Origin of the sequence: Collinsella sp. CLA-AP-H1 (genome assembly GCF_040092945.1) — a bacterium.
GTDB lineage: Bacteria > Actinomycetota > Coriobacteriia > Coriobacteriales > Coriobacteriaceae > Collinsella.
Genome location: NZ_JBBNKO010000003.1, coordinates 1 through 115,343 on the forward strand (window position 1 = coordinate 1; position 115,343 = coordinate 115,343).

Annotated in this window: 100 protein-coding genes, 1 tRNA gene, 1 other RNA gene, 2 pseudogenes and 1 riboswitch (1 of these 105 running past the window's edge); of the genes and pseudogenes, 82 read left to right on the top strand and 22 right to left on the bottom strand. The window is 60.1% G+C overall.

Annotated elements, in window-relative coordinates; genetic code table 11:
- Positions 1-307 precede the first annotated feature (307 nt).
- The 3 genes from AAAV44_RS02370 to AAAV44_RS02380 all read right to left on the bottom strand — a co-directional run bounded on the left by AAAV44_RS02370 (position 308) and on the right by AAAV44_RS02380 (position 4,556).
- Positions 308-880, bottom strand: a complete 573-nt coding sequence (locus AAAV44_RS02370) for a hypothetical protein (RefSeq protein ID WP_117797981.1) — start codon at positions 878-880, stop codon at positions 308-310.
- Between the two features lie 400 nt (positions 881-1,280).
- On the bottom strand, positions 1,281-3,230 hold the full coding sequence (locus AAAV44_RS02375) for a C69 family dipeptidase (protein WP_349114387.1): 1,950 nt from the start codon (positions 3,228-3,230) through the stop codon (positions 1,281-1,283).
- A gap of 408 nt (positions 3,231-3,638) precedes the next feature.
- The gene (locus AAAV44_RS02380) at positions 3,639-4,556 is read right to left on the bottom strand and encodes a diacylglycerol kinase family protein (protein ID WP_138339781.1); all 918 of its coding nucleotides are present in this window, start codon (positions 4,554-4,556) and stop codon (positions 3,639-3,641) included.
- A gap of 98 nt (positions 4,557-4,654) precedes the next feature.
- Between AAAV44_RS02380 and rnd the strand changes: the two genes are divergently transcribed.
- The 10 genes and pseudogenes from rnd (at position 4,655) to AAAV44_RS02430 (ending at position 13,671) form a co-directional block, all read left to right on the top strand.
- Positions 4,655-5,788 (top strand): ribonuclease D, encoded by a 1,134-nt coding sequence (gene rnd / locus AAAV44_RS02385; protein ID WP_349114388.1) that lies wholly within the window; start codon positions 4,655-4,657, stop codon positions 5,786-5,788.
- A 64-nt stretch (positions 5,789-5,852) separates the two neighbouring features.
- On the top strand, positions 5,853-6,557 hold the full coding sequence (locus AAAV44_RS02390) for a zinc metallopeptidase (RefSeq protein ID WP_349114390.1): 705 nt from the start codon (positions 5,853-5,855) through the stop codon (positions 6,555-6,557).
- A 115-nt stretch (positions 6,558-6,672) separates the two neighbouring features.
- Positions 6,673-8,124: an exodeoxyribonuclease VII large subunit gene (gene xseA, locus AAAV44_RS02395; protein WP_328291067.1), complete on the top strand. Its 1,452-nt coding sequence runs from the start codon at positions 6,673-6,675 to the stop codon at positions 8,122-8,124.
- Positions 8,125-8,166: 42 nt separating this feature from the next.
- Positions 8,167-8,433: an exodeoxyribonuclease VII small subunit gene (gene xseB / locus AAAV44_RS02400; RefSeq protein WP_006234311.1), complete on the top strand. Its 267-nt coding sequence runs from the start codon at positions 8,167-8,169 to the stop codon at positions 8,431-8,433.
- 49 nt (positions 8,434-8,482) lie between these two features.
- Positions 8,483-8,818, top strand: a complete 336-nt coding sequence (locus tag AAAV44_RS02405; RefSeq protein WP_035137921.1) for a histidine triad nucleotide-binding protein — start codon at positions 8,483-8,485, stop codon at positions 8,816-8,818.
- An 83-nt stretch (positions 8,819-8,901) separates the two neighbouring features.
- A pseudogene (locus AAAV44_RS02410) lies at positions 8,902-9,033 on the top strand (LysR family transcriptional regulator); the annotation flags it as partial.
- A 33-nt stretch (positions 9,034-9,066) separates the two neighbouring features.
- Positions 9,067-9,750: a LysR substrate-binding domain-containing protein gene (locus AAAV44_RS02415; protein WP_349114525.1), complete on the top strand. Its 684-nt coding sequence runs from the start codon at positions 9,067-9,069 to the stop codon at positions 9,748-9,750.
- A gap of 119 nt (positions 9,751-9,869) precedes the next feature.
- A complete protein-coding gene (locus AAAV44_RS02420) occupies positions 9,870-11,030 on the top strand; it encodes an MFS transporter (protein WP_006234307.1) in 1,161 nt (386 codons plus the stop codon).
- A gap of 120 nt (positions 11,031-11,150) precedes the next feature.
- Entirely contained in the window at positions 11,151-12,329 is a 1,179-nt protein-coding gene (locus tag AAAV44_RS02425) for an acetate kinase (protein ID WP_349114392.1), read from the top strand.
- A 163-nt stretch (positions 12,330-12,492) separates the two neighbouring features.
- Entirely contained in the window at positions 12,493-13,671 is a 1,179-nt protein-coding gene (locus AAAV44_RS02430) for an acetate kinase (protein WP_195361193.1), read from the top strand.
- 98 nt (positions 13,672-13,769) lie between these two features.
- On the opposite strand, the gene pta is transcribed toward AAAV44_RS02430, so the two are convergent.
- The gene (gene pta / locus AAAV44_RS02435; protein WP_006234296.1) at positions 13,770-14,750 is read right to left on the bottom strand and encodes a phosphate acetyltransferase; all 981 of its coding nucleotides are present in this window, start codon (positions 14,748-14,750) and stop codon (positions 13,770-13,772) included.
- A gap of 231 nt (positions 14,751-14,981) precedes the next feature.
- Here pta and glf point away from each other — a divergent pair, with 231 nt between their 5' ends.
- Positions 14,982-16,184: a UDP-galactopyranose mutase gene (gene glf, locus AAAV44_RS02440; protein ID WP_195361192.1), complete on the top strand. Its 1,203-nt coding sequence runs from the start codon at positions 14,982-14,984 to the stop codon at positions 16,182-16,184.
- A complete protein-coding gene (locus AAAV44_RS02445; RefSeq protein ID WP_349114394.1) occupies positions 16,177-17,208 on the top strand; it encodes a glycosyltransferase family 2 protein in 1,032 nt (343 codons plus the stop codon). Before glf ends, AAAV44_RS02445 begins: the two co-directional genes overlap by 8 nt.
- A 371-nt stretch (positions 17,209-17,579) precedes the next feature.
- On the opposite strand, the gene AAAV44_RS02450 is transcribed toward AAAV44_RS02445, so the two are convergent.
- From AAAV44_RS02450 to ppk1, 5 genes are all read right to left on the bottom strand, one after another.
- Entirely contained in the window at positions 17,580-18,581 is a 1,002-nt protein-coding gene (locus AAAV44_RS02450; protein WP_349114395.1) for a P1 family peptidase, read from the bottom strand.
- 101 nt (positions 18,582-18,682) lie between these two features.
- Positions 18,683-19,264, bottom strand: a complete 582-nt coding sequence (locus AAAV44_RS02455) for a Maf family protein (protein ID WP_161115927.1) — start codon at positions 19,262-19,264, stop codon at positions 18,683-18,685.
- Entirely contained in the window at positions 19,261-19,803 is a 543-nt protein-coding gene (locus AAAV44_RS02460; protein WP_055287259.1) for a DJ-1 family glyoxalase III, read from the bottom strand. Before AAAV44_RS02460 ends, AAAV44_RS02455 begins: the two co-directional genes overlap by 4 nt.
- Positions 19,804-19,909: 106 nt before the next feature.
- Positions 19,910-21,238, bottom strand: coding sequence for a 23S rRNA (uracil(1939)-C(5))-methyltransferase RlmD (gene rlmD / locus AAAV44_RS02465; protein WP_349114396.1), 1,329 nt, complete (start codon positions 21,236-21,238; stop codon positions 19,910-19,912).
- 98 nt (positions 21,239-21,336) lie between these two features.
- Positions 21,337-23,739: a polyphosphate kinase 1 gene (gene ppk1, locus AAAV44_RS02470; protein ID WP_349114397.1), complete on the bottom strand. Its 2,403-nt coding sequence runs from the start codon at positions 23,737-23,739 to the stop codon at positions 21,337-21,339.
- A gap of 555 nt (positions 23,740-24,294) precedes the next feature.
- Between ppk1 and arcA (AAAV44_RS02475) the strand changes: the two genes are divergently transcribed.
- The 32 genes from arcA (AAAV44_RS02475) (at position 24,295) to AAAV44_RS02630 (ending at position 60,912) form a co-directional block, all read left to right on the top strand.
- Complete coding sequence (gene arcA / locus AAAV44_RS02475) at positions 24,295-25,536, top strand: arginine deiminase (RefSeq protein ID WP_349088903.1); 1,242 nt, start codon at positions 24,295-24,297, stop codon at positions 25,534-25,536.
- Between the two features lie 149 nt (positions 25,537-25,685).
- On the top strand, positions 25,686-26,810 hold the full coding sequence (locus AAAV44_RS02480; RefSeq protein WP_349114399.1) for an aminotransferase: 1,125 nt from the start codon (positions 25,686-25,688) through the stop codon (positions 26,808-26,810).
- A 574-nt stretch (positions 26,811-27,384) separates the two neighbouring features.
- Positions 27,385-28,626 carry an arginine deiminase gene (gene arcA, locus AAAV44_RS02485; protein ID WP_349088903.1) on the top strand — a complete coding sequence of 414 codons (1,242 nt, stop codon included), beginning with the start codon at positions 27,385-27,387 and terminating at the stop codon, positions 28,624-28,626.
- Between the two features lie 105 nt (positions 28,627-28,731).
- Complete coding sequence (gene argF / locus AAAV44_RS02490) at positions 28,732-29,727, top strand: ornithine carbamoyltransferase (RefSeq protein WP_006234279.1); 996 nt, start codon at positions 28,732-28,734, stop codon at positions 29,725-29,727.
- Between the two features lie 147 nt (positions 29,728-29,874).
- Positions 29,875-31,353 carry a YfcC family protein gene (locus AAAV44_RS02495; RefSeq protein ID WP_148332921.1) on the top strand — a complete coding sequence of 493 codons (1,479 nt, stop codon included), beginning with the start codon at positions 29,875-29,877 and terminating at the stop codon, positions 31,351-31,353.
- 604 nt (positions 31,354-31,957) lie between these two features.
- Positions 31,958-33,439 carry a DUF1846 domain-containing protein gene (locus tag AAAV44_RS02500; RefSeq protein ID WP_006234276.1) on the top strand — a complete coding sequence of 494 codons (1,482 nt, stop codon included), beginning with the start codon at positions 31,958-31,960 and terminating at the stop codon, positions 33,437-33,439.
- Positions 33,440-33,695: 256 nt separating this feature from the next.
- On the top strand, positions 33,696-34,034 hold the full coding sequence (locus AAAV44_RS02505; RefSeq protein ID WP_040358312.1) for a hypothetical protein: 339 nt from the start codon (positions 33,696-33,698) through the stop codon (positions 34,032-34,034).
- Positions 34,035-34,212: 178 nt separating this feature from the next.
- The gene (locus tag AAAV44_RS02510) at positions 34,213-35,874 is read left to right on the top strand and encodes a CTP synthase (protein ID WP_055286060.1); all 1,662 of its coding nucleotides are present in this window, start codon (positions 34,213-34,215) and stop codon (positions 35,872-35,874) included.
- Positions 35,875-35,876: 2 nt separating this feature from the next.
- Positions 35,877-36,818, top strand: coding sequence for a site-specific tyrosine recombinase XerD (xerD, locus tag AAAV44_RS02515; protein ID WP_349114400.1), 942 nt, complete (start codon positions 35,877-35,879; stop codon positions 36,816-36,818).
- 460 nt (positions 36,819-37,278) lie between these two features.
- Positions 37,279-37,713 carry a division/cell wall cluster transcriptional repressor MraZ gene (locus AAAV44_RS02520; protein ID WP_006234269.1) on the top strand — a complete coding sequence of 145 codons (435 nt, stop codon included), beginning with the start codon at positions 37,279-37,281 and terminating at the stop codon, positions 37,711-37,713.
- Between the two features lie 20 nt (positions 37,714-37,733).
- Entirely contained in the window at positions 37,734-38,699 is a 966-nt protein-coding gene (rsmH, locus tag AAAV44_RS02525) for a 16S rRNA (cytosine(1402)-N(4))-methyltransferase RsmH (protein ID WP_006234266.1), read from the top strand.
- Between the two features lie 90 nt (positions 38,700-38,789).
- Positions 38,790-39,260, top strand: coding sequence for a hypothetical protein (locus tag AAAV44_RS02530; protein WP_022094483.1), 471 nt, complete (start codon positions 38,790-38,792; stop codon positions 39,258-39,260).
- 260 nt (positions 39,261-39,520) lie between these two features.
- Positions 39,521-41,143, top strand: coding sequence for a penicillin-binding protein 2 (locus tag AAAV44_RS02535; RefSeq protein ID WP_349114401.1), 1,623 nt, complete (start codon positions 39,521-39,523; stop codon positions 41,141-41,143).
- Positions 41,144-41,269: 126 nt separating this feature from the next.
- A complete protein-coding gene (gene murF / locus AAAV44_RS02540; RefSeq protein WP_349114403.1) occupies positions 41,270-42,694 on the top strand; it encodes a UDP-N-acetylmuramoyl-tripeptide--D-alanyl-D-alanine ligase in 1,425 nt (474 codons plus the stop codon).
- Positions 42,695-42,697: 3 nt separating this feature from the next.
- Positions 42,698-43,717: a phospho-N-acetylmuramoyl-pentapeptide-transferase gene (gene mraY / locus AAAV44_RS02545; protein WP_117746963.1), complete on the top strand. Its 1,020-nt coding sequence runs from the start codon at positions 42,698-42,700 to the stop codon at positions 43,715-43,717.
- Between the two features lie 9 nt (positions 43,718-43,726).
- On the top strand, positions 43,727-45,133 hold the full coding sequence (gene murD, locus AAAV44_RS02550; protein ID WP_349114405.1) for a UDP-N-acetylmuramoyl-L-alanine--D-glutamate ligase: 1,407 nt from the start codon (positions 43,727-43,729) through the stop codon (positions 45,131-45,133).
- A gap of 35 nt (positions 45,134-45,168) precedes the next feature.
- Positions 45,169-46,662: a putative lipid II flippase FtsW gene (ftsW, locus tag AAAV44_RS02555; protein ID WP_349114406.1), complete on the top strand. Its 1,494-nt coding sequence runs from the start codon at positions 45,169-45,171 to the stop codon at positions 46,660-46,662.
- On the top strand, positions 46,652-47,767 hold the full coding sequence (gene murG, locus AAAV44_RS02560; protein WP_349114408.1) for an undecaprenyldiphospho-muramoylpentapeptide beta-N-acetylglucosaminyltransferase: 1,116 nt from the start codon (positions 46,652-46,654) through the stop codon (positions 47,765-47,767). Before ftsW ends, murG begins: the two co-directional genes overlap by 11 nt.
- Positions 47,768-47,864: 97 nt before the next feature.
- A complete protein-coding gene (murC, locus tag AAAV44_RS02565; RefSeq protein ID WP_349114410.1) occupies positions 47,865-49,283 on the top strand; it encodes a UDP-N-acetylmuramate--L-alanine ligase in 1,419 nt (472 codons plus the stop codon).
- Positions 49,284-49,288: 5 nt separating this feature from the next.
- Complete coding sequence (murB, locus tag AAAV44_RS02570) at positions 49,289-50,200, top strand: UDP-N-acetylmuramate dehydrogenase (RefSeq protein ID WP_349104823.1); 912 nt, start codon at positions 49,289-49,291, stop codon at positions 50,198-50,200.
- 193 nt (positions 50,201-50,393) lie between these two features.
- Positions 50,394-51,413, top strand: a complete 1,020-nt coding sequence (locus tag AAAV44_RS02575; RefSeq protein WP_349114412.1) for an FtsQ-type POTRA domain-containing protein — start codon at positions 50,394-50,396, stop codon at positions 51,411-51,413.
- A gap of 198 nt (positions 51,414-51,611) precedes the next feature.
- Positions 51,612-52,766, top strand: a complete 1,155-nt coding sequence (gene ftsZ, locus AAAV44_RS02580) for a cell division protein FtsZ (RefSeq protein ID WP_022094491.1) — start codon at positions 51,612-51,614, stop codon at positions 52,764-52,766.
- A 218-nt stretch (positions 52,767-52,984) separates the two neighbouring features.
- A complete protein-coding gene (locus AAAV44_RS02585; protein WP_349114413.1) occupies positions 52,985-53,785 on the top strand; it encodes a polyphenol oxidase family protein in 801 nt (266 codons plus the stop codon).
- Positions 53,782-54,618, top strand: coding sequence for a phosphate ABC transporter substrate-binding protein (locus AAAV44_RS02590; protein ID WP_349114415.1), 837 nt, complete (start codon positions 53,782-53,784; stop codon positions 54,616-54,618). The genes AAAV44_RS02585 and AAAV44_RS02590 overlap by 4 nt, the downstream gene beginning before the upstream one ends.
- Before the next feature lies 1 nt (position 54,619).
- Positions 54,620-55,546, top strand: coding sequence for a phosphate ABC transporter permease subunit PstC (gene pstC, locus AAAV44_RS02595; RefSeq protein ID WP_349114416.1), 927 nt, complete (start codon positions 54,620-54,622; stop codon positions 55,544-55,546).
- A 3-nt stretch (positions 55,547-55,549) separates the two neighbouring features.
- Positions 55,550-56,455, top strand: coding sequence for a phosphate ABC transporter permease PstA (gene pstA, locus AAAV44_RS02600; RefSeq protein WP_316364742.1), 906 nt, complete (start codon positions 55,550-55,552; stop codon positions 56,453-56,455).
- A 12-nt stretch (positions 56,456-56,467) separates the two neighbouring features.
- The gene (pstB, locus tag AAAV44_RS02605; RefSeq protein WP_055309817.1) at positions 56,468-57,271 is read left to right on the top strand and encodes a phosphate ABC transporter ATP-binding protein PstB; all 804 of its coding nucleotides are present in this window, start codon (positions 56,468-56,470) and stop codon (positions 57,269-57,271) included.
- Between the two features lie 92 nt (positions 57,272-57,363).
- Positions 57,364-58,221, top strand: coding sequence for a PhoU domain-containing protein (locus AAAV44_RS02610; protein ID WP_349114417.1), 858 nt, complete (start codon positions 57,364-57,366; stop codon positions 58,219-58,221).
- Positions 58,222-58,340: 119 nt separating this feature from the next.
- Complete coding sequence (locus tag AAAV44_RS02615; protein WP_089571590.1) at positions 58,341-59,078, top strand: YggS family pyridoxal phosphate-dependent enzyme; 738 nt, start codon at positions 58,341-58,343, stop codon at positions 59,076-59,078.
- 60 nt (positions 59,079-59,138) lie between these two features.
- Positions 59,139-59,873, top strand: a complete 735-nt coding sequence (locus AAAV44_RS02620; protein WP_349114419.1) for a cell division protein SepF — start codon at positions 59,139-59,141, stop codon at positions 59,871-59,873.
- A 57-nt stretch (positions 59,874-59,930) separates the two neighbouring features.
- Complete coding sequence (locus tag AAAV44_RS02625; protein ID WP_227790178.1) at positions 59,931-60,176, top strand: YggT family protein; 246 nt, start codon at positions 59,931-59,933, stop codon at positions 60,174-60,176.
- Between the two features lie 61 nt (positions 60,177-60,237).
- On the top strand, positions 60,238-60,912 hold the full coding sequence (locus AAAV44_RS02630; RefSeq protein WP_346964908.1) for a DivIVA domain-containing protein: 675 nt from the start codon (positions 60,238-60,240) through the stop codon (positions 60,910-60,912).
- Positions 60,913-61,078: 166 nt separating this feature from the next.
- On the opposite strand, the gene AAAV44_RS02635 is transcribed toward AAAV44_RS02630, so the two are convergent.
- The 3 genes from AAAV44_RS02635 to AAAV44_RS02645 form a co-directional block, all read right to left on the bottom strand.
- A complete protein-coding gene (locus AAAV44_RS02635; RefSeq protein WP_349114420.1) occupies positions 61,079-61,609 on the bottom strand; it encodes a nitroreductase family protein in 531 nt (176 codons plus the stop codon).
- Between the two features lie 281 nt (positions 61,610-61,890).
- Positions 61,891-62,514, bottom strand: coding sequence for a DUF47 family protein (locus tag AAAV44_RS02640; protein ID WP_055309822.1), 624 nt, complete (start codon positions 62,512-62,514; stop codon positions 61,891-61,893).
- Positions 62,515-62,581: 67 nt separating this feature from the next.
- Complete coding sequence (locus tag AAAV44_RS02645; RefSeq protein WP_006234237.1) at positions 62,582-63,631, bottom strand: inorganic phosphate transporter; 1,050 nt, start codon at positions 63,629-63,631, stop codon at positions 62,582-62,584.
- A gap of 250 nt (positions 63,632-63,881) precedes the next feature.
- On the opposite strand from AAAV44_RS02645, the gene AAAV44_RS02650 reads away from it, so the two are divergent.
- The 4 genes from AAAV44_RS02650 (at position 63,882) to AAAV44_RS02665 (ending at position 67,015) form a co-directional block, all read left to right on the top strand.
- Positions 63,882-64,220, top strand: a complete 339-nt coding sequence (locus tag AAAV44_RS02650) for a hypothetical protein (protein WP_147346257.1) — start codon at positions 63,882-63,884, stop codon at positions 64,218-64,220.
- Positions 64,221-64,304: 84 nt separating this feature from the next.
- Positions 64,305-65,000: a Bax inhibitor-1 family protein gene (locus AAAV44_RS02655; protein WP_349114423.1), complete on the top strand. Its 696-nt coding sequence runs from the start codon at positions 64,305-64,307 to the stop codon at positions 64,998-65,000.
- Positions 65,001-65,137: 137 nt separating this feature from the next.
- Positions 65,138-66,271, top strand: coding sequence for a TIGR02452 family protein (locus AAAV44_RS02660; RefSeq protein WP_349114425.1), 1,134 nt, complete (start codon positions 65,138-65,140; stop codon positions 66,269-66,271).
- Between the two features lie 84 nt (positions 66,272-66,355).
- Complete coding sequence (locus AAAV44_RS02665; RefSeq protein WP_349114426.1) at positions 66,356-67,015, top strand: SGNH/GDSL hydrolase family protein; 660 nt, start codon at positions 66,356-66,358, stop codon at positions 67,013-67,015.
- 60 nt (positions 67,016-67,075) lie between these two features.
- Here AAAV44_RS02665 and thiD read toward each other — a convergent pair whose 3' ends face one another.
- A complete protein-coding gene (gene thiD / locus AAAV44_RS02670; protein WP_349114428.1) occupies positions 67,076-67,906 on the bottom strand; it encodes a bifunctional hydroxymethylpyrimidine kinase/phosphomethylpyrimidine kinase in 831 nt (276 codons plus the stop codon).
- A 182-nt stretch (positions 67,907-68,088) separates the two neighbouring features.
- A complete protein-coding gene (gene thiC / locus AAAV44_RS02675; protein WP_117820371.1) occupies positions 68,089-69,423 on the bottom strand; it encodes a phosphomethylpyrimidine synthase ThiC in 1,335 nt (444 codons plus the stop codon).
- Positions 69,416-69,531: riboswitch (TPP riboswitch) on the bottom strand. It overlaps the preceding gene by 8 nt.
- A gap of 63 nt (positions 69,532-69,594) precedes the next feature.
- On the opposite strand from thiC, the gene AAAV44_RS02680 reads away from it, so the two are divergent.
- Positions 69,595-70,110, top strand: a complete 516-nt coding sequence (locus AAAV44_RS02680) for a hypothetical protein (RefSeq protein WP_349114430.1) — start codon at positions 69,595-69,597, stop codon at positions 70,108-70,110.
- A gap of 23 nt (positions 70,111-70,133) precedes the next feature.
- Here the strand turns inward: AAAV44_RS02680 and AAAV44_RS02685 are convergent, their stop codons facing one another.
- Together AAAV44_RS02685 and AAAV44_RS02690 are read right to left on the bottom strand one after the other, a co-directional pair.
- On the bottom strand, positions 70,134-70,943 hold the full coding sequence (locus AAAV44_RS02685) for a YaaA family protein (RefSeq protein ID WP_161144724.1): 810 nt from the start codon (positions 70,941-70,943) through the stop codon (positions 70,134-70,136).
- 103 nt (positions 70,944-71,046) lie between these two features.
- The gene (locus AAAV44_RS02690; RefSeq protein WP_260699156.1) at positions 71,047-72,444 is read right to left on the bottom strand and encodes an aminopeptidase; all 1,398 of its coding nucleotides are present in this window, start codon (positions 72,442-72,444) and stop codon (positions 71,047-71,049) included.
- 166 nt (positions 72,445-72,610) lie between these two features.
- On the opposite strand from AAAV44_RS02690, the gene polA reads away from it, so the two are divergent.
- Positions 72,611-75,361 (top strand): DNA polymerase I, encoded by a 2,751-nt coding sequence (gene polA / locus AAAV44_RS02695; RefSeq protein ID WP_260699155.1) that lies wholly within the window; start codon positions 72,611-72,613, stop codon positions 75,359-75,361.
- A gap of 274 nt (positions 75,362-75,635) precedes the next feature.
- On the opposite strand, the gene AAAV44_RS02700 is transcribed toward polA, so the two are convergent.
- Positions 75,636-76,463, bottom strand: coding sequence for an HAD family hydrolase (locus AAAV44_RS02700; RefSeq protein ID WP_055286110.1), 828 nt, complete (start codon positions 76,461-76,463; stop codon positions 75,636-75,638).
- 554 nt (positions 76,464-77,017) lie between these two features.
- Here AAAV44_RS02700 and AAAV44_RS02705 point away from each other — a divergent pair.
- The 4 genes from AAAV44_RS02705 to ndk all read left to right on the top strand — a co-directional run bounded on the left by AAAV44_RS02705 (position 77,018) and on the right by ndk (position 80,989).
- Positions 77,018-78,244 (top strand): argininosuccinate synthase, encoded by a 1,227-nt coding sequence (locus AAAV44_RS02705; protein ID WP_349114431.1) that lies wholly within the window; start codon positions 77,018-77,020, stop codon positions 78,242-78,244.
- Positions 78,245-78,479: 235 nt separating this feature from the next.
- On the top strand, positions 78,480-78,650 hold the full coding sequence (locus AAAV44_RS02710) for a hypothetical protein (RefSeq protein ID WP_349114433.1): 171 nt from the start codon (positions 78,480-78,482) through the stop codon (positions 78,648-78,650).
- A 118-nt stretch (positions 78,651-78,768) separates the two neighbouring features.
- Positions 78,769-80,199 carry an argininosuccinate lyase gene (gene argH, locus AAAV44_RS02715; RefSeq protein ID WP_349114434.1) on the top strand — a complete coding sequence of 477 codons (1,431 nt, stop codon included), beginning with the start codon at positions 78,769-78,771 and terminating at the stop codon, positions 80,197-80,199.
- Positions 80,200-80,584: 385 nt separating this feature from the next.
- A complete protein-coding gene (gene ndk / locus AAAV44_RS02720; RefSeq protein ID WP_006234152.1) occupies positions 80,585-80,989 on the top strand; it encodes a nucleoside-diphosphate kinase in 405 nt (134 codons plus the stop codon).
- A 151-nt stretch (positions 80,990-81,140) separates the two neighbouring features.
- Here the strand turns inward: ndk and rpiB are convergent, their stop codons facing one another.
- Complete coding sequence (gene rpiB / locus AAAV44_RS02725; protein ID WP_117762860.1) at positions 81,141-81,608, bottom strand: ribose 5-phosphate isomerase B; 468 nt, start codon at positions 81,606-81,608, stop codon at positions 81,141-81,143.
- A 271-nt stretch (positions 81,609-81,879) separates the two neighbouring features.
- Between rpiB and AAAV44_RS02730 the strand changes: the two genes are divergently transcribed.
- Entirely contained in the window at positions 81,880-83,199 is a 1,320-nt protein-coding gene (locus AAAV44_RS02730; protein ID WP_349114435.1) for an L-serine ammonia-lyase, iron-sulfur-dependent, subunit alpha, read from the top strand.
- Between the two features lie 248 nt (positions 83,200-83,447).
- Here AAAV44_RS02730 and AAAV44_RS02735 read toward each other — a convergent pair whose 3' ends face one another.
- Positions 83,448-84,206, bottom strand: a complete 759-nt coding sequence (locus tag AAAV44_RS02735; RefSeq protein ID WP_349114436.1) for an HAD family hydrolase — start codon at positions 84,204-84,206, stop codon at positions 83,448-83,450.
- Between the two features lie 315 nt (positions 84,207-84,521).
- Between AAAV44_RS02735 and rpsA the strand changes: the two genes are divergently transcribed.
- The 3 genes from rpsA (at position 84,522) to AAAV44_RS02750 (ending at position 87,258) form a co-directional block, all read left to right on the top strand.
- On the top strand, positions 84,522-85,688 hold the full coding sequence (gene rpsA / locus AAAV44_RS02740) for a 30S ribosomal protein S1 (protein ID WP_022095232.1): 1,167 nt from the start codon (positions 84,522-84,524) through the stop codon (positions 85,686-85,688).
- A gap of 340 nt (positions 85,689-86,028) precedes the next feature.
- An RNA gene (gene rnpB, locus AAAV44_RS02745) (RNase P RNA component class A) lies at positions 86,029-86,390 on the top strand.
- Between the two features lie 229 nt (positions 86,391-86,619).
- On the top strand, positions 86,620-87,258 hold the full coding sequence (locus AAAV44_RS02750) for a YigZ family protein (RefSeq protein ID WP_199411510.1): 639 nt from the start codon (positions 86,620-86,622) through the stop codon (positions 87,256-87,258).
- 68 nt (positions 87,259-87,326) lie between these two features.
- Here the strand turns inward: AAAV44_RS02750 and AAAV44_RS02755 are convergent, their stop codons facing one another.
- The gene (locus AAAV44_RS02755) at positions 87,327-87,773 is read right to left on the bottom strand and encodes a C-GCAxxG-C-C family protein (RefSeq protein WP_349114437.1); all 447 of its coding nucleotides are present in this window, start codon (positions 87,771-87,773) and stop codon (positions 87,327-87,329) included.
- Positions 87,774-88,003: 230 nt separating this feature from the next.
- Here AAAV44_RS02755 and AAAV44_RS02760 point away from each other — a divergent pair, with 230 nt between their 5' ends.
- The 4 genes and pseudogenes from AAAV44_RS02760 to AAAV44_RS02775 all read left to right on the top strand — a co-directional run.
- Complete coding sequence (locus tag AAAV44_RS02760; RefSeq protein WP_250787382.1) at positions 88,004-89,287, top strand: O-acetylhomoserine aminocarboxypropyltransferase/cysteine synthase family protein; 1,284 nt, start codon at positions 88,004-88,006, stop codon at positions 89,285-89,287.
- A 143-nt stretch (positions 89,288-89,430) separates the two neighbouring features.
- Entirely contained in the window at positions 89,431-90,735 is a 1,305-nt protein-coding gene (locus tag AAAV44_RS02765) for an MFS transporter (protein WP_349114438.1), read from the top strand.
- Positions 90,736-90,893: 158 nt separating this feature from the next.
- Positions 90,894-91,472 (top strand): xanthine phosphoribosyltransferase, encoded by a 579-nt coding sequence (locus AAAV44_RS02770; RefSeq protein ID WP_349114440.1) that lies wholly within the window; start codon positions 90,894-90,896, stop codon positions 91,470-91,472.
- Between the two features lie 150 nt (positions 91,473-91,622).
- Positions 91,623-91,934 (top strand): annotated as a pseudogene (locus AAAV44_RS02775) (peptide chain release factor-like protein); the annotation flags it as partial.
- Between the two features lie 86 nt (positions 91,935-92,020).
- On the opposite strand, the gene AAAV44_RS02780 reads toward AAAV44_RS02775, so the two are convergent.
- Together AAAV44_RS02780 and AAAV44_RS02785 are read right to left on the bottom strand one after the other, a co-directional pair.
- Entirely contained in the window at positions 92,021-92,983 is a 963-nt protein-coding gene (locus AAAV44_RS02780) for a diacylglycerol kinase family protein (RefSeq protein WP_349114441.1), read from the bottom strand.
- A gap of 86 nt (positions 92,984-93,069) precedes the next feature.
- Positions 93,070-94,491 (bottom strand): chloride channel protein, encoded by a 1,422-nt coding sequence (locus AAAV44_RS02785; RefSeq protein WP_349114442.1) that lies wholly within the window; start codon positions 94,489-94,491, stop codon positions 93,070-93,072.
- Between the two features lie 210 nt (positions 94,492-94,701).
- Here AAAV44_RS02785 and glp point away from each other — a divergent pair, with 210 nt between their 5' ends.
- The 20 genes from glp to AAAV44_RS02885 form a co-directional block, all read left to right on the top strand.
- A complete protein-coding gene (glp, locus tag AAAV44_RS02790) occupies positions 94,702-95,964 on the top strand; it encodes a gephyrin-like molybdotransferase Glp (protein ID WP_349114443.1) in 1,263 nt (420 codons plus the stop codon).
- Between the two features lie 10 nt (positions 95,965-95,974).
- A complete protein-coding gene (locus tag AAAV44_RS02795; protein ID WP_349114444.1) occupies positions 95,975-96,454 on the top strand; it encodes a MogA/MoaB family molybdenum cofactor biosynthesis protein in 480 nt (159 codons plus the stop codon).
- Between the two features lie 203 nt (positions 96,455-96,657).
- Positions 96,658-97,527 carry a molybdate ABC transporter substrate-binding protein gene (modA, locus tag AAAV44_RS02800; protein WP_349114446.1) on the top strand — a complete coding sequence of 290 codons (870 nt, stop codon included), beginning with the start codon at positions 96,658-96,660 and terminating at the stop codon, positions 97,525-97,527.
- Positions 97,528-97,595: 68 nt separating this feature from the next.
- Entirely contained in the window at positions 97,596-99,038 is a 1,443-nt protein-coding gene (gene modB, locus AAAV44_RS02805) for a molybdate ABC transporter permease subunit (protein ID WP_349114447.1), read from the top strand.
- Positions 99,039-99,041: 3 nt separating this feature from the next.
- Entirely contained in the window at positions 99,042-100,112 is a 1,071-nt protein-coding gene (locus tag AAAV44_RS02810) for an ATP-binding cassette domain-containing protein (RefSeq protein ID WP_349114448.1), read from the top strand.
- A gap of 444 nt (positions 100,113-100,556) precedes the next feature.
- Positions 100,557-101,840 (top strand): double-cubane-cluster-containing anaerobic reductase, encoded by a 1,284-nt coding sequence (locus AAAV44_RS02815; RefSeq protein ID WP_349114449.1) that lies wholly within the window; start codon positions 100,557-100,559, stop codon positions 101,838-101,840.
- A 183-nt stretch (positions 101,841-102,023) separates the two neighbouring features.
- The gene (locus AAAV44_RS02820) at positions 102,024-103,634 is read left to right on the top strand and encodes an ABC transporter substrate-binding protein (RefSeq protein ID WP_349114451.1); all 1,611 of its coding nucleotides are present in this window, start codon (positions 102,024-102,026) and stop codon (positions 103,632-103,634) included.
- A gap of 88 nt (positions 103,635-103,722) precedes the next feature.
- On the top strand, positions 103,723-104,676 hold the full coding sequence (locus AAAV44_RS02825; RefSeq protein ID WP_349114452.1) for an ABC transporter permease: 954 nt from the start codon (positions 103,723-103,725) through the stop codon (positions 104,674-104,676).
- Positions 104,673-105,503 (top strand): ABC transporter permease, encoded by an 831-nt coding sequence (locus AAAV44_RS02830; protein ID WP_349114453.1) that lies wholly within the window; start codon positions 104,673-104,675, stop codon positions 105,501-105,503. The genes AAAV44_RS02825 and AAAV44_RS02830 overlap by 4 nt, the downstream gene beginning before the upstream one ends.
- A 3-nt stretch (positions 105,504-105,506) precedes the next feature.
- A complete protein-coding gene (locus AAAV44_RS02835) occupies positions 105,507-106,502 on the top strand; it encodes an ABC transporter ATP-binding protein (protein WP_349114454.1) in 996 nt (331 codons plus the stop codon).
- Positions 106,492-107,277, top strand: a complete 786-nt coding sequence (locus AAAV44_RS02840) for an ABC transporter ATP-binding protein (protein ID WP_349114456.1) — start codon at positions 106,492-106,494, stop codon at positions 107,275-107,277. Before AAAV44_RS02835 ends, AAAV44_RS02840 begins: the two co-directional genes overlap by 11 nt.
- A gap of 76 nt (positions 107,278-107,353) precedes the next feature.
- Positions 107,354-108,517, top strand: a complete 1,164-nt coding sequence (locus AAAV44_RS02845) for a double-cubane-cluster-containing anaerobic reductase (protein WP_349114457.1) — start codon at positions 107,354-107,356, stop codon at positions 108,515-108,517.
- A 155-nt stretch (positions 108,518-108,672) separates the two neighbouring features.
- Entirely contained in the window at positions 108,673-109,437 is a 765-nt protein-coding gene (locus AAAV44_RS02850; protein WP_349114458.1) for an acyl-CoA dehydratase activase, read from the top strand.
- 12 nt (positions 109,438-109,449) lie between these two features.
- Entirely contained in the window at positions 109,450-110,667 is a 1,218-nt protein-coding gene (locus tag AAAV44_RS02855; protein WP_349114459.1) for a glycosyltransferase family 4 protein, read from the top strand.
- On the top strand, positions 110,660-111,709 hold the full coding sequence (selD, locus tag AAAV44_RS02860) for a selenide, water dikinase SelD (RefSeq protein ID WP_349114461.1): 1,050 nt from the start codon (positions 110,660-110,662) through the stop codon (positions 111,707-111,709). The genes AAAV44_RS02855 and selD overlap by 8 nt, the downstream gene beginning before the upstream one ends.
- A 57-nt stretch (positions 111,710-111,766) precedes the next feature.
- A complete protein-coding gene (yedF, locus tag AAAV44_RS02865) occupies positions 111,767-112,393 on the top strand; it encodes a sulfurtransferase-like selenium metabolism protein YedF (protein ID WP_055286145.1) in 627 nt (208 codons plus the stop codon).
- A 19-nt stretch (positions 112,394-112,412) separates the two neighbouring features.
- Positions 112,413-112,664: a DUF3343 domain-containing protein gene (locus AAAV44_RS02870; protein WP_022095212.1), complete on the top strand. Its 252-nt coding sequence runs from the start codon at positions 112,413-112,415 to the stop codon at positions 112,662-112,664.
- The gene (locus tag AAAV44_RS02875; RefSeq protein ID WP_349114463.1) at positions 112,661-113,800 is read left to right on the top strand and encodes an aminotransferase class V-fold PLP-dependent enzyme; all 1,140 of its coding nucleotides are present in this window, start codon (positions 112,661-112,663) and stop codon (positions 113,798-113,800) included. The genes AAAV44_RS02870 and AAAV44_RS02875 overlap by 4 nt, the downstream gene beginning before the upstream one ends.
- A 67-nt stretch (positions 113,801-113,867) precedes the next feature.
- Positions 113,868-115,226 carry a branched-chain amino acid transport system II carrier protein gene (gene brnQ / locus AAAV44_RS02880; protein WP_349114465.1) on the top strand — a complete coding sequence of 453 codons (1,359 nt, stop codon included), beginning with the start codon at positions 113,868-113,870 and terminating at the stop codon, positions 115,224-115,226.
- A 91-nt stretch (positions 115,227-115,317) separates the two neighbouring features.
- Positions 115,318-115,343: transfer RNA gene (locus AAAV44_RS02885), tRNA-Pro, on the top strand; it runs 51 nt beyond the window's last position.

Here is a 115,343-nt window from a genome sequence, read left to right on the forward strand (position 1 = left end):
GGGCCCTCTCGGGGGCAGGGACGTTCGGCCGTGCGCGGGCGCCCGGTCGGCGGCCCGTTCTGGGCGCGCCTCAATCGTAGCCCGAGACGGTCCCGGGCTGACAATTTCGACTGTAATGGACGTTCTTAAATGACCAGTCGTTTAAGAACGTCCCCAAAAGCTAGTCGTTTGGGACAGTCTTTGGTGGTGAAGCACAGAGACGGCTTTACGAGGGACCCCAGGTTGGCGCGAAAGAGGAGCGAAGCGTACTTGGGTACGCGAGCGACGAATGAACGCCAAGATGGGGTGGCTCGTAAAGTCGAACGGGTTAGTTGAGCTTCAGGGCCTTCTGGATGGGCAAGTAGAGGGCGCCGACCAGAATGGCGTTAAAGACGGCGGTCATGGCGACGACGGGCAGCATGGCGGCGGCGAGCTCGCCTACCACGCCGAGCATGGCCATCTTGATGACCATGAAGATGACGCCGGAGACAAAGGTGGTCAGGAAGGTTGCGACAATAGCGATGGCGGGCTTGACCTGACCGTTCTTGCCGGCGGCGTTGACGATGCCGGCCATGAGCATGGCGGCGATGCCCTCGGCGGCAAAATCGACGAACGGCGAAGTGGTGGTGATCTGGATCACGGCAGCCGAGATGAGGCCAATGACGAGCGCCTGGCCGATGTTGGGACGAACGACCAGGATGGTGAGGCAGAAGGCCGAGATGATGAACTCGGGGCTGATCATGCCGCCCGAGATGCCCGAGATGGCCTTGCCGACGGTGAAGTTGAGGATGAAGCCGGCGGCGAGCAGGATGGCGAGCAGGACGAGGGCGCGGACATCGAGTTTGCCGCGGTCGGCGGTCTGGACGGTGCGGGGCTGGGCGGCGGTGGTGTTCTGAGACATGGTGAAAATCCTTTCGGAATGGGAGTGCAAGAGAAAAGCGGAGGCGCGTGATGCGAATGCGATCGGGCTCGAGATAGAAAAAGGCCCCCGGTCGAAACCGGAGGCCTTCCAATCACCTAGAGCGCAAAAACAGGCGTGAGGGACTCACTGTCGACCGATCGTATTCGCATCACGCCACCACCAGTTGTTGAGAGACTTCATCGTGTTCTTCATGTTGGTGGCTCCTTTCGTGATGCCGTGGCGCGGTCGCACCTAGTTGCTGTTGCGCTGCACTATAGCACAGCGAAGTGTGTGCGGGGAAATCTTTTTTGAAAAGATTTCAGGCGGGTTTCCCGTCGGTCAAAAGAGCGGGCTGAGCGGGCGAGGCTGCCATTGCTGCCTTGCCCGCTCAGCTAAGACGTTACTCCTTATTGCGACGGTAGAGGAAGTAACCGCCCGCGGAGATGACGGCAACGCCAGCGATGGCGAATGCAGCCACCACGCGGCCATCAAAACGATCACCGGTGGTGGGCAGGCCGCCCTTGGTGTTCGTCTTGTTGGTGGTTACCGTGGTCGTGGTGTCCGACTTGCCAGGCTTCTCGGGCTTGGTGGTGGGCTGCTCGGGCTTAGCGGGCTGCTCGGGGGTACCGGGCTGCTCAGGAGTACCAGGCTGCTCGGGAGTGCCAGGCTGATCTGGGGTTACCGGGTCGGTGGCAAGAGCGTCCTTGGCGTAGGTGATGGACACCTTGAGGCCGTTGGTCTCGGTGTTCAGGTCGCTCGGGGTGAAGGGCTGGTCGAAGTTTTCGGCCTTCTGATAGGCGCGCATCTCCTGGAGCAGGGCCTTGCACTTCTTGTAGGTGTTCTCGGTAGCAGCCTTGCCGGCCTTGTTGGCCAGGGCAGTGCGGCCCTCGGTGGTCGTCTCGGCCAGCATGGCGGCGTCAACTTCCTTGTTCTGCTCGATGAGCTCGTTCTGGAGCGCATCGAGGTAGGCACGGACGCTGATACCAAGGGTGTCAGGGTTCTCAAAGCAGAGCGAGCTGATGTCCATGAGGACGTAGTTGATTGAGTTCTCGGGCTCCTCGTTGTACACGACGTCAGTCTGTTTGCAGTGATCGAAGGAGACGGTCTGATCGCTGAAGTACGGGCTGACCTCAGTTATCAGAGCGGAGTACAACGGGATGGCGACGGAGTACGCGGCGCGGGAGAGCATTTCCCACTGGATGGTAGCGACTTCGGGGTCATACCCGCGACGAATCTGGAAGAGGTTGATCTCGGTGTTGCGCTCGCTGCCGATGCAATAAACACCATCAGTGTTCGCGTTGAGGCCAGGGACGTTCTCGCCGCGGTTGCCGAAGGCGCGAATCAACTCGAAAGTGCTCCAACCAGACTTGCCAGGCTTGAAGAACAGGGGCTGGATTTCGCTGACCATGGCTCCCTTTTGGTCAGGTTTTCCATCCTTCTTTACTGTGATAATGTCGTAATCTGTGCCTTCGGTCAGCTGACTACCAAAATAATCGCGGCCTTGCACATAGCGGGACCACTGGTTTACGCCGGAATCGGCGAGGCTTTCGCCATACGTTTGGGCGACATCGAATTTGCCGTCAGCGGAGTATTTGGCGAAGCCCTTCTCCACGGGCATGGACTCGATGCCCTCGGAGTGTAGGCAGTTCTCGGGGTCATCAAGGTCGACATCGTAGTTGAGGCTCCCGATATTAGGGTTGAGCGACGCGACGTCGTCAGCGAGCTTCATGGCGATCCACTGATGGGCGGAAAGTGTGGCGAACAGCCAGGTCTCGTTGTTGTCGGCGATGATGATCTGGTCGTTGGTGCAGACGCCTTGATCATCGATCAGTCTGCCGAGAAGCTCGACGCCCTCGCGGGCCGTGGCGCTCTCGCCCAGGATGATGCTGCCGTAACTGTACTCGCCCAGACCCACTTTCTCATCGATGTGGTCTGCTGCATCGGCCTCCTCGTTATAGGAAGTGCTTAGCGTGGCAGAGCAGGAGACGCCCTTCTCGTTGATTCCGGCCTCGGAATAGGCGTCGGTGCGACCCATCCAGTTGGAGGGGTGGTCGCGTACATAGCTGTAACGATAGGTAGGCTTGTTCGAAGTGTATTCAAAAGCAGATTCAATCGAGCTGTACTTAAAGCCAGGTTCGTGGGCAGGTTCGATGCCGTAGTGCTTAAGATAGCGCTTGTCAAAGTCCTCGGCGCGGCCGTAGTACGTATTGCCGTCGGCCGTATAGTTTTTGCCCATGTACATCTGCGTGCAGGCGAGCGCAGATGTCGGCATGAACATGATGGTTGCAGCTCCAAAGGCGAGGCCTATGCCTAGCTTCTTGAGCGCGTTGACGGGGTGAGTTTTCCTCATTTTCCCTCCCAGCGTGCGAAAGCCCTCTGTCGCCAGAGGGCTTCAGCCAATAAAGACACCCCATTAGCGTAACGAACTGGAAACAATATTCATCTATGAAAGACACTTACTCGATAAGCGTGATGAAATATGCGACGAGCGGTTAATTGTACTCAGTTTGTAGCTTTACTTTAATAAAGACGCCCTGTAATTACTGTAGCCGAATAAAGTAGCTGGGAATGCCTGAAATGAAAATCCCCCGCTGTTTGGCAAATGCATAAACAGCAGGGGAGACGATAATTGGATGAATATCATACCAATGTGGAATTACTTCTTCCGGCGGTGGATCACGTTGATCGCATAGCCGACGAGCATGGCCAAAACGATGATGATAAAGCCGAGCAGGGGATTGTCGTTCATAGGGTCCTCCTATTTTCCGAGCGGGGAGAATTCGTCGACGATGAGGTCGAGGCATTGCGGAAGCGCGCGGGCTCCAAAGACGCCCGAATTGCTGGAGATAATCTCGCCATCGAACTGCATGCCCAGCGACGGGGTGCAGGTGATCTTGGCTTCCTTGGTCTGGATGATCTTGAACTGCGGGCGGCCGAGTACCTTGCCGGCGGGGTCGAGTGCGGCGGTGATCACAGTCGGTAGAAGCTGCACAGTTTTTACGGGTTCGATGACCGCAATGTCGACCATGCCATCGTTCATACGGCAGTCGGGGAACAGGTTGATGTCGTTTTGGATGACCGAGGTGTTGCCGGCCATGCAGCAGATGCCGTCGAGCTCCTCGACAATGCCGTCATGCTCAATCGTAAAGTGCGCCACCGTGGGATTGGGCGTGGCGAGCGCGGAGAGGAAGTAAGCGATCTCGCCGATGTCGTTTTTGGTGGGGGCGGCCTTCATCATGATCTCGGCGTCGAAGCCCGAGCCGGCGATGATGATGAAGCCGTGGCGCTTCTCGTTGCCGTTCTCGTCGAGCCAAAAGAGCTCGCCCATGTCGACTTTGACCGTGCGACCGGCACGGCAGGCCTTGGCGAGCGCCGCCGCCTCGGGGGCATTGCCGATGTTGTTGAAGAACAGGCAGGCCGTACCGGAGGGGAAGACGAGCGTGGGGACACCGCATCCGCGCATCTGGTCGAGCACGTTGGAGACAGTGCCGTCGCCGCCCGAAACGACCACGCGGTCAAACTCGCGCACGTCTGCCACGGCGTCCTCGGGTTCCATGCCATCGCCGATAAAGCGCATCACGACCTCGTCGCCGCCCTGTGCAAGGGCGTGCGTGAATGCGAAGATTTCATCTGAGCTGGGGCCCGATGCCGGGTTGTGGATGATAAGGCAGCGCATACTTACGTTCCCGTTCTGTGACTAACCGAGTATAGTTGTAAGGCAATGCCGATATCCTACCCGTGTTTTTCGGGCCTAACCTTATTCGATGGGTTGATATGTACATTTCCACACATCAGGCTCTACTCGACTTTTGCCAGCGCGCCCGTGAGTTCGACGCGATTGCCGTCGATACCGAGTTTTTGCGCGAGCGCACGTTCCATCCGCGTCTATGTTTGGTTCAGATTGCCACCCCTGCTGAGAGCGTCGCGGTCGATCCCCTGGTAATCGACGACCTATCGCCGCTGGCCGAGCTTATGGCCGACGAGAGCGTGACCAAGGTCTTCCACGCGTGCTCGCAGGATATGGAGGTAATGCTCCATACCGTGGGCGTGCTGCCACGACCGATTTTCGATACGCAGGTCGCCGCCGCCTTTTTGGGCGAGCGCCAGCAGATTTCGTATGGCGCGCTTGTTCAGACGTTCTGCGGCGTATCGCTGCCCAAGACCGAGTCACTGACCGACTGGTCGCGCCGCCCGCTGACCGATAAGCAGATTGAGTATGCGATCGATGACGTCAAGTACCTGATCGTCGCCTATACCGAGATGATGAGCCGCCTGCGCGAGCTGGGCCGTGTGGACTGGGTGCTCGACGAGCTGCGCCCGCTGGCTGACGAGTCGCACTATCGCGCCGATCGCCACGAGGCGTTCCGCAAGGTCAAGCGCATCAATTCGTGCAGCCGTCATCAGCTGGGTATCGCGCGCGAGCTCGCCGCCTGGCGCGAGGACCGCGCCGAGCGGCGCAACATCCCACGCAAGTGGGTCATGTCCGACGACACGCTGCTAGCGCTCGTTAAGCGCAATCCCGTGCGCGTTGAGGAGTTCCGTAGCATTCGCGGTACCGATCAATTGGGGGAGCGCGACGTGGACGGTGCGCTCATGGCCATCAAGCGCGGTGCGAGCTGTCCGCACGATCGCCTGCCGTTCTTGGTGCGCGGACATCGTCAGATTTCGCCGGAGCTGGAGAGCGTGACTGACCTTATGTATGCGCTTATCCGCCTGGTTGCCGAGCGCTCAGGCGTTGCGACCTCGGTCATTGCCTCGCGCGATGACCTGGCCGACTACATTGAGCATCCCGAGCAGAGCCGCCTGCGCGAAGGTTGGCGCTTTGAGCTTGTGGGCTCGCGCCTGGACGATCTGCTTTCCGGCAATATGGGGTTGACGGTGAAGGACGGCAAAATCGAGCTCCTGTAGGGAAGCCTAGCCGGTTGAGTGGGTAAAATGCCTCCAACGTGTAACTCGACTCGGAGGAATTCGCATGCCTTATTACTATGGATACGGCTTTGGCATCGACCCGCTGTACCTGCTGGTTGTTCTTGTCTGCACGGTGCTTGGCCTTGCCGCACAGAACTATATCAACTCGACGTACAAAACCTGGTCCAAGGTTCGCTCGGACGGCGATACGGGTGCCACAGTCGCTCGCCGCATGCTCGATGCCAACGGTTGTAGCGCCGTGGGTATCAAGGGTGTCGCTGGCGAGCTCACCGACCATTACAACCCGCAGGACAACAACCTGTATCTGTCGGATGCCAACCGTTCGGGCGGTTCGGTCGCAAGCGTTGCCGTCGCCTGCCACGAGGCGGGCCATGCCGCCCAGCGTCAAAGCGGCTATGCCATGATGAAAGTGCGTACCGCCCTCGTGCCGGTCGTCAACTTTACCCAGAACACCTGGACCATCGTGTTACTCTTGGGCCTGTTTATGAACATTGCCGGGCTCACGACCCTCGCGTTGATCTTCTTCTCGTTTAGTGTGCTGTTCCAACTCGTTACGTTGCCTGTCGAGATTGACGCCAGCCGACGTGCTGTGGCGTACATCGAGCAGTCGGGCATGAGCTCCAAGCAGGTCAACGGCGTCAAGAAGGTACTGACGGCAGCCGCGCTTACCTATGTGGCTGCAGCGCTCACTTCGATCATTCAGTTGCTCTACCTTATGGCTCGCTACAACAGAAACTCCAACCGATAACAAATGGGACAGGCAGGCGCCGCGGGGATTCGTGTCCTCGCGGCGCTGTACTATGTGTTGGACTTAATTTCGCACGGGGCCGGAGCCTCTGTGCTCGATAACGAAAGGAGGCTGCGTGGCAGGCTGGAACCTAACCGGTAATGCCGTTTCCGCCGAGTTCGACGGTTCGGACGAGCAAGAGCGCAAGGAGCTCAGCGTGAGCCAGGCGGTGGAGATCGCCGCCGGTGCGCTCGATGCCATTCCGCAGCTGAGCGTCTTGGGCGAGGTCACGGGTTTTCGTGGTCCTAACGCCCGAAGCGGCCACTGCTATTTCCAGATCAAGGACGATTCGGCCGCCGTTGACTGCATCATTTGGAAGGGTGCCTATCTCAAGCGCACGTTCGATCTGCGCGACGGTATGCAGGTGAGCTTTAAGGGCAGCTTCAATCTCTATAAGGCTACGGGCCGCATGAGCTTTGTCGCTCGCTCGTTTTCGCTGGCGGGGGAGGGTCTGCTGCGTCAACAAGTGGCGCAACTGGCCGAAAAGCTACGCCGTGAGGGTCTGATGGACGAAGCGCGCAAGCGCCGCATCCCGGTGTTCTGCTCCCGCGTGGCGGTCGTCACCTCGCTTTCGGGTGCCGTAATCGACGACGTCAAGCGCACATTGCGTCGTCGCAACCCGCTCGTCGAGCTCGTCTGCGTGGGTGCCAAGGTACAAGGCGAGGGTGCGCCGACAGAGCTCATTGAGGGCCTGCGCCGCGCCGCTTCCATTACGCCGGCGCCCGACTGTATTTTGTTGGTGCGCGGCGGCGGCTCCTTTGAGGACCTCATGACCTTTAATGACGAGGAGCTTGCCCGCGCGGTGGCGGCTTGTCCCGTGCCCGTGGTGACCGGCATTGGCCATGAGCCCGATACCTCGATTTGCGACATGGTGAGCGACCGTCGCGCCTCCACGCCTACGGCGGCGGCCGAATCGGTGGCGCCGGCTATGACGGAGTTGGCCGATGTGCTCGAGGCGCGCTATCAACGTCTGGGTGCTGCGATGGCATCGATGATTGGGTCGGCCCAGGTCGACCTGGAGATGCTCGATCAGCGCGGTCGCCGTGCCTGGGATACCTATACGGCTCGCTTGGGCGATGCGCTCGATGCGGCTGCGTGCCGCCCGTGCCTCAACGACCCAACGTTTATGGTTGAGCGTCGCGAGTCTGAGCTTGCCCTGACGGCCGATCGTTTGTCCGGCGCCATAACGCGTTCGGTTGGGGCATTCCGCTCCAACTTTGAGCGTCTGCCCGAGCGCTTGATCGCAAGCACCTCAGGACTCGATGGCAAGCGCCATGCGCTCACGCTCGCAAGCTCCCGCCTGGAGCATCAGGGGCGCACGATGCTCAACAAGCCAGCATCCGACCTGGGCCGTGCGGCAGCCTCGCTCGATGCCCTGTCGCCGCTCAAGGTGCTTGCCCGTGGTTATTCCATCGCGTACAGCGATGATGGGGTGGCCACGAGCGCCAAGACCTTTAAGCCCGGTGACGCCATTCGCGTGCGCATGGCAGACGGCAACGTGGCGGCAACGGTCGATACGGTCGAGTAGGCCGCGTTTCATAGCGATAAACCTTTAGGAAAGGAAACAGATATGGCAGAGAAGACCCCGGTCGAGCAGCTTACGTACAAGCAGGCTTCACAGGAGTTGGAGCTCATCATCCGCAGCTTGGAGTCGGGTGATATGGAGCTCGAGGAGTCGCTTGAGAGCTATACCCGCGGCGTCGAGCTCCTCAAGAGCCTGCGTACCCGCTTGTCCGATGCCGAGCAGAAGGTCTCGGTGCTCCTGAAGGACGTCGACGGCAACGACGTGCTCGCCGACGGCGAAGCCGCCAACACCGACGACAACCTTTCGTTCTAACCATCCCGACCAAATATAATTACCTTGGTCTGTGAGAAAGGAACCAACCATGTGTGATTGCATCTTCTGCAAAATTGCCAACCACGAGATCCCCTCGACCGTCGTCTACGAGGATGACCAGGTCATCGCGTTCGACGACCTCAATCCCCAGGCGCCGGTCCACACGCTCGTGATCCCCAAGAAGCACTACAGTGACATCGCCGATAACGTGCCCGCCGAGACCATGGGCGCCATGGCCCACGCCATCCAGGAGGTCGCCAAGGCCAAGGGTCTGGAGGACGGTTTCCGCGTCATCTCCAACAAGGGCGTCAACGCCGGTCAGACCGTCATGCACTTCCACATGCACGTCCTCGGCGGCAAGAACCTGGGCGAGAACCTCATCTGAGGACGCACGGCCCGTCGCCTTGGCTGCCTTTGGAGTAACCTATGCAGTTTTCTCAACTCGAATACCTTTAAGCGGTAGCGAACTACGGCGGCGTGCGCAAAGCGGCTCGCGCCGTTCACGTGAGCCCACAGGCTGTCTCGTCGGCAATTAAGAAACTGGAGTCTGAGTATCAGATCGTTTTGCTCAATCGATCGGCGGGGGAGGCTGTTTTGTCTCCGGCGGGCAGAGAATTTGCGCGTCGTGCACGCGTGATCCTGGCACAAGTCGACGATCTCAAAAAGTACACCCAATCGGGGAACGGTGGCGTTTCGCCCGACGGCCACTTTCGTCTTTACGTCCCCTGTCTTCACGGGCGGGGGCGTCTTTTTTCCGAAAACTGGTACGACTCGTTTGAAAGCTCGCACCCTCAGATTCACCTTGATGTGTGGCATCAGCCAACGGCTACATGCTTTGAATCACTTGTGCTTGGCATTTCGGATGCGGCCATCTCATTTGAGGAACCAAGGGACAGTGTCCTTTCTTCGAAATACTTGGGTGAAAAGGAGCTCAAGGTTCTTTCGTGCCCAGCGGGTCATCAATCTGTGGGTGCTATGACCGTTCGTGAGTTACTGGGCGGCAGGTTAGCTGTTCCCATTAATTTGTCGCCCTGTCTCAATGCGATCAATCAATGCCCCGAAGCTCAGCTGGTTAATTTCCGCTTCCGCGACGTCGAATACGGAAACAGAGCGCAGGCTGAGTTTCTTCAAGCCGGGGGATTGATATTGGGTTTTTCTGGCTCTTCTCTCGCATCAGATGGGTCGGAAGTGAGCGAGTACTCTATTGAAGGTTCGCATGACGTAGCCTTGCCCATCTACTTTTGCTATCGACAAAATGCCTGGACCGATCGACACCAGACGGTATTTCTTCACCTATTGCGTCATCTTGCTTCGTGAGGCCATTTGGCCTCGTGTCGTCAAGTGAATGTTGACGCCTTGTAACACATGACTGACGGCTTTGCCCTCATGCTTTTCCAAGATTCCGATTTAGATTGTTGACTCTTGGAGGGCGGAGCATGAAAAACCGTACGGTTTTGCTTTATATGACGTTTGTTTTTCTGTCGAACTTCAGCACCATTTTGTATTTTCTGACGGTTTACCTTGAATTCGTCGGATTCTCGATGGTGGCGATTTCTAGCATGATGATTGCATATCAAGTGAGCAAGTTCATCCTTGAAGTTCCCACTGGCTATATTGCCGATAGGTTTGGACGAAAGACAAGTGGTCTCGTTGGCGTCGTGGGGATGCTTGGATACTACGCCGCCCTGCTTCTCGTCCGTTCTCCTCTGCTTTTAATCGGCGCGTTTGCTCTCAAAGGTTTTGCCGCTGCATGTATGAGCGGGTCCATGGAAGCGATTTACATTGACAGCGTCTCTCTGGACCAGCTCGTAAGGCTTAATGTCGTTGAGCGATTTGTTTTCTATGCCTCTTATGCCCTCTCCGCTTGTGTGGGCGGTTTCATTTCGTCCGCTGGCGCGTATCTCATTGGTCTTTTGGCAGATATCATCGCAATGGTGTTGACGTTGGTTGTCGTTGTCTGCATCCCTGAGATGCGAAGAGGGGACACTACAGCGACACCTAAGCGTGGAATTAGCCCGAAGATGATCGGTGCCGCTATTGCGCGTAACGGCATTCTTCGTTCAGCGTTCATCATGGACTGCTCTCAGGCATTTGCTTTTGTCGCCCTGGAAGACTTTTTCTCACTGTTGCTTGCGGGTCGCGGAATGAATGCCGTCGCTTCGGGTGTGATCATTGCGGTCCAGCTTCTTGCCTCGGCCTCCATGGGGCTTATTGTGCCCAGTGTGATTGCTCATGTCGACAAGGGCCGTTTTGCGCGTATTTGCGGCATCGTGCGCCTTTCCCTGGCTGCTCTGTTTTTGATTCCCTTTACTCCGGTCTATTTGCTGCCCGTGTTCTATGTACTGCAGACGGTCGCGTACTCGTTATTTGCTCCAATTAAATACTCAATTTTTCAAAATGCTGTCGATTCTTCGATGCGCTGTTCCCTGATTTCGGTCCAAAGCCAGATGGTGGCGGTGGGTGCCATCCTTTTCTATCTGTTCAATGCTGCGTTGAGCAGCATCGCGGGCATTCGAGTCGTATTGCTTGTTGCGCTCGGGATTTCTTCCCTGGTGTATATCCCCGCGCTATTTCGTCTTACAAGTCAAAGGCCATGAGTATTTAGGCACCGATAACTTATATATCAACGCAATAAACCCGAGCGCGAGGGCGTTTGGGTTTATTATTGAAGCGTATGTAACCTGGCGGCGCCACACCGCCTGTTAGTAGGGAGACACATGAACGTTCTGGTCGTCAACGCGGGATCTTCGACCCTTAAGTATCAGGTCATCGACACCAAGTCCCATAAGGTGTCCGCAAAGGGCTCCTGCGAGCGCGTCTGCTTTACCGGTGGTACCTTCACCCATGCTGCCAATGGCTCCAAGAAGGTGACCGAGAACATCGAGTTCCCCGACCACAAGGTCGCCATCGAGGTCGTCCTGAAGGACCTTGAGGCCAACGGCGTCAAGATCGAGGGCATCGGCCACCGTATCGTTCAGGGCGGTTGGTACTTTGGTGATTCCTCCCTCGTCGACGAGGACGTCCTCGCCAAGATTCGCGAGGTCGCCCCGCTGGCGCCGCTGCACAACAACCCCGAGGCCAACGTTATCGAGTACTGCCTGGAGCAGTATCCCGATCTGCCCAACGTCACGGTCTACGACACCGCTTTCCACTTCAACATGCCCGAGGTCGCCAAGACCTACGCCCTTCCCAAGGATGTTTGCGACGAGCTGCACATCCGTAAGTACGGCGCCCACGGCACCAGCTATCGCTACATCTCCAAGAAGGTCGCCGAGATGACCAACGGCGAGGCCCGCAAGGTCGTCGTGTGCCATATCGGCTCCGGCGCTTCCCTGTGCGCCATCGAGGACGGCAAGTGCATGGACACCACCATGGGCTTGACGCCGCTCGACGGCGTCATGATGGGCACCCGCTGCGGCTCCATCGACCCGGCTACCGTGTGCTACCTGCAGCGCGAGGGTGGCTACACCTTCGACGAGGTCGACGAGATGATGAACAAGAAGTCTGGCCTTTTGGCTGTGACCGGTGGCAAGACCAACGACTGCCGCAACGTTGAGGAACTCGCCGCTGCTGGTGACCCCGAGGCTCAGCTCGCCTTCGATATGTTCGTCTACAAGATTGCCGCTAAGGCCGCCGAGATGGCCACCTCCATGTGCGGCATGGACACCCTGGTCTTTACCGCCGGCATCGGCGAGCACGCTCCGGCCGTTCGCGCTGGCGTGGCCGATCGTCTGGCCTTTATGGGCGTCAAGATGGATCACGCCCGTAATGCCCTGCGTGGCGACGGCGCTTGGTGCCTGTCCGCCAAGGATTCCAAGGTCAAGATTTTCGTCATCCCTACGGACGAGGAGTTCATGATCGCTTCCGACGTCGAGCGCATCGTCAACGGCAAGTAATTGCAAGAGGGGAGGGGCTGGACGACCGAGCGCCGTTCGGCCCCTCTTTTGCGCTCGTTGGGCGATATGCTGATATCTATTTATCAAGATATGATAACTTCTTATTAAAATGCGGCCGCCTTAAGGGGCCTGCGTCGACCGTATTGCACTGCGAAGGAGTCTCATGAACGTACTTGTTGTCAACGCCGGCAGCTCAAGCCTTAAATATCAGCTTTTGGATACCGATACCCGCAAGGTTTTCGCCAAGGGCAACTGCGAGCGTATCGGATCGGACATGGGCATCTTTGGCCACTCCGAGAACGGTGGCGCTAAGCAGACCGAGGAGGTCCCTTTCCCCGATCATCGCTCTGCTATCGCTCGCGTGCTCGAGGAGCTCGAGAAGACCGACTTTACGATTGATGGCATTGGGCATCGTATCGTTCAGGGCGGCTGGCACTTCGATGATTCCGCGGTTGTCGACGACGAGGTTATGGCCAAGATTCTTGAGGTGGCACCGCTTGCTCCGCTGCACAACTACGGCGAGGCCGCAGCAATCGAGTATTGCCGCGAGAAGTATCCGGAGCTGCCCAACGTCGCCGTCTTCGATACCTCGTTCCACATGACCATGCCCGAGGTCGCCTATACCTACGCGCTGCCCAAGGACGTGTGCGACAAGTACCACGTGCGCAAGTACGGTGCCCACGGCACGAGCCACCGCTATGAGTGGATGATGGCCAAGGAGATCCTGGGCTCGCGCTGCCACCGTCTGCTTTCGTGCCATCTGGGCAACGGCGCTTCGCTCGCCGCCATCGAGGACGGCGTGTGCCGCGATACCACGATGGGCCTCACGCCGCTCGACGGCCTGATGATGGGTACCCGCTGCGGCTCCATCGACCCGGCTACCGTGTGCTACCTGCAGCGTGAGGGCGGCTACAGCTACCAGGAAGTCGACGACATGATGAACAAGCAGTCTGGTCTGCTTGCCATTTCGGGTATCTCCAACGACGCCCGCGACATCCGCACGCGCGCCTCCGAGGGCGACGAGCGCTGCCTGCTCGCCTTCGATATGTTCGCCTACAAGGCCATGCAGCAGGCCGGCTCTATGATTGCTTCCATGGCGGGCGTGGACACCATCACCTTTACCGCCGGCATCGGCGAGAACGACTGGTCGATCCGCAAGGCCTTCTGTGACTGCTTTGAGTGGCTGGGCGTGCGCATCGACAATAACAAGAACCGCGAGGCCGTGGGCAACGGCCCGCAGGTCATCAGTGCCGCCGGTTCCGCCGTCACGGTCATGGTCATCCCCACCGACGAGGAATACATGATCGCCCACGACGTCGAGCGCCTGACCAAGAACAACTAACGCGCGCATTTGCAAGTAAACGAAAGGCCTCCAGAGCAACAGCTCCGGAGGCCTTTTTGCTAGCAGGTGGAAATTCCTGTCCCGAGGGGATATGTCCGCTACTCAGCCATCTGAGCCTGGACGGCGGTGATGGCCACGACACCCACGATGTCGTCAGCAGAGCAGCCGCGCGACAGATCGTTGACCGGCTTGGCGATGCCCTGCAGGATGGGGCCGTAGGCGTCGGCGCCGGCGAAGCGCTGGACCAGCTTGTAGCCGATGTTGCCGGCCTCGAGGTCGGGGAACACGAGCACGTTGGCCTTGCCGGCAACGGAGGAGCCGGGAGCCTTGAGCTGGGCGACGGTGGGGACAATAGCGGCATCGAGCTGCAGGTCGCCGTCGATGGCGAGCTCGGGAGCCTTCTCCTTGCAGAACTTCACGGCCTCTTGGACCTTCTTGGCGACCTCGCCGCCAGCGGAGCCCATGGTGGAGTAGGAGAGCATGGCCACGTGCGGCTCAACGTTGCCCATGAAGGTGGACCAGGAGTGAGCGGAGGCGATGGCGATCTCGGAGAGCTCGTCGGAGGACGGGTTGATGTTGAGGCCGCAGTCGGCGAAGATCAGCGTGCCGTCAGTGCCGAACTGCGGGGTGTCGGTGCACATCACGAAGAAGGCCGAGACCAGCTTGGTGCCCGGGGCGGTCTTGAGGATCTGAAGCGCGGGGCGCAGGGTGTCGGCGGTGGAGTGGCAGGCGCCGGAGACCAGGCCGTCGGCATCGCCCATCTTGACCATCATGGTGCCAAAGTAGGTGGCGTCCATCACCTGGGCGCGAGCCTGCTCGATGGTAACGCCCTTCTTGGCGCGGAGCTCGGCAAACTTCTGCGCGTACTCCTCGTGCTTCTCGGCATTGCGCGGGTCGATGACGGTAGCGCCGGGAACGTTGATCTCGTCGGGGTTGCCCAGGATGACGATTTTTGCCAGGCCCTCCTCGATGATTTTGGTGGCCGCGACGATAGTGCGCGGATCCTCGCCCTCGGGCAGGACGATCGTCTTAAGGTCGGCCTTGGCGGCGGACTTCATACGGTTTAGGAAATCGCTCATGTTACTCCTTACAAGCGTTTCGCTAAGCTCCAGGCGCCCGGCTGTTCACGAATAAACCCGCTGCTAGCGGGTTTACCTTTCAATTATGTTCGCCGCGGTGCTTGAGCTTTCCTTGTGTGGCAAGCTCATTATAGGACGCATTAGCGCTATAATCGCTCTGATAAATATGTCTCGAAGAATGTTCGAGAAAAGCCCAGCTAACGAGCCCGTGGCTTTTGACAAGGAGTATCGATGCAGATTACCTCAGGCCTGCCTGAAGGCTTTAACGCCGGCGCGTACGACATGATTGTCGTCGGTGCTGGATATGCCGGTGCCGTTTGCGCCCGCCGTCTCGCCGAGACCATCGGCTATCGTGTTGCCGTTTTGGAGCGCCGTAGCCACATTGCGGGCAATGCCTATGACTGCACTGACGAGGCCGGAATCCTGATCCACGAGTACGGTCCGCATATCTATCACACCTTTAACGAGCGCGTGCACAATTTCCTGTCGCGCTTTACCAAGTGGACGGATTATCAGCACAAGGTGCTCGCCAACATCAACGGTACCCTTATGCCCGTGCCCTTCAACCATGCGAGTCTCAAGCTCGCCTTTGGTGACGAGCGCGGCGAGGAGCTGTATCAGAAGCTCGTGGAGACCTTTGGCAAGGATGTCAAGGTGCCCATTATGGAGCTGCGTAAGAAGAACGACCCCGACTTGGCCGAGGTCGCCGATTACGTCTACGAGAACGTCTTTTTGCATTACACCATGAAGCAGTGGGGCCAGACGCCCGATCAGATCGATCCCTCGATCACCGGCCGCGTTCCCGTCTTTGTGGGCGATGATGACCGCTACTTCCCGCAAGCCCCCTTCCAGGGCATGCCGCAGGAGGGCTACACGGCGCTCTTTGAGCACATGCTCGACCACGACCTGATCGACGTGTTCTGCGACGTGGACGCCCGCGATCTCTTTGAGATCGACGAGACCACCGTCAAGATCGACGGCAAGGTCTATGGTGGCGAGATTGTCTATACCGGTCCACTCGACGAGCTGTTCAACCTCGACTTGGGTGCGTTGCCGTACCGCACGCTCGATATGAAGTTCGAGACGCTCGATATGGACCAGTTCCAGCCCGTGGGCACCGTCAACTACACCACGAGCGAGGACTACACGCGCATCACCGAGTTCAAGAACATGACCGGTCAGGTCCTGCCCGGCAAGACCACCATCATGAAGGAGTACTCCAAGGCCTATACGCCCGGCTCGGGCGAGACACCGTACTACGCCATTCTTGAGCCCGAGAACCGTGAGCTCTATGAGCGCTATCTTGAGCGCGTCCAGAACCTGACGAACTTCCACCCGGTGGGTCGTCTGGCCGAGTATCGTTACTACGATATGGACGCTGTGACCAATTCCGCCCTTGATCTTTCGGATGAGATTATCGCCTGCCATGCATAAAGTCATAACATTCGGTATTCCCTCGTATAACGCCGCCAAGGACATGGACCATTGCATCACCTCCATCTTGGAGGGGAGCAATTACGCCACCGATATCGAGATTATCGTAGTGGACGACGGCTCCAAGGACGAGACGGCCGATAAGGCCGACGAGTGGGAGGCACGTTATCCCGGTATCATTCGCGCGGTGCACCAGGAGAACGGCGGCCACGGTATTGCCGTCCTTTCGGGTCTGCGCGAGGCACAGGGCACCTACTACAAGGTCGTCGACTCGGATGACTGGCTCGATGCTGCGGCTCTTTCGACTATGCTGTCGATTCTGCGTGGCTTTGAAGAGCGTGACCAGCGCGTTGACCTGTTTATCTCGAACTACGTGTACGAGAAGGTTTACGAGGGCACGCATACCGCTATTGGCTACAAATTTGCCCTGCCGCGCAAAAAGATCTTTTCCTGGGATCAGATCGGTCATTTCCGCCTGGACCAGAACCTACTCATGCACAGCCTGTGCTATCGCACGGATGTGCTGCGCGAGTCCAACCTTCCCATGCCGCCGCACACGTTCTATGTGGACAACATCTACGCCTACGTGCCGCTGCCGCGTTGCAAGACCATGTACTACGCCGACATCGACCTCTATCGCTACTTTATCGGTCGCGAGGGCCAGAGTGTCAACGAGGCCACGATGGTCAAGCGTCTGGACCAGCAGTTCCGTGTGACGCGCATCATGATGGAGTCGTACCACCTGTACAGCGATGTTGAGTCGTCGCGTCTGCGCTCGTACATGATGGGCTATTTCATCATGATGATGGCGATCTGCTCGGTGCTCACCAAGCTTTCCGAGGAAGATTGCGCCGACGAGCGCCTAAAGACGCTGTGGAATGATTTGAAGGCCTACGACGAGCGCATGTATCGTCGTGCCCGCTACGGCGTGGTCGGGTTCTTCACCAATCTGCGCGGACGGGCCGGAGACAAAACCACACTCGGCCTATACCGTCTTGCCTCAAAGATCTTCAAATTCAACTAGCTGCCGAGTAATCGCTGCTGATAGGTTGACTGGGCCCCTTGGCCTTTAGTTTGCTACTGCGAACAGTCCTGCTCGCACGGAAAGCACATTAAGTGCTTTCCGGCTCGTGCGGAACTTGTATCAAACTAAAGGTCAAGGGGCCTCTGCTATAAGAATCGATTGTCAGGGTGCCTGAATTTGAAGATCTTAGACGCGCGGTACACAGGGGCCTGGGCTGAAAAGACTTGGTTGGTAGGTTGCCCGGTGGGGCTTGGTTATGTTTGTCGCGAGTTCCGCACGAGCCGAAGAGCACTTAATGTGCTCTTCGTGCGAGCCAGGACTGTAGAGCAGCAAACATAACCAAGCCCCACCGGGCAACCGGACGAGCTAGTTTACTTTGCGGCGCCGGGGATGCCGTGGGAGGTTTTGGCGGTTTTGGCTCCGTTTACGATGGCGGTCTGTAGGGCCCTTACTGCGAGCATGCCCAGTAGGTCTAGGGGAATGGCGGCGCTTGCCTGGGCGCCCAGTTTGCCGCTGGCGAGGGTGTAGATGGTGTCGCCGTCGTTGGTGGTGTGCGTGGGACGGATGGCATGTGCGTAGGCGTCTGCGGCCATCTGGGAGACCTTGGTGGCTTGTACCTTAGTGAGTTCCACGTTGGTGACGATGCAGCTGATGGTGGTGTTGGTGCGGTCGAGCGGCATCTGCATGGATCCGGCGGCGGCAAAGGCTGCGAGTTCCATGTCGACGATCTGGTCGCTATCGGCTGCGGCGCGCATGCCGGCGACCCACTCGCCGGTGAAGGGGTCGACAACGTTGCCGCAGGCGTTGACCGAGACCACGGCGCCCACCTTGATGGGGCCGAGTGCCACGGCGGCAGCTCCAAGGCCGGCCTTCATGCAGGTGGCGGGCCCCATGAGCTTACCCACGGTGGCGCCCGTGCCGGCGCCTACGTTGCCCTGTTCGAGCTTGGTGGGGGTGTGGTCGAGTGCTTCGCACACGGCGGCGATGCCGGCCTCAATGTCGGGGCGCACGGTGGGGTCGCCAAAGGCAAGGTCGAAGATGCAGCTGGAGCACACGATAGGCACCTGCGTGGGGCCGACGGGAAGGCCGATGCCGCGGCTCTCAAGCTCGCGAGCGACGCCGCTTGCAGCCTCGAGGCCAAAGGCCGATCCGCCCGAAAGGCAGACGGCGTGGACCTTGTCGACGGTGTTCTCAGGTCGCAGCAGGTCGGTTTCGCGCGAAGCGGGAGCACCGCCGCGAACGTCAACACCGCCGGTGGCGCCCTCGGGTGCCACGATTACGGTGCAACCGGTGCCGGCCTCCTCGTCCGTATAGTTGCCATAGCAAAAGCCATCGACATCGCAGACGTCAATGGCCTCGAGCAGTGTATCCATGTTTAACTCCTATCGGTTTTCCGCCGCGCCTTGTGCCCGGTCGGGATCCGTACGGTACGCCAAAATTGTAGGCGCTGGGGAATACCCAGCGCCAGATGCAATTACGAGAGTTTTTGAATCGCGCGCGCGACGCGGGCGATGGGTAGGCCCACCACGTTATAGAAGTCGCCCGAAATATCGTGCACGAGCATGCGTCCGCCTGTGCCCTGAATGCCGTAGGCGCCGGCCTTGTCCATGGGCTCACCCGAGGCGACGTAGCGCTCGATCTGCTCGTCGGTGAGCTCGTAGAACGTCACGTCGGTCACATCGACAAAGGATAGGCTCTCGGCGGCATGCGGGGCTGTAGCGTCGCCGGCTTTAACGATGCAGACGCCGGTTGCGACCTGGTGCGTGCGGCCCGAAAGCTCACGGAGCATGGTGCGCGCCTCGTCCTCGGTTGCCGGCTTGCCCAGAATCTTGCCGTCAAAGGTGACGATGGTGTCGGCCGCGACCGTCAGCTCATTGGGCTCGGCATACTCGGCAGCAACGGCAGCCGCCTTGGCGCGTGCCAAGCGCTCGACAAGCGTGAGCGGGGCCTCGCCATCAAAGGGCGTTTCGTCGATATCCGCGGGAATCACGCGAATGTTGTAGCCTGCCTCGCGCATCAACTCGATGCGGCGCGGCGATTGGGAAGCCAAAATCATAGTTGGATGCCCTCGGCGACCTTCTCGACGGCCTTGTCGCCGGCGAGCGTGCGCAGCAGCTCCAATGCAAAGGGGAGTGACTGTGCCATGCCGCTGGCAGTGATGATGTTGCCGTCTTGCGTGACCTTCTCGCCGGTATAGGCGCCTTCGGGGAAGCTTTTCTCAAAGCCAGGGAAGCACGTGGCGTGGCGCCCCTCGAGCAGGTCGAGCTCGCCCAGGATAAACGGGGCGGCGCAGATGGCGGCGACGTGCTTGGTCGCGGCGAACTCGCAGACCACGTCACAGACACGCTGATCGGCGCGCAGGTTGGTGGCACCGGGCAGGCCGCCGGGCAGCACGACGCAGTCGTACTCGTCAAAGTTGATCTCATCAAAGAGCGCATCGCAGGTCACGGGGATCTGCAGCGAGCTTACGACCTCACGCGTGGGCATAATCGAGACGAGCGTGGCACGCACGCCGCCGCGACGCATGACATCGACCATGGTCAAGCATTCAATAGTTTCAAAGCCATCGGCGGCGAGAACGGCAACGCTGGGCATGAGGGTTCCTTTCATAGGCGGCATACAATTAGCCGTCTTATACCCCGAAGACCTCCGCTTGCCACGCTCGATTTCCCAATGATTTTTCTGAGCAATGATTAAGTGGCTAGTTGCGTCTAAGGTGGACGACGGTCTCGCAGTGGAAGGTTTGTGGGAACAGGTCGACTGGCGCGATCTTTACGGGGGAGAAGGTGCCTTCTTCGACAAAGCGTTTGAGATCGCGCGCCAGGGTGGCCGGGTCGCAGCTCACGTAGGCGACATCGCGGGCACTCGTGCTGGCGATAAGGTCGATCGCTTCGGGGGCGAGGCCTGCGCGCGGCGGGTCGACCACCAAGACGTCGGCATCCTGGTCGGGGAACTCGCGCACCGCGTCTCCGCCAATGACGTCGACGTTATCAAGCTTGTTGATCTCCAGGTTACGGCGCAGGTCGCGCACGGCGGGGCCGTAGGCCTCGACGGCGGCGACAAAGTCGCAGCGGCGGGCGAGCGGCAGGGTAAAGGTGCCGGCACCGCAGTACAGGTCCACGGCAAGCTCGTCTTCCTGCGGATCGAGCGCTTCCATGACAAGCTCGATCAAAATCTCGGCACCCTTGGTGTTGACCTGGAAAAAAGACGGGGCAGACAAGCGCATCTGACCCTCGGCGATATTCTCGGTCCATGAGCCCTCTCCGGCGAGCATTTCGACCTTGGAAACACGGCGGGCCTTCTTTTCGCCCTTGCTCATCACGCGTACGACACTTGTGGGGTGCGCGGCGTCTGCCAACACGCGCGAGACTTGCGAGCGCGGGAAAGAGCCCGTAGGCGTCCAGAGCGCCACCTCGAGTGCCTTGGTGCGACGCGAGGCGCGAATGCCCACGCGCTCAAGGCCCAGGTCGTGGCTGCCGCTCAGATAATTGAGCGCGCCGACGACCGATTTGAGTGCCTTGGGGAAGCGTTTGTCGAACAACGGGCACGAATCGACGGTCACGATCTTGCGAGGATCGACACCGTGCATGCCAAGACGCACGCGGCCGTTTACAACGGTCGGCTCGAGTTCGATTTTATTGCGGTAGCCCCAATCATCCTTGGTGTGGCGGATGGGTTGCACCAGTTCATCGACTTGATCGGGGCTGAACTTGCCGATACGCTCGAGCGTGGAGCGCAGATTTTGCTCCTTGGCGGCGAGCTGTGCCGTGCGTGAGAGATTGCCCCACGAGCAGCCGCCGCAGATGCCCACGAAGGGGCAGGGAGGCTGAATGCGATCGGGGCTTGGCTCCAGAATCTCGGTGGTGCGGGCACGCATGAACGACTTGCCGTCCTGTACGACCTCGGCCTCGACGGTGTCGCCTGCCACGGCGCCCTGCACAAAGACGGCCTTGCCGTTGTCGGCGTGCGCCAGCCCGTCGGCGCCGTAGGTCATCGATTCTATAGTGAGCTTCATATTCCTGCCTGTCATTCGCGTTGTTGTTCGCACCATGGTAGCAGGGAAAAGCGCCCCGCATCCGAGGCTTTCCTCAAATGCGGGGCGCTTCTACAAACTGCTTCTACAAACGACTATTTCGTCTTGCCGGTAATGAGCGTCTTAAGACCCAGGCCGATCAGACCCAGGCCCATGCGCACGCGGCCGGGGCGATGGCGCTCGATGGCCTTGGTCTTGCCGGCGGGCTTATCGCGACGGGCGCTCGTCTCGGGCGCGGGCTTGGTGACCTGCGGATCTGGCTGAGGTGCAGGTGCAGGCTCGGGCTCAATGACGGTCGCCTGGACCTCTTGGACCTTGGGTGCTACTGGCTGCGGCTCGGCCTCGGGGGCAGGTTCCGCCTCAATGACGGGCTCGGGCGCGGCCTCGGCGTTGCGATAGGCACGCTCCAGCAGGGCTTCCTGCGAGTTGAAGGGTTTCTCACCCCCTGCACGCTCCACGGGGACCCAGGTGCCGTCGCTCGTGAGGCTGCGGGCCTTCACGTTGTCGCGCAGCTGCATGCCCATGTACTCGTGCACTAGGGCGCGGCAGGTGGGGTCGAGCACGGGGAAGGCAATCTCCACGCGGTGCTCGGTGTTGCGCGTCATCATGTCTGCCGAGCTCAGGTAAATCATGTCCGAGTCCACGCCGAAAGCATAGACGCGCGCGTGCTCCAAAAAGCGTCCGACGATGGAGCGGACATGCACGTTCTCGGTCTTGCCCGGAACACCGGGCTTGAGGCACGAGATGCCGCGGATGATCATGTCTACGCGCACGCCGGCACACGATGCCTCGGCGATCTTGTCGATAACCTCGCGGTCGGTCAGCGAGTTGAGCTTAAAGAACACGCGGGCGGGCTCGCCGGCAAGGGCGCGCTGGATCTCGCGGTCAAGCCCGCGCATGATGAGCGGTTTCAGTCCGACGGGCGCCACACCCAGGAAGCGGTAGTCGCCGCGCAGGTTGCCCAGCGACAGATTGCGGAAGAACAGGTTGGCGTCCTCGCCGATGCCGGGATGGGCTGTCATGAGCATAAAGTCGCTGTAGAGTTTGGCCGTCTTCTCGTTAAAGTTGCCGGTGCCCAAAAGCGTGAGGCGCGTTAGCGCCATGCCCTCGCGATAAGTGAGCTGGCAGATCTTTGAGTGGCATTTAAAGCCCTCGGAACCATAGATGACGGTGCAGCCGGCCTCTTCCAGGCGCTCGGCCCACTCGATGTTGTTCTGCTCGTCAAAGCGGGCACGAAGTTCCATGAGCACCGTGACCTCTTTGCCGTTCTCGGCAGCATCGATCAGCGACTCGCACAGGCGGCTCTGCTTGGCCACGCGGTAGAGCGTGATGCGCAGCGAGATGCACTCGGGGTCGTAGGCGGCCTCGTGCACCAGATCCAGGAAGGGGTTCATGGCCTCGTAGGGATAAAAGAGCAGCTTGTCGTGCTGCAGCACCTGCTCGCGGATGGAGCGGGTCATGTCGATGGTGGGATTGGGCTGCGGCCTAAACGGCGTAAAGAGCAGCTCGTTGCGCAGGTGCTCGGGAATCTTGCCCTCAATGCCAAAGACGTAGCCCAGGTCGAGCGGGATATCGCAGGTAAAGACAGAGCGGCGCGAAAGCTCGAGCGCCTTGCGGATGGTCTTGAGCGTTGCCTTCTCGAGCGACCCCGAGACCGCGAGCACTACCGGCTGCAGACGCAGGCGCTTCTTGAGGATGCGCTTCATGTGCTGGCGGTAGTCCTCTTCCTCTTCGACGCCCTCGCCGTCCGGATCGATGTCGGCGTTGCGGGTGACGCGGATCAGCGCACGATCCAGCGGCTTATAGGAGCCAAAGCAGCTGTCCAGGCAGGCGAGGATGACGTCCTCGAGCAAGATGTAGGAGTAGGTGCCGGTGGGCGAGGGGATCTCGACCACGCGGTTCATCGAGGCGGGAATCTCGATAAGGCCCAGCAGGCTCTCCTCGTCGGTGGCGCCGTCCAGACCACAGGCCAGATAGAGCGCGCCATTGCGTAGGTTGGGGAAGGGGTGGCGAGGATCGATGACCAGCGGCGAGATGACCGGCGACACGTAGGCCTGGAAGTAGCGGGTTACAAAGGTGCGCTCCTCGGGCGTAAGCGAATCGATGCGGGCGCGGTGAACGCCCAAGGTGTCGAGCTTGCCCTCGATGCTCTTAAAGATGGACTCCCAACGGGTAAGGAGCCCGGGCATTTCGGCCATGACAGCATCGACCTGTTCGGAGGCGGTCATATTGCTCTTGTTGTCGACAGGTTGCTTTTTGAGCTCTGCCAGATCGGACAGGCCGCCCACGCGCACCATGAGAAACTCGTCGAGGTTAGACTCGAAAATCGACACGAACTTTAGACGCTCGAACAGCGGAACGGTCTCATCGAAGGCTTCGTCAAGCACACGGTTGTCAAAGCGTAGCCAGCTGAGCTCTCGGTTCTGCGTGTACGAGAAGTCGCGAGGCGGTTTGCGCAGCTTTGCGGCGGCTTGCTTTTTTTCGATTTTGCTCGGCATATGCATCTGTCCGTTCAGTCCCCGCAGGGGACGGTAGCCTAACCCTATTCACTATTGTCTCAATTTAGTCGACTTGTGGCACGGACGTATTGTGCGAACGGTATCTTTACCTACTTCTTACGCTGACAAGTCATAGGACTGACGCCCTGCTCGTCTGCAAGCGGTCTATATCCTCACTCAACTGGTACGTAAGTGTGAATAAGAATGATGGATAGCTGAATATCATTGAATGCAGGCGGAAACGTAAACAAACATCATTTATATACATAAAACCGATTTAGCTATGCAATTCTGAATCAAAAGTTTAGAGATGCAATTGCAAATAGTTTTTAGGAAAAAAGAGCGTTTACCTTAGAAAAGTTACTTTAGAACGCCGAAGTACATTATGGGGGAATCTCATGCGATATACCGTTCATCGCACTTTGTTGACCGTTCGGTGGCGAGGTGGAATTGCGGGTGGAATTTGGATATAACTAGAGCTGTCAGCAAGCAGCGTCCGCTATGGAAGGGCGCTGAGAGATTCGGCCGAAAGGCCCGAAAGAAAGGTAGGAGGCCATGACGAAAGGTCTGCACGTGCCTTCCGAGATCGGCAAGCTCAGGAAGGTCTGCCTGCACCGTCCCGGCGACGAGCTCCTCAACCTGCCGCCCGACGAGCTCGAGCGACTCCTGTTCGACGACGTCCCGTTCCTGGAGGTCGCGCAGCAGGAGCACGACACCTTCGCCCAGATCCTGAGGGACCAGGGCGTGGAGGTCCTCTATCTCGAGAACCTCGTCGCCGAGGTGTTCGACCAGGTCCCCGGCGCCCGCGCCGAGTTCACCGACCAGTACATCGCCGAGGCAGGCATCCGCGGCCAGCACATGCCGCAGATCGTCCGCGAGAAGCTGGACTCCATCGAGGACAACCTCGAGTTCGTCAAGAAGACCATGGCCGGCATGACCAAGTCCGAGATCGACATGCCCCTCACGGCGTCCACGACCCTCGACTCCCTGGTCAACTCCGAGTCCGAGTCCGACCTGATCATCGACCCGATGCCCAACCTCTACTTCACCCGCGACCCGTTCGCGGTCATCGGCGAGGGCGTCAACCTCAACCGCATGTACTCGGTCACCCGCAACCGCGAGACCCTGTACGGCAAGTACGTCTTCAAGTACCACCCCGACTACAAGGACGTCTCGCTGTACTTCCGCCGCGACTGCCAGTTCCACACCGAGGGCGGCGACGTGCTGAACATCAACGAGAAGACCCTCGCCGTCGGCATCTCCCAGCGCACCCAGGCCGCCGCGATCGACGTCATGGCCCAGAACATCTTCTGGAACTCCGACTCCAAGGTCGAGCGCATCCTGGCCTTCGATATCCCGGTCTCGCGCGCCTTCATGCACCTCGACACGGTCTTCACCCAGATCGACGTCGATAAGTTCACGATCCACCCCGCCATCATGGGCACCCTGCGCGTCTACGAGCTGACCGCCGGCAAGAACCCGGGCGACGTGAACATCCGCCTGATCGAGGACACCCTCGAGCACGTCCTGGAGGACGCCACCGGCGTCGACCAGGTCAAGCTGATCCCCTGCGGCGGCGGCGACCCGATCGCGGCCTCCCGCGAGCAGTGGAACGACGGCTCCAACACCCTGTGCGTCGAGCCCGGCAAGATCTGCGTCTACGCCCGCAACACCGTCACCAACGACGTGCTGTACAAGGAGGGCCTGGACCTTCTCGTCGTGCCCTCCGCCGAGCTCTCCCGCGGCCGCGGCGGCCCGCGCTGCATGAGCATGCCCTTCTGGCGCGAGGACCTCTAGGGTCTTCAAGGACCCGTACAGGTCATAATACATACATCTAGCTGCCATTAGATGTCTCCCATTGGGGCGGTGCGGGTTTTCGCACCGCCCCAATCTTGTATGAGGAACGTCAACACGATTGGATGACTGCTTTTGTAAGGAGCTTGGCCATGGACATCAAGACGATTGGCGTTGAGGAATGGCTCAACGTTTGGGAGAAAAGTGCCACGTGGGACATCGCCCAGTCGACGATCTCGTCGCTCACCATGGGCGAGCTGCGCGCGCTCGATGAACAGGACGGCGCCACGTTCTACGAGCGCCTGGACCGCGAGAAGATGAACTACGGCTGGATCGAGGGCTCGCCGGAGTTTAAGGCCGAGGTTGCCAAGCTGTATCGTCGGGAGGTCAATCCCGATCACATTCTGCAGACCAATGGCTGCACGGGCGCTAACCCCAACGCCATCATGGCTGTGGTCGAGCCCGGCGACGATGTTATCGCCGAGTGGCCCACCTACGCGCCGCTCTACGAGATTCCGCGCACGCTGGGCGCCGAGGTCGAGTATTGGGAGCTTCGCGAGGAGCTCGGCTGGAAGCCCGATATCGAGGGACTCAAGCGCTTGGTGCGCCCCAACACCAAGCTCATCTGCATCAACAACGCATCGAACCCCATCGGTACGGTACTCGATGCCGATATGCTCGGCCAGATTGCCGAGATCGCCCGTTCGGTGGGCGCCTACGTGCTGTGCGACGAGGTGTATCTGCCGCTCGAAAACACTGAGTCCTTTATGTCGATGGTCGACGTGTACGAGAGTGCCGTTGTCACCAACTCGTTGTCGAAGACCTATTCGACGCCTGCGGCCCGCGTGGGCTGGGTCGTGGCAGACGAAGAGGTGTCCAACCGCATCCGTACCTATCGCGATTACACCATGATCTGCGGCGGCGTGTTCAACGATGCCCTGGCGACCTATGTGCTTGAGCACAAGGACAAGATCCTTGAGCGCAATCGCAAGATCGTGTTTGGCAACCGCGATATCGCGCAGGCTTGGATCGATACGCAGCATCGCGTTTCCTGGACGGCCCCGCAGGGCGTGTCTACCTCGTTTATCCAGCTGGATATTCCCGAGGACGACGAGGAGTTCTGCAAGCGCCTGCTGTCCGAGAGGGGAGTGCTGCTGGTACCCGGCAGCCGCTTTGAGCTTCCCTGTGGCGCACGCCTGGGCTACTGCGCGAGCGAGGACGTTCTGCGTGAGGGCCTGAGGCTTTTGGGCGAGGCGCTGGCGGAGTTTGATCGCTAGGATTCCGGTGATCTTCGAAGGCCTTATCTAAATTGGCCGAAGATAATCGAAAATGGACCCGTTTCCCTAGGGGAAGCGGGTCCATTTTTCTATACCGAGAAGTCAAGTTGTTACAAATGGAGCCGTAAAGCGAGTCGGTATCCGCTGGGCCTTATACTGAGTTTCCGGTGAACGGTATCAAGCGTTTGGTAAACGGTAATTTATTTACCAGAAATGAATAGGACAAACTTTTTTCTGAATAAAATTGAAAATGGTTGAGACACGGTATGAACCGCTACTTCTATTCATAGCTTTATTGTAAATATGCAATTTAAGGATAGTTTAGCAAAGTTTAGTTCCATTTGATTTCAGGATTGAAAACGCGTTTAAGCACGTAAATACGCTTTATTAAGATGAAGTGTGCCATGCGTGAAGTATATGTGTATGCCGTTCACCCCCTATAAAAAACCGTTCGGGGGCAAGGTGGAAGTATGAGCTGATTTTGGATATAAATATGTCGTCAGCAATAACGCCTCACACGGAGGGGCGCTAACGAATCGGCCCTGACAAGGGCCCGAAAGAAAGGTAGGAGGCCATGACGAAAGGTCTGCACGTGCCTTCCGAGATCGGCAAGCTCAGGAAGGTCTGCCTGCACCGTCCCGGCGACGAGCTCCTCAACCTGCCGCCCGACGAGCTCGAGCGACTCCTGTTCGACGACGTCCCGTTCCTGGAGGTCGCGCAGCAGGAGCACGACACCTTCGCCCAGATCCTGAGGGACCAGGGCGTGGAGGTCCTCTATCTCGAGAACCTCGTCGCCGAGGTGTTCGACCAGGTCCCCGGCGCCCGCGCCGAGTTCACCGACCAGTACATCGCCGAGGCAGGCATCCGCGGCCAGCACATGCCGCAGATCGTCCGCGAGAAGCTGGACTCCATCGAGGACAACCTCGAGTTCGTCAAGAAGACCATGGCCGGCATGACCAAGTCCGAGATCGACATGCCCCTCACGGCGTCCACGACCCTCGACTCCCTGGTCAACTCCGAGTCCGAGTCCGACCTGATCATCGACCCGATGCCCAACCTCTACTTCACCCGCGACCCGTTCGCGGTCATCGGCGAGGGCGTCAACCTCAACCGCATGTACTCGGTCACCCGCAACCGCGAGACCCTGTACGGCAAGTACGTCTTCAAGTACCACCCCGACTACAAGGACGTCTCGCTGTACTTCCGCCGCGACTGCCAGTTCCACACCGAGGGCGGCGACGTGCTGAACATCAACGAGAAGACCCTCGCCGTCGGCATCTCCCAGCGCACCCAGGCCGCCGCGATCGACGTCATGGCCCAGAACATCTTCTGGAACTCCGACTCCAAGGTCGAGCGCATCCTGGCCTTCGATATCCCGGTCTCGCGCGCCTTCATGCACCTCGACACGGTCTTCACCCAGATCGACGTCGATAAGTTCACGATCCACCCCGCCATCATGGGCACCCTGCGCGTCTACGAGCTGACCGCCGGCAAGAACCCGGGCGACGTGAACATCCGCCTGATCGAGGACACCCTCGAGCACGTCCTGGAGGACGCCACCGGCGTCGACCAGGTCAAGCTGATCCCCTGCGGCGGCGGCGACCCGATCGCGGCCTCCCGCGAGCAGTGGAACGACGGCTCCAACACCCTGTGCGTCGAGCCCGGCAAGATCTGCGTCTACGCCCGCAACACCGTCACCAACGACGTGCTGTACAAGGAGGGCCTGGACCTTCTCGTCGTGCCCTCCGCCGAGCTCTCCCGCGGCCGCGGCGGCCCGCGCTGCATGAGCATGCCCTTCTGGCGCGAGGACCTCTAAGTCTTTCCGTTTCCGGTGCGGTCCCCCTACAGCCGCACCGGCTTCGCCCGTTAAACGGGCAACACTGATACTTACGTAATTCATTTCTTCGAAAGGAATCGAACCATGGGTGTTAACCTCTCCGGCCGTAGCTTCCTCAAGCTTCTCGACCTCACCACCGAGGAGATCGAGTACCTGCTCAAGCTCTCCAAGAACTTCAAGGATATGAAGCGCGCTGGCGTTCCGCATCGCTATCTCGAGGGTAAGAACATCGTTCTGCTCTTCCAGAAGACCTCCACTCGTACCCGCTGCGCCTTCGAGGTCGGCGGCATGGATCTGGGTATGGGCGTGACCTACCTCGATCCGGGTTCGTCGCAGATGGGCAAGAAGGAGTCCATCGAGGACACCGCCCGCGTTCTCGGCCGCATGTATGACGGCATCGAGTTCCGTGGCTTTGCCCAGGACGACGTCGAGGAGCTCGCTGCTAAGTCCGGCGTGCCCGTGTGGAACGGCCTGACCACCGAGTGGCACCCCACCCAGATGCTCGCCGACATCCTGACCGTCCAGGAGAACTTCAACTACGACATCAAGGGCAAGACCCTCGTCTTCATGGGCGACTGCAAGAACAATGTCGCTCGCTCCCTCATGGTCGTCTGCTCCAAGCTCGGCATGAACTTCGTGGCCTGCGGCCCCGAGGAGTGCATGCCCGCTGACGACGTCATCGAGGCCTGCAAGCCCATCGCCGAGGCTAACGGCTGCACCATCAAGCTGACCACCGACGTCAAGGACGGCGTCACCGGTGCCGACGTTATCTACACCGACGTGTGGGTCTCCATGGGCGAGCCCGACGAGGTCTGGGCCGAGCGCATCGCTCAGCTCACCCCGTATCGTGTTACCTCCGAGGTCATGGCTATGGCCAACCCGGGTGCTATCTTCCTGCACTGCCTGCCCAGCTTCCACGACACCAACACCACCATTGGCGCCGAGAAGTGCGAGCAGTTCGGCATCACCGAGCAGGAGGTCACCGACGAGGTCTTCGAGAGCCCCGCTTCCAAGGTCTTCGACGAGGCCGAGAACCGCATGCACACCATTAAGGCTGTCATGTACGCCACGCTCAAGTAAGAGCATCTAGCATCTCGCTCGGGGTGTATTGCTGCACACCCCGAGCGGTTTTATCTGGTAATAATCTCGCATCAAGCGGCAGGCACGGCACGGAAGAGCCGCTTCTGGCGAGATCAGTAAATTATTTATGAAGGGGGGATGAGAACTATGACTGAGACCGCTAAGAAAAAGCGCGGTATGCCTTCATCGTTCACCATTCTTCTTGCTCTGCTGGCAATTGTCGCAGTGATTACCGTTATCGTCTCCGGCACGTCCGGCGGCGCGGTTACTGCCGCCCGTCTGAGCGATTTCTGCACCGCCCCGATTAAGGGCTTCGCTGACGCTCTGCCCGTCTGCCTCTTCGTTATGATCCTGGGCGGCTTCCTCGGCATGATGACCGAGACCGGCGCTCTGGACAACGGCATCGCCGTTCTGGTGCAGAAGCTTAAGGGCAACGAGATTATGCTCATTCCCGTGCTGATGCTCATCTTCTCCCTCGGTGGTACCACCTATGGTATGTGCGAGGAGACCGTTCCCTTCTACGCCCTGCTCGCCGCTACCATGATGGCTGCTGGTTTCGACCCCATGGTCGGTGCCGCTACCGTCCTGCTCGGCGCTGGCTGCGGCTGCCTGGGCTCCACGGTTAACCCGTTCGCCGTCGGCGCTGCCGTCGACGCTCTGACCGGCGTTGGCATTGAGGTCAACCAGTCCATCATCATCGGCCTCGGTGCCGTCCTGTGGATTGTCACTACCGCTATGTCCATCTTCTTCGTGATGAGCTACGCCAAGAAGGTCAAGGCTGACAAGGGTTCCACCATCCTGTCGATGCAGGAGCTCAAGGACGCCGAAGAGGCTCACGGCAAGGCTGCTTCCGAGGTCCACAAGGAGGTCAAGCTCACCGGTCGTCAGAAGGGTGTTCTGATCGCCTTCGCCTTCACCTTCGTCGTCATGATCGTCGGCTTCATTCCGCTGGCCGACCTCAACGAGGGCGTCGCCAACTTCTTCGACGCTGGCGCTGTCTACGACGCCGACGGTAACGCCGTCGTCCAGGGCTGGTCTGCCCTGATCACCGGCCTGCCCATTGGCCAGTGGTACTTCGACGAGGCTTCCACCTGGTTCTTCCTCATGGCCGTCCTGATCGGTATCATCGGTGGCCTGTCCGAGAAGCAGATCGTTAACACCTTCATCACCGGCGCTGCCGACATGATGTCCGTTGTTCTCGTCATCGCCCTCGCCCGTGGTATCTCCGTCCTCATGGCTAACACCGGCCTCGATGTCTTCGTCCTCGACGCTGCCGCCAATGCCCTGGCTGGCCTGTCCGGCGTGATCTTCGCTCCCATGAGCTTCCTGGTCTACTTCGGCCTGTCCTTCCTGATCCCCTCGACCTCCGGTATGGCCACCGTCTCCATGCCCATCATGGGACCGTTGGCTGTTAAGCTCGGCTTCTCGCCTGAGGTCATGGTCATGATCTTCTCCGCCGCCATCGGTGTCGTGAACCTTTTCACCCCGACCTCCGGCGCCATCATGGGCGGTCTCGCCCTGGCCAAGATCGAGTGGACGACCTGGCTCAAGTTTGCCCTTAAGCTCATCGTCGCGCTCTCTGTCGTCTGCGCCATCATCCTGACCGTCGCCTGCGTGTTGATCTAAGTACCCAACGGGTACCCCACGGAAACCTTGACGATCCTGTAGAGGATCACCTGGTCATCGTCTGTCCGGTGGGGTAAACCCACCGGTAGACTCCTACCTTTAGCCCCCTTCCGTTCCGTGCGCGGGAGGGGGCGACTTTTTGTTCCGCGGTTTTACCAAACCGCGGAACCGGTCGACGCTACGCGCCGTCCAGAACGACAATTTGTCATTCAAAAGGCAAGGCATGACCAAAAGGTCTATGCCTCGCCTTTTTCATGCCAACTTGTACGTTCTGGACGGCGCTCGCTGTCCGTCCTCTGCCTGCGGCGCTTTCCATTGTTGGTGCAGAGGGCGCTTTGCCTACTCTGGCGGGCTTTCGCTGGCTTATGCTCAACCTGCGACGTTTCCATTATTGATACAAAGGCCAGGTTTGTTTGCGCCAAAAAGGGAAGTTGCGGTGGAATAGTTCCTGTTTGGCCGTCTGGAGGGGTTAAACGGGAACTATTTCACCGCAACTTATCGATGGCGTGTTTGGTTGGTGCCTGTTGATGGTCTGGGTATCGGGGAGGGCGGGCTCCGTTATAATCGCCTAGAACATTAAATGGAAACGGGACGGGAGCCATATATGCGCCAGGGTTTCGACAACGCGAAGTATATCGAGCTGCAGGCTGCTCACATTAAGGAGCGCATCTCGCAGTTTGGTGGCAAGCTCTATTTGGAGTTTGGCGGTAAGCTGTTCGATGACTATCATGCGAGCCGCGTGCTGCCGGGTTTTGAACCGGACAGCAAGTTCCGCATGCTCAAGAGCATCGCCGACGATGTCGAGGTTATCATCGCGATCAACGCGAACCACATCGAGAAAAACAAGGCTCGTGGTGACCTCGGCATTACCTATGACGAGGATGTGCTGCGCCTGGTTGACCTGTTCCGCGGCAACGGCTTTGCTGTCGCGGCTGTGGTCATCACCCAGTACGCCGGCCAGCCTGCTGCCGATGTGTTCCGCAACCGCCTGAACGCGCTCGGTATTCCCGCCAAGCTGCACTATCCCATCGAGGGGTATCCGCACGATGTCGATCTGATCGTGTCCGACGATGGCTACGGCAAGAATGAGTTTGTCGAGACCACCCGACCGCTCGTCGTGGTCACTGCCCCCGGTCCTGGCTCGGGCAAGCTTGCCACCTGCCTGTCTCAGCTCTATCACGAGCACAAGCATGGCACGGCCGCCGGCTATGCCAAGTTCGAGACCTTCCCGGTCTGGAACCTTCCCCTCACGCATCCGGTCAACATCGCCTACGAGGCGGCCACGGCGGACCTCGACGATGCCAATATCATCGACTCCTTCCACCTTGAGGCCTATAACAAGACCACGGTCAACTACAACCGCGACGTCGAGGCCTTCCCGGTGGTCCGTGCTCTGATGGAAAAGATCCTGGGCAAGAGCCCCTACCAGAGTCCTACGGACATGGGCGTCAATATGGTCGGCTTTGCCATCACCGATGACGATGCCTGCCGCGACGCTTCCAAGATGGAGATCGTCCGCCGCTACTTTACCGCGGTCGAAAATGTGCGCCGTACCGGCGTGGGCGATGAGCAAGTCGACCGTCTCAAGATCATTATGAAGAAAGCCGGCATCGATAAGAACTACTCACCGGCGCGCTCGGCGGCCCTCACCAGGGAGCAGCTGACGGGTGGTCCCGTGGGTGCCATGGTTATGCCCGATGGCTCCGTGGTGACCGGCAAGACTTCCACGCGCCTGGGCGCTGCGAGCTCGCTCATCATGAATGCACTTAAGCATGTCTCGGGCGTCGACCTTGAGCTCGAGGTCATTAGCGATGAAGCGATCGAGCCCATCAGCAAGCTCAAGACGCATTTCCTGGGCAGTAAAAACCCGCGCCTCCACACCGACGAGACGCTTATGGCGCTGTCGATCACCTCGGCCACGAGTGAGACGGCCGCTCGCGTCCTTTCGGGCCTGGAGCAGCTGCGCGGTTGCGATGCCTTCTTTAGCGTGATTATCTCGCCGACGGACGAGACGGTACTGCGCAAACTGGGTATCAACGTGTGCTGCGAGCCCAAGTTTGAGCGCCGCGGTTTCTTCCATCGCTAAGTTTGAAGCACCGCGGTAATTGCATTGCATTTTGGCCGTATCGGGTTAGCGCCCGGTACGGCTTTTTGATCAATAAAGCGCCTATTTCGGCGAAAAATAGCTGTTTACCTGCCTAGAAACAATTTGAGCGGTATACAATAACCGTAACTGTTTCATCCTTAGCGGGATGCCGCATGATGGATATTACCTGCCATCGTGAGGTGTGTCGGTCGCGCACGGCGCGTTAGATGCTCGTGCTCGGTTTGAGGAGGCTGCTATGGCGGGCAAGGGTCGTGCGAGTGTCAACGATATGAAGCGTGTCGAGGTGCTGGTGTTGATGGAGATCGACCAGCAAACCGAAGACAATGGCGGGCCGTATGGTTTCTCGCGCAAAACGCTTGCCGAGCGCGTGGGGGTTTCGCCGTATCGTGCCCGCGCCGCAATCGATCGCTTGGATTCCGAAGGCATGATTGATGTCGTCTCGCGTTATAGCGACGACGGCGGTCAGCTTGCAAATGGCATTTGCCTCACCGAACGTGGCGAGTGGTATCTTGAGGGCGTCCGTACCGGCATGCTCGTTCAAGAAATGCTTGAGGATGAGGTTGCTGATCGATAGCAGCATGTAACCCTTGCCATAGCGACGCCGCCTGGGAAACCGGGCGGCGTTTTGTTTCAAGATTGAGAAATGCAATCGCACGCGAGAAAAATTGCGAACGGTCCGCGGCGCGAGTATTACAATGAAGACCCGTAAGATGTGGATAAACAACTTCTACGGGAAGCGCAGGTAACTCAATATGACCAAGCATGTGTTCGTAACCGGTGGCGTGGTTTCGTCCCTGGGCAAGGGTATCACCGCGGCCTCGCTGGGCCGTCTGCTCAAGTCGCGTGGCTACAAAGTAACGATGCAGAAGGCCGATCCGTATCTGAACGTCGACCCCGGTACCATGAGCCCCTTCCAGCATGGTGAGGTCTTCGTTACCGAGGATGGTTACGAGTCCGACCTGGACCTGGGTCATTACGAGCGCTTTATTGATGAGAACCTGACCCGCGATTCCAACTTTACGACCGGCGCCATCTATAAGAGCTTGATCGCCCGCGAGCGTCGCGGCGACTTTTTGGGCGGTACCGTGCAGGTGATTCCTCACGTCACCAATGCCATTAAGGACAAGTTCCGCCGCATCGAGGAGCAGACCGGCTCCGATGTAGTCATCACCGAGCTGGGCGGCACGATCGGCGACATCGAGTCCCAACCGTTTGTCGAGGCCATCCGTCAGTACCGCAAGGAGGCCGGCCCCGAGAACGTCTGCTACATCCACGTGTCGCTCGTTCCCTATATCGCCGCCGCCCACGAGGTCAAGACCAAGCCCACGCAGCATTCCGTCAAGGAGCTCCGCAGCTTTGGCATCCAGCCCGATATCATCGTGCTGCGCTCCGACCACCATATCGATGACGCTATCCGCGGAAAGATCGCAAGCTTCTGCGACGTCGACACCGATTGTGTCTTTACCAACGAGGACTGCGCGAGCATTTACGATGTTCCGCAGCTGCTTGCCGAGCAGGACTTTGACCTGCGCATTTGCGAGCGCCTGGGTCTGGACCCGCGTGAGCGCGACATGAGCGAGTGGAATGAGTTCCTGCGCAAACAGAATCACGCCAACCATCACGCCGACAAGGTGAAGATCGCCGTCGTGGGCAAGTACACGCAGCTGCCCGATGCGTACCTGTCGGTTATCGAGGCCCTGCACCATGCGGGCGTCTTCTACGATCGCCATGTGGACGTCCAGCTGGTCGACGGCGAGAGCCTCGACGAGCAGAATGTCTCCGAGGTTCTGGGCGACGCCTCGGGCATCCTGGTCCCCGGCGGCTTTGGCAAGCGCGCCCTGGAGGGCAAGATCCTCGCGGCCGAGTTTGCCCGTGAGCACAAGATTCCGTATCTGGGCATTTGCCTGGGTATGCAGGTGGCCGTGTGCGAGTTCGCCCGCAACGTCGTCGGCCTTGCCGGCGCCAGCTCCTCCGAGTTCGATCCGGACGGCCCGTTTAGCGTCATCGATCTGATGAGCTCGCAGGAGGACGTGACCGAGAAGGGCGGCACCATGCGCCTGGGCGCCTATCCGTGCAAGCTCGCCGCCGATACCCTTGCTCGCGAGGCATATGGCGAGGAGCTCGTCTACGAGCGTCACCGTCATCGCTTTGAGTTCAACAACGCCTTCCGTGACCAGCTCGAGGACGCCGGCTTGGTTATCTCGGGTCTGTCGCCCGACGAGCGCCTGGTCGAGATGGTCGAGCTGCCGCGCGACGTGCATCCGTGGTATGTGGCAACCCAGGCTCATCCCGAGTTCAAGAGCCGCCCGACCAACCCGCAGCCGCTGTTCCGCGAGTTCGTGCGCGCTTCGATCGGCCAGCACGAGGGTGTCGACCGTCTGCAGGTGACGCCCATGAACCTCGCTACGGACTAAGGGTGCCGGCGAATAAGGAACATACCAAAGCTACTCCCTCGTTGCTCGCCGTGGCGGCGGGGGAGTATCTCGATTACCTCGCGGTCGAGCGGGGTTTGGCGCGCAACACGATTGCGGCCTATCGTCGTGACCTGACGACGTACTGCGCCTATCTGGAGCGGGCGGGTATTGTGTCTTTTGAAGAGGTGACCCGTCGGGTCGTGGAGGGCTTTGTCGCCGACCGTCGCGATGGGGGCTATTCCGATGCCTCGGTGGAGCGTGCGCTTGCGGCCGTGAAGGGCCTGCATGCCTTTTTGGTGCGCGATGGGGCTGTGGCCCAAAATCCAACGGCGGCGTTGCGCCTGCCTAAAAAGGCTGAGCGTTTGCCGGAGTATCTATCGGTGGAGGATGTCTCGGCGCTGCTCGATCAAGACTTCCCCGAGGGCGAGATGGGCTTGCGCGACCATGCCATCTTGGAAGTGCTCTACGGATGCGGTTTGCGTGTGAGCGAGTTGGTGGGGCTCGATGTGGGCGATATCCATATCGACGATGGTTTTGTGCTCGTTCGCGGTAAGGGCTCAAAGGAACGCCTGTCCCCGCTGGTGGGAAGCGCGGCGCGAGCTCTGGCGCTCTATGTAACTGAGGGGCGTTCTCGCTTGGCGGCCCATGCCCGCGGAACCGAGACCTCGGCGGTCTTTTTAAATAAGAACGGCCGCCGTCTGTCGCGCCAGGGCATCCATGCCATCTGTGAGCGCTACGGGCGCCAGGTGGGGCTGGTGGGACTCCATCCCCATACGCTGCGTCACTCCTTTGCCACCCATATGCTTGCGGGCGGCGCAGACCTCCGTGTGCTACAGGAGATCTTGGGACATGCCGATATATCGACCACGCAGGTCTACACGCATGTCGATCGTACGCAACTGACCGAGGTCTATCTGGCGGCGCACCCGCTGGCGCATCGTTAACTCATCGCTGACCTGCAAATTTATAGGTATTTGGGGACGGGCCCCAGATTGCCGAGACGCACTTTTGCGCGCATGGGCAATCTGGGGCCCGTCCCATTTTTCGCCAGACACCGACGCGGTGGTGGGCCGTGTGTGTCGTGGGTGGGGGAGTTTGGGGGCGATGTGAACGGCGTGTAAAGGGACGTAAAAATCGCCTCAAGGTCAACTTGAAGGTTGAGGTTCGCGGGCGTGGTTCTACAGGTGGCATCACGCCTTTGCTGCAAACACAACATATTGTGTTTTCGAACATATGCTCGGGGGTGTTTTGCAATATATGGCGAGTGGAGTGGTGGGGCGGGGTGGGGGAAGGGGTGGGGAAAGGTGTTGAAAAATGGGGCGGTTCCCCATATTATTGATGACGTCGACAGGCGGGGTGGTTCCCCGCGTACGTGCCATCTGAGTAACCGAGGGGAGGGCGCACATGGGAATGACTGGTGCATACGAGCGCAATCTCGATGCAAAAGGTCGTCTGTCCCTGCCTGCACCCCTTCGCGAGGAGCTTGGAGAGCACGTTCGCGTGTTCAAAGCCCTGGATGTCGATGCTCTGTACGTGTTCTCTGCCGAGGCCTTCGATAAGTGGGTCGAAGGACTCTTCGCGGGTCGTGAGGGCCACGAGGGTTTTAACCCGCGTGACATTAATGACCAGAAGCTCATGAGGGCGATCAACAAGCGCACCACGTCGATGGACGTGGACAGCGCCGGTCGTATCGGTCTTTCCGAGTCTCTCCGCAAGCAGGCGAACCTCGACCGCGAGGTCACGGTTGTGGGCAACTACGACCACCTTGAGGTTTGGGATCGCGCCGCGGCCGATGAGGACGATGACGATGAGGCCCTGCTGGACCTCTTCTTCTCGTAAGGGCAAGGCACGGGTAACGGATGGAGCGTGGGATCTTGACACAAGAATATCGGCATGAACCTGTCATGCTCGGCGAAGTGCTTGAGTCGCTGCGGCTAAAGAGCGGCTCCGTTGTCTGCGATTGCACCCTTGGCGGTGCCGGCCATTCGGTAAAGATGGCCGCGCAGGTGGGGGAGACGGGCCTTTTGCTCGGCGTCGATCAGGACGACATGGCCCTCGAGGCCGCTGGCGCCCGTCTGGACCGCGAGGTTCCCGGCGTTCCGCACCAGCTGCTGAAGGGCAACTTCGGCGACTTGGACGAGCTTCTTTGCTCGGCCGAGGTGCCCGGGGTCGATGGCTTCCTGTTCGATTTGGGCGTTTCGTCACCGCAACTCGATATCCCTGGCAGGGGCTTTTCGTATAACGAGGACGCCCCATTGGACATGCGGATGGATCCGGGTAATAACACCTTAAACGCAGCTGAGGTCATCAACACCTATAACGAACACGACCTCGCCCGGATTCTACGCGTCTACGGCGAAGAGAAGTTCGCCTCGCAGATCGCGCGCGAGATCGTGCGCCGCCGCGAGCAAGAACCGATCGAAACCACCGGCCAATTTGTCGAGATCATCAAGGCGGGTATCCCGGCTGCCGCTCGTCGGCATGGCGGACACCCGGCCAAGAAAAGTTTCCAGGCCATTCGCATCGAGGTCAATCACGAGCTCGATGTGCTCGAACGAGGGCTTGATGCCGCCACCAGGTGGCTCAACCCGGGCGGACGTATCTGCGTCATCTCGTATCACTCGCTCGAGGACCGTATCGTAAAGAACCACTTTAAGGAGATGAGCCAGGGGTGCACGTGTCCGCCGGAGATTCCGGTGTGCGTGTGCGGCAACGTGCCGATACTCAAGGTCATCACCCGCAAACCCTTGGTTGCCCAGCCTGATGAGGTTGAGCGCAACCCTCGGGCGAGATCAGCCAAAATCCGCGTGGCGCAGCGTCTGTAGGCGCGACCGCGCGATATTGGACCTCCCGCTCGCACCATAAACGAAGCTTAAACACACTACCAACGTACTCGGGATGGGAGGCGGCATATCATGGGCTACAACACTTCAAGCGCAGCACTCGCCTATGATATGAACGCCATGCCCGCCTATCGTGAGACGCCGCAGGCCCCCGTTGCTCCCCGTGAGCAGCGCACGCCGCGCTTTGATGTCTACACGGGCGCGGGCCGTCAGGCAAACCAGGCGGTAAGCCCGGTTTTCATGAGCGTTCTTAAAACGTTTTGCATCATTGCGGCTATCTTCATGACGATCGGCGTCGCCCGCGTGGCGCTCGCCGGCGTTACGGCCCAGGTGCTCAACAGCAACGCCGAGCTTACCAACACGCTCGAAAAAGCGACCGATGAGAGCTCCGACCTGGAGGTCATGCATTCGGTCTATGGCGCCGACACGCGCATTCGCGACCTTGCGGGCGCTTATGGCATGGTGGAGCCCAGCGAGAGCGTTACACTTGACTTTTCGCAGGATGCAGCCGCGGGCGCCAACGCGACCGCGACCGCTCAGTAGCAAGACGGTAGCTGAGTATGACAAATGACTATCGCCGCGGTTCCGATGGGGGCCGCGGTTCTGGACGTCCCTCGTCGCGGGGACGTTCTGGTTATCAAGGAACGGGTCGGCAATCTTACAACGCCGGGCAGTCCCGTGGCAACGACCCGGCGTCGCGACTTCGCGGCTCGGGCGGCCCTCAAGTGCATAACACCAGGTCGCGCAAGAGTTCGTCGACCGAATGGCTCACAGGCGCGCCTCTGCCTCGCCGCAAAGCTGTCATGGGCTTCATCGGGCTTGGTTTGGGCTTGGGCGTCTTTCGCCTTGCCGACTATCAAATTGTCGAAGCCGATAAACTGCGCGAGCGTGCCGATGCGCGCCGCCTGCTTGCGCAGACCCTCTATGCCAAACGTGGCACCGTCTACGACCGCAATGGTAACGTGCTGGCGTCGTCGGTCGAATGTCGCAACATCGCCGTGAACCCGCAGCTTGTCGAGGATGTCGACAAGACGGTGTCGGCGCTGGTCAAGGCAACTGGAATCGATAAAAAGACCTGCCGCAAACTCGTTGAGTCCGATGGCACCTGGGTGTATATCAAGCGCCAGGTGGACGAAGACGATGCTACGGCGCTGGAGAAGAAGAACCTGCCCGGCGTGCTTTTTGAGCAGGCCATGAAGCGCGTATATCCATACGGCAATCTGGCATCGCAGGTGCTGGGTGTAGTGAATGTGGACAACGACGGCTTGACGGGTCTCGAAAAGCAATACAACAAGCTTCTGACAGGCACGAACGGTTCTCTCGTACGCGAGCGCGCGAGGGACGGCAGCTATATCGCGGGCGGTGCCTATAAAAAGGTGGCTGCGGTCGACGGCGTTGATATCGTGACGACGCTCGACGTCAATATCCAGCGTGCGGCCGAGGATGCCCTGGCAGAGGCAGTTGAGAAGACTAAGGCCAAGAACGGCTCGGCGCTGGTCACCGATCCTACGACAGGCGAGATCTTGGCAGCCTGCTCGTACCCGACCTACGACCAGACCGATCTGGAAAACGCCAAGACCGAGGATATGAATCTGCGCCTGGTCACCGACGCCTACGAGCCCGGCTCGGTCTTTAAGACGCTCGTGGCGGGCGCCGGCTTCGACTTGGGCGTCGTGCGATCGAGTACGTCGTTTGAGGTGCCGGCGAGCATCAAGGTGGGCGACGATACCGTCACCGATGCCGACAAGCGCGACTATGCCATGACCATGGATGTGCGCGAGATGATGCGCCGTTCGTCCAACGTGGGCTTTGTCCTGGTGGGGCGCAAGATCGGTGCCGACGACTTTGCCGCCTATGTGGACAAGTGGGGCATCGGTCACAGCTCGGGTGTCGATTTTCCGGGAGAGAGCCTGGGTATCGTCAAGGAGCGTGACCAGTATGACGGCGCCACGCTGGGCTCGATGAGCTTTGGACAGGCACTGTCCGTCTCGCCGATTGAGATCGCACGTGCCGTGGGCGGCATCGCCAACGGCGGCGTGATGATGACACCGCACTTCTATAAGTCCAGCAAAGGCGACGAGAAGGACTGGGGTGAAGGCGAGCGCGCGATTTCGGAGGACGCCGCATCCCAGGTGACATCGTGCATGCAGACGGTCGTGTCCGAAGGAACGGGCGTTGGCGGCGCGGTTGACGGCTATGACGTGGCGGGTAAGACCGGTACGGCCGAACGTGCCGACGAGAACGGCGGCTACCTCAAGGAGAACTACATGTCGTCCTTTATGGGCTTTGCACCGGCACAATCGCCCAAGGTACTGTGCTATATCACGCTCGACGGAACGCCGAGCGGCTCAGATGCCGCTGCGGTGCCGTTCCAGTCCATTATGGCCAACGCGCTCGACGTGCTGGGTATCCCGCACACGAAGTAGGGGGTTACAATCTTTGGGGCGTTGTTTGTTGTCCCATATGAGGGTGTTCACATGCCCTGCACCACGCATGTGCGGCGCTGGGATACAATACGCCGATAGCATTATTAGGTTTACAGGGGAGCTGCAATGATAGAGATCGCCGTCAACAACCTCGCGGCCGCAACAGGGGCCCGAACCGTGACGGGAGAAGCCGATCGGGTATGCCGCGGGTGCGTTATCGACTCGCGCCAGGTCGAGGAAGGGACGATTTTCGTCGCCTTTCCCGGTGAAAACGTCGACGGCAATGATTTTGCTTCCCGTGCCGTCCAGTCGGGTGCCGGCGCCGTCGTGATGACGCGTGAGCCCGAGGCTGAGCTGGTCTCGCTGGCGCAGGACAAGGGGTGCGCCATCCTGCTGACCGATGATTCCGAGGAGTTTCTGCTGCGTTTGGCGCACACGTATCGCCTGGAGCTTGGCTGCCTGGTCGTTGGCATTACCGGTTCCATCGGCAAGACGACGACCAAGGACGTGCTCGCCGCCGTGCTCGCCAAGCGCTATCGTGTCTGGGCCACCAAGGGCAATTTCAATAACCTGATCGGCATGCCGCTCACGGTGCTTTCCGCTCCGGCCGATACCGAGGTCCTGGTGCTCGAGATGGGCATGAACCATTTCCACGAGATTGAGCGCCTGTCCCAGTCCGCCAATCCCAACCTTGCCATCGTAAGCAAGATTGGTACCTCTCACATCGGCATTTTGGGCAGCCGCGAGAACATCGCCCGCGCTAAGGCCGAGATTGTCCAGGGTATGTGCGCCGCCGGCGACTTCTTGCCGCTGCTGGTTTTGGGCGGTGAGGACGACTTTACGCCGTTCATTCGCGATACGTTCGCCCAGCCTGCTGGTATCGATGTGATGCTGGCCGGCGTCTCGGACGATGATGAGGTCCGTGCCCGCGACATTCGTGTTGATGACGAGGGACGTCCGGTCTTTACGCTCGATTTTGGCCAGGGTGAGACGATCGATACCATGCTTGCCATCCCCGGCGTGCAGTCCGTTCCTAATGCCGTTAAGGCCGCCGCGGTTTCCTATCGCCTGGGCGTGACGCCCGAGCAGATCGATGCTGCCTTTAGGGGCCTCACGATCACCGGTCACCGCCAGGAGATCAAGCGCGCCAAGAGCGGTGCCCGCGTCATCGACGATTCCTATAACGCCAGTGCCGAATCCATGGCTGCTGGCCTCGATCTACTGTGCTCGCTTTCGTGCACGGGGTCTCGCATGGCGATCCTGGGCGAGATGGGCGAGATGGGCGATGAGGCTCCTCGCATGCATGAGCTCGTGGGCGCCTACGCGGCCGCCAAGAAGCTCGACATGCTGGCGTGCGTGGGTGGTGAGCTGGCCCAGCTTATGGCCGATGCCGCGCGCATGATGGGCATGGACGAGGACCGCATCCAGGTGTTCTCCGATTATCAGCAGGTGCTCGACCGCATGGGCGGCGCGCTTGAAAAACATGATGTTGTACTGGTCAAGGGTTCCCGCTTTGTTGAGCTCGACCGCTTTGTGGAAGGTGTGTGCTAGCCCATGTTCGGCAATCCCTCGTATCCAACGTATCAGGCTTTTTTGGGGCTTGGCATCGCCGCTGCCATTGCGCTGCTGCTCATGCCGTGGTGGATCAAGCTGCTGAAGGTCGAGGGTATCGGCCAACAGGTCCGAGCCGACGGCCCCAAGCGTCATTTGATTAAACAGGGTACGCCGACCATGGGCGGCGTCATCATCCTTGTTGCGATTTCGCTGACCTGCCTGCTGATGGGCAAGCTCACCACCGAGCTCGTGCTCGTGCTGCTCGCCACGCTGGCGACCGGCGTGCTGGGCCTGATCGACGACCTGACCTCCGTTACGCATGGGCGCTCGCTCGGTCTGACGCCTCATGCCAAGATGATCGGCCTAACCATTATCTGTGTCACCTTTACGGTACTTGCCGTTAACTGGTGCGGCGTCGCCCCCGAGATTCGTTTTCCCGGCGGCCTGACGATTGACCTTGGCGTGCTTTCGACCACCATCTGCGGCCTTTCGTTCCCGTGGCTCTACATTGTCTTTTGCTGGCTGATGATCGCCGGTCTTTCTAATGCCGTGAACCTGACCGATGGCCTTGACGGTCTTGCTGGCGGCACCTCCATGATTGCCATGCTCGCCATGGCTGCCATGGCGTTTTTGCACGGAGACGTGAACCTGTCCATCTTCTGCACCGCGTGTGCCGGTGCCTGCTTGGGCTTTCTGTGGTTCAACTGCTATCCGGCGAGCATCTTTATGGGCGATACCGGCTCGCTTGCCCTGGGCGCCGCGTTTGCCTGCACGTCCATCATGACCAACACCGAGGTCGTCTCCCTTATCATCGGCGGCCTGTTTATCGTTGAGACCCTGTCGGTCATGATTCAGGTTGTCTACTTCCACTTTACGCACAAGCGCGTCTTCCTTATGGCGCCCATCCATCATCATTTCGAAAAGAAGGGCTGGGCCGAGACCAAGGTCGTCATCCGTTTTTGGATTATCGCTGCGGCCTTTGGTGCCGTTGGCCTTGCCCTGTTCTTCCAGTTGGGATAGTGGTCTTTCATGTCTCTTGCTGATGTCTTTAGCCTGCTCGTTTTGGGTCAGGGCAAATCCGGTCTCGATGTCGCCCGCTGGGCGCTGGCACATCCCGAGCGCGTAAGTGCCGTTACCGTGTATGGCGGTGGCACCTCTGAGTCCAATGACGCCACGCGTGCGCTCGAGGCTGCTGGTGCGTCGTTTGTCTATGGGACCGAACAGGTCGAGGGCGCCTATGACGTATGCGTGACGTGCCCGGGCATCTCGGAGTTCTCGGGCTTCTTTAAGGCTGGGCGCGAGCATGCCGCCCAGATTATGGGTGAGCCCGAGTTTGCCTATCGCCTGTCGCCCGATAACTGGATTGCCATCACGGGCACCAACGGCAAGACGACCACCACGTCGCTGACTGATTATCTGCTTAAGGCTGCCGGCGAGGCCAGCGTTGCTGTCGGCAACATCGGCGAGCCGCCGGTCAACGAGATTGACGGCCGAGCCCACAACGAGTGGTTTGTGGCTGAGCTCTCGAGCTATCAGATTGCTACGACAACCGAGCTCCACCCCCGCGTGGCGGTGCTGCTCAACATCACTCCCGACCACTTGGGCTGGCATAAGAGCCATAAGAACTATGCGCTTGCCAAGATCAAACTGTTTGACAATATGGTCGATGACGATCTGGTGGTTGTCGACGTCGAAGACGCCGGCATTCACGAGTTCGATGAGTACATCTACACGCCGAGTCGTCGCATCTGCAAGGTTGCCTTTGACGAGCCTGAGGGCGAGGATGCCGCCTTTGTGCGCGATGGCAAGATGATCGTGCGTCTGAAGGGTGTCGAGACCCCGCTCATCGCTACATCCGAGCTCAAGATCTCGGGCCATCACAATGTTATCAATGCCCTGTGCGCTGCCACGGCTGCCTTGGCGGTCGGTGCCGATGTCGATGGTGTCTGCCGCGGTCTTGCCTCGTTCCAGCCGCTCGAGCACCGCGTGGAGCCGTGTGGCGAGATTGACGGCGTGCGCTACGTCAACGATTCCAAGGCGACCAACACCGATGCGGTCGAGAAGGCGCTGACGGCATTTCCCGATGACGACGTGATCTTGCTGCTCGGCGGCCACGATAAGGGCACGCCGCTCACGGACTTCGCGCGCGTCGTTATGGACAACGTGCGCTCGGTCGTCTGCTTTGGCGATGCGCGCGAGCGCTTCACCGCCGCTATGGACGAGGCTGATGTCGATGGCGATGTGGATATCGCCCAGGCGGATGACCTGCGCGACGCCGTGGACGTTGCCCGTTCGCTTTCGAGCCGTGGTGACGTGATCTTACTTTCTCCTGCCTGCTCTTCGTTCGATGAGTTCTCGGGCTATGAGGAGCGCGGCCGCGTGTTTAAGGACTACGTGGCTCAGCTTGCCGCTACAGCGAAATCACAAATGGAATAGGGGTTGCGGTGAGAGAGGAGAGCCCCCGACAAGGTATGAGGAGGCCCGACTCGGACCGTGCTTCCTCACGTCGCACCACACCGCGTTCCAGCCGCGGCGGGCAGTCGTTTAGCGAACGCTATATTGCCGGCGTTCCCGCCCGTATCATGCGCCCCCGTTTGATATTCATGGCCTGCTTGTTTACCTTGGTATGCTTTGGCCTGCTGATGGTGTACTCGGCGTCTTCGGTCGAGGCGCTGCACGAGAATGGCTCGGCGACGTTTTTTCTGGGTCGACAGGCCGCGTTTGCCGTGGTCGGTGTTCTGGCGCTGATTGCCATCGTGCGCGTTTTGCCGGACAGCTGGTTTGGGGAGGATGTGCTCAGGATCTTCCTCATAGGCATGATAGGGCTACTGTTTTTGGTGTTCTTGGTGGGCAGCGGCAGCCGTGGCGCCACGCGCTGGCTCAACATCGCCGGCATTCAGTTCCAGCCTTCCGAGTTTTTAAAGCCATTTGCCATTGCGTATTCGGCCATCATGCTTGATCGCTTCTTTTCGCCCGGTGGCAACATCAACGAATTCCTTCGCAAGATGGGCATCTACCTGGGCATTTCGCTCTTTCTGATCTTTATCCAGCCCGATTTCGGTACTGTCCTGATCATCCTGTTGACCCTCATGTGCATGGCGTTGTTTGCGGGTCTCGACCCCAGATTTATCATCGGCGTGCTAATCTTCGGCATTCTCGTGATCGTGATTGCGCTTGTCGCAGAGCCGTACCGTATGGTGCGTATTCAGGTTGCCTTGAACCCTTGGGCCGACGAGTATGGTGACGGCTATCAAGCCACGCTTGCCATCATGGCCTTTGCCTCGGGCGGTCTGTTCGGCCGCGGCATCGGCAACTCAACCATGAAGTACTCGTATCTGCCCGAAGCGCACAACGACTACATCCTGGCCATCATTGGCGAGGAAGTCGGTTTTGTCGGAACCGTGCTGTTCTTCTTGGTGTTTGCGATGCTGATCTACTCGGCGTTTCGCATTGCCGAGCAGGCGACCGATCGCCGGGGCGCGCTCATGGCGTCTGGCTCCGCGGTCATTCTCGCGGTGCAGTTTTTGATTAACGCGCTGGGCATCCTCAACGTGTTTCCCATGACGGGCAAACCGTTGCCGTTTATTAGCTACGGCGGTTCGTCGATCATTGTGTCGCTTATGCTTGCCGGGTTGATCCTGCGCGTTTCGTACGAGAGCGCCCGCCGCGATGAGTATGACCGTCGCCGTGAGAGCTTTGCCGTTATGGACGAGAGCACCGCCGGCGTAGCCCATGTGCGCGGTGAACGACCTTCGCGTAGCGGCTTTACCGTTCTGGATGGTTCTGCATCCGAGCCGGCAGCTCGTCCACGCTCGCGAACGGCTCCGCAAGGCCGTTCGCAGCGCCCCAGCCCTCGCAACGCGGGCGGCGGATATAATCGAATCGATTTGAACTCGGACCCGTCGGCGCGTCTGCGCACCGACGACCAGGGACCGCGTGTACGAAGGGACTACCATGACCGATAAAATGACCGTTGCTATTGCAGCCGGCGGCACGGCAGGACACATCAACCCCGCGCTCGCCTTGGCCGAAGAGCTGCGTGACCGTGGTCACCACGTTGTGTTCGTGGGTCAGTCGCGCAAGCTCGAGGGTCGTCTGGTCCCCGACGCTGGGTTTGATTTTGTGCCCATTACGGTCACGGGCTTCGACCGCTCCCGCCCTTGGACGGCGCTCACCTCGCTGTGGCGTGTCAACAAGGCCAAGCGTGCGCTCGCCAGTCATTTCTCAAAGGTCGGCAAGCCCGATGCCGCCATTGGTTTTGGTGCCTATGTCGAGGTTCCGCTGCTGGGGTGGTGTAAGGGCGCGGGCGTTCCGTATCTGCTGCATGAGCAGAACTCTGTTCCGGGCCTGGCCAACAAGATGATGAACTCCCACGCCGCCCGCGTGTGCATCTCGGTGCCGGCAGCGCGCTCGGTCTTTGAGCGCGAAGGTGACCCTGACCACGTGCTCATGACCGGCAATCCCGTACGTCGCTCGGTGATCGAGGGAGATCGCGCTCGCGGCCGCAAGGCACTTGGCGTTCCCGAGGACGCTACGCTGCTGCTCGTCTTTGGCGGTTCACTTGGCGCCCAGCACCTCAACGAGCGCGTGGCTTCGCTCAAAAACGAGCTGCTTTCGCGCAAGAATCTCTATGTGTTGCATTCGACGGGTGCCGACGGCTTTGAGGAGACCGAGCGCGCTTTGGCGCTGACGCCCGAGGAGGCGAAGCGTTACCGCGTCCAGCCTTACATCGACAACATGGGCGATATGCTGGCTGCTGCCGATTTGGTGCTCTCGCGTTCGGGCGCATCGAGCGTGGCCGAGATCGCTGCGCTCGCCGTGCCTTCGGTGCTCGTGCCGTATCCGCATGCGACTGCCGACCACCAAACCACCAATGCCCGTTATCTGGTCGACGCCGGGGCCGGCGTGCTCTGCGCCGATGCCGATATCGACGGTTCTGCCTTTGCCGATGAGCTGCTGCACCTGGTCGATGACGCGGCGGCGCGCGACGCCATGCGTCAGGCGGCGCGTGGTCTGGCTCAGGATAGGGCCGCCGCTCTTCTGGCGGATGCGGTAGAGGGTTTGCGTTAGTTAGACGGGATATCGTCGGTCGCCCTCGCGCTGATGCGGTAGGTGCGGTACAGTTAACGGGTTACAGGCAGTGTTTACGCAAGGAGTACACGAGCACATGGCTGATTCCCAGACTGCAACCTCCGCGCCCGAGTTTAAGAGCGCCCACTTTATCGGTATCGGCGGCGCCGGCATGAGCGGCATCGCCCTCGTTCTTCACGAGCGCGGTTATGCCGTTACCGGCTCCGACCTTAAGACGTCACGTTATATCCGCCAGCTTACCCGCGCTGGTGTGAAGGTGCATGTGGGCCATGAGGCCGCCACGATCGACGAGGTCAAGCCCGACGTGGTTGTTGTCTCCACCGCTATTCCGGAGTCCAACCCTGAACTCGTGCGCGCTCGCGAGCTTGGTATTCCCGTGTGGCCCCGTGCCAAGATGCTCTCTGCTTTGGGCCACGGCTACACCACCGTCGCTGTTGCCGGCACGCATGGCAAGACCACCACGTCTTCGATGTGCGCCACCATGCTCGACCGCATGGGTCTGGATCCGAGCTTCCTGATCGGTGGCATCGTCGAGGGCTATGACACGAACGGCAAGAACGGCTCGGGCGACTACTTTGTCGCCGAAGCCGACGAGTCCGATAGCTCCTTCCTGTTCCTGAACCCCAACGTAGTCATTGTGACCAACGTCGAAGCCGACCACCTCGATCACTACTCGGGTATCGAGGAGATCGAGGCGACTTTCGCCAAATTCATGAGCCTGGTGGGCGAGGACGGCACCGTCATCGTCTGCGGTGAGGACCCGCATCTGGTCGAGCTCGCCAAGTCGACGGGTCGTCACGTGCTTTCCTACGGCTTTGCCGAGAGCAACGACATCGTCTGCATGCACCCGGATGTCAAGGGCATCCAGAGCGACTTTATCGTTCGCTTTGAGGACGGCACTGAACACGCTGTGGAGATCAAGAGCAATCCCGGTCGCCACAACATGCTCAACGCCACGGCGGTGCTCACCGTCGCCCATGTCCTGGGCCTTGACATCGACGCCGCCGCCAAGGCGCTCTCGAGCTTTGAGGGCGTCCGCCGTCGCTTTACCCACGTGGGCGATATCGATGGCATCACCGTGGTCGATGATTACGGCCATCACCCCACCGAGATCAAGGCGACGCTTGCTGCCGCTTCGTCGCTGGGCTACAAGCACGTCGACGTCGTGTTCCAGCCGCACCGCTATTCGCGCCTGCAGGCCCTGTGCGACGACTTTGCCGATGCATTTGCCAATGCCGATAAACTGCTGCTGATTGATGTGTTCTCGGCTGGCGAGATGCCCATTCCGGGTGTCGCCTCTAAGATGCTCGCCGATACCGTGCGCGCCAAGCATCCTGGCAAGGAGGTCGTGTACTGCTCCAGCCGTCTTGAGCTCAATCAGGAGCTCGAGCAGATGGTGGGCGCGGGCGACCTGCTGCTCACTATGGGTGCCGGTGACGTTACGACCGTCGGTCCCGAGTTCATTGAGTATCTGACTGCCAAGAAAGACGCTTAAGTCTAATGGGTCTGTTTAACGCCGTCATGGCGCTCTCGGGCATGATCGACACGGATGTGATCGAGGACGAGCGCCTTGCGCGTCATACGAGCTATCGTATCGGCGGCAAGGCCGACCTCTTTGTGACGTGCCATAGCTATCATGCCCTCCGCCGCGCCGTGGCGGTGCTCGATCGCGAGCAGGTGCCGTGGGTCATCATCGGCAAGGGCTCCAATCTGCTGGTTGCCGATGGCGGTTATCGCGGTGCCGTCATTTCGCTCGGACGTGAGTTTCAGCGCACGGTTGTTGCCGATGACGGTTGTACGCTGACGGTCGGTGCGGGCGTGATGTTTGCGCGCCTGGTCAACGATGCCCTGTCGCGTAGCCTCTCGGGCCTTGAGTTTGCCGTTGGCATCCCTGGCTCGGTTGGCGGTGCGATATCTATGAATGCAGGCACACGGACCGAGTGGATTGGCTCGCTGGTTGAGGATGTCGTAACGTTTGACCCGGCATCCGGTATCAAGCATTATGCGGGGTCCGAGATCACTTGGGGCTACCGCGAATGTAGCCTTCCCCGCAATGAGATTATCCTCGAGTGCGTGCTCAAGCTTAAACCGGCGCCCAAGGTCGACATTCGCGAGCGCATGGAGCGGTACCTGACGAGGCGCAAGCGTACGCAGCCCATGGGTCGCGCATCCTGCGGGTCGGTCTTTCGCAACCCGCCCGATGCGAGTGTGGGCAAGCTTATCGAGGATTGTGGATTAAAGGGTTTTTCGATTGGCGGTGCGGAAGTTTCGCCCGTTCACGCTAATTTTATCGTTAATAACGGAACTGCCTCGGCCGATGACGTTGCCGCGGTTATCAGACATGTGCACGGAAAGGTGAGGGAGGCGTATGGCATCGAGCTCAGACCGGAAGTTAAATTCCTCGGCTTCTAGAGCATCGAAACCCACCTTCCGCCGCGCCGGAGGGCGTTCCGGCGCGCCTGCCAAACCTCAACGCAATACCGTCGCGCACTCTAAGCCTGTCGGGCATGCTCGACAGGCCGGGCGTCCGGTCGTCGGCTCTCAGCTCGGTAATCGTCCGGCCGCAAAAAAGTCCTCGCGTCCCTCGGTGACGTCAAAGCCTGTTATGGGCGCCAAGCCTGCCCGTCCCATGGCAACTCCTAAGCCCTCGACGGGAACTAAGGCGGCGCGTCCGGGTCGCACGCTGGGCGTATCGAAACCGCGCTCGCTGACATCGGTGCCGGCTACCGCCAAGAAGCCTTCGGGTAAAAAAGGCGTCAACCCGTTGTCTTCACTTGGGGCGATGGCAAATAAAACGTCAGACGCCGCTTCTCTCGTTACAGGCAAAGGCAAAATCGTGGGCGGCGTTCTGGCCGTCTTGGCCGTGCTCGTCGTCGTTGCCATCGTGGTGATCAACTCTGGATTGTTTACCGCCACTGATATTCAGATTCAAGGCAGCGAGCACGTGACGAAGCACGATGCTATCCAGCTGATCGATTTGCCCGAGGGAACGTCGCTTTTTAACGTCGATCCCGACCAGATTACCGAGGACCTCAAGCAGAATCCGTGGGTCTCGGGCGTGGATGTCCAGCGTCAGTTCCCGCATACGCTCATCATTACGCCGATGGAGCGCAAGGTCATCGGAATTGCCTATATCAGCTCCGATGACCTTGCCTGGGCCATCGGGGATGATGACACCTGGATCGCCCCGCTGTCGACGTCGGTCGAAGTGGATGACCAGGGCAACGTCATCACGACGGGGCAGGGCTCAAATACCCTGACCGGCATTGATGCCGCGCTGGCGCTCGCTAAGCACTATGGCGCGGTGTTGTTGACTGATGTCTCGGCGGATGTCGCTCCGGTTTCCGGCCAGGCGGTGAGCTCCAAGGCCGTTAAGGCTGGCTTGGATTATGTGCGTGGTTTTTCGAGCGAGTTCTTGGGACAAGTCAAGGATATTTCCACGCCTTCGGTCGAAGCCATCTCGGCAAACCTCAATAACGGCATTGAGGTGTCGCTGGGCGATTCGAACGATATCGTCAAGAAGGAGCGCGTAGTCACCAAGCTGCTTTCGCAGGTAGAGGGCGTAACGTATATCAATGTACGCTCTCCGGGTAACTATACATTTAGGAACGCTCCGACCTCGTAGCGCTGGTTGATGCTTTGTTGAGGGGTCATACCACGCCGTTTATCTGGTTTGTTTGGTTTTCACGGTCAATTATTTGACTGATACGTTCATAATGTGCAACCATAATACGGTTTACCTTTGCATTTACTTTCAACCTGAAGGTTAATGTGCGCGGGGTCGACCCATGCTATGGCTATAACCTTTGTTCGGAGGACCGACATGCACGAGACAGAGATCAACAACTACCTTGCCGTCATTAAGGTGGTCGGCGTCGGCGGCGGCGGTACCAACGCGGTCAATCGAATGATCGAAGAGGGCATCCGCGGCGTCGAGTTTGTTGCCATCAACACCGATGCTCAGGCACTCGCGATCTCTGATGCCGATATCAAGGTGCACATCGGCACCGACCTTACCCGCGGCCTGGGCGCCGGCGCCAACCCCGAGGTTGGCCGCAAGGCTGCCGATGAGTCCCGCGACGACATTGCCGAGGCGCTCGCTGGCGCTGACATGGTGTTCATCACCTGCGGCGAGGGCGGTGGCACCGGTACCGGCGCTGCTCCCATCGTTGCCGATATCGCGATGAACGAGGTCGGTGCGCTGACCGTCGCCGTCGTGACCAAGCCCTTCACCTTCGAGGGCCGCAAGCGCAAGAAGAGCGCCGAGGAGGGCATTAAGACCCTCTCCGATTGCGTCGACACCATGATCGTCATCCCTAACGATAAGCTGCTCGACATCGCCGAGAAAAAGACCACCATGCTCGAGGCCTTCGCGATTGCCGATGGCGTCCTTTCCCAGGGCACCCAGGGCATCACCGACCTCATCACCGTCCCCGGTATCATCAACCTGGACTTCGCCGATGTTAAGACCATCATGAAGCAGGCCGGTACCGCCATGATGGGTATCGGTACCTCTTCTGGGGATACCCGTGCCGTCGACGCTGCCCAGCAGGCCATCTCCAGCCCGCTGCTCGAGAGCTCCATCGATGGTGCCACGCGCGTGCTGCTTTCCATCGCCGGTTCCAAGGACCTGGGCATCCAGGAGATCAGCGACGCCGCCGACGTTGTCGCCAACGCCGTCGACCCCGAGGCCAACATCATCTTCGGTACCGTTGTCGACGAGTCCCTGGGCGATCAGGTGCGTATCACCGTCATCGCTACGGGCTTCTCCGACTCCAACGTCAACCGTCAGGACGAGCTCTTTGCTGCTCAGCAGTCTCAGAGCAAGGCAGCTGCCTCCGCTGAGCCGCAGCGCACCGCTCCGGCCACCAGTCCGGCTCAGGCCGCTCCGACCCGCAACGTCGGTGGCACCGAGCTTCCTAACTTCGGCAACGATCAGTTCGAGCTTCCCGACTTCCTGAAGCGCGGCAGCTTCTAGTTCGTTTTTCTCAACGACTTGCAAGGGGGTGCGTCCGATTGGGCGCGCCCCTTTTTTTGTTGTGTTTCGCCTTTGTAAACGAAAGCCTCCAATCTCCTTACGTTCCCTTTACGTTTACTCCTTACCGCTGCGGGTATCCTTTTTGATGAAGTGTGCAGCCGTATGGCACGGACTGCTGCGGCGTCGCCGCAATACTGGTGTTATTAGGAGGCTTTAGTATGGCAGCACGTGCGGACAACGTTTCGCGTGTCGACCATGATGGAGTTACGTTGGTGGAGGGCGCGACATCCGATGTTCGCTTTGCCTTCACCGAACGCGCCGGTGGTGTTTCCGAAGATGCGTACTCCTCACTCAACTTGGGCTCGCATGTTGGCGATGACCCCTTTGCTGTTCAAGAAAATCGTCGTCGCGCGCTCGAGGCTATGGGTGCCGCCGAGTGCGAGCACAACCTGCTCGTTCCCAATCAGGTCCATGGTGACCATATCGTTGCGGTGACCTCGAACGGCGCCGATGACCTTGAGGACGTTCGCGAGCAGATTGCCGAGGGCTGCGATGCCATCGTCTGCACGGCGCATAACGTACCCGTGCTACTCTGCTTTGCCGACTGCGTTCCCGTGGTGCTGGTGGCCCCTGGCGGATTTGCCGTGGTGCACTCCGGCTGGAAGGGCACGATTGCACGTATTTCCGCCAAGGCGTGCCAGGCGCTTTGCGATGCTGCCGGCTGCGATGCAAATGACATCTCGGCCTATATCGGCCCCCATATCTTGGGTGACGAATATGAGGTATCCCAGGAACTCATGGATCGCTTTGCCGCCGAGTTCTCGTGCATCGATGCGAGCACCTCTCGCATGCTCAATCTTTCCGCTGCCATTTGCGAGGCGCTGGTAGATGTCGGTGTCGACGCGGATAATATCGTGGATACCCAGCTTTCGACCGTGCGTCAGAACGACCGCTTTTATTCCTACCGTAACGAGAACGGCACCTGTGGGCGCCATGCTGCGATCGGCGTGATGCTATGAGAAAGATCGTATCGGTCCTGAGCGCCGCTGTGCTTACGCTTACGCTGTGCGCCTGTTCTTCGGGATCTTCTACCTCTTCCATTACCGTCGCCGGCTCCACGACCTGCCTTCCTATCGCCGAGATTGCGGCCGAGGGTTTTAAGGAGGAGACCGGCATCGACGTGCTCGTTTCCGGTTTGGGTTCTTCCGCTGGCATCGAGGCCGTCAGCGCCGGCACGGCCGATATCGCCAGCTCCTCCCGTGGACTCAATGCCGACGAACAGGATCTGGGCCTGACTCCCATCGTCATTGCCCACGACGGTATCGCGGTCATCGTGAACGACGATAACCCGGTCGATAACCTCTCGACCGAGCAGCTCCGCGATATTTACGCCGGCAAGATCACCAACTGGAAAGAAGTCGGTGGCGAGGACCTGAGGATTCAGGTCATCAACCGAGATGAGGCGTCCGGCACGCGTGAGGCCTTTCGCACCATCGTGATGGACGGCACCCCGTTCGATCGCCGCTCGGCCGTTCTTTCGGGCACGGGCCAGGTGCGCGACGTGGTATCTCGTTCGCGCGGTGCCATTGGCTACATTTCGCTGGGCTTCGTCGATAGCCTCAACGCCAAGACCTCGGTCAAGGCCGTCTCGGTCAATCATGTTGAGGCGTCCGAGAAGACGGTCGCGAGCGGCGGCTATCCCATCTCACGCGACCTTTACTTCTTTGTGAAGGGTGCGCCTTCGCTGCAGGCGCAGGATTACATCGACTACGTGACGTCCGAAAAGATGGACAAGCAGATTCGTGAGGCGGGCTTTATCCCCGTCACCAACGACGAGAAGGGGAGTGAGTAGCATGGAAGCACAGGAAAACTCCCAGACTGAGCAGAATGTTCAGACGCCCAAGAAGCGCGAGCTGGCGCTCGTATCGCGCAGTACCTATATCAAGGAGAAGGCGCTGCAGTGGATCTTCTTTGCCTGCGCGTTCTTGGCGGTCGTTACCGTCATCCTGATTTTTGTCTTTACCACGTACTCGGCGCTGCCCGTCTTTACCGACATCGGTCTGGCGGAATTCTTTAGCTTTACGTGGGCGCCCTCTGAGGGCCACTACGGCATCATGTCGCTGCTTGCCGGCTCAGGTCTGGTGACCGTCGGTGCGCTCGCCATGGGCGTGCCGCTGGGCGTAGGTACGGCCGTGTACCTGGTCGAGATCGCCAGCAAGCGCGTGCGCAAGCTCATCAGCCCTGCCGTTGACCTGTTGGCCGGCATCCCTTCTATCATCTATGGTTTCTTTGGCATGATCATCATCCGCCCGTTTATCGCACAACTGACCGGTGGTCTTGGTTTTGGTGCGCTGACAGCGTGGTTCGTGCTCGCCATCATGATCGTCCCTACCATCACGACGCTTACCATCGATGCCCTCAATTCCATTCCCATGGGCATTCGCGAGGCATCGTATGCCATGGGTGCTACTAAGTGGCAGACCATCTATAAGGTCGTGCTACCTGCCGCGAAGCTGGGTATCGTTGATGCCATCGTGCTGGGTATGGGCCGTGCCATCGGTGAGACCATGGCCGTGCTCATGGTCGTGGGTAACGCTCCGGTTATTCCCGACAGCATTGCGAGCCCCATCTCGACGCTCACGAGCCAGATCGCGCTCGACATGAGCTATTCCTCGGGCCTGCACCGCTCGGCTCTGTTCGGCATGGGCGTGGTCCTGTTTATCATCTCCGCCATGCTGGTGGGCATCGTCCGTCTGATTTCCAAGAAGAAGAGGGGGTAGGCTATGTCCGATTCCGTTGACACGACGGTCGATACGACCTCGTCGCGCGAGCGCATCAAGCGTGCCCTTTCCCACGGTAAGAAGGGCCGTATCAACAAGGACCTGTCAAACAAGATCATGCTCGGCGTGTTCCGCGCCGCGGCCTACATCACCACGCTTGTGCTGGTCGCTATCATCGCCTACGTGGTTGTTAATGGCTTACCGCATATTTCGCTCGACTTTATCTTCGGTTGGCCCCAGGGTGTCAACGCCGAGGGCGGCATTTGGCCTACGATTGTCTCGACCATCTACGTGACGGCGCTCGCCATGCTCATCTGTACGCCGGTCGCCGTGCTAGCGGCCGTCTATCTGGCCGAGTACGCCAAACAGGGCAAGGTCGTCGAGCTCATCCGTTATGCTGCCGATGCTTTGGCCTCGGTGCCCTCCATCGTTATGGGTCTCTTTGGCTACGCCTTGTTTGTCGAGGCCATGGGCCTGGGCCTTTCGATGGTCTCGGCTGCCCTGGCGCTGGCGCTTCTGATGCTGCCTATCGTCATGCGCACCACCGAGGAGGCTATTCGCGCCGTGCCGCGCTATATCCGTTGGGGCGCATATGGCTTGGGCGCCACTAAGTGGCAGGTCGTTTCCAAGATCGTGCTTCCTTCCGCCTTTGGCCGTATTGCCACGGGCATCGTCCTCGCCATCGGCCGTGCCATTGGCGAGACCGCGGTGGTGCTCTACACCATGGGCCAGGCCATCAATCTACCTATCTCGCCGCTCGATTCCGGCCGCCCCATGACGGTTCATCTGTACCTGCTTGCCAACGACGGCATCAACATGAACGCAGCCTACGGCACCGCGCTCTTGCTGATGGTGATCATTTTGGCCTTCAACCTGTTTGCGCGCTTCCTGTCGCGCAAGCGTCGCTAGTTAAGGAGTCCCATGTCCGTTTATCAGTCCGCTCCCACGTTGGAGCAAGCGGCCATTACGGCCAAGGATTTCAACTTTTGGTACGGTGACTTTCATGCGCTGACGGGGCTTGACCTCAACATCGCCAAAAACGCCATCACCTCCTTCATTGGCCCTTCGGGCTGCGGCAAATCGACGTTTTTGCGCTGCATCAACCGCATGAACGACCTGATCGAGGGCACGCGCATCGAGGGCACCATGACGCTCGACGGCAACGATATCTATGCCGAGGGTGTCGACCCGGTCGATCTCCGTCGTCGCGTGGGCATGATCTTTCAGCAGCCCAACCCGTTTCCCAAATCCATCTACGAGAATGTCGCCTTTGGCCCTCGTCTGCAGGGCGTGACTAGCAAAAGCGACCTCGATGACATCGTGGAAGAATCGCTCAAGCGCGCCAACCTCTGGAAAGAGGTATCCAATCAGCTCAACAAGGATGGTTTGGCGCTCTCGGGCGGTCAGCAGCAGCGTCTGTGCATCGCGCGCGTGCTTGCGGTGCAACCCGATGTCCTTCTGATGGACGAGCCCTGCTCCGCCATCGACCCCACGTCCGTCTCTAAGGTCGAGGATTTGATGGCCGAGCTGGCGCCCGAGATGACGATCATCATCGTCACGCATTCAATGCAGCAAGCAGCTCGCATCAGCGACTACACCGCATTCTTCTTGCAGGAAGTTGCCGGCGAGCCCGCCACACTCATCGAGTATGGTCAAACCGACGCGATCTTCACCAGCCCGGTGGACTCGCGGACGGAAGACTATATCACCGGCCGCTTTGGCTGATCGGTGCGACTAGTCCCAAGCCGATCGGACCTGGACCGGTGCGTATTCACTGTGCGGGCGGCATGACCGCACCCAACTGATTGGAGTGAACCATGCGCAAACTGTTTTCCCGTCAGCTCATCGAGGCCCGCCACGAGATGCTGAGCATCTACGAGGCCGTCGATCTGGCCCTCCACGATGCCGTGAAGGCCTATGTGACCGACGACCGCAAGCTCGCCACCAAGACCAAGAAGCGCACGCTTTCGATTGACGCGCGCTGCGCCAACCTGGAGGCCGTCTGCTACAACCTGATCGCCACGCAGTCACCGGTCGCCTCCGACTTCCGCCTGCTTCAGACGATCATCTACGTCGACTTTAACCTGCAGCGCATGACCGATAAGGTCCGTCAGATCTGCCGCGCCACGCGTCATATGATCAAGGCTGACATCTCGCTGCCCAAGGAGCTTGTCGGCACGGTCGAGGCCGAGGCTGAGGCCGTCTACCAGGTGCTGGGCTCTTCGCTTTCTGCGCTCGTCACCAATGACATGTCCATCATCTGCAACCTGGCCGTCGAGGACGAGCCGGTGCATGCGGCGTACGAGAAGTTCTTTCGCACCTTTAACCGTATGGATACGGGCGACTTTATGGACGATGACAGCAACTATGACGACCTGCGCCGCGCCATCATGGTTTCGCGCTACCTCGATCGCATCGCTTCGATTTCCATCGATGCCGCTTGCCGTCTGACCTTCCTGTTGACTGGTCAGCGCATGAATGCCGGCGATATCGCCCGCACTGATGAGGATGAGCTCGAGAGCATGCGTGTGCCTTCGGGCGAGGGTGTTATCATGAGGCCCGCCGTCGACGCGCGCTACGTTGCCAAGGTGCCCGTTAACGAGGTCAGCGAGGGTCTTCGCTACCTGCTCGATCATCTTGAGGACGAGGACGATGGCGAGGACGACGAGGAGTAAGTAACCTCGTTCGTCGAAAGATTGTAAATACCTAAGTGAGCGCGGCCTTGCACATGCGGGGCCGCGCTCTTGCGTTAGCATGGGACTACTTGTTTGGCTGTCAGCGGAGGCGATTAGCAATGGATAACTATTTGGACTTGATGCGCGCTCGCCGCGAGCAGATTCTGGAACGTTTTTATGCGGCGCTCGATCGCGCAGGCCGTCCCCACGACGCCGCGCGCCTCATTGCCGTGTCCAAGACCGTTGGTGTCGATGAGACCGTTGCCGCCATCCAGGCGGGGTATCGCCATTTTGCCGAGAATCGCCCGCAGGAGCTGGTTCGCAAGCTCACGGGTCTGGCGGAGCATCCGGAGCTGCCCGAGGTGCGCTTCGATATGATCGGCAACCTGCAGACCAATAAGATCAATGCGGTGCTGGGCTCAGCCGAGCTGATTCACTCGGTGGGTTCGCTGCATCTGGCGCAGGCGATCTCGAGCCGTGCTGTCCGCAAGATTGAGGCAGGCGAGCTCGCCGGCCCCCAGCGTGTGCTCATTGAGGTCAATGTGAGTGGTGAGGAGTCGAAGGGAGGCTTTTCGCCCGATGAGATTCGCGCCGCCGCGGGTGAGCTTGCGGAACTTGAGGGAATTTGCGTACAGGGGCTTATGACTATGGCGCCCCGGGGGAATAAGGATGTGGCACGCCGCACCTTTGCGGGGCTTCGTGAGCTGAGGGATGAGCTGGAGGCGGCGCATCCCGATTTGAACCTGCCTGAGCTTTCCTGCGGTATGAGCGAGGACTTTGAGCCTGCCCTTGAGGAGGGCTCTACGCTCGTTCGCCTGGGCAGGGTAGTATTTAGCCCGGAGTTTGCAGTAAAATAAGGCTCTGAAGTGCGCACTGATTATCGGGGCGCCTGCACTAAACCGCGAGAGGACACAACCATGGGCTTCCTTGACGAGATTAAAAATAAGATGCACCTGGGCGGCCAGCAGGGTTACGACCAGGGTTATGGCCAGGACGACGACTACGGCTACGATGATGGCTATGACGATGGCTATGACGATGGCTATCAGGGCAACGGCTACAGCGGTGCTTCGGGCGAGGGCTTCTACACCCAAGACGAGCCGAGCAACGGCCTGCTTGGTCAGACGCGCCGTGGTGAAGCTGAGTCGGTTGCCGTGTATACACGCTCCGGACAGCTGGTCGGCGATGACTCTCGCCATGCCACGACGTATAACCCGCCTTCGCGCTCGCAGGACAGTGTTGCGAGCGGTTATCGTCCTGGTGCTTATGACACGCCGTCGAGCTACGCCGAGAACACCCGCGCCCGTGCCGCCGCTGCGCCCGCGCCTGCACCGAGCGATGCCTCGGCTTATGCGAGCAATATCATCAACGCCACGCCGCAGCTGCCGGCCTATGTCCTGCGCCCCGAGAGCTATGATGACGTGGAGACCGTGGTGCGCCGCGTTCGCACCAAGCAGCCTGTCGCACTGATTTTTGTGGGCGTACGCACCGAAGTTGCCAAGCGCGTCTTGGACTTCTCTTACGGCTTTGCCTGCGGTCTGGGTGCCACGGTCAAGGAGGTGGGCGACCGCGTGTTCATGGTGCTGCCCGCCGGTTGCGAGGTCAAAGATTCCGATCTCAAGAAGCTTCGTGCCGACGGCTACCTCAAGTAAAGACAAGACGAGGAGATTCCCATCAACATCTACACTATCGTCCAGCTGGTCAACACGCTGTTCAACTTCTATTCCACGCTCATTGTCGTCTACTGCTTTATGACGTGGATTCCCATGAAGCAGGGTGGTTTGCTTCAGGATATTGCCGCGGTACTTGATAGCGTGTGCGGTCCGTGGCTTAACCTGTTCCGTCGTTTCATCCCGCCGATGGGCGGTATCGATTTTTCGCCGGTCGTTGCGATTATTGCGTTGCAGTTGGTGCAGAGGCTGGTTCTGCAGCTTCTTATAGGTATACTCGTGTAGAACTGACTTAGTAACTTACGTCGGGCGTGTAGCGCCGAGGCGATGAAAAAGGAGACTTGTTATGGCTATTACCCCTGCAGACATCCAGGCTCAGACTTTCTCTGAGGCCAAGCGTGGCTACGATCCTGCTGAGGTCGACGTCTTCTTGGAGACGCTGTCCTCCGAGGTTGACGCTATGCTCGCTAAGATCGTCGACCTTAAGGGTCGTCTGACTGCTACCGAGCAGCAGCTTGCCGATGCGCAGGCTCAGCTTGCCCAGGCTCAGGATGCCACCGCCCAGGCCGCTCCTGCCGCCCCCGTGGCTGCTCCCGCCCCTGACTTCTCCGCTCAGGAGCGCCAGATTTCCGCTGCCCTGATCGCTGCCCAGCAGACCGCTGAGACCATCGTTAACGATGCCAACGAGAACGCTGAGCGTATCCGCAATGAGGCTGACGCCAAGGCCCGCGAGGTTATCCGCCAGGCTCTGACCGAGAAGCAGGCCGAGCTCGAGGAGATCGATCGTCTCAAGGCTTCCCGTGAGGAGTTCAAGGCAGAGTATCTCAAGCTCATCCAGCACTTCATGGACGATGCCCAGAACTCCTTCCCGGCCGATCTGATGGCCTCCACGCCGGTCGGTTCTGCCGCTTCTCCTGCGGTGACTGTTCCCGCCGAGCCGCTGCCCGTCGCTGACCCGGTTGTCCCCGTGGCCGATCCCTTTGCCCCGATCGACAACTTTGCTGCCGACGACCTGGACTAACAGTCGGCCTACAATTTAGTGCCTAGAAAGGACCCGCAGCTTGCGGGTCCTTTTTTATGACTGTGCCGGGGTGCGTAACATAAAAACCGAGCCCTGCACATAGTGGCGCAGAACTCGGCGAACGGGTGAGCGGTCAAGGGTAGGTTTTAAGGCATGTCCCAAAAATCTACTTGAGGAGGAAGTCGGGGAGGGGAATGGTGCGTGCCTCGCGATGCTCGGGATCGGCGATGTGGTCGGCAGGATAGCCACAGACGAGCATGTGATAGGGATAGACGCCCTTGGACAGATTGAACTGCTCCTGTGCCACCTCAGGCTTGAAATGGCACACCCAGCACGTTCCCAGGCCCTGCTCGGTGGCCTCCATCATCATCTGATCACACACGATGGACGTATCGATTTCGCTGGAATTCATCTGATCATACGGGCGCACCCAAGCATCATCGGTAACGCTGCAAATAAGGAAGACAAGCGGGGCCCCAAAGATAGACCCATCACGAGCAAACCGAGGCTGACAAGCAGCAGCCTTCTCCAGAAGCTCAGGCGTATCCAACACCATCACACGGGTTGGATGGTTATTACAAGCAGAAGGAGCAATACGCCCAGCCTCAACAATGGCATCCACAACAGCTTGCTCAACAGAACGGTCCTCAAACGAACGACAAGAATACCGACCACGAGCCAGATCCAAATAACTCACAACAAAGACCTCCAAATTCAACGAATCAATCCAAAGTAAAACAAAGGGTACCCAAAGCCCCATCCACCCAAACGTTTAAGGCGGTCCCAAAGTTCCCAATCGGGTCCAAAGGCCCCGCCAACAAAAGCCCCATCGCTTTCAAAGTATCAGCCAAAGTTCCCAATGGTGGTACGTAAGGGAGCGGGCCCGACCACTAATACCTTTTGAACGACTCTGCTTGCAGCCGGAGTGAAAAAGGTATTAGTGGTCGGGCCCGCGACCGGTGGGATACGTACCCCCAATTAACTGTTCTTCATGACAATCGAATCCACGACATCGGCCACATTCTCGCAGCAGTCGGCGCAGTACTCCAGGAAGGCGTACACGTCACGCCAAGCGATGACCTCGAGCGGATCCTTGCCGTTGACGTGCAGGTTGCGCATGGCGTTGATGTAGAGCTCGTCGGCCTCGGACTCGATGGTGTTGATCTGGATGACCAGCTCGCGCAGCGTTTTGGACTTGCGGTAGTTAGGCAGCTCGACCATCAGGTCCTTCATGGCGCGGCAAGCGTCGGTCACCTTGTGGGCGATGACGATGGCATCGGGGTGGATGCTCTGGATGTTGGTGAAGTAGACGCGCTGCACGACGCCTTCGATGCGGTCGAGCACGGTGTCGAGCGAGCAGCTCATCAGGTCCAGATCCTCGCGCTCAAGCGGGGTGATAAAGGCGGTGAGCAGGGCGTCTTCGAGCTCATGGTGCTTCTTGTCTGCCGCATGCTCAATCGCATGCATCTTATCGAGCATGTCGTGGATCTGCGCGGGGTCAAAGTTCTCAAAAATCTTGGTGAGCAGCTCTGCGGCCTGGACGGCGAGGTCGGCGCAAGCGACGTAGTTGTCAAAGTAGAACGAATCGGGTTTCTTTGCCATGGGTGGGTCCTTTCGAGGCGAAGACGGGTGGGCGAAGTGTTGCGGTCCGGATGGACGCTCGGTTTGATTAGAGGAACATCATGAACAGCTTGGCCATGACAAAGCTGATGAGTCCGCAGGCAGGGAAGGTGAAGAACCAGGTGAACATCATGTCCTTGACGACGCCAAAGTTGATGGCCGAAAGGCGCTTGACGGCACCGACACCCATAATGGCGCAGGTTTTGATGTGCGTGGAGGACACGGGGATGCCGGTAAGGGTGGCAAGTAGCAGGTTCGCGGCGCCCGCGAGGTCGGCGGAGAAGCCCTGATACTTCTCGAGCTTAACCATGCTCTGGCCGACGGACTTGATGATGCGCTCGCCGCCCACGCTGGTGCCGATACCCATGGTGGCCGAGCACAGCAGCATAATCCAGATGGGGATGCCTGCATCGCCGACGCTCGTCTGGCCGCTGGCAAAGGCCACGCCTAAAAAGAGCACGCCGATGAACTTCTGTCCATCCTGCGCGCCGTGCATAAAGCTCATGGCCGCAGCGCTCGCGATCTGAGCGTATTTAAAGAAGACATTGGCACGTCGCCTGTTGGCGGCGGCGAAAAGAATCGAGACGAGCTTGCACAGGACCCAGCCCATGACAAAGCCCAGGCCGATGGAGAGTGCCAGGCCGTAGATGACCTTCATCCACTCGTGGACGTTGACGCTGCTCGCACCGCCGAGGGCGATGGCGGCACCGGTCAGGCCGGCGATAAGGCTGTGGCTTTGCGAGGTGGGGATGCCAAAACGCGACGCTGTGGCGCCGTAGACGACGATGGAGAACAGCGCCGCGCATAGGCAGGCGAGCGCCATGGTGCTGTTTCCGCCAAAGTCGACGATATGTGAGATGGTGTTGGCGACGCTCGCGTTAAAGTGCGTCATGATGAGCACGCCGAGGAAGTTGAATGCGGCGCTCATGAGAATGGCGGCGCGGGCGGGCATGCAACGCGTAGTGACGCAGGTCGCGATGGCGTTGGGCGCGTCGGTCCATCCATTGACGAAGATGGCGCCCAACGCGAGGATCACGGTGACGGCAAGGACTGGGTTCGACACAATTTGGCCGAGGAAGGTTGAGAACGTTACGTCCATATATGGGCTTTCTCGAAGTTTGCAGACACGTTACAAAAACATGATAAATCGTATCACCTCCTGCGGGTCTCTTTACCGAGTTCTGATGGGAGAAGTGAACTTTTTGGCACTAAAATTGAATATTAGCCCTGTTGACCGCGGGTGTTCTTTTTGCTAACACGCCATGCGGACACGTGCGATTACTACGACACTCCAAAACCACAGTCTGTTCGCTTTACAATATGCAAACATGCGTTCGATAATAGGAGGCATGGAATATCGACAGACAGACGGCAAAACTCGGCGCGTACACAAGCAGTATGTGGACGTCGTGGCTCGCATCCTCGCGGGCGGACAAGTCGTGCCGGTCACCGTCTGCTGGGTCGACGGTCGTTGCTTTACGATTGACGAAATTATCTCGACCACCGGGTTTGGCCTGACGGTCCACGGCATTCGTACGGCAACCTATAAGGTGCGTTTTGGCGGGCACGCGACCGAGTTGTATCTGGAGGACCAGACGCGCGAGCGGGCGGACGGCTCGCAGGCACACGTGATGCGTTGGTGGGTCTGGGCCTTTGATCGCACGCTCGAGGGCGAGCGCCGTAGGTAAGGACGTACGGCATTCGGGTACAATGACAGGAATCTTGTCATCTGCTGCGCCGTCTTTCACGGCACTTTTTGAAAGGACGAACCTATGAACGATATCCAGGGCTATCAGAACGGCCCCGTCGAGGGCGGCGCAAGCCGCGCCAAGGAGATGTCGCCGCGCGCGTACAATCTTGCCATGTCTGCCCTCATCTTCTTGGGCTTTTGCGCCATGGGCGCCGGCGCCTACTTTACGAGCACCATGTCGTTTGCGCGCATGATGATGAGCGGCGCCGCCTTGCCGCTGGTCTTTGGCTCGTTTATTTTGACCATCGTCGGCATGGTCATGATGTCGGCTGCCGCTAGCAAGCAGTCCGTAGGCCTGTCCCTTGTGGGCTACGTAATCTTTGCGAGTACCTTTGGCCTGACCGCGTCGTTTGGCCTTGCCAACTACGACCTGCCCACCATCAACACTGCCTTTATCGTCACGGCCGCCATCACCTTTGTCTTTGGCGCCTTGGGCGTGACGTTCCCCAAGTTTTTCCAGCGCGTATATGGCATCGGTTTTGGCATTCTGCTCGCCACTATTCTGGTTGAGATCGTGCTGATGTTCATGGGCGTCTCGCAGACCATCACCGATCTGATCGTGATCGTGGTGTTCGCCGGCTTTATTGGCTACGACACCCATGTTGCCACGACGGTGCCGCCTACGCTGCCCAACGCCGTGCTCATGGCGTCCAATCTGTTCGTGGACATTATCAACGTGTTCCTGCGCATCCTGAACATCCCTGGCCGTCGCGACTAGTGGCGAATTGCGGCGGTGCTTGCCGTGCGTGTAAATCGATGCGAAAGGCGGTCCTTCGGGGCCGTCTTTTTTGTACGCGGCGGGGTATCATGGATGGGAAAAGCCGATAGCGGCAGCGACAGGAAAGGTGACCACTTATGGCAGACGTCGACAACAGGAACCGTAACCGCAGGTCCAACCGAACGGGTCAGCCCAATCCCAAGCGCGAGGCGCGTGCCAAGGCCGCCGAGTGCCATGTGGCGGCTATGTCCGAGGCCTGCGCCAAGGACATCGAGCGTTCGCTTGCCGGCGTGTGCGAGTTCGATGGTATGCCTGCCGGTTTTGTCGCGGCGATGAAGGCCAAGGCCCAAGCGGCCGACGCTGTCGAGGAACAGGTTGCCGAGGAGTCTGAGGCCGCCGAGGCCGAGACCGCTGAGGTTGCGTCCGCCGAGACCGAGGTTACGGCCGAGCCTACGCCCGCAGAGGAGGCCACGGAGACCGAGTCCGCGCCTGCCGCCGAGGAGCCCGCTTCGGTCCTGCCCGAGGTCACCGTGCTCGACGCCTCTGCCACGCAGGCCATTCTGGATAACGGCCGAGGCTACGCGCAATTCTGCGACATGGCCGTGCTCGCCTTTGCCTCGTTCACCAACCCGGGCGGCGGCTACATCCAGGGCTATCTGGGTCAGGAGGCCACGCTCTGCGCCGATTCGTATCTGTACAACGTCCTCGATAAGCAGCGTAAGTGGTACGGTGAGAACCGTCGCCGCAACATCAACTGTGAGCTGTACCGCAACCGTGCGCTGGTGGTGCCCGCGGTGCGTTTCGACCGCAACCATGTGCACGCCTATGCCGACGTAATCGTCGCCGCTGCACCCAACGCCAAGCGTGCTCGCCAGGAGTACCGCGTGAGCGACGATGCCTTGCTGGACGCTCTGCGCGATCGCATCCGCTTTGTGCTTGCCATCTGCGACGAGCTGGGTCGCGAGAAGCTCGTGCTGGGCGCATGGGGCTGCGACAACAACGGCTTTGACGCCGAGGCCGTGGCCGAGCTCTTCCGCAAGGAGCTCGCATCGGGCGACTTCAAGGTCAAGCAGGTCTTCTTTGCTGTGCCCTCTACGCGCTGGGACGAGGACTTCGCCAAGTTCGAGCACGTGCTGGCAAAGTTCCCCGAGCGCAACGAGGAGTCCTATGCCCAGGTTGCCGCCCGCGCCGCGGCTGCCCGCGCCGCCGAGCAGGCCCAGGCTGCCGCCGAGGACGATGAAGACGATGACGATTGGCGCAAGTACCTGTAATCGGTATGTGCTGACAGATAGGTCGATTCGGCGGGAGAGACTGCTCCCGCCGACTTTTTCTTTTTACTAGAGGAAGGGCTTACGATGAAAAACGTTCTGTGCTTTGGCGACAGCAATACCTACGGCTATGATCCGGCGGGCATGCGCGACGGCACCGCGGTACGCTATGCGCACGATGTACGCTGGTGCGGCGTGGCCCAGCACGACCTGGGCGAGGGCTGGCACGTGATTGAGGAAGGCCTCAACGGCCGCACGACGGTACGCGACGACATGTGCCATCTGGACACTAATCTCAACGGCATCCGCGCGTTGCCGATGCTGCTCGAGGCTCATAAGCCGCTGGATGCGATCGTGATTATGCTGGGCACCAACGACTGCAAGACGGTCTTTAGCGTGGGGGCTGCCGATATCGCTGACGGTGCCATGGCGCTGATTCGCACCGTCCGCGCGTTTCCCTGGACCGAAGCCGCGCCCTGCCCGCGTATTCTGCTGATGGCGCCTATCGAGATTAAACCGCAGATCGCCGATGTGTACATGACCGACTTTGACGAGCGCTCCGTCGAGGCCTCGGAGCATTTTGCCGAATACTATGCGTATGCTGCTAAACAGTTTGGCTGCGACTTTTTGAATGCCGCTGATTTTGCCGAGCCGGGCGATATCGATTATCTGCACATGATGCCCGAAAGCCACGAGAGCCTGGGCCACGCCGTGGCAGCCAAGCTCCAAGAGATGCTCGGAGAGTAGCGCGACCCCAAGCCACCGCAAAGGGGACGGGCGCCTTTACGGTGGCTTGGGCTGCGAATCTTAATATTGCCACATGTGGTTGACGGGGCCAGAGCCTTTGCCCATGTCCAGGCCGGCGGCCAGAGCGCCTGTCAGGTAGGCCTTGCCGGCGTTGACGGCGTCGGCAAGATCCATGCCCTGGGCCAGCGCGCAGGCGATGGCGGACGAGAGTGTGCAGCCGGTGCCGTGTGTGTTTTCGGTCTCGATGCGCTTGTGGCGGAACCACGTGGTGAGTGGATCTCCCAGATGGTTGCCCTCGTCATCGAGCGGCGCGGGTTCGGCCAGTACATCGTTGGCCTCGTTGACAAGATGCCCACCCTTAACGAGGGATGCGCAACCAAAGCGGCGGGTGAGGAGCATGGCAGCATTTTGCTGCGTGCGCTCGGAGTCGACCTCGTAGTCAAGCAGGGCCATGGCCTCGGGAATATTGGGCGTGATAACCGTCGCTAGCGGGAACAGGCGGCGGGTGAGCGCCTCGGCGGCATCTTCGGCAATCAGCCGCGCGCCCGAGGTGGCGACCATGACGGGGTCGACGACAACGTTTGTCGCGTTCCAAGCGCTCAGGCGGTCGGCGATAACATCGATAATCTCGGCAGAGGAAACCATGCCAATCTTGACGGCGTTGGGGCGGATATCGTCAAAAACGGCATCGATCTGCGCCGCGACAATATCCGGGGAGATGTTCTGCACGGCGGTAACGCCCAGTGTGTTTTGCGCTGTGATGGCGGTGATGGCCGTCTCGGCATACAGGCGGTGCGCCGTGATGGTTTTGATGTCGGCCTGAATGCCGGCGCCACCGCTGGAATCGGATCCCGCGATGGACAGGACGGCAGGTACCTTACTACGATCCATGTTCGCTCCCTTGTTCGGTCGGAATCAAATGGGTCTTTAAGCCAGCATTATAAAGATGCCCGGGACGACTCTATGTCGAACCCGGGCGGGCGATGCAATCTTTACGCAAACGTAAGCAAATGTTCACACGTCAACAATTGACAGGCGCCAGCTCGCCGCCAGAGGCGGCCGCGGCGACAGGGCTAGTCCTCCATGCCGAGGTCGATCGTGGTGCCCTCGAAGATCTTGTTGACGGTTCGGACGGCGCACATCTTGCCACACATGGTGCAAGTGCCCTCGGTGGCGGCGGGGGACTCCTCGTAGCGCTTCTTGCCCGTAACCGGGTCGAGCGCGCACTTCCACATGGCGTCCCAGTCGAGCTTGCGGCGTGCCTGGCCCATCTTGTCGTCCATGTCGCGGGCGTGGGGCACCTTTTTGGCGATGTCGGCGGCGTGTGCGGCGATCTTGGTGGCCATGAGGCCGTCGAGCACATCCTGGGCGTTAGGCAGGCATAGGTGCTCGGCCGGTGTCACGTAGCACAGGAAGTCGGCACCGGAGCTGGCGGAGATGGCGCCGCCGATGGCAGCGGTGATGTGGTCGTAACCCACGCCGATATCGGTCACCAGCGGCCCGAGCACATAGAACGGGGCGTTGTGGCACAGGCGCTTCTGTAGCTTCATGTTGGCGGCGATCTCGTCGAGCGCCATGTGACCCGGGCCCTCGACCATGACCTGGACGCCGGCGGCCCAAGCGCGCTTGCACAGCTTGCCCAGCTCGATCATCTCGGCGGTCTCGGTGGCGTCGTTGGAGTCGTAGAGGCAGCCCGGGCGGCAGGAGTCGCCGAGCGAAATCGTCACGTCGTACTCGTGGCAAATCTCGAGCAACTCATCGTAGAACTCATAGAAGGGGTTCTCGTTGCCGGTGACCTCCATCCAACCAAACAGCAGCGAGCCGCCGCGGCTCACGATGTTCATGAGGCGGCCGGTCTCCTTAAAGGTCTTGGTGACCGACTTGTTGATGCCGCAGTGGATGGTCATAAAGTCCACGCCGTCCTCGGCGTGCGCGCGCACGACCTCGAACAGGTCGTCCTTGGTAAGCTTGACCAGCGGCTTTTCCATGTAGCCGATGGCGTCGTACATGGGGACGGTGCCCACCATGAGCGGGGTCTCGTCGATGAGCTGCTGGCGGAACTGACGCGTCTTGCCCGAGTTGGAGAGGTCCATGATGGCGTCGGCGCCAAAGTCCTCAGCGATCTTGACCTTCTTCCATTCCTCGGCGGCATCGGCCTTGTCGCCCGAGATGCCCAGGTTGACGTTGACCTTGGTGGACAGGCCCTCACCGACGCCAAAGGCGCGCATGCCCTTTTTGATATGCACGATGTTGGCGGGAATGGCGATGCGGCCGTCGGCCACGCGCTCGCGGATGTACTCGGGGTCGCGATGCTCGCGCTCGGCGACTTCCTTCATCTGCGGCGTGATCTGCCCGGCACGGGCGAAGTCGATTTGCGTGACGAGCTTGGGCTCGGTCTGTGTGCTCATTGGCACGGCTCCCTTCGTTGGCATTACCCATATCAGGTTTGCGGGTCAGGGCGGGCGCGCCCAGTCTCAGCCTGCCGTCTTGTCCTGCAAGCTCCCCGTTTATGTAATGGGCTCAAGTATAGCTCGAATGGGTACGATTGGCCTAACGAGCGTGCCTGTGGGGAGGCGTACATGGAAGACAAGCATCTATATCGAGAGACGCAATGGGATGTATCGGCCGAGGAAAGCCGTGCGCACCATGGGTTGGTCGCGATTGGTTTTGCGGTGCTTGCCGTGCTGGTGATTGCCTTTTGTATCTGGACGTTCGGCGGTCCTGGCGGCGCCACCTGGGGGTTTGAAGCCGACGAGGGCCTGCCGATTATGACCATGAAAGTTTCTGGTGGCAACACGGTTGCCGCACCGGGCGACTATTGGTATCCGCGCGACGAGTTTGTGCAGCTGCAGCTGAGCGGCGGGTCTATTCCGGGCGAAGAAATCGAACGCGTGACGTTTGATGCGACGCTCAAAACGATGACGGTGAAGCTCAAAGATCAAGGGGACGTGCCCACGACCATGGACATTGCGCTGACGGAATGGCGCTTGGAGCCCCCGGCGGGCGCTGCGGTATCCGAGGTGGAGCACGTTAAGATTACCTACCAAGATGGCTCGACGAGCGAGATTGCAAAGGCCGATGGCTTGGCGGAGTAACGAGGTGTTTGGAAACGGCGGGTCTATTGTGCCTGCGCGTTCATGAAAACCAGGGTGTTTTTGTCTGAAAGCTCGGGGATGTGTCGATAGCCGATGTTGAATGCGGTAAGTTCGCTTGCATCCTCGAGCTTGTTTTCTGCCATCCACCGCGCCATGGAGCCGCGCGCCTTTTTGCTGGCGGTCGACCGTTGGATGGGCTTCCCGTTGCGGATACCCTCGCCAAAGAGGCATGTGACGGCCGTGGCGTCGCCCGCGAGGTGGGGCAGAACGGCTTTGGCATACTCTACGCTGGCGAGGTTGACGATCGTGGTGTTTGAGCCTGCCGGGGCGATAGCCCGCGCGAGCTTGTCGCTCCAAAACGCGTAGAGGTCTCGGGCATCGTCAACGGCGAGCTTCGCGCCCATCTCCAGCCGATACGGTTCGACGGCATGAAAGGGACGAACGCACCCGTAGAGGCCGGAGAGGATCCACAGATGGTCTTGCAGCCATGCGAGCTGCGCGGAATCCATCACCTCGGGTGCCATGCTCTGGTATTGAATGCCGTGATAGGACATGACGGCAGGGGAGAGGTGGCGAGCGAGTGCGGGATTGTCGAGATCGCCGCTTTTCAGGATGGGCCCGAACTCATGCAGGGTGTTGAGGCAAGGCCCCAGCAGTTTGTCACTCACGTTCCACAGCGCCTGCAGGCCGCCGCTGCCTTCATTCCGCTCGATATCTAGCAGTGCGCGGTGGAGGCGAGCCGTCTCGCGCACAAAGGGTGGGATGCCCAGGACTTCAAAAGCATCTTGGGCCGCGCGCATCTGCTTGGCGGGCGAAATGATGACCTGCAGCATGAACTCTCCTCTGCCAAAAAAGAAATTGCGGTGGAATACGGTCTGTTTTGGCCGTTTATGGGCCAGTTTAGTCCGTATTTCACCGCAACTGATGAAGGGTTGGTTAGGCTCGCTCGATGAAGGCCTTGTAGCCGCGGTAGGCCTCGTAGATGTCGGCCTTGTTGGCGACCTCCCACAGGGCGTGCATGGACAGGACGGCAACGCCGGAGTCGATGACGTTCATGCCGTACTTGGCCATGATGTAGGCGATGGTGCCGCCGCCACCCGCGTTGACGCGGCCGAGCTCGCAGGTCTGGAAGTCCACGCCTGCCTCGTCCATGATGTCGCGGACGAGGGCCACGTATTCGGCGTCGGCGTCGTTCGAGCCACCCTTGCCGCGGCTGCCCGTGTACTTGTTAAAGCACAGGCCGCGACCCATAAAGGCGGCGTTTTTGGTCTCGAACTTGCCGGCATAGCCCGGGTCGAAGCCGGCGGACACGTCGGAGGAGAGCATGCGGCTGCGGGCGAGTGCGCGGCGCAGGGCCAGCGGGCTATCCTCGCCGGCGAGCGTCATGATCTCGGCGACGGTGTTCTCGAAGAAGCGGCTCGTCATACCGGTGGCACCCACGGAGCCGATCTCCTCCTTGTCGACGATGAGCGTGATGCTCGTGCGCTCGACATTGGCCACATTGATCTGGGCGAGCATGGAGGGGTAAGCGCAGACGCGGTCGTCGTGACCATAGCCCAGAATCATGGAACGGTCGAGGCCCATGTCGCGGGCGGGGCCGGCGGGCACGACCTCGATCTCGGCGGAGAGGAAGTCCTCCTCCTCGACGTCGTACTGCTCCTTGAGGATGTCCAGGAACATCTGCTTGACGGGCTCCTTGGGGGCGTCCTTGTCGTCCTCATCGAACTTGACGGGACGGCCGCCCACGATCACGTCGAGGATCTCGGCGTCGACGGCGTCCTTGGCGGGCTTGGCCATCTGCTCGCTCGAGAGGTGGATCAGCAGGTCGGAGATGGTAAAGACCGGATCGTCGGCCTTGTCACCGATGTTGATGTCGACGGTGGTACCGTCCTTTTTGCAGATGACGCCCACGAGTGCAAGCGGGGAGGCCACCCAGTGGTAGCTCTTGACGCCGCCGTAGTAGTGCGTGTCGAGGTAGGCCATGTCGCCGGCCTCGAAGGCGGGATTCTGCTTAAGGTCCAGGCGCGGCGAGTCCACGTGGGCGCCCAGGATGTTAAAGCCCTGCTCGAGCGGGGCGGTGCCCAGGTTGACGAGCATAAGGTCCTTGCCGTGATTGGCGGCGTACACCTTGTCGCCTGCCTTGAGCTCGCGGCCTTCGGCGATCACGGTCTCCAGGTCGACGTATCCCGCCTCCTCGGCCATCTTGATGCCGGTCTTGACGCACAGGCGCTCGGTCTTGTTCTCGCTCAAAAACTGCTTATAGCCGCGGCAAAGCTCCTCGAGCTCCTCGACTTGCTGTGGCGTGTACTTTTTCCATGCGCAGGGACGCTCCATGACGCAGGCTCCTTTCGGATCGATCGTGCTGGTTGATGTACCGTGAGCCATCGTATCACGCGCGGGCTCACGGTGGCGGGGGAGCTTGATGTGAGGTGGCCGCGGGGCGGGGAGCGTGTAAACTGGAGTGAGCAAACCGTGCCCAGCCCAAAGCGAGGTATTCAATATGTCTGACAAGCGCCGTACCTTTGCCGTTATCGACGGCAACTCGCTCATGCATCGCGCCTTCCACGCCGTGCCGCCGACCATGAACGCGCCGGACGGCCGCCCCACCAACGCGATCTTCGGCTTCCTGAACATGTTTCTCAAGATGATCGATGCCTTTAACCCCGACGGCGTGGTCGTGGCGTTTGATAAGGGCAAGCCGCGCGTGCGCATGGAGATGCTGCCGCAGTATAAGGCGCAGCGCCCGCCCATGGACCCCGATCTGCATGCGCAGTTCCCTATGATCAAGGAGCTGCTCGTCGCACTCAACGTGCCGATTCTGCAGTCCGAGGGCTGGGAAGGCGATGACATCCTGGGTACTATGGCGCGCCTGGGCGAGCAGGCCGGCTGTGACATGCTGCTGGTGACCGGTGATCGCGACATGTATCAGCTAGTTACCGAGCACGTCAACGTGGTCTCGACCCGTAAGGGCCTGTCCGACGTGGCGATCATGACGCCCGAGAGCGTGGATGACCTGTATCACGGCATTACGCCGGCGCTCGTGCCCGATTTTTACGGTCTAAAGGGCGATACGTCGGACAACATTCCCGGCGTACCGGGCATCGGCCCCAAAAAGGCGAGCGCGCTCATCGCACAGTACGGCAGCTTGGACGAGGTCATCGCGCATGCCGACGAGGTCAAGGGCAAGATGGGCGAGAACCTGCGTGCGCACATCGACGATGCGCTGCTGAGCCGCAAGGTCGCAACCATTCGCACCGATGCGCCCGTCGAGCTCGATTTTGAGGCGACGTCCTTCCCGGCGTTTTCTGCCGACGAAGTGTCCGCGGCGCTGGGCACGCTTGGTATCACCGCCATGCAGAACCGTTTCTTGGCGCTGATCGGCGGCGAGGGTGGCGCTGCTGCCGCTGCTAGAACGTTTGAGATGCCCACGATTGAGCGCACCGCTGCCGGCGATGCCGAGGCGCTTGCTGACGTGGCGTCCGAGGTTTCGCGTGCGATCGAGGCGGGCGAGTGGGTCGCCGCCGTGGTGGACGATGACAAGGAAGAGGGCGCGCTCTTTGGACTGACGCGCACGCTGTGGTTGGCGACGTCCAAGGGCCTCTTCGCGCTCGAGGAGGGCGACAGCTGCGCGGCGGCTGAGGTTGAGGGCTTCAACTTCGTTCACGGCGTGATTGCTGGCGTGCTCGCGCGTCTGTTTATGGAGGGTCGCGTGGCGAGCCCGGATATGAAGGTGCTGTTGCACGAGCTTTCGCCCATCGATTCTTCTGAGCCCGAGCTCATGGATCCGCTCGCTGCCGATTCCACGCGTATCTTCGATACCGTGGTCGCTGCCTATCTGCTGGATTCCGATCGCTCCGAGTTCGATGAGGCATATCTTGCCGATACGTATCTGCAGATGGCGTTGCCTGCGGCGCGCGGCGCAGAGGGTGCTGGTGAGGACGCTCCAGCGCCTGCCGCCCGTACTGCGGCTCTGACGCTGGCGCTCGTGACGCCGTTGCGCGAGTGCATGGCCCGTGAGAATGCCGCCAACGTGTTCGATGGCATCGAGATGCCGCTCGTGCCGGTGCTTGCCAAGATGGAGCGCGCGGGAATGCTCGTGGATCCCGACCGCCTGCGTAATCTGTCCGAGGGCCTGGCGACCCAGATCACCGAGGTCGAGCGCAGCATTCGCGACCTGGCGGGTGACGAGACCTTTAATATTGGCAGTCCCATGCAGCTGTCGCATGTGCTCTTTGATGTGATGGGGCTTCCGACCAAGGGCCTCAAGAAGACTAAGCGCGGCTACTATTCGACCAACGCCAAGGTGTTGAGCGACCTTGCCCGCGACCACGAAATCGTGCGTCTGATCTTGGATTGGCGTGAAAAGTCCAAAATCAAGTCCACCTATCTGGATACGCTGGGCCCGCTGCGCCGTGGTGACGGTCGCGTGCACACCACGTACAACCAGACCATCACGGCAACGGGGCGTCTGTCCTCGAGCGACCCGAACCTGCAGAACATCCCGACGCGCTCGGAGCTGGGTCGTACCGTCAAGACGGCGTTTTCGGCAGGCGAGGGAAGCGTCTTTTTGGCGGTGGACTACTCGCAGATAGAGCTGCGCCTGCTGGCACATCTCTCGGGTGACGAGCACTTGGTGCGCGCCTTTAACGAGGGCGAGGACTTCCATGCCGAGACGGCGGCGCGCGTATTTGGTGTGCCGGTGTCCGAGGTAACGCCCGACCTGCGCAGTCGCGCCAAGGCCGTGAACTTTGGCATCGTGTACGGCCAGCAGGCCTATGGTCTGTCACAGTCGCTGCATATCTCGATGGCCGAGGCGCGCGACATGATCGACCGCTACTACGAGGCCTACCCGGGCGTGCGTACATTCCTCGACAACGTGGTGGCGCGCGCCAAGCAGACGGGCTACGCCGAGACCATGTACGGCCGCCGTCGTCATATTCCGGAGCTCAAGGCCAAAAACCCGCAACTCCGCGGTTTTGGCGAGCGCACGGCCATGAACCACCCCATGCAGGGCACCGCCGCCGACATCATCAAGATCGCGATGGCCCGCGTAAGCCGCCGTCTGGAAGAGGAGGGCTTTGCCGCCCACATGATCTTGCAGGTACACGACGAACTGGACTTTGAGTGCCCCATCGACGAAGTCGAGCGCCTAACCACCATGGTCCGCGACGTCATGGAGCACGTCGTAGACCTCCGCGTTCCCCTAATCGCCGAAGCCAGCACCGGCATAACCTGGGCCGACGCGAAATAGAAAAACAGCCACAGGTCCAAAGCAGCCAAACCAGAAGGGAGTCCCTTTCAGCAAGGAACTCCCTTCATCCATAATTATTCAGCCAAGTATCTAGACGCCAAGACGCCATCTAGGCGGCAAGCAAGTCACCCTAGGACCTGGCCGGGCGAGGCGGGTAAGTTTTTCGTAGATTCCGCACGAGCCGGAAAGCACTTAATGTGCTTTCCGAGCGAGCCCAGGACCTGACCGAACGAAAAACTTACCCGTCTCGCCCGGCCAGGCCCAACGAGCCACGTTAACGAGCCGCCAGGATGGCGTCGATGAGCGTCAGTACGCCCCCGTCGTTGTTGCTCGGAATGCGCCATTTGGCATGCGCGTTCATGTGCTCCTCGGCATTGTCCACGATAAAGCTGTGACCGACGCGCTCCAGCATGGGGATGTCGTTGTAGGTATCACCCACGGCGGCAGCATCGGCAATATCGATGCCCAGGTGCTCGCACAGGTGAGCGACGCCGGCGCCCTTGTCGACGCCCAGGTTCATAAAGTCGATCCACTCGCGCCCAGCGTTGGTGACGTAGAGCTTATCCGAGAACTCGGGGCTATAGGTCTCGCGGAAAGCGGGCTCGGCGTCGTAGCCGGGGAAGAAGACCGAAATCTTGTTGGACTCGAAATCAATGCCCTCAAAGCTGTCGACGTAGTTGATTGTGTTGTAGTAGACGCTGATCTCGTCGTGGTATTGATGGTCGCGGGCAAGCACGTAGAACTCGTCGAAGCAGCACAGGACGGGGACAGCGCGAGGATCCTCCGAGGCACGGCTCAAGACCTGCTGATACAGCTCCACGTCAATATTGCTCTTATAGATATAGCTGCCGCGATAGATCACGCACGCTCCGTTGTCGGGACAAAAGGCGAGGCGGTTCTTGATGCCCTCGAACATCTCCTCGAGCTTGGGGGCGGGACGTCCGCTGGCGGGGCAGAATACGATGCCGGCGTCGGCGAGCTTGTCCAGGCGCTCGTCAAGACCCTGGGGCAGCACACGCTCGTCGGTCAGCAGCGTCTTGTCCATATCGACGGCGAGAATCTTAATGTTGCCGATGTTGGCGTCCGATTCGTAAGTTTGCATAAAAATGCACCTTTCGTTTCGAGATTGTTTCAGACGTTATAACCATCAACTAGTAGTCGAGCGTATTCTCGCAGGAATGGCGCGTATTTGCACTGCAATTCACAAACTAATGAAAAAACTTTTCAGAAATTTGAATTTGTCGCTTGTGCTGCGGGCACTTTAGCGTAATATAGCGACCATCAAAAACGGAGACGGAAAAACAACCGCTTACCGAGGAAAAGGTACCGTTTACGATATTAGAATTGCGCTCGGCGATAGGTGAAAGGAGAGGCAGATGCAGTTCGTAAAGATCATCACCACTGCAGACAATGCCATCCGACGCCAGCGCGCAATTTCCCGACGACGATAACAATCGTCTCTGTCCGCATGGGGCGCAATGCCTCAACAGAGTCATTTTGAGGTCGTTGGGTTTTAGCACGACATTGCTGCATGTTTCTAGGGCATGTATGTGCTGATTTTTGCTATTTAACCTGATATTGCACGGTATATGACCTTGAAATGACTTGCAACTGACCGATGTTCTAACTAGCTACCAAGGGCGAAAGGAAACAGCCATGAGCAAGGAAATAGTCGTTCTCGCATATTCCGGTGGTCTTGATACATCTGTATGTGTCAAGTGGCTCCAGGACGAGAAGAATCTCGATGTCGTTTGTGTCTGCGGCAACGTGGGCCAGGAAGAGACCGGACTGGATGCCAAGAAGCAGAAGGCGCTCGACCTGGGCGTTCTCGATTGCCAGGTGCTCGACCTGCGCGACGAGTTCTCTGATGAGTTCCTGACTAAGGCCATCGCCGCAAACTCCATGTACGAGAACAAGTATCCGCTGCTCTCCGCCCTGTCTCGCCCGCTGCTTGCCAAGAAGCTCGTCGAGGTCGCTCACGAGTTTGGCGCCACGTATGTCGCCCACGGCTGCACCGGCAAGGGCAACGACCAGGTCCGTTTTGAGGCTGCCGTCAAGGCGCTCGACCCCGAGCTCAAGGTTGTCGCCCCGGTTCGCGAGTGGGATCTGAAGTGCCGTCCCGACGAGGTCGCCTATGCTCACGCCCACAACGTGCCGGTTCCCGAGGGTGCCAACGACAACCCCTATTCCATCGACGACAACCTGTGGGGTCGTGCCATTGAGTGTGGCCACCTGGAGGACCCCTGGAACGAGCCTCTCGACGACGCCTGGGTTATGACCAAGAATCCCGAGGACACGCCGGACACCCCGACCTACACCGAGATTGAGTTTGAGGCCGGCAAGCCCGTCGCCGTCGACGGCAAGAAGATGAAGCTCTCCGAGATCGTCATCGCCCTCAACAAGATCTCCGGCGACAATGGCTTTGGCCGTCTCGATTTGGTCGAGGATCGTCTGGTGGGCCTCAAGAGCCGCGAGTGCTACGAGGTTCCCGGCGCCCTGACGCTCATCACCGCCCACAAGGCACTCGAGGATATCTGCGTCGAGGGCGACCTGCTCAAGACCAAGATTAAGCTCGAGCAGGATTGGGCTACCGCCGTGTACAACGGCCAGTGGTACAGCCCGCTCAAGAACGCGCTCGATGCCTTTATGGCCGACACCCAGAAGTTCGTGACCGGCACTGTCCGTCTGAAGTTCTTTAAGGGCAACTGCCATGTCGTCGGCCGCAAGAGCCCCTTCAGCCTCTACGACTACGGCCTGGCTACCTACGACCGCGACACCACGTTTGACGAGAAGGCCAGCGCCGGCTTTATCGAGATCGATACGCTGTCGCTCAAGACGTGGGCAAAGGTCCAGGGCCCCAGCTCTGCTGCCGCCCAGGCCTAGCGCCTCCTTCCCTTGGTATCCGCGCGGCCCATCCGCGTGATACATAACGGGCGCACGGGGTCCCTACCTTTCGTTATGCTTGCTGACACTTCTTAACATCGGTGGCCCCTACGTTCCGCCCGCATATATGACGCCGCGCCTGCGGCTGAGTCCGAGCCCCGCCGGGGTTGTCCGGCGGGGCTCTTTCTATCAATTTGGCGGCTCTGCGCCTATATATATATGAGGAGTATCCATTATGTTCAATGCTTTCGCGCATGCTTTACTTGCCCTCGCGCCCGAGTTCGATGCTGTAAGGGTCGAGGACGTTCCTATGAGCCTAAAGGCCTGGATCGATGGTTCGCAGGGCAACATCCGGAGGGAGACGTTGGGCGCCAAGTGCATGGCGCGTCACTTCTTTGCAAATTAGCTACATGGCTCCGCTCACGGTGGGGAATGTGTAAAACTAGCGGTTGAAAAATCGCTTTAGCGATATGGCGCATTGCTTTGGGCGTTTGTTTTGGTATTTGGAGAAAGGGGACGGTTCCATGGCTCTTTGGGGTGGTCGTTTTGAGGCAGGCGTGGCCGAGGTCACGCAGGAGTTTGGCGCGTCGCTGCCGGTCGACAAACATCTCTATAAACAGGATATCGCCGGCTCTAAGGCGCATGCCAAAATGCTGGCGGCCCAGGGCATCATCAGTGCCGAGGACGAGCAGGCGATTGCCGAGGGCCTGACCGGAATCGAACAGGATATCGATGCCGGCAACTTCACCTTCGACATCAACGACGAGGACATTCATATGTCCATTGAGAGCGAGCTGACGCGTCGCATCGGCGAGGCTGGCAAGCGCTTGCATACCGGACGTTCGCGCAACGACCAGGTGGCGACCGACACGCGCCTGGGCGTCAAGGCGCTGGCCAAGGAGCTCATGGAGGCCAATCTAGAGCTGCGCCATGTGCTGGTGGATGCGGCTAAGAAGTACGACAAGGTGATTTTGCCGGGCTACACGCACATGCAGCACGCTCAGCCCGTGCTGCTGTCGCATCATCTGCTGGCGTATTCCTGGATGTTCGCGCGCGACTTTACACGCCTGAAGGCCGCCTTTGATGCCGCCGACAACTGCCCGCTAGGTGCTGCCGCGCTTGCCGGTACGAGCTATCCGCTCGATCGTCAGATGACGGCTGCCGAACTTGGCTTTGCGGGCGTGATCCTCAATTCGCTCGATGCTGTTTCCGACCGTGATTTCCTGCTCGATTTGCATTACGCTGGTTCCGTCATGGCCATGCACCTGTCGCGTCTTTCCGAGGAGATTGTGCTGTGGTCGAGCTCCGAATTTGGCTTTATCACGCTTTCCGACTCGTACTCCACCGGCTCGTCCATCATGCCGCAGAAGAAGAATCCCGACTTTGCCGAGCTTATTCGCGGCAAGAGCGGCCGTGTGTATGGCAACCTGGTGCAGCTGCTCGTGACCATGAAGGGCCTGCCGCTTGCTTATAACAAGGACTTGCAGGAGGACAAGGAGGGCGCGCTCGATACCGCTCACACGCTCATGCAGTGCCTGTCGGTTATGGCCGGAATGATTTCGACTTGGACCGTCAACGAGGATGCCATGGCGCGCGAGTGCGGCGTGGGTCACCTTGCCGCCACCGATGTTGCCGATTACCTGGCTAAGCGTGGTCTGCCGTTCCGTGAGGCGCATGCCGTGGTGGGGCATCTGGTTCTGATGTGTGAGAAGCGCGGCTGCAATCTTGAGGACCTACCGTTTGAGGTGTTCCAGGAGGCAAGCCCGCTCTTTGAGCGCGACATCACCGAGGCGCTCGACATCCCGTCGATTGTCGCCGCGCGCACGACCGAGGGCGGCACCGCTCCTGCCGCCGTTGCCGTGCAGCTTGAGCGCGCCGAGGCACAGCTCGTGGCTGACGAGGGCGTGTTCGGATCGCTGACCAAGGTCGTCGAGATGGGTTACGGGGCAAAGTAGAGGTTTGGCTGAAGCCGTTTTGGCCATTTATTGATAAATCGTTTTCGCTTTACGGGCGCCTGCTGATGTGGGCGCCCGTATTTTGTTGCTATGGGGGAGGGGCTTGTCGAGAAGTTCTGTAGGACCTTTGGGCAGGTTGTGAATGGGGTACGTTCGCGGGCGGCAACCGACCGTCTGCTCTGCTCGATGCGGTTGATGGGCAGTCGGATGGTACTCTAATCGGGCTTCGAAACAGAAGTGACACATATGGAACGCTTCAATAAATTGCAACGTTTCAATAAACAGCTTTTTGTTTAACTGCAGCTAAAACTCTGTTACGATGCAGTCCAGGCGGGTGCCGGAATGGGACTTGGGCACGCGCGAACCTACTTGAAAGGCTACTTTTATGGCTATCGAGAAGACCTTCATCATGATTAAGCCCGACGCCGTGCGCGACCGCAAAATCGGCGAGATTGTTGCTCGCATTGAGCGCAGCGGTCTTGTCATCGAGCGCATGGAGATGACCACGCTCGAGCGCGCTACCGTCGAGGAGCACTACGCCCATCTGGCCGACAAGCCCTTCTTTGGCGGTCTCTGCGACTTTATGACGAGCGGTCCGGTCGTCAAGATGGTCGTTTCCGGTCTCTCCGCTGTTGCTAAGATGCGCACCCTCATGGGCGCTACCAATCCGCTTGATGCTGCTCCTGGTACCATCCGCGGCGACTTTGCCGTCGATGTCAACGCCAACGTGATTCACGGCTCCGACTGCCTGGAGAACGCCGAGATCGAGATCAAGCGCTTCTTTGGCTAAACCAGCTTTGACTCCTTAAAGCTGTTAGCGTGTGGCTTGGGCGCCGCGGAACTCCATCCGCGGCGCCCTTTTATTCCAGAATCTATGAAGGGGCCCGCTCGGACATGAGTTCCGAGCGGGCCCCTGCTGTTAGCTTGTGGCACTGAATAGTTTAGGCTTCGTCGACGATCTTAAGGGCGCGCGTGTGATCGATCTCGTTGAGGAGGTTAACGCGACGCTCGTGACGACCACCCTCAAACTCGGCGTCGAGCCACTCGTCGACGATCATCTTGGCGAGCTCGGAGCCCACGACGCGGGCGCCAAAAGCGAGCACGTTGGTATTGTTGTGCATGCGGGAGAGCTTGGCGCTGAAGGGCTCGGAGCACACGACGGCGCGTACGCCCTCGACCTTGTTGGCAGCCAGGCTGATACCGACACCGGTGCCACAGATCAGGATGCCTAGATCGACGTCGCCGTTGGCAACGGCCTTACCCACCTTGTAGCCGGCGATGGGGTAGTCAAAGCTCTCGGAGGTGTCGGTGCCAAAGTTCACGACCTCGCAGCCGCGCTCCTTCAGGTGCTCGGAGATGATGTTCTTGAGCTCGACGGCGGCGTGGTCGTTACCGATACCGATCTTCATGGATAGTTCCTCTCTGGTCTGTGCGGCGAGATTGCTAAAGGTTTTACCGCGTTCGACTGCATGATAGCGCGACTTTTGTGTAAACGCTTGGGCGTTTTTTGGTCAAACGCTTTAGCATGCAACAAGACCGGTTTCTCATGAATGAATGCCGTCAGTTTGCGCCTGAAAGCCGTCTACCGGAACCCGGGTTGCGGTTTTTGATGCATTGTTATCAAATAAAAGAGCTAATTATTATTGAGAGCCCAGCCCGTTATACAAGTAGGAGATACCTATGCCTGCCGATTCCCTTCGTGATGCCGCGTTTCGCGATGTTTTGAACCGCGAGCTTGTCTGCGCGCTCGGCTGTACCGAGCCCATTGCCGTTGCCTATGCAGCGGCGCTGGCGAGCCAGACGCTCGGTTGCGAGCCCGATCATATGGATGTTGCCTGCTCGGGCAACATCATCAAGAACGTCAAGAGCGTGACCGTGCCCAACTCGGGCGGTATGCACGGTATTGAGGCCGCGGCCGTGCTGGGTGCCGTGGGCGGCGACGCTAAGAGCGCGCTCGAGGTGCTCGAGAGCGTTAACGATGAAGACCGCGCTCGCGTGGCCGAGCTCCTCGCCGACGCCGGCTACTGCGATGTGTCGCTTGTCGAAGGTGTGCCCAACCTCTACATCAAGGTGACTGCGACGGCCGGGGGCCATACCGCGGTCGTCGAGATTACCGATCACCACACTAATGTCACGTGCCATACGCTCGATGGTATTCCGGTATGCGGCAAGTCGGCGGGGGAGTGTGCCGCCTGCGCCGAGCGCGTGGTGGCCGAGCGTGCGGCGGATAAGGCCGATACCCCTATGAGCATTGAGTCCATCATCGACTTTATCGAGGACGGTGACATTGAGGACGCCCGCGCTGCCGTTGAGCGTCAGATTGAGCTGAATGGCGCAATCAGTGCCGAGGGCCTTGCGCACGCTTGGGGCGCCGAGGTGGGTCGTACGCTGCTGGGTGCTCGTGCCGATGACGTCGCCTGCCGTGCCCGTGCCCGTGCGGCCGCCGGGTCCGACGCCCGCATGAACGGCTGCGCGCTGCCGGTCGCCATTGTGTGCGGCTCGGGCAATCAGGGCATTACCTGCGCATTGCCCGTCATGGAGTATGCCGAGTACCTGCGTTGCGACCACGAGCGCCTGGTGCGCGCCGTGATGCTGTCCGATCTTATCGCCGTGCATATCAAGAGCTATATTGGTGCGCTCTCGGCGTTTTGCGGTGCTATTTGCGCCGCGTGCGGCGCCGGCGCTGCGATTACCTGGCTGTGCGGTGGCACGCGCGAGCAGATTGGCGCGACGGTCTCGAATACGCTCGGTAACGTGGGCGGCATCGTGTGCGACGGCGCCAAGGCGAGCTGTGCCGCCAAGATCTCGGCTGCCGTCGATGCGGCGATTCTGGGCCACGATATGGCTATGCAAGGTCGCGGCTTCCGCGCCGGCGAGGGCCTGATCCAGGATACCGTTGAGCAGACAATCGCCAGCATGGGCTACGTGGGCCGCGTGGGCATGAAGGACACCGACGTCGAGATCCTCAACATCATGATCGGCAAAACCCAGGTTTGTTAGTTACGCGGTTTTACCAAACCGCGTAACCAGTCGACGCTGCAAGCCCGCCAGAGCGGCAATCTGCCTTTCAACTTCGGCGGCATGACCAGAAGGTCAATGCCGCCTTGTTTCAAGGCACCTTGCTCGCTCTGGCGGGCTTTCGCTGTCGTTGCCAAAACATCGGCGCCATCTTTGTAATGTGAAAAGGGGCTGAACCTTTGTCACATTCGGTCTGCGGCGTTATTTTGTTTGGAGCGAGCGAGGGGGTTCTATGACAGTTCGTCGGCTATTTGGTGCTCGTAGAAGGCTTCGATTACGGCGTTGAAGTCGCGGGCGAAGTCTTCCATGGTACCGTGCCAGGTGGCTCGGCTGGGCTTGCCCTGGCCTACATAGGCAGTCTGAATGCCGCAGGCGGGGCTGGGGAAGTCGCGTTTGGGATCGTTGCCCACCATAAGGACCTCGTGTGGCTCGAGCCCCATCACCTGAAGCTGCTCTAGATAGTAGGTGGCATCGGGCTTGCAGCGGGTGGCGTTTCCCATGTGCGTGACGAGCTCAAAGGGAGCGTCGGCCAGGTCGCCCCAACCCATGCGGCACTCGATGGCCCCCTGGGGAAAGCTGGGGTTGGTAAAGAGCGCGCAACGCAGCCCTGCGTCCTGTACGGCCTGGAGCGCGGCGTGTGCGCCCGGCATGGCGTGGGCGTTGATGATATCGTCGTTCTTGTGCGGAAGAACTTCGCGCTCGTAGTAGGTAAACGCCTCGTAGATGATGGGGTCGGACAGGCAGATACCGCACCTGCGCTCGACCTCGGTGCGGTAAAACTCAAGATTGGTGCGATTGTCCGTGCCGCTGCGACGATTGGCGTTGAGATCGACCAGGATGGTGCCGAGGCGTGCCATCGTGCCACCGCGGCTGCGGCGCCCGATATCAGCGAGCATCGATGAGACATCCTTAAAATAGCGAAGGATAAACGCGTTGAGGTTGATGCTAAGAAGCGTCTCGTCCATATCGAAAACGACTGCTTTGAGCACGCGGGCACCTTTCTCGTAAAATCGATCCAGAATCGTTGGCTCCGGATACTTTACCCCAAAGCCGAATGCCTGGCTGGTTATCATCAAGTTGCGGAGACGTGTGTTCATAAGATTACGAAAAAGTCTCCACACGAGTAAAAAATCGCAGTTCACGCTTGAAATCGAACTCATTTCCCCGTAACCTATACGAACGTGATTGCATAAGCGTCACATTAGTATCTGTCGGCTCCCGAGTGTTCCTAAACGTTGTGTGCTTGTCGCACCCTTCTGTAGGTCCTAGCAATCGGGGCCCCGTAGTTCGAAAGGGGTCCACCTTTGAGTGAGATTCAGAACTCGTCCATTTTCTCTCTTGACGATGTCAACGAGGAGGAGATGAACAACCTCATCGACGGTACGATTACCGACTTTGATGAGGGCGATCTCGTTAACGGCACTGTCGTTAAGATCGAGCATGACGAGGTGCTCGTTGACATCGGATTCAAGTCCGAGGGCGTTATCCCGGTCCGCGAGCTGTCCATCCGCAAGGACGCTAACCCTGCAGACATCGTTGCACTCGGTGATCCCATCGAGGCTCTGGTTCTCCAGAAGGAGGACAAGGACGGTCGTCTGGTCCTGTCCAAGAAGCGTGCCGAGTACGAGCGTGCTTGGAACCGCATCGAGGAGAAGTTCAACTCCGGCGAGAACGTCGAGGGCGAGGTTATCGAGGTTGTCAAGGGCGGCCTGATCCTCGACATCGGCCTGCGTGGCTTCCTGCCTGCTTCCCTCGTCGACCTCCGTCGCGTCAAGGACCTCACCTCTTACATGGGCACCCGCATCGAGGCTCGCGTCATCGAGATGGACCGTAACCGCAACAACGTCGTCCTCTCCCGTCGCGTCGTGCTCGAGGAGTCCCGTAAGGCCGAGCGCTCCGAGATCCTGTCCAAGCTCAAGTCTGGTATGCGTCTCCAGGGCACCGTTTCCTCCATCGTCGACTTCGGCGCCTTCGTCGACCTCGGCGGTATCGACGGCCTCATTCACATCTCCGAGCTCTCCTGGAACCACGTCAACCATCCTTCCGAGGTTGTCAAGGTCGGCCAGGAGGTCGAGGTCGAGGTTCTCGACGTCGATCTCAACCGCGAGCGCATCTCCCTGGGTCTCAAGCAGACCACCGAGGATCCGTGGCGTGCACTGGTCAAGAAGTACCCCGTCGGCGCTATCGTCGAGGGCACTGTGACTAAGCTTGTCCCGTTCGGCGCTTTCGTCGACCTGGGCGAGGGCATCGAGGGCTTGGTGCACATCTCCGAGATGGCCAACAAGCACGTCGATCAGCCTTCTCAGGTCACCCACGTGGGCGACAAGGTTCAGGTCAAGGTCATGGAGATCGACCTCGACCGTCGTCGTATCTCCCTGTCCATGAAGTCCGCTGCTGAGACTCTGGGCGTCGAGATCGAGGTTACCCCGCTTCCTTCCGAGAAGAAGGACGAGGAGACCGACGCCGAATAAATCGGTTTGACGATCACTTGTTTTAAGGGATCCGTCCGCAATGGACGGGTCCCTTTTTGCATTTGCTGCTGAGGCGCGCGATGCTACCCGTGCGCAATGCTGCCCGGGTTGTCTGTTTGCTATTGGATTGTCGGTGCGTGAAAAATGCCGACATCCCGCCTCGGGGAGGAGGCGGGAACGCACCGAGTAGACGGAGGGGTGCGGAGCGCGGTCGCGTCTCGACTGACGACGTTGCCCATCGACAGGACCATTGTAACGCATGGCGGTTCTTGGTTTATTGTGTCGAACGTTTGCGTTGTGCCATTGCCTGCGGCAACGGTGTGTTACACTCTTGCACTGCTGAGTGGGCCAGACGGTCGCGCGATGTGCTGCTTGCAGTACGCGTGAGGAAAGTCCGGGCTCCAGAGGGCGGGATGCCGGCTAACGGCCGGGCGGAGCGATCCGACGGAAAGCGCCGCAGAAAAGAAGACTCCCACCTGCGCCGCAAGGCGTAAAGGGAAAAGCTGAAACGGTGGTGTAAGAGACCACCAGCGTCGTGGCAACACGGCGGCTTGGCAAGCCCCATCCGGAGCAAGCGCGAATAGGAACGCTATGGGCCGGCCCGGTCCGCGTTCGGGTAGCGTGCGTGGAGCTGCACGGTAACGTGCAGACAAGATAAATGACCGTTCACGACAGAACCCGGCTTATAGGCCCACTTGGCAACTATGTTGACGCTGCGAACCCGTCAGCGCGGCAATCTGCCTTTCAAGCCTTCGGGCATGACCATGAGGTCAATGCCCTCGTCTTTCAAGGCACCTTGCTCGCGCTGACGGGTTCTCGCTTTCGTTTACGGAATCATCGGTGTTGCCGTTCTATTTACCGGGGTTACCGGTACGGCCTTTGCCGTATTATTGAGGCTGTTTGTTGCCGCGCTTAGTTTTGTTGAGGGGCTTTGTTGGACAGCTATTTTACTCTGCAATCGAATATTGAGGCTTCGGGCGAGTTTGTGGACCGCAAGAGCCGGTTTATTGCGCAGCTGGTCCATATTGAGTCCGAGGATGAGGCGAATGCCTTTATCGAGATGGTTCGCAAGCGTCATTACGACGCTCGGCACAATGTTCCCGCGTGGATTTTGGTCGATGGACGCGAACGCCAGAGCGATGATGGTGAGCCGAGCCGCACGAGCGGGATGCCGACGCTCGAGGTGCTGCGCGGTGCGGGGCTCAAAAATGTTTGCTGCGTGGTGACGCGCTATTTTGGTGGCACGCTGTTGGGACCTGGTGGCTTGGTGCGCGCCTATACCGCGGCGACGCAGGCGGCGGTGGCCGCGGCTCAGGAGGCCGGGCAGATCGTCGAGATGACGAGTGTCGTGCCTGTTGACGTGCATGTGGCCTATCCGCAGTACGAGCAAGTGCTTCGTTTGGCGCAGGATTCGGGTGCCAAGGTTTCGGATACCGATTACGCGGATGCCGTGACACTTCACTTGGTGTTTAAGGCGGGGGAGCAGGAGCCGTTTTGCGCCAAGATGCGCGAGCTTATGGCGGGTCGTGAGGAGATTGAGGTCGGCGCTCCCGAATTTGCAGAGTTCTAACGGCGACGGCCGGCGTGCTTTTGGATGGATCCCAAGCGCGCCGGCCGTCGTTTTTCTGTTGCTGCCGTTTACTCGGCGAGCTGCTTTAGCACATCGCAGGCGATCTCGACGGCATCGTCGATACAGCCGGGGCAGCTGCGGAGCGGACCCTTATCCGATCCGATGCCCTTGAGCGTGCCGCAGACGGTCGTCGTGTTCTTCTCGCCAAATCGCTTGGCAATCTCGCGCGACAGCTTGTAGGTCTGGCCTTTGGTCTTGGGGTTCTCCATGCCGTCGCTCATTACAAAGCCCATGATGGCAACAGCGCCCGAGATGGCGCCGCAGGTCTCGGTCATGCCACCCATGCCGGCGCCAAAGCCCTCGGTGAGGGTAAAGGTGGTCTGGGGGTCGAGCCCGACGGCAGGTGCGAGCGTGCAGGCAACGGCCTGTGCGCAGTTAAAGCCGCGGGCGTGGTATTCGGCAGCCTGAGCCTGGCAGGCGGCGGTGTCGAGCTGGGTGGTATCGATCTGCTTCATCGTTGTCTCCTTGGTCACGGTGTACCCGCCTATGGTACCCGTGACGGGGCATGTAATCATCGAGAGCTTCATGTATGCCTCATTTTTATCTATCGAGCAAATGCCCAAGGCTTGAGATAAATACCCCTAATCAATTTGTCCCATAACCTACCTTGGGGATGGGTTGAGAGGGGTGCAGGGTAGCGGTATCGTGAACCGAACGAAACGTAACCCAGGCAAGGGAGCTAGATATGAGCGAGCAGACCATCGGTACCACATGTGTTCAGGGCGGCTATCACCCGGGAGATGCGGAGCCGCGCCAGGTGCCCATCTACCAGTCCACCACGTGGAAGTACGACACGTCGGAGCACATGGGCAAGCTGTTTGACCTGGAGGAGTCTGGCTACTTCTACAGCCGTCTGCAGAACCCCACGTGCGATTTGGTTGCCGCCAAGATCTGCGAGATGGAGGGCGGCACCGCAGCGATGCTCACGAGTTCGGGCATGGCTGCGAACTTCCTCGCGATCTTTAACGTTGCCGGTGCCGGCGATCACGTGGTCGCAAGCTCTGCCATTTACGGCGGTACGTATAACCTGCTCGCCCACACCATGGGCCGCATGGGCGTGACCTGCACGTTCGTCGCCCCCGACTGCACCGATGAGGAGCTGGAGGCTGCCTTTCAGCCCAACACAAAGCTCGTCTTTGGCGAGACGATCGCAAATCCCGCCCTTGCCGTGCTCGATATTGAGCGCTTTGCCAAGGCCGCACATGACCACGGCGTGCCGCTGATGGTCGACAACACCTTCCCGACGCCCGTGATGTGCCGTCCCTTTGAGTGGGGCGCCGACATCGTTACGCACTCCACCACCAAGTACATGGATGGACATGCTGCTTACCTGGGCGGCGTGATCGTCGACCACGGCCAGTTTGACTGGATGGCCCATGCGGACAAGTTCCCGGGTCTCACCACGCCTGACGAGAGCTACCATGGCGTGACCTATGCCGAGAAGTTCGGTCGCGAGGGCGCCTTCATTACCAAGGCCACCGCGCAGCTCATGCGCGATCTTGGCCCCATGCAGAACCCGCAGGCGGCGTTCTTCTTGAACAGCTCGCTCGAGAGCCTGCATGTGCGCATGCCGCGTCATTGCGAGAACGGCCTGGCCGTTGCCAAGTTCCTGCAGAGCCATCCCAAGGTGCGCTTCGTGAGCTATCCGGGCCTGGAGGGCGACAAGTACTATGACCTCGCTCAGAAGTACATGCCAAACGGTACCTGCGGCGTTGTGAGCTTTGGCTTTAATGGTGGTCGCGCGGCGGCCGAGACCTTTATGAAGAGCCTCAAGCTCGCCCAGATCGCCACGCATGTGGCCGACGCCCGCACCTGCTGCCTGCATCCCGCTAACGCTACGCACCGCCAGATGAACGATGAGGAGCTCATCGCCTGCGGTATCTCCGCCGACATGGTGCGCCTGTCGTGCGGCCTCGAGGACACGGCCGATCTGATTGCCGACCTTGAGCAGGCGCTCGAGCAGTGCTAGGCTAGCGTTCGCACAAGGCGCCGATGCTGGCAGAAAGCTTCGGTGGCCTTTCGTTCCGATTCCGTAGGCGGGACCCCAATCGCGGCTGTTTGCAGGCGATCGGGGCCCCGTTTTTTTGCGTTAGGCCACTCGAAAGGATGGATATGGAGAAAACTGCAGAGCAGCTGCGCCGCGAGCACATTGCTCTAGAGGGCGACACCCATGGCAAGAACAAATGGGCGATTCTGTTTACCGTGCTCATCATGACGTTTATGGTGTGTCTGGATTCGACCGTCGTGACCGTGGCGCTGCCCGTGATGCAAAAGGAGCTGGGCGTGGGCCTCGACCGCATTCAACTGGTGAGCTCGGTGTACCTGCTTGCGACATGCGTGGCTATGTTGCCGTTTGGCCGTCTGGGCGACGTGCGCGGCAAGGTGAATGTGTTCCAGCTGGGCGTCATCGTCTTTTCGGTCGGTTCGCTGCTGTGCGGCCTTTCGGCCTCGCTTGAGGTTCTTATCCTAGCGCGCATTGTTCAGGGCGTCGGTTGCGCGGCGGCCATGGCTAACAACATGGGTATCATCACCGAGTCGTTTCCGGCGCGCGAACGAGGCCGTGCCATGGGTATTCTCGCGACCTTCGTGGCCCTCGGCATGATGTGTGGCCCCGTGCTCGGCGGCATGCTGGTGGCAAGCTTTCCCTGGGAGAGCATCTTCCTCATCAACCTGCCCATTGGCGTGATCTCGTTTATCGTGGGACTCTACACGCTGCCGCATGTTAGGCCAGAGGCCGGCGAACGTCCCATGCCCCTTGCCGAGGCCGCCCGTCGCTGCTTTGCAAATTCGGCCTTCACCATCAACCTTGGCTGCATGCTCATCGTGTTCGTTGGTATTGGCGCATCCGAGTTTATTCTGCCGTTCTATTTTCAGGACGCGCATGGGTTTGGTTCCGACATTTCCGGATTGCTCTTTTTGGCGCTGCCGATGGTGAATGCCTTTATCGGCCCGCTTTCGGGTACGGTTTCGGACCGTGTTGGCTGCGAGGGTCCCACGGCGGTCGGCCTGGGCGTGTACGTGTGCGGTCTCTTTGCGGTAAGCACGCTCAACGAGCGCTCTTCTATCCCTGTGATCGTGTGCTGCGTCGCATTTATGTCGTGCGGTACGTCGATTTTCCAGAGCCCCAACAACTCGCTGTATATGGGTTCGGCTCCGCGCGAAGCGCTCGGCTTTGCGGGCAGCTTGGGCAGTTTGGCGCGCTACGCCGGCATGGCACTCGGCATTACGGTGGCGTCGCATATCCTGTATGGGCAGATGAGCGTGGCGATGGGCGAGGCCGTGACCAGTTTTGTTGCAGGTCGTCCGGATGTGTTCCTGTTTGGTTTCCGTTCGGTGTTCTACGTGTTGATGGCTGTGGCCGCTGTGGGCTTTGCGCTCGCCATGGTGCGTTTGGTGAGGGTGCGCGCCCGCCATTAGCTTGTGGAGGCAGGCTTGCCGCGAATCGGCCCATCTACTGGTCTTGCGGCTTTATGGTGCGATGCGGCTTGTGGGACGGGTGGGGGTCGGTCCGTGGTAGACTATCGAACAACGTTTATTAATCGCGCGGTATCGTTGCCGCGAGAAGGGGTTGCGCCATGCAGGAGCTTGAGGATCGTATTCGCCATGACGGCATCGTAAAGGCCGGTAACGTCCTTAAGGTTGATGCCTTCCTCAACCACCAGTGCGACGTTGAGCTGTTTGACCACATGGGTGCCGAGTGGGCCCGTCTTTTCGAGGGTGTCGAGATCAACAAGATCCTGACGATCGAAGCTTCGGGCATTGGCATGGCTTGCATTGCAGCCCAGCATTTTGGCGGCGTGCCAGTGGTCTTTGCTAAGAAGGCGCAGTCCATCAACCTCGACGGCGAGCAGTATGCCACGACCATCTATTCCTTTACCAAGCAGAAGGAGTACCCGGTTATCGTGGGTAAGCGCTTCCTGTCCGAGGGCGATAAGGTCCTGATTATCGACGACTTCCTGGCCAACGGCTGCGCGCTCGAGGGCCTTATCAAGATCTGCGAGGCTGCGGGTGCCGAAGTTGCCGGCATTGGCATCGCCGTTGAGAAGGGCTTCCAGGGCGGCGGCGATAAGCTCCGTAAACGCGGCTTCCGCGTTGAAAGCCTAGCCCGTATCGCCGATATGGACTGCGATACCGGCGAGATCACCTTCGCCTAAGCGCGCAACACAAGCGATTGGTATGCGATGTGACAAAGGGACTTTCCCTTTGTCACATTTTTTATGAGGGGAGGTATTGATATGGATGAGAACAAGATGGGATGGCGCGAGTATGCGCGCTATGCCGAGATGTCGGTCGAGGAGTTGGCGCGCGATTGCGAGGTGCAGGTGTTTCGCGCGACGGGTCCGGGCGGACAGGGCGTGAACACGACGGACTCGGCGGTGCGCATGAAACATATCCCTTCGGGGATTGTCGTGACGGCGCGTGAGAGCCGCAGCCAGTTTCAGAATCGCGCGAGCTGTCTGCGTAAGCTGCGCGCTGAGCTTGAGCGTCGCGGGCGTCCACCGCGCCGACGCGTAAAGACCAAGGTGCCTCAGCGCTCTCGCCAGCGCAGGCTCAGCGACAAACACTTCAATGCGATTAAAAAGGCCAACCGTCGCAAACCGGGCAGCGACGAATGATCTCCTCATAAGTTGCGGTGAAATAGGGACTGTTTTGCGGCTTTAGATGCATAAACAGTCCCTATTTCACCGCAACTTAGGTGGGGTTAGCGGGTGGGGTGCCAGACGTGGAGGGCGCCGGCGAGGACGTCGACCTCGATGCGCGAGGCGACAACGGGCTCGCCGTCGGCCTGGATGGGGTAGTCGGGCTCCTCAAAGGTAAGCTCGGCATGGCGACAGCGGCGCATGCGAACCGGTGGCAGCTTGGTATGGTGGCCATCTTTGGCCGAAAGGAACATGGGAAGCGCGACCGCGCGCGGAACGGGGCCGCAGGCGTAGCAGACGTCGAGTATGCCGTCGCACGGGTCGGCGTCGGGACAGATGCGATAGCCCGAGCCATAGGTGGGTCCCAGCTGGATGGCCATGATAATCGCCCGCACGTGCTCGGCGGGCGCGCCATCAAAGCTGATAGTCATGGGGTAGTTGCGATAGCGCAGGCCAAACTGCTCAAGTCCTGAGAGGGTGTAGAGCGGAGCGCCCGTCAAGCCGGTCTTTTTGCGCAGCTCAGTGGTGCCCAGACCGATGGCGGCATCGATCCCGACCGAAAGCGTTTGGTCGTAGTACTCAACGGAAGCCTCGCCGCTACCGCTTGCGGGGTTCCACGAGCGAATGCGCCCGATGTCCTGACGCTGCAGCTCACAGGTGAGCAGCGCGCCAAAATCCTTGCCGGAGAAATCGTCGATGCCGAGCGTCTGGGCAAAATCGTTGCCGGAGCCCACGGGCAGGACGGCAAGAGCGGAGCGGGCGTCCTCCTTTTGTGTCATAAGCCCGTTGACGATCTCGTGGATTACGCCGTCGCCGCCGAGTGCGATAACGGTGCGATAGTCCGTTGCTTGGGCGGCCAGCTCCTTGGCGTGTCCCATGCGCTCGGTTAGCACCAAGTCAAACTGGGATGCGCGCGCGGTCATATCCAAAAAGCGCTGCAGGCGCTCGGCAACCTCATGCGCGGCGCCCGACTGGGCGGCTGGGTTGGCGATGATGAGCGTGCGACCAAAATCAGTTGCGTGCATGGGGCGACTCCCGGCGTGTGACATGGCAGTGCGGTCGCGCTCAGGGCGGATTGCCCCCGATTGTGGCTGCACGGCGATTATTACATCTACTCTATCAGGTCGTTGTGGCGCTCGATAGCATCCGCTACCGTACCGCCCTCATCCACAATAAGCGAACGGCGCTTGGGTGAGATGATGCGCTGGGCGGGGTATACGCCGCGGTGTCCGGCGGTTAGGTAGCTGATAAAGGCCACGATGACAAAGAACCCGGCTGCCGTGCCGTGGAACAGGTCGATGGCCATCATGCAGGTGGTGATGGGCACGTTGAGGCCGGCGCAGAACACGCCGAGCATGCCGAGAGCCGCCAGAAAACTGGGATCGAGCCCGGTAAGGCAACCGATCCAGCCACCGAGTGCCGCACCGATGCCAAACAGGGGCGTGACCTCGCCGCCTTGGAAGCCCGCGCCCAGGGTAAGCGCTGTGACGACCAACTTGATGGCTGCGTCCGCCAGGGTGGTGTTGCCTGCAAAACCGGCGCCGGAAAGCCACGTGGAAAGGCCGGCGTAGTCCCAGGCGTCGAGGAGGGCATAGGCGGCCAAAACCACGAGTGCGCCTATGAGTGCGCGAACGAGGTAATTGGTGATAAAGCGACCGTACAGGCTCTTGACGGTTCGAACCGACCAGGCAAAGAGGCGTGCCGTCAGACCGAAGATAATGGCGCTGATAACAACGATGACAACCGTCCGTGGTGTCATGTTGGGAACGCTGGCTATAACATTCGCTTCGTACTCGGTTCCCAAGGCAAGCGACGTAAAGTAGCCGGTAAACGAGGCGACCAGGCAGTAGATGCCCGCGTTGTAGTCGATTTTGCCGATAAAGCACATCTCCATGCCAAAGAAAGCTCCGGCAAGGGGCGAGCCGAATACGGCGCCAAAGGCCGACGAGATGCCGGCGAGCATGAGGTCGTGGTGATCATGCTTTTTGAGGTGTGCGAGGCTCGAGACGTTGCTGGCGATGGTGCCGCCAATCTGCACCGCAGCTCCCTCGCGACCGGCCGATCCGCCCGTTAGGTGCGTGAGCGTGGAGCAGACGAAGGTGAGGACGGCCATGCGCATATGGATGAGGCGTGTGCCCAGGGCGGAGTCAATGACCAGGTTGTTACCGCGTTTGGCGGCAAGACCGTGGTTCTTGTAGACCCACGCGGTGGCAACGCCCACGATGGGGAGCAGGGCGTACACCCACGAATGGTGCTCGCGATAGTCGGTCGCGATATTCAACGAGGCCAAAAACGCCCAAGCGGCAACGCCCATGGCGAGCGAGACGATGACGACGAGTACGAGTAACTTAGCGCTCGCGAGTAGGTTGCGGGCGTTGCGGCGCGTGTCGGCAGCCAAGAGCTGCTCGGAGCGGGTGATCTGATGCCTGCCTGCCGTGATGATGTCGTTCAGGGAGAAAAAGCCGCCGTCGTCGAGCGGCTGGGAATGATCCTGCGCCTCGTTTGCGCTTTCGGGTTTGTCGTTATGAGCCATACGTTCCTCTTTTAGGTTGCAACGCAAGCATTATAAAACGCGGCAAACGCGACGAGCCGGTGGGTTGGTTTCCATTCTGTTTCGCAGCCTGCAACCGACAGGTGTATTTGCGGGTACAGGCCGAGTCGCGGTCGTGCGTCGGGGGATTATACTGAGACAAGCATAAAGAATCGGCGCCCCTGTTGTGCGCCGTGACATTAAGAGGTGCATATGGCAGAGAAACTCATTCCGCTGGATGACGCACTGTCGATTGTCCTGTCGCACGTTGCTCCGACGGATCTCATCGAGATTCCCGTGTGGCAGGCGGCTGGTTTTCCCTTGGCCGAGGACGCGGTGGCCGATATCGATATCTCGCCGTTTGCCAACAGCGCTATGGACGGATATGCCGTGCGCTCGGCGGACTTGGCACAGGCATCTGGCGAGGCGCCGGTGACGCTCGACGTTATCGGACACGAGGCCGCGGGCCATGTGTTTGAGGGCGCAATCGGCGCGGGCGAGACGGTCCGCATCATGACGGGCGCGCCGGTACCCGAAGGCGCCGATGCCGTGGTGAAGTACGAGATCGTCGATGTGCTCGACGGTGACGGCAACGAGGGCTCGCGTGTGGGGTTCTCGGCGCCGGCCAAGGTGGGGGAGAACGTTCGCTCTGCCGCCGAGGAGGCCCATGCCGGCGACGTCGTGATGCGTGCTGGCGAGGTTGTGGCTCCGGCGGGCGCCGGCTTGCTGGCAAGTGCCGGATACGCGAGCGTGAAGGTGCACGCTGCCCCACGTGTGGGCATCATCTCGCTGGGCACGGAACTGGTCGCACCGAGCAAGGTACCGGCGCGCGGTCAGATTCGCGATTCCAACTCCTCGGCGCTGATGGCCGAGGCACTCGATGCCGGCGCCGAGCCCGTATTCTACGGCATTGCGCCCGATGATGAGCAAGCGATCGCCGAGCTGGTGCATCGTGCCGTGCAGGAGTGCGATTTTGTCATTACGAGCGGTGGCGCCTCAGCGGGCGATTACGATTTCGTGACGGCGCTCGTCCGGCGCGAGGGCGAGGTGCTGTTTGACCGCATCTCGATGCGTCCGGGCAAGGCCATCACGTTTGGCTTGCTTGGGGGTAAGCCCTACCTGGGGCTTTCGGGCAATCCGGCCGCGGCGTATGTGGGCTTTGAGATGCTTGCCCGTCCGGCGATTCGCAAGATGCGCGGTTTTGCCGAGGTTGCGCGTCCCGTGCAGCAGGCGACGCTCACACACGGCGTGAAAAAGCGACAGCATCGCCGCTTCTTCGATCGCGCCACGGTTTTGCGCGACCCCGAGACCGGTGAGTTGTTGGTGACCGAGGCTAAGACACAGAATTCGGCGCTGCTTGGAACTATGCAGCGTGCGAACTGCCTGTTGCGTATTGACGAAGGACCGTGCGAGCTCAAGGCGGGAGATGCCGTGGACGTTGTTCGCGTCGACCTGCCCGAGGGCGCCGTGTTGTAGGAGGAATGCTATGGAGCTGAAGATATCGATCGTGACGTGCTCGGATACGCGTGATCTTGCTCAGGACGAGGCCGGAGCCGCACTCGAGGAACTTATCGAGGCGCAGGGCTGGATGGTCGCCTCGCATGTGGTCGTGCGCGACGACGCCAGCGAGATCGGTGATGCCATCGTGGAGGCCGCCGATGAGTGCCACGCCAATGTCGTGCTCACCTGCGGCGGCACGGGGCTTTCGATGCGCGACGTGACGCCCGAGGCGACGCGTGCCGTCTGCGACCGCGATGTGCCGGGTATTGCAGAGGCAATCCGCGCGTATTCGATGACCAAGACGCGCCGCGCCATGCTCTCGCGTGCTATTTGCATGCAACGAGGTCATACACTTGTCGTAAACTTTCCCGGTTCTACGAAGGCCGCCCGCGAAAGCTGGGAGGCCATAGCGGACCAGCTGGAGCATGCGGCTCAGATGACAGCGGGCGGCGGACATACCAACTAAGCGGTTTACCTGCGGCGGGGCGACCTTATCGGTCGCTCCGCTTTTGTTTTCCGCCGAAGCGACACCGAGGTGCACGGTAACTTGAAACTATATTCTCTGGAGAGAATAATTTCTCATAATCATTATTCGCGCAGAAGTATAATCTGATTGCAGATTAAAGCCCGCGGTGGGGTACCCGGGCACAAGATCCGAAAGGGTTGAATATGTTCGATATGGTTTCACGCCGCGGTTTTGTCTCGCTTTCTGCTGCCGCCGGCCTTGGCCTTGTCGGCTGCTCGGGCAACAAGACGTCCGAGCCCGCTGGTTCCGATGCCGGCTCCGCCAAGTCTCCCTCTAAGAAGAAGGCTGTCGAGCTGCAGGTCTTTGCCGCCAACTCGCTCGAGAAGGCCTTGCCCGAGGTCCAGGAGCTCTACACCGAGCAGACCGGCACCACGTTTGCCGACACGCAGTTTAAGGCGTCCGGCGACCTCGTCGAGCAGATGCGTGCCGGCGCCACGGTCGACGTGCTCATCACTGCTTCCAAGGGCACCATGGATGACGCTGAGACCGCTGAGCTCGTCGACACCGACACCCGCGAGGATATGTTCGTCAACGACCTCGTGATCATTCGCGCCGAGGGCTCCGACACCAAGGTCGAGGCCATCGCCGACGTCGCGAGCCTGGACGGCAAGATCGCCATTGGCGACGCCAAGACCGTCCCCGCCGGCAAGTACGCCAACCAGGCCCTGGCCTCCGTGGGCCTCTATACCGGCACCGAGGGCGACGACGGCGAGTATGCTCCCGAGATCGCCGACAAGGTCGCCCTGGCCGACAAGGTTGGCACTGCTGCCGCCTATGTGTCCACAGGCGACTGCGTGGCCGGTTTTGTCTACAGCTCTGACATCTACCGCTACGATGGCATCGAGGAGGCCTTCGTTTGCCCCGAGGATTCGCACAAGCCCATCGTGTACCCGGGTGCCGTTGCCGATGGCTCCGAGCACGCCGACGAGGCCAAGGCGTTTATCGACTTCTGCCTGTCTAACAAGAAGGCTCAGAAGATTTGGGCTAAGTACGGCTTTGAGCTTTCCGCGTAGTGCGGCTTGGCGCGATAATTCCATCGTTTTGTGTTTCACTCCGTCCTTGTATTCGCTTGGAGCTTTTCGTGCTTAATAGATTCCGCATGCTTGTCGCCTGTGCTTTGATCTTCGCGCTTTGCTGGGTGCCGGGATTTGCGTTTGCTGGGGACGCTGAGGATGGGGCCCAGGTTGCTGCGACCGCTCATGGGCTTTCCTATGGGATCGAGGGTTTTGAGCGGTTGGCCAAGGGGACCGCTCGTGCCATGGAGGGCCAGCCTAAGGGCTACCGGTTTCCCGTTGACGAGGACGTGGACCTTGTAGTGGCGCCTGCTGCCGATCGCGTTGTGGTGTGGATATCGCCCAAGGCGGTCGAGAAGTATGGATTGGATCCGCAGGATAACGAGTGCGTATCGGGTCTCAAGGCCCTCGTCTGTAAGCTCGACAGTGCAAACTGTATGGGAGGTGCGCAGCTAGGGGACGTGGATCTTCCTTGGTATGTCACGCCGGAAACAACGTTTGAATCCGGCGGGTATACCTATGGCTTTGACGAGCGCGGTGCGGATGGGGACCGCTATGTGGTGATTACATCAGCCTCGGGTGATGCCAAGGGCGGCGCGCGTTGGCTTGATAGCGCTCAAATGGTAGAGGCATCGTCTGTCGTGTTGCGGGATGAGCGGGGGCCCTTGGCCTCTTCGGCCTCCTTATTGGGCGGCATCGACTACCGACCGTTTTGGGTGTCCATTAAAACGAGTGGCCTTGCCCTGCTGATCTCCTTTGCACTGGGCCTGTTCGCCGCGTGGAAGACTATGGGTACCTCGAGCCGCGTGAAGGGTTTGCTCGATTCGGTCTTTACGATTCCTATGGTGCTGCCGCCCACGGTCTGCGGCTTTCTGCTCCTCATGCTGTTTGGCCGCTCGACCGGGGTGGGTCAGTGGCTCATCGCGCACGGCGTCTCGATCGTCTTTACCTGGCCCGCGGCGGTGATATCTGCCGTGGTGGTGTCGTTTCCCCTGGTCTACCGCACGGCGCTCGGTGCCTTTGAGAGCCTTGACACGCAGATGCTCGATGCGGCGCGAACCCTGGGCTGGTCCGAGCGTCGCATCTTCACCAAGCTTATGATGCCGCTTGGCTGGCCCTCGATTGCCGCCGGCACGGTGCTCGCCTTTGCCCGCGCGATGGGCGAGTTTGGCTGCACCCTGTTCTTTGCGGGCAACTATGCCGGCATTACGCAGACCATTCCCATTGCGATTTACTTTGAATGGATGGGCGGCAATACGTCGGTGGCCCTCTTTTGGGTCGTGGTCGTAATAACGTTTAGTTTCCTAGTCATCCTGTTCATCAACATGTACACCGCTCATTCGCAAAAGTATCGCGAGCGGGGCCTTGCCCGTGCGGAGCGCAAACAGGCCAAAGATCTCACCGGACAGGGCGATTCGCTCGACCCGGCGGGCGGCGATGCGCTGCGTATCGATCGCGAGGCGCTGACCGAGCTCATGCGCGATGATGCCGCTTTGCAGGGAGGTCGATAGGCCATGTCGCTCGTTCTGGATATCAAAAAGCGCTATTCCGGCTTTATCCTCGACATGCAGCTCGAGGCCGGCGAGGAGCGTGTGGCGCTGCTCGGTGCCTCGGGTTGCGGCAAGAGCTGCACCTTGCGCTGCATTGCCGGTGTGGAGACGCCCGACGAGGGCAAGATCGTCGTCAACGGCGTGACCTTTTTTGACTCTGCGGCGGGCATCAACCTGTCGCCCCAGGAGCGAAAATGCGCCCTGCTGTTCCAAAACTATCAGCTGTTTCCCAACATGACGGTGGCCGATAACGTATGCGCCGGCGTAAAGGACGCGGGCGACGCCGCCGCGCGCAAGCAGCTTGCCGAGCGCTACCTGGGCATTTTTGGCCTGGCCGATTTTGCCGACCGCTATCCCGCGCGCCTCTCGGGCGGCCAGCAGCAGCGCGTGGCGCTTGCCCGCATGGTGGCGGCACACCCGGGCATCTTTATGTTCGACGAGCCCATGAGCGCACTCGATGCGTATCTTAAGAGCGCGCTCGAGCAAAACATGCTCGACCTCTTTGATGTGTGCAACCGCACCGTGCTCTACGTGAGCCACGACATCGACGAAGCGTGCCGCCTGTGCCAGCGCATCTGCGTGATGCACGACGGGCATGTTGAGGAGATCGGCTCCGTCGAGGACGTGGTCCGCCGTCCGCAGACGCTGGCGGCACTGCGCCTGACGGGCTGCAAGAACACAAGCCGGGCGCGCAAGATCGGGTCTCAGGAAGTTGAAGCCCTGGACTGGGGCATGACCTTTAACGTGGGCCATGAGGTTCCCGATAACGTGACGTACCTCGGTATTCGTGCGAGCTACTTCCATGTTGACAATCGCGCGGAGCGCGGTCGCAACAGCTACGATTTGCACGTGGCCCGTGTGAGCGATTCGCGCTTTGAGCGGCTGGTGCTGCTGGACGTGCCGCGTGCTGATGCGCCCACGCGTCTGCAGTGGAAGGTGAATAAGGTGAGTGTACCCGTGGAAGAGCTGCCGCAGGTGGGTGAGACTCTGCGCATGCATTTTGATGCAAGCAGGATTCATCTCGTTTGCCGATAATGCGGGTGCGATGCGGTCGAGGAGGTAGTCCTCGACCGCTTTGTTTTCACTTCGCCGTTCGCCGATTTCTACATGACTAAACCTTATCAGTCTGATAATTAATTATCAGACAGCGAGATGCTCACATCCCAACGTTGTCGTACGCGTGTCGGCGGTGTTCGTCTTGACGACAACCGTTGATATAGTTACCTTCGACGAGAAAAGGAGGGCGCGCCGATGCTGCAGAAGACATATTCGCGTCGCGTTGCCGCGCGCGCCCTGTATATGGCTCGGAGCCGCATATGAGCAGGTATGTTCACGGCTCCGGGAGAGACGACGCACAACTAAATAATCGACCGCAAAGCTGGTTCCCCAAAATTCCGGGTTTGAGCACGGCTGGGTTTTCGCCACCCACCGTGCAGAAATACCGTAGCTATTCATTTTTGGTTCGAGAGGGGAACCGTCATGGCTGAAGAATTCGATTTCCATCCGATGTGGGAGAGCCTCGGCATGAATCTTTCCGACCACGACATGCTGCTGGGCGCCGTGGGCCAGATGTACGGCGATATGTTCCTGACGCAGAACAATCGCCCCAAGTCTACGTCCTACCTGGATTTTGTCGCCACCAACATCCACAGCGGCCGTATTAAGGAGATGCTCGACAAGAAGGAGGCCGGCGAGGCCACCAAGATCGTCGGTTCGTTCTGCGTCTACGTGCCCGAGGAGATCGTGCTTGCCTGCGATGGCATCCCCGTGGGCCTGTGCTCGGGTGCCGACTGGGCAACGGACAAGGTCGAGGAGCACTTGCCGCGCAACACCTGTCCGCTCATCAAGAGCTTTGCCGGCTTTAAGCTGGGCGAGGTCTGCCCCTACATTGAGTCGAGTGATCTGGTGGTGGGCGAGAACACCTGCGATGGCAAGAAGAAGGCCTACGAGTTCTTTGCCACGCAAAAGAACATGTACGTCATGGATATTCCCAACGTGCATGACGAGTCGACGCTCGTGACCTGGAAGGCCGAGGTTAAAAAGCTTGCCGCCAAGATTGAGGAAGAGTGCGGCGTCAAGATTACGCCCGAGCGCCTGAAGGCTGCCATCCACGCCGTCAACGAGAAGCGTCGAGCCCTGCAGCGCCTCGCTGCCACGCGCGCTGCCGACCCGGCGCCCATCAGCGGTCTCGATAGCCTGCTGACCGTGCAGGCCGCCTTTATGGATGACACGCCGCGTCTGACCGGAGCCATCAACGAGATGGCGGCTGAGTGCGAGCAGCGTGTCGAGGCCGGCGAGGGCGTGGCGCCCAAGGGGACCAAGCGCATCCTGTACACCGGCACGTCCATGGCCGTGCCCAACTGGAAGCTGTTCAACCTCATCGAGAAGGCCGGCGGCGTCGTGGTGGGCGAGGAGTCCTGCACGGGCTCGCGCTACTACAAGGACCTGGTCGACGAGTCCGGCGAGACGGTCGACGAGATGCTCGATGCCATCGCCGAGCGCTACTTTAAGATCAACTGCGCTGTCTTTACGCCCAACGACCAGCGTATGAAGGACATTGTCCAGATGGCCAAGGACCTGCATGCCGACGGCATCGTCGACGTGGCCCTGCAGTTCTGCACGCTCTACGAGATGGAGTCGTTTGCCGTGGAGAAGGCCGCCGAGGAGGCCGGCATTCCATTTATGCACATCACGACCGACTACGCCGGCGAGGATGCCGGTCAGCTCCAGACCCGCATCGAGGCCTTCCTCGAGACGATTTAGCCGCACCTGCGCTAGGCCGTGCCGCCGGGTGTTCCTATCCGCGCGATAGGGATTTCTCTGTTGCCATGCCGGTCGGTGTCCGGATGCACCGCAGGGCGCCGACCGGCTTCGCATAGCTGCCGGGCGGGGATTTCCGCCGTCCCGGCAGATTCTATCTGTTTGTTCAGACACGAAAGGAACTCAATGAACAACGACCTTTTCAAGGCGGGCGTTTCCCGTCGCGGTTTTCTGACCGGCTCCGCTGCCCTGTGCGTCATGGCGGGCCTCGGCCTCACCGGCTGCGGCGGTTCGGGCGCCGAGAGCGGTAGCGCCGCTGCCTCCGGCCAGGATGTGGAGTATCGCGACGAGCTGCAGATCGCGTTACCGGCGAGCCCGGACGGTCTCGATCCGCACACCACGTCGTCGCTTGTGACCATGGACATCATCTGCAACGTCGTCGAGCCGCTCTTTGGCCTCGATAGCGACTACGAGCCCCAGCCCGTGCTGGCCAAGGGCTATGAGGTCTCCGACGACGGCCTGACCTACACCATCAAGCTGCGCGAGGGCGTTACCTTCCACAACGGCAAGGAGTTTGGCTCCGAGGACGTCGTGGCTTCGATGAACCGCTGGCTCACCGTCAACGACCGCGCCGCGAGCCTGCTGCCCGGCGCCACCTTCGCCGCCTCGGGCGACCACGAGGTCACCTGCACGCTGACCGAGCCCGCCATCGACTTTCTGATCATCCTGGGCAACCACTCCCAGTATCCGGGCATCTTCCCCTCCGAGGTCATCGAGGCCGCGGGCGATACCGGCGTGACCGAGTACGTGGGTACCGGTGCCTACAAGTTTGCGGAGTGGAAGCAGGACCAGTACGTCCATCTCACCCGCTACGAGGACTATGTCGCCGCCCACGGCAAGGCTTCGGGCTACACCGGCAAGGTCTCCGCGCCCACCAAGGACATCTACTATCAGTTCGTGACCGAGGCCTCCACGCGCGTGAGCGGGTTTGAGACCGGCGAGTACGATATCGCTGGCGAGATCCCCACCGAGAACTACCACGACTTCGACGGCAACGACGACGTCAAGCTCTACACCCATAACGCCGGCGTTCTGACCGCCTTCCTCAACATGAACGAGGGCATCTTTGCCGACGAGGAGATCCGCAAGTGCGCCCTCATGGCTATCGACTGCGAGGCGGCCGCTCTTGCCGCCTATGGCGAGAAGGAACTTTTCAACATCGATCCCAACCTTGGCAACCCCGAGAACGCTCAGTGGGCGACCGACGCGGGCAAGAAGTACTTCAACCAGGCCGACGCCAAGGCCGCCAAGAAGGCTCTGGCCAAGACCTCCTATGCCGGTGAGACGGTCAAGCTGCTGACCACCCCCGACTACAAGGATATGTACAACGCCACCGTCGCGCTGCAGGAGCAGCTCGAGAAGGCCGGCTTCACCGCCGAGGTCGACAGCTACGAGTTCGCGACCTTCATGGACATCCGCTCCGGCAAGCCCGAGCAGTGGGACCTCTTTGTGGCTTCCACCAACTACAAGCCCATCCCGGCCCAGTCCCTCTCGGTCTCCAAGGCCTTCTATGGCCTGTCCGACGAGAAGGCGCTCAAGCTCGTGGCCGAGACCCGCACCGCCAAGGACACCGACACCGCGGCCAAGAAGTGGGCCGAGGCTCAGGAGCGCCTCTATGAGATCGCCGTCATCGAGCCGCTTTGCCACTACGCTTCCATCACGGGCACCCAGGCAGACGTCGAGGACGTCGAGGTGCTCGACGGCGCCATCATCTGGAACGCCAAGCGTCCGGAGTAATGCAATAGCTGGCGTGGCGGCTGGAGGGGTCTGGTCCCCTGTGGTCGCCACGCCCCGTCCACGTTCAGAGGGGAAATAGACGCCTCGCATGTTGAAGTACACGCTCAAACGTATAGGCGCGATGGTTCCGGTGATGCTCATCATCTCGGTCGTCGTGTTTTTGATTATCTATCTCACACCGGGTGACCCGGCCTCTTCGATGCTCGGCATGGAGGCTTCGGCCGACCAGATCGAGCGCGTCAACGATAGCCTGGGACTCAACGAGCCGCTGCCGCAGCGCTACGTTGAGTGGATGGGCGGCGTGCTTACCGGCGACCTGGGCGATTCGTATTTTATGCGCCAGCCCGTCACGCAGGCGATCGCCGAGCACTTTGGCCCCACGCTATCGCTCGCGCTTCTGGCACAGCTCATCGCGCTGTTGATTGCACTGCCCTGCGGCGTCGTCGCTGCCCTCAAACATGGGTCGCGCACCGACGCGGTCTTGCGTGTCGTTGCTCTTTTGGGCGTGGCGATACCCGGCTTTTTGATGGCGCTCATGCTTATGTGGCTATTTGCCGTCACGTTGCGTGTGTTCCCGGTGGCCGGCTATGCGTCGCTATCGAAGGGCTGGTTCAGCCATTTACGCTATCTTGCGTTGCCGGCCATATCGCTTGGATGCGTGCAGGCGGCCCTGCTCATGCGCATGACCCGTTCGAGCGTTATCGAGGCCATGCAGCTTGACTGCGTCAAGACGGCGCGTGCCAAGGGCATCTCCGAGGTTCGCGTGGTGCTGGCCCATGCCCTGCGCAACGCAGCGCTGCCGATTCTCACCTCGGTCGGCTATTCTTTTGGCGCCCTGATTACGGGCGCCGTGGTGACTGAGGCCATTTTTAACATCCCCGGTTTGGGCCAGCTGGTCACGAGCTCTATCGAGCGTCGCGACTATCCGGTGATTCAGGGCGTGCTGCTGGTCATCGCCTTGTTGAATTCGGTGATCAATCTGGCCGTCGACCTTGCCTACGGCGCTTTTGACCCGCGCGCTCGCAAATGGGGCGATGCATGATGGCAAACTTTAAGAAGGCTCTTGCCAACAAGGGGTTTGTGGTCGGCGGCTGCATTTTCCTGGCGATTGCGCTGATCGCGCTCGTCGGTCCGCTGGTGTGGACGGTTGATCCCAATGCGCAGGAGATGACGTTGCGACTTTCGGCACCTTCGCCTGCGCATCCCTTTGGCTGCGATGACTTTGGCCGCGACCTGCTTGCCCGCGTCATCGCGGGCGCGCGCGTGTCGCTTGGCGTTGGCATTGCCGTCACGCTCGCGACGAGTGCGCTCGGCTTGGTGATCGGCGCCTATGCGTGCTACAACGAGAGGCTCGATCATATTCTCATGCGCATCTGCGACGGGCTTATGTCCATTCCGGGCGTGCTTTTGGCTATCGCACTCATGGCCATGATGGGCGCCTCGGTCTGGAACGTCATCATCGCGCTCTCCATCGTCTATACGCCCAGCATGGCGCGCATCGTGCGCTCGCGCGCGATGGTGGTTAAGGAGGAGCCCTTTGTGGAGGCCCTGCGCGTGCAGGGCGCCTCGACCGCGCGCATCGTGTGGCTGCATATCGTGCCCAACGTTATGGCACCCTTCCTGGTGCAGGCGACCTTCGTCTTTGCCGAGGCCGTGCTCTCGGAGGCCGCCCTTTCGTTTCTGGGCCTGGGTATCAAGGCACCCGACGCCAGCTGGGGAAACATCCTGCAGGCAGGCAAGAACGTGATGCGCAAAGCCTGGTGGATGATCTTCTTCCCGGCTATCGCCATCATCGCGAGCGTGCTTTCGCTGAACCTTGCCGGCGACGGCCTGCGCGACGCCCTCGATCCCAAGACCAAGGAGGACTAGCCCATGAGCGAACATCTTTTGGACGTGCGCGACCTGTGCATCTCGTTTGTGGGCCGCGATGGCAACGCGCTGGAAGCCGTCAACAAACTCAACCTACATATCGATGCCGGCGAGATCGTTGGTGTTGTCGGCGAGTCCGGCTGCGGTAAGTCGGTGTTTGCCCAGAGTGTCATGCGCCTATTGGAGCATGAACAGAAGATGGCCTATGAGGGCCAGATTGTGTTTGATGGCGAAGATCTGCTGGCGCGCCCGCTCAAGCGCATGCGCGAGGTGCGCGGCTGCGACATTGCCATGATTTTCCAGGACCCTTTGAGCTCGCTTAACCCCGTCATGACGGTCGGGACCCAGGTCGTCGAGGCCGTGCGGGCCCACCATAAGGTGAGCCGACGCGAAGCCCGCAACGAGGCTCTATCGCTGTTGGAGCGTGTGGGAATTCGAGATGCCGCGGCTCGCTTCGACATGTATCCGGGCGATTTTAGCGGCGGTATGCGCCAGCGCGTGATGATCGCCATGGCGCTTGCCGGTCATCCGCGACTGCTGATTGCCGATGAGCCCACCACGGCACTCGACACGACGACTCAAAAACAGATTTTGGATCTCCTGCGCGACCTTAACAGTTCCGAGGGCATGGCGGTGCTTTTTATCAGCCATGATTTGGGCGTCGTCACGAGCATCTGCTCGCGCGTGCACGTCATGTATCTGGGCCAAATCGTAGAAGAGATTGATGCCTGCGGCCTTATGGAGCGCCCGAGCCACCCATATGCCCAGGGGCTCATCGCGAGCATTCCGCCGCTCGAAGGCGAGCGAGTTGACACGTTGGCGGATATTCCGGGCACAGTGCCGCCGCTTACGGCAATACCCTGTGGATGCCGCTTTGCGCCTCGTTGCGCCCGGGCGGACGAGCGCTGCCGCGCGCAGGAGCCTCCGCTGTTTGCCGTGAATGCGTGTGACCGCTCTAAATGCTGGCTTGTCGAGAAAGGGGAGTGCCATGGCTGTTGATAGCGAAGCCCTGCTTAGGGTCTCACATCTGACTAAAGCCTATCCCATGCCGGGCTCAGGTTTTAAGCGTCAGGCCTTTACCGCCGTGGACGATCTGTCGTTTGAGATCGCGCCGGGCGAGGTCTATGGCCTGGTTGGCGAATCCGGATCGGGCAAGTCGACGACTGGACGCTTGATCTGTGGTCTCGAGCGTGCGGATTCCGGCTCGATTGTCTATCGCGGGCACGACCTCGCCACGATGTCGGAGCGCGAACGCAAGCCGTTTCGCCGCGAGATCCAGCTGGTATTCCAGGATAGCTCTACGGCTTTTGACCCGCGCAACCGTGTCGGCCGCATTTTGGAGGAGCCGCTGATTATCGCCGGCGTGCGCGATGCGGATGAGCGCCATGGGCGCGCGCTCTCGGCCCTGACCTCGGTCGGTCTTCTGGCAGAGCATTATGACCGCTATCCGCATGACCTTTCGGGGGGACAGCGTCAGCGACTCAATCTGGCACGGGCGCTTATTTGCGAGCCGCGCCTTGTGGTATGCGACGAGCCGGTCTCGGCGCTTGACGTGTCCGTTCAGGCCCAAGTGCTCAACTTGCTTCGCGACCTGCAGCGCACGACGGGTGTGGCGCTGCTGTTTATCACGCATGATATGCGTGTGGTTCGGCATATGTCCGACCGGATTGGCGTGCTCTACCACGGTCGTCTTGTCGAGGAAGGCGCGGCCGAGGACGTGATCGCGCACCCGAGCGATCCGTATACGCAGGAGCTTATCGACGCCATTCCCTAGAGGATGCTTCCTTTTGGGTATGGCGTGGGTTTGTTGTTTAATTGTCGGTATATCGGTGCAAGAGAGGGGAACTACTATGGCCGATATCGAGGAACAGCCTTTGCCGCGCACGTTTGAGGAGTTCAACGAGCAACGCAAGGCGGCGTTTATTCGCGTCAAGGATTATAAACAGGCGGGTAATCGCCTGGTCGGCTTTTTGTGCAGCTATACGCCGCTCGAGATTATCGATGCCGCGGGCGCTGCAAGTGTGGCCTTGTGCGGTACATCCGACGAGGTGATTCCCGAGGCCGAGAAGGTGCTGCCGGCAAACCTGTGCCCGCTCATCAAGTCGACATACGGTTTTGCCTATTCTCAAAAGTGCCCGTTTACGTACTTTAGCGACATGATCATCGGCGAGACCACCTGCGACGGCAAGAAGAAGATGTACGAGCTACTCAACGAGCTCAAGCGCACGCACATTCTGCATCTTCCGCAGGGTCGCGATCGCGCCTACGAGCGTGAAGGCTGGTACGAGGAGTGCCGCCTGCTCAAGGAAGAGCTTGAGGGCTTCTACGGCATCACGATTACCGACGACGACCTGCGCGCTGCCGTCCGTCGTCGCAACCGCTTGCGTGCGGCCCAGCTCGAGATGTTTGCACTGCAGGCCAACCAGCCGGCGGCCATGAGCGGCGTCGACCTGATGAGCACCATGTTTGCCGGTACGTTCAGCTTTGATATCGAGGCCTATACGCAACAGCTGGAGCAAAAGGTCGCCAAGCTGCGCGAGGCCTACGACGCGGGCGAGCGTCCGGTCGCGGCGGATGCCAAGCGCATTCTGATCACCGGCTGCCCGGTGGGCGGTGTGATCAACAAGATCGGTCGCACCATCGAGTCCAACGGCGGCGTGGTCGTGTGCATGGATGACTGCTCGGGCGAGCGTACGGCCGCCATGATGATCGACCCGGACGCGCCCGACATTCTGCGCGCCATCGCCGACCGCTACCTGGATATCAACTGCTCGGTCATGACGCCCAACGACGGTCGTATGGAAAACACGCTGGCCATGTGCGAGAAGTATCACGTCGATGGCGTAGTGGAGAGCGTGCTCCAGGCGTGCCACACCTTTAACGTGGAGAGTGCGCGCATGCAGGAGGCTGTCGAGGGTGCGGGCATTCCTTACATGAAGATCGAGACCGACTATAGCAACGGCGACATGGGCCAGATCGAGACCCGCATCGCCGCCTTCATCGAAACCCTCTAGCTTCCTCAGGCACCGGATCTTGCCCCTCAAACCGTCGCTTGCGTACCCAAAGTACGCCGCGCTCCTCTTTCGGGGCAATCTCCGGCACCTGAGAAACCTAGAGCTAAGGCGCCTGAACGCGCCGCTACCTTTGATGTTTAGATTGGGAGAGAGCCATGATAGGGATCGGGATCGATATCGGGTCTACGGCGGCTAAGGCTGCTGTGGTCGACGGGGAGGGTTCGGTGGCGTGGACGTGCGTGCAGCCAACTGGGTTCTCCTCGGTCGATGCGGCCGAGCGTCTGCGCGGCGAGCTTGCCGCGGCTGGCTATGACGTGGCTGCCGACGACGCGCGCGTGATCGCGACCGGCTACGGTCGTGTTGCCGTGCCCTATGCGCACAAGGTCGTGACCGAGATCACCTGCCACGGTACCGGTGCCGTGCGCCTGTTTGGCGACCACGGCACCGTGATCGACGTGGGCGGTCAGGACACCAAGGTCATCCAGCTTAAAGGCGGCCGCGTGGCCAAATTTGCCATGAACGACAAGTGCGCCGCCGGTACGGGGCGCTTTTTGGAGATCATGGCCGATCGCCTGGGCATTTCCCAGCAGCAGATGGCCGACCTGGCGCGTTCCGGCGAGCCCACCAAGATTAGCAGCATGTGCACGGTGTTTGCCGAAAGCGAGGTCATCAGCCTGATCGGTCGCGGTGAGCCGCGCGAGAACATCGCCCGCGGGGTGATCGAGAGCGTCGTGTCGCGCGTGGCCACTATGGCCGGGCAGGCGGCGGGCGCTCCGTACTACCTGACCGGTGGCCTCTGCGAGAACGCCTACGTTGTGGAGCGTCTGGGCGAGCTTTTGGGCGCACCCGTGACCACCTCGCCTCAGGCTCGCTTTGCTGGGGCCATCGGTGCTGCCGTCCGCGCGCGGGCGCTGGTTTAAGGGGCCCTGTCGATGCGTATCCTCAACATCTCGGCCCAAAAGCCCGACAGCACAGGCAGCGGCACGTATCTTTCGGCGCTCGTGCGCTCCCAGCTGGCAGTCGGGTGCGAGCCCGCCGTCCTCTGCGGCGCCGCTCCGGGCGACACGCAGGGCGACATCCCGGCGGGCGTACCCATCTATACCGTCGACTTCGATACCCCTGAGCTGCCGTTCCCCATCTGCGGTATGTCCGATGTCATGCCCTATCCCTCTACACGCTATCGTGACCTGACGCCTTCGATGCTCAAGGCATTTGAGCGGGCATTTGCTGCTGCAATCGATCGGGCGGTGGCTGAGTTTCGGCCCGATCTGGTGCTTTGCCATCACCTGTATCTGGTGACCGCATTGGCGCGCGAGTGCGTCCGGGGCGTGCCGGTTGTTGCCGTGTGCCATTCGACCGATCTGCGCCAGCTTCGTTCGCATGCGCTCGAGCGCGATCGCATCGTAAGTGCGGTTCGTCGGCTCGATGCCGTCTTTGCGCTCCATGCCGAGCAGGCTGAGCAGATTGGCCTGGTGTGCGGCGTCGATGCCGATCGCATCCACGTGATTGGGACGGGCTACGACCATCGCGTCTTCTGCCGCGACGCAAGCGTGACGAGGCAGCCGGGATCGCTTGTGTACGTGGGCAAGATTTGCTTTAAAAAGGGCGTCGAGTCGCTGGTTCGAGCCGTGTCATTGCCGATTGACGATGACGTCCGTCCATCTGGCTTGGTACTTGTGGGCGGTCGCGGGGACGATGCCGAGTACGCGCGTATCGAGCGCTTGGCCGCGGCCTCGGATGTGCCGGTGACGCTGGCGGGGCGCCTGGATAGCGATGGGCTCGTGCATGCCTACCGCAGTTCCGACGTCTTTGTGCTGCCTTCGTTTTACGAGGGCCTGCCGCTCGTGACGATTGAGGCCCTCGCGTGCGGCTGCAAAGTTGTGGCGACTGATTTGCCCGGCGTTCGTCCCTGGATGGAGGCGATGCTTCCCGGTGCTCCCGTGACGTGGGTGGCGTCGCCGCGTATGACGGATGTCGACACGCCCGTGGCGGCCGACCTTCCGTTGTTTGAGCGCGCGCTGGCAGATGCTATCGCGCAGGCGCTTGCGGCGCCGCCTTCGACGTTCGAGCCGTCGGCGGTCTCTTGGGAAGCGTGCCTGGGGCGTATACTTAAAGTCGTTGATTTGTTGGAAGGGGGTTCGTATGGCTAAAGAAACCGTGAGACTCACGTCCATGACGGCCGCGAGCGGTTGAGCCGCTAAGTTGGCTCCCGGAGCCCTCGCCCAGGTCCTGGGCGACTTGCCCAATGTGCATAACGACAACCTGCTCGTGGGGTTCGATACCTCCGACGATGCGAGCGTCTTTCGCGTTGGCGATAACCTGGGCCTCGTGCAGTCCATCGACTTCTTTCCGCCGATGGTCGATGACCCGTTTCTGTTTGGCCAGATCGCCGCGGCCAACTCGCTGTCGGATATCTACGCTATGGGCGGGCGGCCGAGCCATGCCATGAACCTGCTGTGCATCCCGAGCTGTTTGGGCGTTGAGGTTGCCGGTGAAATTCTGGCGGGCGGCGCCGACAAGTGCGTCGAGGCCGGCTGCTCCATCGCAGGCGGCCATACCATCAACGACGACGAGCCCAAGTACGGCCTGTCTGTGAGCGGCTTTGTCGCGCTCGACCGTATGCTCGCCAACAGCGGCGCGCGCGTGGACGATGCGTTACTGCTGACCAAGGCGATCGGATCGGGCATCATTACCACGGCCATTAAGGGCGAGCTCATCGAGCAGGACGAGGCCGCAGCCATGTACGACTCGATGCGCACCCTCAACGAGGCCCCGATCCGTCTGGCCGAGGGACTCGAGCTTCACGGCTGCACCGACATTACGGGCTTTGGCCTGATCGGGCATGCGTGCGAGATGGCCGAGGGCTCGGGCGTGCAGATTGTACTTGCGTCGGGGGCGGTGCCGCTCTTTGACCAGGTGCTCGATATGGCGCGTCTGGGCATTATTCCTGCCGGTGCCTACCGCAACCAGGATTTCTTTGGTCCGCGCGTGACGGCCGACGATGACATGGAACCGGGCATGCTGGATGCGCTGTACGATCCGCAGACTTCGGGCGGCCTACTCATCGCGGCGCCTGCTTCCGATGTGGATGAGCTTGCGCGCCGTCTACATGCCGAGGGACGCATCGCGGCCGTTGTCGGGCGCGTGTGCAAGGCGGAGCCGGGCGGTACTGCCGTCCGCGTTGTCCGTTAACGACACGTTTATTGAGCTATGTACCGTTCTAAAACGATTTATTCGAAAGGAAAAACTATGTCTACCAAAATTGAAGTCAATGCCATGGGCGATGCCTGCCCGCTGCCCGTCGTCAAGACGCTTAAGGCACTCAAACAGCTTGATGGCGAGGGCGCCGTCGTGACCTCGGTCGATAACGAGACCGCCGTCAAGAACATCTCCAAGATGGCGCAGGAGAAGGGCTGCACGGCCTCGGTCGAGAAGGTTTCTGATGCCGAGTGGCACGTGACCGTGGCGACCTCTGGCGCCGTTGCCGTGGCCGATCCCGAGCAGGATGGCGCTGCCTTTTGTGATGCCAGCGCCGGCAAGGGCAAACTCGTCATTTCCGTCTACACCGATTGCATGGGCCGTGGCGACGACGAGCTGGGCCACAAGCTCATGAAGGCCTTTATCTTTGCCGTGACGCAGCAGGAGGAGCTGCCCGCGACCATGCTGTTCTACAACGGCGGCGCCAAGCTCACCGTCGAGGGTTCGCCGGTGCTCGATGACCTGAAGGGGCTGGCGGAGCAGGGTGTCGAGATTCTCACCTGCGGTACCTGCCTCGACCACTATGGCATTAAAGACCAGCTTGCGGTGGGCGAGGTCACCAACATGTACGTGATCGTGGAGAAGATGGAGCAGGCCGTGCGCGTCGTGCGCCCGTAGCGTATTGGTTGGAGTTGCCATGAGGGAGAAGCGCCCGGCGCTTGTCATCACGTTTCCCACCACGGCGGCCGCCATGGGCTGCGAGTCCCTGTGCATCGAGCGCGGCCTTCCCGGGCGAACGATTCCCGTGCCCGGGGAGGTCGCTGCCGGCTGCGGTCTGGCGTGGAAGGCGTTGCCTGCCGATGAGGAGCTGCTGCGCGGCGAACTCGCCGCGGCGGGCGTTCCCACCGAGGGCTATACCGTGATTGATATGTGGGAGGTCGTGCGATGATCTACCTGGATAACGCGGCGACGACCATGCACAAGCCGCAGACGGTCATCGATGCCGTGACACAGGCGATGTGCTCGCTCGGCAATGCCGGACGCGGCGCCACGTCGGGTGCCCTCGATGCCGCTCGTACGATTCACGCTTGCCGTGCCAAGCTTGCACGCCTTTTGGGTTGCCCGAGGGCGGACCATGTGTGCTTTACGCCCAACTCTACGGCGGCGCTCAACACCGCCATCAACGGCGTGGTACGTCCCGGTGATCGCGTGGTCACGACGGTGCTCGAGCACAACTCGGTGTTACGCCCGCTCAACCGCTTGGCGACGGAACAGGGCGTGACCGTTGAGCATGCGGGCTGTGATACCAACGGCGCGCTCGACTACGACGAGCTTGAGCGGCTGGTCACGCCGGGTACGCGTGCCGTGGTGGTGACGCATGCCTCCAATGTGACCGGCAACGCGGTCGACATTGCGCGCGTAGCGGCCATGGCCCATGCGGCAGGTGCGCTTGTGATCGTCGATGCCTCGCAGTCTGCCGGTACGGCGCGTGTCGATATGCAGGCCATGGGCCTCGACATAGTGTGCTTTACCGGCCATAAGGGGCTCATGGGTCCGCAGGGGACCGGCGGCCTGGCCGTGTCGGAGGGCATTGACGTGGCTCCGTGGGCCATGGGCGGCACGGGCGTGCACAGCTTCGACCCACTGCAGCCGCTTGAGTGGCCCACGCGCCTTGAGGCGGGCACGCTCAACGGTCACGGCATCGCGGGGCTTTCTGCCGGCCTCGACTTTATCGAGGCACAAGGCGGGGTCGAGGCGATCGCGGTGCATGAGCGAGCACTGGCGGATCGCTTTCTCGCTGGCGTGCGCGAGATTCCGGGGATTAAGCTCTACGGTGCGTTTGACCAGCCGACGCGCTCGGCGATCGTCTCACTCAACGTGGGCGATATCGATTCGGCCGAGATCTCGGACGCGCTCATGCAGGGGTGGGGAATTGCGACGCGCCCCGGCGCCCATTGCGCTCCGCTCATGCACCGCGCGCTCGGGACCGAGCGCCAGGGTATCGTTCGCTTCTCGTTTGGGTATTTCAACACGGATGAGGAAGTCGACACCGCGATTGATGCTTTACGCGATTTAGCCTGCTAGAGCGTATATACTTGCGGGACGGGTCTTTTGCCCGTCCCGTTTTTGTTTCGACCCGAAAGGTGTGCCTATGGCCTCATCCGCTCCGCGCGGTCTGCGCTCCGACCATGTCGTCACCGTCGGCATTGCGCTGTTCTCGATGCTCTTTGGCGCCGGTAACCTCATCATTCCGCCGTTGCTGGCACTTCAGGCCGGTACAGCCACGCCGCTTGCCATGGTTGGCTTTTTGATTGCCGCCATCGGCCTGCCCGTCATGGGCTTTATCGCCGTGGCGCTTGCCGGCACGGCCCGCGAGCTGGCCGGCCGCGTGCATCCCAAGTTTGGCGAATTCTTTGTTGCAGCGGTCTACCTGGCCATCGGTCCGTGTCTGGCCATTCCGCGCACAAGCTCTACGGCGTTTGAAATGCTGGTGCCGCTGCTACCCGATGGCGTTTCGCTCGGCACGGCACGTCTGGTGTTTGCGATTGGGTTCTTCGTCGTCGCGTTTGCGCTCACGCTGCGCCCGGGTGTCATCACACGCGTGCTCGGTCGCATTACGGGCCCCGCGCTCATTGCGCTCATCGTGCTGGTCGTGGGTGCTGCCGTGATCTCGCCGCTGGGACCGGCTGCCGCGCCTCAGGCTCCCTACGATGCCGGTGCTGCCGTGCAGGGCTTTCTGACCGGCTACCAGACCATGGACCTGCTCGCGTCGCTCGCCTTCGGCATCATCATCGCCGAGACCATCCACGAGTTGGGTGTTACCGATGACAAACGCGTGGCCTTCGAGATTTCGCGTTCCGGTGTGATCGCGGGCGTGCTCATGGCCATCATCTACTGCGGCTTGGGGCTTGCCGGTATGCAGCTCGGCACCGTGATGCCCGACGCTACCAACGGTGCCGCCATCCTTGCCCGCTCTGCCTCCATGCACTTTGGCCTTGCCGGCACGGTCGTGGTCTTCGCCATCTTCTTCCTCGCCTGCATGAACGTGTGCATCGGCCTCATCAGCTGCTGCTCGCGTTACTTCTGCGAGACGTATGTGGTCGAAGGGGGAGCGGAGGCCTCCGAGGAGGCCATGCGCCGTCCCTTTGCGATTCTCGCCTTTGTGTTCGCAGCGTTTTCGTGCGTGCTCTCCAATGTGGGCCTCGACGTGATTCTTATGTTCTCGGTGCCCATGCTCAACGCCTTGTATCCCGTTGCCATCGTGCTGGTACTGATGGGCCTGGTGCACGGCTTTTGCGACGCTCATCCGCAAGTGTGGGTTTGGGTCGGCGGCGTTGTCGCGGTGCAGAGCGTGATCACCTCGGTTCGCGATGCGTTCTTTGCGGGCGTGTGGCTGCCGTTTGATGCGCTGCCGCTGGCGGATATCGGTGCCGCGTGGGCGCCGGTTGCCGTGGTTGCCTTTGTAATCGGCCTGCTCCATAGTCGTTTTGTCGCACATTCGAGGAGCTAAGGCATCAATGCTTGCACAGGCGGGGAGTCTCCCCTATAATTTCCTACGCTTTGGGACACGCAAGGTTTAGACCTTAGCTGCTCAACACCTTCGGGACGTGGCGCAGTTTGGTAGCGC

Excerpts from the sequence above, each read along its gene's own strand:
- ndk (WP_006234152.1), top strand. The coding sequence starts at position 80,585 with ATGGCTATCGAGAAGACCTTCATCATGATTAAGCCCGACGCCGTGCGC.
- AAAV44_RS02755 (WP_349114437.1), bottom strand. The coding sequence starts at position 87,773 with ATGAAGCAGATCGATACCACCCAGCTCGACACCGCCGCCTGCCAGGCT.
- AAAV44_RS02665 (WP_349114426.1), top strand. The coding sequence starts at position 66,356 with ATGAAAAACGTTCTGTGCTTTGGCGACAGCAATACCTACGGCTATGAT.
- murB (WP_349104823.1), top strand. The coding sequence starts at position 49,289 with ATGGGTCTGTTTAACGCCGTCATGGCGCTCTCGGGCATGATCGACACG.
- thiD (WP_349114428.1), bottom strand. The coding sequence starts at position 67,906 with ATGGATCGTAGTAAGGTACCTGCCGTCCTGTCCATCGCGGGATCCGAT.
- AAAV44_RS02445 (WP_349114394.1), top strand. The coding sequence starts at position 16,177 with ATGCATAAAGTCATAACATTCGGTATTCCCTCGTATAACGCCGCCAAG.
- AAAV44_RS02660 (WP_349114425.1), top strand. The coding sequence starts at position 65,138 with ATGGCAGACGTCGACAACAGGAACCGTAACCGCAGGTCCAACCGAACG.
- AAAV44_RS02810 (WP_349114448.1), top strand. The coding sequence starts at position 99,042 with ATGTCGCTCGTTCTGGATATCAAAAAGCGCTATTCCGGCTTTATCCTC.
- pstC (WP_349114416.1), top strand. The coding sequence starts at position 54,620 with ATGGAAGCACAGGAAAACTCCCAGACTGAGCAGAATGTTCAGACGCCC.
- AAAV44_RS02585 (WP_349114413.1), top strand. The coding sequence starts at position 52,985 with ATGGCAGCACGTGCGGACAACGTTTCGCGTGTCGACCATGATGGAGTT.
- AAAV44_RS02530 (WP_022094483.1), top strand. The coding sequence starts at position 38,790 with ATGGGCTACAACACTTCAAGCGCAGCACTCGCCTATGATATGAACGCC.
- AAAV44_RS02770 (WP_349114440.1), top strand. The coding sequence starts at position 90,894 with ATGCAGGAGCTTGAGGATCGTATTCGCCATGACGGCATCGTAAAGGCC.
- AAAV44_RS02390 (WP_349114390.1), top strand. The coding sequence starts at position 5,853 with ATGCCTTATTACTATGGATACGGCTTTGGCATCGACCCGCTGTACCTG.
- murG (WP_349114408.1), top strand. The coding sequence starts at position 46,652 with ATGACCGATAAAATGACCGTTGCTATTGCAGCCGGCGGCACGGCAGGA.
- AAAV44_RS02680 (WP_349114430.1), top strand. The coding sequence starts at position 69,595 with ATGGAAGACAAGCATCTATATCGAGAGACGCAATGGGATGTATCGGCC.
- yedF (WP_055286145.1), top strand. The coding sequence starts at position 111,767 with ATGTCTACCAAAATTGAAGTCAATGCCATGGGCGATGCCTGCCCGCTG.
- AAAV44_RS02590 (WP_349114415.1), top strand. The coding sequence starts at position 53,782 with ATGAGAAAGATCGTATCGGTCCTGAGCGCCGCTGTGCTTACGCTTACG.
- pstB (WP_055309817.1), top strand. The coding sequence starts at position 56,468 with ATGTCCGTTTATCAGTCCGCTCCCACGTTGGAGCAAGCGGCCATTACG.
- rpiB (WP_117762860.1), bottom strand. The coding sequence starts at position 81,608 with ATGAAGATCGGTATCGGTAACGACCACGCCGCCGTCGAGCTCAAGAAC.
- AAAV44_RS02830 (WP_349114453.1), top strand. The coding sequence starts at position 104,673 with ATGATGGCAAACTTTAAGAAGGCTCTTGCCAACAAGGGGTTTGTGGTC.
- AAAV44_RS02575 (WP_349114412.1), top strand. The coding sequence starts at position 50,394 with ATGGGCGCCAAGCCTGCCCGTCCCATGGCAACTCCTAAGCCCTCGACG.
- polA (WP_260699155.1), top strand. The coding sequence starts at position 72,611 with ATGTCTGACAAGCGCCGTACCTTTGCCGTTATCGACGGCAACTCGCTC.
- glp (WP_349114443.1), top strand. The coding sequence starts at position 94,702 with ATGGCAGAGAAACTCATTCCGCTGGATGACGCACTGTCGATTGTCCTG.
- AAAV44_RS02825 (WP_349114452.1), top strand. The coding sequence starts at position 103,723 with ATGTTGAAGTACACGCTCAAACGTATAGGCGCGATGGTTCCGGTGATG.
- AAAV44_RS02460 (WP_055287259.1), bottom strand. The coding sequence starts at position 19,803 with ATGCCCAGCGTTGCCGTTCTCGCCGCCGATGGCTTTGAAACTATTGAA.
- AAAV44_RS02785 (WP_349114442.1), bottom strand. The coding sequence starts at position 94,491 with ATGGCTCATAACGACAAACCCGAAAGCGCAAACGAGGCGCAGGATCAT.
- AAAV44_RS02700 (WP_055286110.1), bottom strand. The coding sequence starts at position 76,463 with ATGCAAACTTACGAATCGGACGCCAACATCGGCAACATTAAGATTCTC.
- ftsW (WP_349114406.1), top strand. The coding sequence starts at position 45,169 with ATGAGGAGGCCCGACTCGGACCGTGCTTCCTCACGTCGCACCACACCG.
- AAAV44_RS02875 (WP_349114463.1), top strand. The coding sequence starts at position 112,661 with ATGATCTACCTGGATAACGCGGCGACGACCATGCACAAGCCGCAGACG.
- xseB (WP_006234311.1), top strand. The coding sequence starts at position 8,167 with ATGGCAGAGAAGACCCCGGTCGAGCAGCTTACGTACAAGCAGGCTTCA.
- AAAV44_RS02870 (WP_022095212.1), top strand. The coding sequence starts at position 112,413 with ATGAGGGAGAAGCGCCCGGCGCTTGTCATCACGTTTCCCACCACGGCG.
- AAAV44_RS02505 (WP_040358312.1), top strand. The coding sequence starts at position 33,696 with ATGGCGGGCAAGGGTCGTGCGAGTGTCAACGATATGAAGCGTGTCGAG.
- AAAV44_RS02655 (WP_349114423.1), top strand. The coding sequence starts at position 64,305 with ATGAACGATATCCAGGGCTATCAGAACGGCCCCGTCGAGGGCGGCGCA.
- AAAV44_RS02425 (WP_349114392.1), top strand. The coding sequence starts at position 11,151 with ATGAACGTTCTGGTCGTCAACGCGGGATCTTCGACCCTTAAGTATCAG.
- AAAV44_RS02730 (WP_349114435.1), top strand. The coding sequence starts at position 81,880 with ATGCCTGCCGATTCCCTTCGTGATGCCGCGTTTCGCGATGTTTTGAAC.
- AAAV44_RS02815 (WP_349114449.1), top strand. The coding sequence starts at position 100,557 with ATGGCTGAAGAATTCGATTTCCATCCGATGTGGGAGAGCCTCGGCATG.
- AAAV44_RS02520 (WP_006234269.1), top strand. The coding sequence starts at position 37,279 with ATGGGAATGACTGGTGCATACGAGCGCAATCTCGATGCAAAAGGTCGT.
- brnQ (WP_349114465.1), top strand. The coding sequence starts at position 113,868 with ATGGCCTCATCCGCTCCGCGCGGTCTGCGCTCCGACCATGTCGTCACC.
- AAAV44_RS02845 (WP_349114457.1), top strand. The coding sequence starts at position 107,354 with ATGGCCGATATCGAGGAACAGCCTTTGCCGCGCACGTTTGAGGAGTTC.
- arcA (WP_349088903.1), top strand. The coding sequence starts at position 24,295 with ATGACGAAAGGTCTGCACGTGCCTTCCGAGATCGGCAAGCTCAGGAAG.
- pstA (WP_316364742.1), top strand. The coding sequence starts at position 55,550 with ATGTCCGATTCCGTTGACACGACGGTCGATACGACCTCGTCGCGCGAG.
- AAAV44_RS02535 (WP_349114401.1), top strand. The coding sequence starts at position 39,521 with ATGGGCTTCATCGGGCTTGGTTTGGGCTTGGGCGTCTTTCGCCTTGCC.
- murD (WP_349114405.1), top strand. The coding sequence starts at position 43,727 with ATGTCTCTTGCTGATGTCTTTAGCCTGCTCGTTTTGGGTCAGGGCAAA.
- AAAV44_RS02370 (WP_117797981.1), bottom strand. The coding sequence starts at position 880 with ATGTCTCAGAACACCACCGCCGCCCAGCCCCGCACCGTCCAGACCGCC.
- AAAV44_RS02455 (WP_161115927.1), bottom strand. The coding sequence starts at position 19,264 with ATGATTTTGGCTTCCCAATCGCCGCGCCGCATCGAGTTGATGCGCGAG.
- AAAV44_RS02820 (WP_349114451.1), top strand. The coding sequence starts at position 102,024 with ATGAACAACGACCTTTTCAAGGCGGGCGTTTCCCGTCGCGGTTTTCTG.
- AAAV44_RS02705 (WP_349114431.1), top strand. The coding sequence starts at position 77,018 with ATGAGCAAGGAAATAGTCGTTCTCGCATATTCCGGTGGTCTTGATACA.
- mraY (WP_117746963.1), top strand. The coding sequence starts at position 42,698 with ATGTTCGGCAATCCCTCGTATCCAACGTATCAGGCTTTTTTGGGGCTT.
- AAAV44_RS02450 (WP_349114395.1), bottom strand. The coding sequence starts at position 18,581 with ATGGATACACTGCTCGAGGCCATTGACGTCTGCGATGTCGATGGCTTT.
- AAAV44_RS02615 (WP_089571590.1), top strand. The coding sequence starts at position 58,341 with ATGGATAACTATTTGGACTTGATGCGCGCTCGCCGCGAGCAGATTCTG.
- murF (WP_349114403.1), top strand. The coding sequence starts at position 41,270 with ATGATAGAGATCGCCGTCAACAACCTCGCGGCCGCAACAGGGGCCCGA.
- AAAV44_RS02765 (WP_349114438.1), top strand. The coding sequence starts at position 89,431 with ATGGAGAAAACTGCAGAGCAGCTGCGCCGCGAGCACATTGCTCTAGAG.
- AAAV44_RS02645 (WP_006234237.1), bottom strand. The coding sequence starts at position 63,631 with ATGGACGTAACGTTCTCAACCTTCCTCGGCCAAATTGTGTCGAACCCA.
- AAAV44_RS02480 (WP_349114399.1), top strand. The coding sequence starts at position 25,686 with ATGGACATCAAGACGATTGGCGTTGAGGAATGGCTCAACGTTTGGGAG.
- ftsZ (WP_022094491.1), top strand. The coding sequence starts at position 51,612 with ATGCACGAGACAGAGATCAACAACTACCTTGCCGTCATTAAGGTGGTC.
- AAAV44_RS02420 (WP_006234307.1), top strand. The coding sequence starts at position 9,870 with ATGAAAAACCGTACGGTTTTGCTTTATATGACGTTTGTTTTTCTGTCG.
- pta (WP_006234296.1), bottom strand. The coding sequence starts at position 14,750 with ATGAGCGATTTCCTAAACCGTATGAAGTCCGCCGCCAAGGCCGACCTT.
- AAAV44_RS02380 (WP_138339781.1), bottom strand. The coding sequence starts at position 4,556 with ATGCGCTGCCTTATCATCCACAACCCGGCATCGGGCCCCAGCTCAGAT.
- murC (WP_349114410.1), top strand. The coding sequence starts at position 47,865 with ATGGCTGATTCCCAGACTGCAACCTCCGCGCCCGAGTTTAAGAGCGCC.
- AAAV44_RS02760 (WP_250787382.1), top strand. The coding sequence starts at position 88,004 with ATGAGCGAGCAGACCATCGGTACCACATGTGTTCAGGGCGGCTATCAC.
- glf (WP_195361192.1), top strand. The coding sequence starts at position 14,982 with ATGCAGATTACCTCAGGCCTGCCTGAAGGCTTTAACGCCGGCGCGTAC.
- AAAV44_RS02610 (WP_349114417.1), top strand. The coding sequence starts at position 57,364 with ATGCGCAAACTGTTTTCCCGTCAGCTCATCGAGGCCCGCCACGAGATG.
- rsmH (WP_006234266.1), top strand. The coding sequence starts at position 37,734 with ATGGAGCGTGGGATCTTGACACAAGAATATCGGCATGAACCTGTCATG.
- AAAV44_RS02500 (WP_006234276.1), top strand. The coding sequence starts at position 31,958 with ATGCGCCAGGGTTTCGACAACGCGAAGTATATCGAGCTGCAGGCTGCT.
- AAAV44_RS02835 (WP_349114454.1), top strand. The coding sequence starts at position 105,507 with ATGAGCGAACATCTTTTGGACGTGCGCGACCTGTGCATCTCGTTTGTG.
- AAAV44_RS02855 (WP_349114459.1), top strand. The coding sequence starts at position 109,450 with ATGCGTATCCTCAACATCTCGGCCCAAAAGCCCGACAGCACAGGCAGC.
- AAAV44_RS02640 (WP_055309822.1), bottom strand. The coding sequence starts at position 62,514 with ATGGCAAAGAAACCCGATTCGTTCTACTTTGACAACTACGTCGCTTGC.
- argF (WP_006234279.1), top strand. The coding sequence starts at position 28,732 with ATGGGTGTTAACCTCTCCGGCCGTAGCTTCCTCAAGCTTCTCGACCTC.
- AAAV44_RS02840 (WP_349114456.1), top strand. The coding sequence starts at position 106,492 with ATGGCTGTTGATAGCGAAGCCCTGCTTAGGGTCTCACATCTGACTAAA.
- argH (WP_349114434.1), top strand. The coding sequence starts at position 78,769 with ATGGCTCTTTGGGGTGGTCGTTTTGAGGCAGGCGTGGCCGAGGTCACG.
- arcA (WP_349088903.1), top strand. The coding sequence starts at position 27,385 with ATGACGAAAGGTCTGCACGTGCCTTCCGAGATCGGCAAGCTCAGGAAG.
- AAAV44_RS02685 (WP_161144724.1), bottom strand. The coding sequence starts at position 70,943 with ATGCTGCAGGTCATCATTTCGCCCGCCAAGCAGATGCGCGCGGCCCAA.
- modA (WP_349114446.1), top strand. The coding sequence starts at position 96,658 with ATGTTCGATATGGTTTCACGCCGCGGTTTTGTCTCGCTTTCTGCTGCC.
- AAAV44_RS02780 (WP_349114441.1), bottom strand. The coding sequence starts at position 92,983 with ATGCACGCAACTGATTTTGGTCGCACGCTCATCATCGCCAACCCAGCC.
- rlmD (WP_349114396.1), bottom strand. The coding sequence starts at position 21,238 with ATGACAGGCAGGAATATGAAGCTCACTATAGAATCGATGACCTACGGC.
- rnd (WP_349114388.1), top strand. The coding sequence starts at position 4,655 with ATGTACATTTCCACACATCAGGCTCTACTCGACTTTTGCCAGCGCGCC.
- AAAV44_RS02690 (WP_260699156.1), bottom strand. The coding sequence starts at position 72,444 with ATGGAGCGTCCCTGCGCATGGAAAAAGTACACGCCACAGCAAGTCGAG.
- AAAV44_RS02630 (WP_346964908.1), top strand. The coding sequence starts at position 60,238 with ATGGCTATTACCCCTGCAGACATCCAGGCTCAGACTTTCTCTGAGGCC.
- AAAV44_RS02375 (WP_349114387.1), bottom strand. The coding sequence starts at position 3,230 with ATGAGGAAAACTCACCCCGTCAACGCGCTCAAGAAGCTAGGCATAGGC.
- AAAV44_RS02430 (WP_195361193.1), top strand. The coding sequence starts at position 12,493 with ATGAACGTACTTGTTGTCAACGCCGGCAGCTCAAGCCTTAAATATCAG.
- AAAV44_RS02795 (WP_349114444.1), top strand. The coding sequence starts at position 95,975 with ATGGAGCTGAAGATATCGATCGTGACGTGCTCGGATACGCGTGATCTT.
- thiC (WP_117820371.1), bottom strand. The coding sequence starts at position 69,423 with ATGAGCACACAGACCGAGCCCAAGCTCGTCACGCAAATCGACTTCGCC.
- AAAV44_RS02405 (WP_035137921.1), top strand. The coding sequence starts at position 8,483 with ATGTGTGATTGCATCTTCTGCAAAATTGCCAACCACGAGATCCCCTCG.
- AAAV44_RS02620 (WP_349114419.1), top strand. The coding sequence starts at position 59,139 with ATGGGCTTCCTTGACGAGATTAAAAATAAGATGCACCTGGGCGGCCAG.
- ppk1 (WP_349114397.1), bottom strand. The coding sequence starts at position 23,739 with ATGCCGAGCAAAATCGAAAAAAAGCAAGCCGCCGCAAAGCTGCGCAAA.
- AAAV44_RS02850 (WP_349114458.1), top strand. The coding sequence starts at position 108,673 with ATGATAGGGATCGGGATCGATATCGGGTCTACGGCGGCTAAGGCTGCT.
- AAAV44_RS02510 (WP_055286060.1), top strand. The coding sequence starts at position 34,213 with ATGACCAAGCATGTGTTCGTAACCGGTGGCGTGGTTTCGTCCCTGGGC.
- AAAV44_RS02495 (WP_148332921.1), top strand. The coding sequence starts at position 29,875 with ATGACTGAGACCGCTAAGAAAAAGCGCGGTATGCCTTCATCGTTCACC.
- AAAV44_RS02710 (WP_349114433.1), top strand. The coding sequence starts at position 78,480 with ATGTTCAATGCTTTCGCGCATGCTTTACTTGCCCTCGCGCCCGAGTTC.
- AAAV44_RS02650 (WP_147346257.1), top strand. The coding sequence starts at position 63,882 with ATGGAATATCGACAGACAGACGGCAAAACTCGGCGCGTACACAAGCAG.